The 115,343-nt window shown below is 66.8% G+C and carries 85 protein-coding genes and 23 pseudogenes; 51 read left to right on the top strand and 57 right to left on the bottom strand.

Going from position 1 to position 115,343, the window contains the following annotated elements; all coding sequences use genetic code 11:
* Nucleotides 1-540: 540 nt before the first annotated feature.
* Nucleotides 541-1,113: a cysteine hydrolase family protein gene (locus ACWGIH_RS18130; RefSeq protein WP_453445383.1), complete on the top strand. Its 573-nt coding sequence runs from the start codon at nucleotides 541-543 to the stop codon at nucleotides 1,111-1,113.
* A gap of 375 nt (nucleotides 1,114-1,488) precedes the next feature.
* Here ACWGIH_RS18130 and ACWGIH_RS18125 read toward each other — a convergent pair whose 3' ends face one another.
* The 5 genes and pseudogenes from ACWGIH_RS18125 to ACWGIH_RS18105 all read right to left on the bottom strand — a co-directional run.
* Nucleotides 1,489-1,851: a hypothetical protein gene (locus tag ACWGIH_RS18125; RefSeq protein WP_453445381.1), complete on the bottom strand. Its 363-nt coding sequence runs from the start codon at nucleotides 1,849-1,851 to the stop codon at nucleotides 1,489-1,491.
* 68 nt (nucleotides 1,852-1,919) lie between these two features.
* Nucleotides 1,920-2,497, bottom strand: a pseudogene (locus ACWGIH_RS18120) (transposase); the annotation flags it as partial.
* 2 nt (nucleotides 2,498-2,499) lie between these two features.
* Nucleotides 2,500-2,839: pseudogene (locus ACWGIH_RS18115) on the bottom strand (ATP-binding protein); the annotation flags it as partial.
* Between the two features lie 155 nt (nucleotides 2,840-2,994).
* Nucleotides 2,995-6,417, bottom strand: a complete 3,423-nt coding sequence (locus tag ACWGIH_RS18110) for a S8 family peptidase (RefSeq protein ID WP_453445379.1) — start codon at nucleotides 6,415-6,417, stop codon at nucleotides 2,995-2,997.
* A gap of 274 nt (nucleotides 6,418-6,691) precedes the next feature.
* Nucleotides 6,692-7,103: pseudogene (locus tag ACWGIH_RS18105) on the bottom strand (ATP-binding cassette domain-containing protein); the annotation flags it as partial.
* A gap of 153 nt (nucleotides 7,104-7,256) precedes the next feature.
* Here ACWGIH_RS18105 and ACWGIH_RS18100 point away from each other — a divergent pair.
* Nucleotides 7,257-7,994, top strand: coding sequence for a TetR/AcrR family transcriptional regulator (locus ACWGIH_RS18100; RefSeq protein ID WP_453445377.1), 738 nt, complete (start codon nucleotides 7,257-7,259; stop codon nucleotides 7,992-7,994).
* A gap of 74 nt (nucleotides 7,995-8,068) precedes the next feature.
* On the opposite strand, the pseudogene ACWGIH_RS18095 reads toward ACWGIH_RS18100, so the two are convergent.
* The 3 genes and pseudogenes from ACWGIH_RS18095 to ACWGIH_RS18085 all read right to left on the bottom strand — a co-directional run.
* A pseudogene (locus ACWGIH_RS18095) lies at nucleotides 8,069-8,219 on the bottom strand (IS5/IS1182 family transposase); the annotation flags it as partial.
* Nucleotides 8,220-8,283: 64 nt separating this feature from the next.
* The gene (locus ACWGIH_RS18090; protein ID WP_453510418.1) at nucleotides 8,284-9,042 is read right to left on the bottom strand and encodes a DUF4190 domain-containing protein; all 759 of its coding nucleotides are present in this window, start codon (nucleotides 9,040-9,042) and stop codon (nucleotides 8,284-8,286) included.
* 394 nt (nucleotides 9,043-9,436) lie between these two features.
* Nucleotides 9,437-9,589, bottom strand: coding sequence for a hypothetical protein (locus ACWGIH_RS18085; RefSeq protein ID WP_453445373.1), 153 nt, complete (start codon nucleotides 9,587-9,589; stop codon nucleotides 9,437-9,439).
* 757 nt (nucleotides 9,590-10,346) lie between these two features.
* Here ACWGIH_RS18085 and ACWGIH_RS18080 point away from each other — a divergent pair.
* Nucleotides 10,347-10,917: pseudogene (locus ACWGIH_RS18080) on the top strand (IS630 family transposase); the annotation flags it as partial.
* 33 nt (nucleotides 10,918-10,950) lie between these two features.
* Here the strand turns inward: ACWGIH_RS18080 and ACWGIH_RS18075 are convergent.
* From ACWGIH_RS18075 to ACWGIH_RS18065, 3 genes and pseudogenes are all read right to left on the bottom strand, one after another.
* A pseudogene (locus tag ACWGIH_RS18075) lies at nucleotides 10,951-11,085 on the bottom strand (IS256 family transposase); the annotation flags it as partial.
* A gap of 203 nt (nucleotides 11,086-11,288) precedes the next feature.
* Complete coding sequence (locus ACWGIH_RS18070) at nucleotides 11,289-11,672, bottom strand: GntR family transcriptional regulator (RefSeq protein WP_453445372.1); 384 nt, start codon at nucleotides 11,670-11,672, stop codon at nucleotides 11,289-11,291.
* Entirely contained in the window at nucleotides 11,669-12,169 is a 501-nt protein-coding gene (locus ACWGIH_RS18065; protein ID WP_453445370.1) for a hypothetical protein, read from the bottom strand. Before ACWGIH_RS18065 ends, ACWGIH_RS18070 begins: the two co-directional genes overlap by 4 nt.
* 474 nt (nucleotides 12,170-12,643) lie before the next feature.
* On the opposite strand from ACWGIH_RS18065, the gene ACWGIH_RS18060 reads away from it, so the two are divergent.
* Nucleotides 12,644-13,513: an IS5 family transposase gene (locus ACWGIH_RS18060; RefSeq protein ID WP_453445368.1), complete on the top strand. Its 870-nt coding sequence runs from the start codon at nucleotides 12,644-12,646 to the stop codon at nucleotides 13,511-13,513.
* 56 nt (nucleotides 13,514-13,569) lie between these two features.
* Nucleotides 13,570-13,897 (top strand): annotated as a pseudogene (locus ACWGIH_RS18055) (hypothetical protein).
* Between the two features lie 9 nt (nucleotides 13,898-13,906).
* On the opposite strand, the pseudogene ACWGIH_RS18050 reads toward ACWGIH_RS18055, so the two are convergent.
* Nucleotides 13,907-15,001 (bottom strand): annotated as a pseudogene (locus tag ACWGIH_RS18050) (IS630 family transposase); the annotation flags it as partial.
* A 143-nt stretch (nucleotides 15,002-15,144) separates the two neighbouring features.
* Nucleotides 15,145-15,624 (bottom strand): redox-sensitive transcriptional activator SoxR, encoded by a 480-nt coding sequence (soxR, locus tag ACWGIH_RS18045; RefSeq protein ID WP_453445366.1) that lies wholly within the window; start codon nucleotides 15,622-15,624, stop codon nucleotides 15,145-15,147.
* Between the two features lie 53 nt (nucleotides 15,625-15,677).
* Between soxR and ACWGIH_RS18040 the strand changes: the two genes are divergently transcribed.
* The 3 genes from ACWGIH_RS18040 (at nucleotide 15,678) to ACWGIH_RS18030 (ending at nucleotide 19,537) form a co-directional block, all read left to right on the top strand.
* On the top strand, nucleotides 15,678-16,376 hold the full coding sequence (locus tag ACWGIH_RS18040) for a transketolase (protein WP_453445364.1): 699 nt from the start codon (nucleotides 15,678-15,680) through the stop codon (nucleotides 16,374-16,376).
* A 22-nt stretch (nucleotides 16,377-16,398) separates the two neighbouring features.
* Complete coding sequence (locus ACWGIH_RS18035; RefSeq protein WP_453445362.1) at nucleotides 16,399-17,301, top strand: transketolase family protein; 903 nt, start codon at nucleotides 16,399-16,401, stop codon at nucleotides 17,299-17,301.
* Nucleotides 17,302-17,977: 676 nt separating this feature from the next.
* Nucleotides 17,978-19,537 (top strand): FAD-dependent monooxygenase, encoded by a 1,560-nt coding sequence (locus tag ACWGIH_RS18030; RefSeq protein WP_453445360.1) that lies wholly within the window; start codon nucleotides 17,978-17,980, stop codon nucleotides 19,535-19,537.
* Between the two features lie 6 nt (nucleotides 19,538-19,543).
* Here the strand turns inward: ACWGIH_RS18030 and ACWGIH_RS18025 are convergent.
* A protein-coding gene (locus tag ACWGIH_RS18025) for an IS5 family transposase (RefSeq protein ID WP_453445358.1) occupies nucleotides 19,544-20,361 on the bottom strand; the annotation gives its coding sequence in 2 pieces (ribosomal slippage) (nucleotides 19,544-20,023 and nucleotides 20,026-20,361; 816 coding nt in all).
* Nucleotides 20,362-20,560: 199 nt separating this feature from the next.
* On the bottom strand, nucleotides 20,561-21,766 hold the full coding sequence (locus ACWGIH_RS18020; RefSeq protein ID WP_453445356.1) for an MFS transporter: 1,206 nt from the start codon (nucleotides 21,764-21,766) through the stop codon (nucleotides 20,561-20,563).
* A gap of 59 nt (nucleotides 21,767-21,825) precedes the next feature.
* Between ACWGIH_RS18020 and ACWGIH_RS18015 the strand changes: the two genes are divergently transcribed.
* Both ACWGIH_RS18015 and ACWGIH_RS18010 read left to right on the top strand, forming a co-directional pair.
* Nucleotides 21,826-22,824, top strand: coding sequence for an ArsR/SmtB family transcription factor (locus ACWGIH_RS18015; protein WP_453445354.1), 999 nt, complete (start codon nucleotides 21,826-21,828; stop codon nucleotides 22,822-22,824).
* A gap of 127 nt (nucleotides 22,825-22,951) precedes the next feature.
* Nucleotides 22,952-23,650 (top strand): DUF5701 family protein, encoded by a 699-nt coding sequence (locus tag ACWGIH_RS18010; protein ID WP_453445352.1) that lies wholly within the window; start codon nucleotides 22,952-22,954, stop codon nucleotides 23,648-23,650.
* Here the strand turns inward: ACWGIH_RS18010 and ACWGIH_RS18005 are convergent.
* Both ACWGIH_RS18005 and ACWGIH_RS18000 read right to left on the bottom strand, forming a co-directional pair.
* A pseudogene (locus ACWGIH_RS18005) lies at nucleotides 23,647-24,724 on the bottom strand (IS630 family transposase). The gene ACWGIH_RS18010 and the pseudogene ACWGIH_RS18005 sit on opposite strands and share 4 nt — an antisense overlap.
* A gap of 21 nt (nucleotides 24,725-24,745) precedes the next feature.
* Nucleotides 24,746-25,045: pseudogene (locus ACWGIH_RS18000) on the bottom strand (TetR family transcriptional regulator); the annotation flags it as partial.
* Between the two features lie 89 nt (nucleotides 25,046-25,134).
* Here ACWGIH_RS18000 and ACWGIH_RS17995 point away from each other — a divergent pair.
* The 6 genes from ACWGIH_RS17995 to ACWGIH_RS17970 all read left to right on the top strand — a co-directional run bounded on the left by ACWGIH_RS17995 (nucleotide 25,135) and on the right by ACWGIH_RS17970 (nucleotide 30,875).
* Nucleotides 25,135-25,788 carry a CatB-related O-acetyltransferase gene (locus tag ACWGIH_RS17995; protein WP_453445350.1) on the top strand — a complete coding sequence of 218 codons (654 nt, stop codon included), beginning with the start codon at nucleotides 25,135-25,137 and terminating at the stop codon, nucleotides 25,786-25,788.
* Between the two features lie 1,232 nt (nucleotides 25,789-27,020).
* Nucleotides 27,021-27,968, top strand: coding sequence for an NADP-dependent oxidoreductase (locus tag ACWGIH_RS17990; protein ID WP_453445348.1), 948 nt, complete (start codon nucleotides 27,021-27,023; stop codon nucleotides 27,966-27,968).
* Between the two features lie 31 nt (nucleotides 27,969-27,999).
* Complete coding sequence (locus ACWGIH_RS17985) at nucleotides 28,000-28,458, top strand: ester cyclase (RefSeq protein WP_453510570.1); 459 nt, start codon at nucleotides 28,000-28,002, stop codon at nucleotides 28,456-28,458.
* Nucleotides 28,455-29,147 (top strand): alpha/beta fold hydrolase, encoded by a 693-nt coding sequence (locus ACWGIH_RS17980; protein WP_453445345.1) that lies wholly within the window; start codon nucleotides 28,455-28,457, stop codon nucleotides 29,145-29,147. Before ACWGIH_RS17985 ends, ACWGIH_RS17980 begins: the two co-directional genes overlap by 4 nt.
* 69 nt (nucleotides 29,148-29,216) lie before the next feature.
* Nucleotides 29,217-30,161, top strand: a complete 945-nt coding sequence (locus tag ACWGIH_RS17975; RefSeq protein WP_453445343.1) for an LLM class flavin-dependent oxidoreductase — start codon at nucleotides 29,217-29,219, stop codon at nucleotides 30,159-30,161.
* 69 nt (nucleotides 30,162-30,230) lie between these two features.
* Nucleotides 30,231-30,875: a TetR/AcrR family transcriptional regulator gene (locus tag ACWGIH_RS17970; RefSeq protein WP_453445341.1), complete on the top strand. Its 645-nt coding sequence runs from the start codon at nucleotides 30,231-30,233 to the stop codon at nucleotides 30,873-30,875.
* A gap of 125 nt (nucleotides 30,876-31,000) precedes the next feature.
* On the opposite strand, the pseudogene ACWGIH_RS17965 reads toward ACWGIH_RS17970, so the two are convergent.
* From ACWGIH_RS17965 to ACWGIH_RS17940, 6 genes and pseudogenes are all read right to left on the bottom strand, one after another.
* Nucleotides 31,001-31,328, bottom strand: a pseudogene (locus ACWGIH_RS17965) (hypothetical protein).
* Nucleotides 31,329-31,384: 56 nt separating this feature from the next.
* A protein-coding gene (locus tag ACWGIH_RS17960; RefSeq protein WP_453445339.1) for an IS5 family transposase occupies nucleotides 31,385-32,253 on the bottom strand; the annotation gives its coding sequence in 2 pieces (ribosomal slippage) (nucleotides 31,385-31,956 and nucleotides 31,956-32,253; 870 coding nt in all).
* Between the two features lie 116 nt (nucleotides 32,254-32,369).
* Nucleotides 32,370-32,623 (bottom strand): annotated as a pseudogene (locus ACWGIH_RS17955) (hypothetical protein); the annotation flags it as partial.
* 60 nt (nucleotides 32,624-32,683) lie between these two features.
* Nucleotides 32,684-33,680, bottom strand: a pseudogene (locus ACWGIH_RS17950) (IS110 family transposase); the annotation flags it as partial.
* 454 nt (nucleotides 33,681-34,134) lie between these two features.
* A pseudogene (locus ACWGIH_RS17945) lies at nucleotides 34,135-34,270 on the bottom strand (IS5/IS1182 family transposase); the annotation flags it as partial.
* A gap of 63 nt (nucleotides 34,271-34,333) precedes the next feature.
* Nucleotides 34,334-36,109, bottom strand: coding sequence for an ATP-binding cassette domain-containing protein (locus ACWGIH_RS17940; RefSeq protein ID WP_453445337.1), 1,776 nt, complete (start codon nucleotides 36,107-36,109; stop codon nucleotides 34,334-34,336).
* Nucleotides 36,110-37,240: 1,131 nt separating this feature from the next.
* Between ACWGIH_RS17940 and ACWGIH_RS17935 the strand changes: the two genes are divergently transcribed.
* The gene (locus ACWGIH_RS17935; protein ID WP_453445335.1) at nucleotides 37,241-38,032 is read left to right on the top strand and encodes a class I SAM-dependent methyltransferase; all 792 of its coding nucleotides are present in this window, start codon (nucleotides 37,241-37,243) and stop codon (nucleotides 38,030-38,032) included.
* Nucleotides 38,033-38,242: 210 nt separating this feature from the next.
* On the opposite strand, the gene ACWGIH_RS17930 is transcribed toward ACWGIH_RS17935, so the two are convergent.
* From ACWGIH_RS17930 to ACWGIH_RS17920, 3 genes and pseudogenes are all read right to left on the bottom strand, one after another.
* Nucleotides 38,243-38,404: a hypothetical protein gene (locus tag ACWGIH_RS17930; protein ID WP_453445333.1), complete on the bottom strand. Its 162-nt coding sequence runs from the start codon at nucleotides 38,402-38,404 to the stop codon at nucleotides 38,243-38,245.
* 695 nt (nucleotides 38,405-39,099) lie between these two features.
* Nucleotides 39,100-39,233, bottom strand: a pseudogene (locus tag ACWGIH_RS17925) (IS5/IS1182 family transposase); the annotation flags it as partial.
* Between the two features lie 42 nt (nucleotides 39,234-39,275).
* Complete coding sequence (locus tag ACWGIH_RS17920; RefSeq protein WP_453445331.1) at nucleotides 39,276-40,289, bottom strand: hypothetical protein; 1,014 nt, start codon at nucleotides 40,287-40,289, stop codon at nucleotides 39,276-39,278.
* Nucleotides 40,290-40,494: 205 nt separating this feature from the next.
* Between ACWGIH_RS17920 and ACWGIH_RS17915 the strand changes: the two genes are divergently transcribed.
* On the top strand, nucleotides 40,495-41,295 hold the full coding sequence (locus tag ACWGIH_RS17915) for a TetR/AcrR family transcriptional regulator (RefSeq protein WP_453445329.1): 801 nt from the start codon (nucleotides 40,495-40,497) through the stop codon (nucleotides 41,293-41,295).
* Between the two features lie 512 nt (nucleotides 41,296-41,807).
* Here ACWGIH_RS17915 and ACWGIH_RS17910 read toward each other — a convergent pair.
* Nucleotides 41,808-41,987, bottom strand: a complete 180-nt coding sequence (locus tag ACWGIH_RS17910) for a hypothetical protein (RefSeq protein WP_453445327.1) — start codon at nucleotides 41,985-41,987, stop codon at nucleotides 41,808-41,810.
* A 1,283-nt stretch (nucleotides 41,988-43,270) separates the two neighbouring features.
* On the opposite strand from ACWGIH_RS17910, the pseudogene ACWGIH_RS17905 reads away from it, so the two are divergent.
* The 3 genes and pseudogenes from ACWGIH_RS17905 to ACWGIH_RS17895 all read left to right on the top strand — a co-directional run bounded on the left by ACWGIH_RS17905 (nucleotide 43,271) and on the right by ACWGIH_RS17895 (nucleotide 45,925).
* A pseudogene (locus tag ACWGIH_RS17905) lies at nucleotides 43,271-44,202 on the top strand (CatA-like O-acetyltransferase).
* A gap of 92 nt (nucleotides 44,203-44,294) precedes the next feature.
* Nucleotides 44,295-45,141: pseudogene (locus ACWGIH_RS17900) on the top strand (IS5 family transposase); the annotation flags it as partial.
* Between the two features lie 184 nt (nucleotides 45,142-45,325).
* On the top strand, nucleotides 45,326-45,925 hold the full coding sequence (locus ACWGIH_RS17895) for a hypothetical protein (protein ID WP_453445325.1): 600 nt from the start codon (nucleotides 45,326-45,328) through the stop codon (nucleotides 45,923-45,925).
* A gap of 1,113 nt (nucleotides 45,926-47,038) precedes the next feature.
* On the opposite strand, the gene ACWGIH_RS17890 is transcribed toward ACWGIH_RS17895, so the two are convergent.
* Nucleotides 47,039-47,221, bottom strand: coding sequence for a hypothetical protein (locus tag ACWGIH_RS17890; RefSeq protein ID WP_453445324.1), 183 nt, complete (start codon nucleotides 47,219-47,221; stop codon nucleotides 47,039-47,041).
* Between the two features lie 92 nt (nucleotides 47,222-47,313).
* On the opposite strand from ACWGIH_RS17890, the gene ACWGIH_RS17885 reads away from it, so the two are divergent.
* The 8 genes and pseudogenes from ACWGIH_RS17885 to ACWGIH_RS17850 all read left to right on the top strand — a co-directional run bounded on the left by ACWGIH_RS17885 (nucleotide 47,314) and on the right by ACWGIH_RS17850 (nucleotide 54,543).
* Nucleotides 47,314-49,542, top strand: a complete 2,229-nt coding sequence (locus tag ACWGIH_RS17885; RefSeq protein ID WP_453445322.1) for an acyltransferase domain-containing protein — start codon at nucleotides 47,314-47,316, stop codon at nucleotides 49,540-49,542.
* Nucleotides 49,543-49,853: 311 nt separating this feature from the next.
* Nucleotides 49,854-51,359 (top strand): annotated as a pseudogene (locus tag ACWGIH_RS17880) (amino acid adenylation domain-containing protein); the annotation flags it as partial.
* Between the two features lie 202 nt (nucleotides 51,360-51,561).
* Nucleotides 51,562-51,822, top strand: coding sequence for a phosphopantetheine-binding protein (locus ACWGIH_RS17875; RefSeq protein ID WP_453445320.1), 261 nt, complete (start codon nucleotides 51,562-51,564; stop codon nucleotides 51,820-51,822).
* The gene (locus ACWGIH_RS17870) at nucleotides 51,819-52,556 is read left to right on the top strand and encodes a thioesterase II family protein (protein ID WP_453445318.1); all 738 of its coding nucleotides are present in this window, start codon (nucleotides 51,819-51,821) and stop codon (nucleotides 52,554-52,556) included. Before ACWGIH_RS17875 ends, ACWGIH_RS17870 begins: the two co-directional genes overlap by 4 nt.
* 161 nt (nucleotides 52,557-52,717) lie before the next feature.
* Entirely contained in the window at nucleotides 52,718-53,281 is a 564-nt protein-coding gene (locus ACWGIH_RS17865; RefSeq protein ID WP_453445317.1) for a nitroreductase family protein, read from the top strand.
* Between the two features lie 82 nt (nucleotides 53,282-53,363).
* Nucleotides 53,364-53,864, top strand: a complete 501-nt coding sequence (locus tag ACWGIH_RS17860; protein WP_453445315.1) for a GNAT family N-acetyltransferase — start codon at nucleotides 53,364-53,366, stop codon at nucleotides 53,862-53,864.
* 100 nt (nucleotides 53,865-53,964) lie between these two features.
* Complete coding sequence (locus tag ACWGIH_RS17855; RefSeq protein ID WP_453445313.1) at nucleotides 53,965-54,300, top strand: hypothetical protein; 336 nt, start codon at nucleotides 53,965-53,967, stop codon at nucleotides 54,298-54,300.
* A gap of 21 nt (nucleotides 54,301-54,321) precedes the next feature.
* The gene (locus tag ACWGIH_RS17850) at nucleotides 54,322-54,543 is read left to right on the top strand and encodes a hypothetical protein (RefSeq protein ID WP_453445311.1); all 222 of its coding nucleotides are present in this window, start codon (nucleotides 54,322-54,324) and stop codon (nucleotides 54,541-54,543) included.
* Between the two features lie 210 nt (nucleotides 54,544-54,753).
* Here ACWGIH_RS17850 and ACWGIH_RS17845 read toward each other — a convergent pair.
* Nucleotides 54,754-54,954, bottom strand: a pseudogene (locus tag ACWGIH_RS17845) (DUF1330 domain-containing protein); the annotation flags it as partial.
* A gap of 579 nt (nucleotides 54,955-55,533) precedes the next feature.
* Between ACWGIH_RS17845 and ACWGIH_RS17840 the strand changes: the two are divergent.
* Complete coding sequence (locus ACWGIH_RS17840; RefSeq protein ID WP_453445310.1) at nucleotides 55,534-56,757, top strand: AAA family ATPase; 1,224 nt, start codon at nucleotides 55,534-55,536, stop codon at nucleotides 56,755-56,757.
* Nucleotides 56,754-57,881: a hypothetical protein gene (locus ACWGIH_RS17835; RefSeq protein ID WP_453445308.1), complete on the top strand. Its 1,128-nt coding sequence runs from the start codon at nucleotides 56,754-56,756 to the stop codon at nucleotides 57,879-57,881. The genes ACWGIH_RS17840 and ACWGIH_RS17835 overlap by 4 nt, the downstream gene beginning before the upstream one ends.
* Before the next feature lie 143 nt (nucleotides 57,882-58,024).
* Here the strand turns inward: ACWGIH_RS17835 and ACWGIH_RS17830 are convergent, their stop codons facing one another.
* From ACWGIH_RS17830 to ACWGIH_RS17815, 4 genes are read right to left on the bottom strand one after another with little or no spacing between them, the layout of a single operon-like run.
* On the bottom strand, nucleotides 58,025-58,420 hold the full coding sequence (locus ACWGIH_RS17830) for a tautomerase (RefSeq protein ID WP_453445306.1): 396 nt from the start codon (nucleotides 58,418-58,420) through the stop codon (nucleotides 58,025-58,027).
* Between the two features lie 33 nt (nucleotides 58,421-58,453).
* Nucleotides 58,454-59,812 (bottom strand): amidase, encoded by a 1,359-nt coding sequence (locus ACWGIH_RS17825; RefSeq protein ID WP_453445304.1) that lies wholly within the window; start codon nucleotides 59,810-59,812, stop codon nucleotides 58,454-58,456.
* Nucleotides 59,809-60,984: a hypothetical protein gene (locus ACWGIH_RS17820; protein WP_453445302.1), complete on the bottom strand. Its 1,176-nt coding sequence runs from the start codon at nucleotides 60,982-60,984 to the stop codon at nucleotides 59,809-59,811. Before ACWGIH_RS17820 ends, ACWGIH_RS17825 begins: the two co-directional genes overlap by 4 nt.
* 4 nt (nucleotides 60,985-60,988) lie before the next feature.
* Nucleotides 60,989-61,909 (bottom strand): nitrilase family protein, encoded by a 921-nt coding sequence (locus ACWGIH_RS17815; protein WP_453445300.1) that lies wholly within the window; start codon nucleotides 61,907-61,909, stop codon nucleotides 60,989-60,991.
* Nucleotides 61,910-62,033: 124 nt separating this feature from the next.
* Here ACWGIH_RS17815 and ACWGIH_RS17810 point away from each other — a divergent pair, with 124 nt between their 5' ends.
* The 3 genes from ACWGIH_RS17810 (at nucleotide 62,034) to qcrB (ending at nucleotide 64,841) form a co-directional block, all read left to right on the top strand.
* Nucleotides 62,034-62,504, top strand: a complete 471-nt coding sequence (locus ACWGIH_RS17810; protein ID WP_453445298.1) for a winged helix-turn-helix transcriptional regulator — start codon at nucleotides 62,034-62,036, stop codon at nucleotides 62,502-62,504.
* A gap of 391 nt (nucleotides 62,505-62,895) precedes the next feature.
* Nucleotides 62,896-63,090, top strand: coding sequence for a hypothetical protein (locus ACWGIH_RS17805; protein ID WP_453445296.1), 195 nt, complete (start codon nucleotides 62,896-62,898; stop codon nucleotides 63,088-63,090).
* 119 nt (nucleotides 63,091-63,209) lie between these two features.
* Nucleotides 63,210-64,841, top strand: a complete 1,632-nt coding sequence (gene qcrB / locus ACWGIH_RS17800) for a cytochrome bc1 complex cytochrome b subunit (RefSeq protein WP_453445294.1) — start codon at nucleotides 63,210-63,212, stop codon at nucleotides 64,839-64,841.
* Nucleotides 64,842-65,196: 355 nt separating this feature from the next.
* Here qcrB and ACWGIH_RS17795 read toward each other — a convergent pair whose 3' ends face one another.
* From ACWGIH_RS17795 to ACWGIH_RS17785, 3 genes are read right to left on the bottom strand one after another with little or no spacing between them, the layout of a single operon-like run.
* On the bottom strand, nucleotides 65,197-65,871 hold the full coding sequence (locus tag ACWGIH_RS17795; protein ID WP_453445292.1) for a winged helix-turn-helix transcriptional regulator: 675 nt from the start codon (nucleotides 65,869-65,871) through the stop codon (nucleotides 65,197-65,199).
* 4 nt (nucleotides 65,872-65,875) lie between these two features.
* Complete coding sequence (locus ACWGIH_RS17790) at nucleotides 65,876-66,598, bottom strand: esterase/lipase family protein (RefSeq protein ID WP_453445290.1); 723 nt, start codon at nucleotides 66,596-66,598, stop codon at nucleotides 65,876-65,878.
* The gene (locus ACWGIH_RS17785; protein ID WP_453445288.1) at nucleotides 66,595-67,539 is read right to left on the bottom strand and encodes an LLM class flavin-dependent oxidoreductase; all 945 of its coding nucleotides are present in this window, start codon (nucleotides 67,537-67,539) and stop codon (nucleotides 66,595-66,597) included. Before ACWGIH_RS17785 ends, ACWGIH_RS17790 begins: the two co-directional genes overlap by 4 nt.
* Before the next feature lie 289 nt (nucleotides 67,540-67,828).
* Here ACWGIH_RS17785 and ACWGIH_RS17780 point away from each other — a divergent pair, with 289 nt between their 5' ends.
* Together ACWGIH_RS17780 and ACWGIH_RS17775 are read left to right on the top strand one after the other, a co-directional pair.
* Nucleotides 67,829-69,286, top strand: coding sequence for a DHA2 family efflux MFS transporter permease subunit (locus tag ACWGIH_RS17780; RefSeq protein WP_453445286.1), 1,458 nt, complete (start codon nucleotides 67,829-67,831; stop codon nucleotides 69,284-69,286).
* 120 nt (nucleotides 69,287-69,406) lie between these two features.
* Complete coding sequence (locus tag ACWGIH_RS17775) at nucleotides 69,407-70,099, top strand: SGNH/GDSL hydrolase family protein (RefSeq protein ID WP_453445284.1); 693 nt, start codon at nucleotides 69,407-69,409, stop codon at nucleotides 70,097-70,099.
* Between the two features lie 173 nt (nucleotides 70,100-70,272).
* Here the strand turns inward: ACWGIH_RS17775 and ACWGIH_RS17770 are convergent, their stop codons facing one another.
* Both ACWGIH_RS17770 and ACWGIH_RS17765 read right to left on the bottom strand, forming a co-directional pair.
* Nucleotides 70,273-70,908, bottom strand: coding sequence for a TetR/AcrR family transcriptional regulator (locus tag ACWGIH_RS17770; RefSeq protein WP_453445282.1), 636 nt, complete (start codon nucleotides 70,906-70,908; stop codon nucleotides 70,273-70,275).
* 219 nt (nucleotides 70,909-71,127) lie between these two features.
* Nucleotides 71,128-71,772 (bottom strand): SDR family NAD(P)-dependent oxidoreductase, encoded by a 645-nt coding sequence (locus tag ACWGIH_RS17765; RefSeq protein ID WP_453445447.1) that lies wholly within the window; start codon nucleotides 71,770-71,772, stop codon nucleotides 71,128-71,130.
* Between the two features lie 362 nt (nucleotides 71,773-72,134).
* Here ACWGIH_RS17765 and ACWGIH_RS17760 point away from each other — a divergent pair, with 362 nt between their 5' ends.
* Together ACWGIH_RS17760 and ACWGIH_RS17755 are read left to right on the top strand one after the other, a co-directional pair.
* Nucleotides 72,135-73,337: an NAD(P)/FAD-dependent oxidoreductase gene (locus tag ACWGIH_RS17760; RefSeq protein ID WP_453445280.1), complete on the top strand. Its 1,203-nt coding sequence runs from the start codon at nucleotides 72,135-72,137 to the stop codon at nucleotides 73,335-73,337.
* Nucleotides 73,338-73,367: 30 nt separating this feature from the next.
* Nucleotides 73,368-74,267 (top strand): RNA polymerase sigma-70 factor, encoded by a 900-nt coding sequence (locus ACWGIH_RS17755; RefSeq protein ID WP_453445278.1) that lies wholly within the window; start codon nucleotides 73,368-73,370, stop codon nucleotides 74,265-74,267.
* An 836-nt stretch (nucleotides 74,268-75,103) separates the two neighbouring features.
* On the opposite strand, the gene ACWGIH_RS17750 is transcribed toward ACWGIH_RS17755, so the two are convergent.
* The 5 genes from ACWGIH_RS17750 to ACWGIH_RS17730 form a co-directional block, all read right to left on the bottom strand.
* Entirely contained in the window at nucleotides 75,104-75,751 is a 648-nt protein-coding gene (locus tag ACWGIH_RS17750; protein WP_453445276.1) for an MBL fold metallo-hydrolase, read from the bottom strand.
* Nucleotides 75,742-76,164: an alcohol dehydrogenase catalytic domain-containing protein gene (locus tag ACWGIH_RS17745; RefSeq protein WP_453445274.1), complete on the bottom strand. Its 423-nt coding sequence runs from the start codon at nucleotides 76,162-76,164 to the stop codon at nucleotides 75,742-75,744. Before ACWGIH_RS17745 ends, ACWGIH_RS17750 begins: the two co-directional genes overlap by 10 nt.
* Nucleotides 76,165-77,265: 1,101 nt before the next feature.
* Nucleotides 77,266-78,150, bottom strand: a complete 885-nt coding sequence (locus ACWGIH_RS17740; protein ID WP_453445272.1) for a DMT family transporter — start codon at nucleotides 78,148-78,150, stop codon at nucleotides 77,266-77,268.
* A 103-nt stretch (nucleotides 78,151-78,253) separates the two neighbouring features.
* Nucleotides 78,254-78,667, bottom strand: coding sequence for an ATP-binding protein (locus ACWGIH_RS17735; RefSeq protein WP_453445271.1), 414 nt, complete (start codon nucleotides 78,665-78,667; stop codon nucleotides 78,254-78,256).
* Nucleotides 78,668-78,798: 131 nt separating this feature from the next.
* On the bottom strand, nucleotides 78,799-80,325 hold the full coding sequence (locus tag ACWGIH_RS17730; protein WP_453445445.1) for a PucR family transcriptional regulator: 1,527 nt from the start codon (nucleotides 80,323-80,325) through the stop codon (nucleotides 78,799-78,801).
* A gap of 135 nt (nucleotides 80,326-80,460) precedes the next feature.
* Between ACWGIH_RS17730 and ACWGIH_RS17725 the strand changes: the two genes are divergently transcribed.
* From ACWGIH_RS17725 to ACWGIH_RS17715, 3 genes are all read left to right on the top strand, one after another.
* The gene (locus ACWGIH_RS17725) at nucleotides 80,461-81,900 is read left to right on the top strand and encodes a purine-cytosine permease family protein (protein ID WP_453445269.1); all 1,440 of its coding nucleotides are present in this window, start codon (nucleotides 80,461-80,463) and stop codon (nucleotides 81,898-81,900) included.
* An 86-nt stretch (nucleotides 81,901-81,986) separates the two neighbouring features.
* Entirely contained in the window at nucleotides 81,987-82,595 is a 609-nt protein-coding gene (locus tag ACWGIH_RS17720; protein WP_453445267.1) for a DUF1989 domain-containing protein, read from the top strand.
* 64 nt (nucleotides 82,596-82,659) lie between these two features.
* Nucleotides 82,660-83,793 (top strand): oxidoreductase, encoded by a 1,134-nt coding sequence (locus ACWGIH_RS17715; protein WP_453445266.1) that lies wholly within the window; start codon nucleotides 82,660-82,662, stop codon nucleotides 83,791-83,793.
* A 311-nt stretch (nucleotides 83,794-84,104) separates the two neighbouring features.
* Here ACWGIH_RS17715 and ACWGIH_RS17710 read toward each other — a convergent pair whose 3' ends face one another.
* Nucleotides 84,105-86,561, bottom strand: a complete 2,457-nt coding sequence (locus ACWGIH_RS17710) for an ATP-binding SpoIIE family protein phosphatase (protein ID WP_453445264.1) — start codon at nucleotides 86,559-86,561, stop codon at nucleotides 84,105-84,107.
* 998 nt (nucleotides 86,562-87,559) lie between these two features.
* On the opposite strand from ACWGIH_RS17710, the gene ACWGIH_RS17705 reads away from it, so the two are divergent.
* The 3 genes from ACWGIH_RS17705 (at nucleotide 87,560) to ACWGIH_RS17695 (ending at nucleotide 90,043) form a co-directional block, all read left to right on the top strand.
* Nucleotides 87,560-88,303 (top strand): SDR family oxidoreductase, encoded by a 744-nt coding sequence (locus ACWGIH_RS17705; RefSeq protein ID WP_453445262.1) that lies wholly within the window; start codon nucleotides 87,560-87,562, stop codon nucleotides 88,301-88,303.
* A 138-nt stretch (nucleotides 88,304-88,441) separates the two neighbouring features.
* Nucleotides 88,442-89,380, top strand: coding sequence for an RNA polymerase sigma-70 factor (locus ACWGIH_RS17700; protein ID WP_453445260.1), 939 nt, complete (start codon nucleotides 88,442-88,444; stop codon nucleotides 89,378-89,380).
* A gap of 279 nt (nucleotides 89,381-89,659) precedes the next feature.
* Nucleotides 89,660-90,043, top strand: a complete 384-nt coding sequence (locus tag ACWGIH_RS17695) for a DoxX family protein (RefSeq protein ID WP_453445259.1) — start codon at nucleotides 89,660-89,662, stop codon at nucleotides 90,041-90,043.
* A gap of 36 nt (nucleotides 90,044-90,079) precedes the next feature.
* Here ACWGIH_RS17695 and ACWGIH_RS17690 read toward each other — a convergent pair whose 3' ends face one another.
* Nucleotides 90,080-91,285 (bottom strand): MFS transporter, encoded by a 1,206-nt coding sequence (locus ACWGIH_RS17690; RefSeq protein ID WP_453445257.1) that lies wholly within the window; start codon nucleotides 91,283-91,285, stop codon nucleotides 90,080-90,082.
* Nucleotides 91,286-91,349: 64 nt separating this feature from the next.
* On the opposite strand from ACWGIH_RS17690, the gene ACWGIH_RS17685 reads away from it, so the two are divergent.
* The gene (locus tag ACWGIH_RS17685; protein WP_453445255.1) at nucleotides 91,350-91,733 is read left to right on the top strand and encodes a MerR family transcriptional regulator; all 384 of its coding nucleotides are present in this window, start codon (nucleotides 91,350-91,352) and stop codon (nucleotides 91,731-91,733) included.
* Here the strand turns inward: ACWGIH_RS17685 and ACWGIH_RS17680 are convergent.
* The 3 genes from ACWGIH_RS17680 to ACWGIH_RS17670 all read right to left on the bottom strand — a co-directional run bounded on the left by ACWGIH_RS17680 (nucleotide 91,703) and on the right by ACWGIH_RS17670 (nucleotide 94,409).
* Entirely contained in the window at nucleotides 91,703-92,674 is a 972-nt protein-coding gene (locus tag ACWGIH_RS17680) for a hypothetical protein (RefSeq protein ID WP_453445253.1), read from the bottom strand. The genes ACWGIH_RS17685 and ACWGIH_RS17680 overlap by 31 nt on opposite strands.
* Nucleotides 92,675-92,958: 284 nt before the next feature.
* Nucleotides 92,959-93,471, bottom strand: coding sequence for a hypothetical protein (locus ACWGIH_RS17675; protein WP_453445251.1), 513 nt, complete (start codon nucleotides 93,469-93,471; stop codon nucleotides 92,959-92,961).
* A 485-nt stretch (nucleotides 93,472-93,956) separates the two neighbouring features.
* Entirely contained in the window at nucleotides 93,957-94,409 is a 453-nt protein-coding gene (locus tag ACWGIH_RS17670) for an ATP-binding protein (RefSeq protein WP_453445249.1), read from the bottom strand.
* A gap of 702 nt (nucleotides 94,410-95,111) precedes the next feature.
* On the opposite strand from ACWGIH_RS17670, the gene ACWGIH_RS17665 reads away from it, so the two are divergent.
* The 5 genes from ACWGIH_RS17665 to ACWGIH_RS17645 all read left to right on the top strand — a co-directional run bounded on the left by ACWGIH_RS17665 (nucleotide 95,112) and on the right by ACWGIH_RS17645 (nucleotide 100,148).
* Nucleotides 95,112-95,789 carry a DUF1989 domain-containing protein gene (locus tag ACWGIH_RS17665; RefSeq protein WP_453445247.1) on the top strand — a complete coding sequence of 226 codons (678 nt, stop codon included), beginning with the start codon at nucleotides 95,112-95,114 and terminating at the stop codon, nucleotides 95,787-95,789.
* Nucleotides 95,786-96,898, top strand: a complete 1,113-nt coding sequence (locus ACWGIH_RS17660; RefSeq protein ID WP_453445245.1) for an oxidoreductase — start codon at nucleotides 95,786-95,788, stop codon at nucleotides 96,896-96,898. Before ACWGIH_RS17665 ends, ACWGIH_RS17660 begins: the two co-directional genes overlap by 4 nt.
* Before the next feature lie 79 nt (nucleotides 96,899-96,977).
* Complete coding sequence (locus ACWGIH_RS17655; RefSeq protein ID WP_453445244.1) at nucleotides 96,978-97,832, top strand: polysaccharide deacetylase family protein; 855 nt, start codon at nucleotides 96,978-96,980, stop codon at nucleotides 97,830-97,832.
* 91 nt (nucleotides 97,833-97,923) lie between these two features.
* Entirely contained in the window at nucleotides 97,924-98,715 is a 792-nt protein-coding gene (locus ACWGIH_RS17650; RefSeq protein WP_453445242.1) for an MBL fold metallo-hydrolase, read from the top strand.
* Nucleotides 98,716-98,834: 119 nt separating this feature from the next.
* Complete coding sequence (locus ACWGIH_RS17645) at nucleotides 98,835-100,148, top strand: amidase (protein WP_453445240.1); 1,314 nt, start codon at nucleotides 98,835-98,837, stop codon at nucleotides 100,146-100,148.
* A 285-nt stretch (nucleotides 100,149-100,433) separates the two neighbouring features.
* Here ACWGIH_RS17645 and ACWGIH_RS17640 read toward each other — a convergent pair whose 3' ends face one another.
* Complete coding sequence (locus tag ACWGIH_RS17640; RefSeq protein ID WP_453691664.1) at nucleotides 100,434-101,042, bottom strand: hypothetical protein; 609 nt, start codon at nucleotides 101,040-101,042, stop codon at nucleotides 100,434-100,436.
* Between the two features lie 752 nt (nucleotides 101,043-101,794).
* Between ACWGIH_RS17640 and ACWGIH_RS17635 the strand changes: the two genes are divergently transcribed.
* Complete coding sequence (locus ACWGIH_RS17635; RefSeq protein ID WP_453445236.1) at nucleotides 101,795-102,358, top strand: IS630 family transposase; 564 nt, start codon at nucleotides 101,795-101,797, stop codon at nucleotides 102,356-102,358.
* Nucleotides 102,359-102,420: 62 nt separating this feature from the next.
* Here the strand turns inward: ACWGIH_RS17635 and ACWGIH_RS17630 are convergent.
* The 8 genes and pseudogenes from ACWGIH_RS17630 to ACWGIH_RS17595 form a co-directional block, all read right to left on the bottom strand.
* Nucleotides 102,421-102,783: pseudogene (locus tag ACWGIH_RS17630) on the bottom strand (IS701 family transposase); the annotation flags it as partial.
* Nucleotides 102,760-103,031: pseudogene (locus ACWGIH_RS17625) on the bottom strand (transposase); the annotation flags it as partial. The pseudogenes ACWGIH_RS17630 and ACWGIH_RS17625, both read right to left, overlap by 24 nt.
* Nucleotides 103,032-103,239: 208 nt before the next feature.
* Nucleotides 103,240-103,716: a Tn3 family transposase gene (locus ACWGIH_RS17620; RefSeq protein WP_453445443.1), complete on the bottom strand. Its 477-nt coding sequence runs from the start codon at nucleotides 103,714-103,716 to the stop codon at nucleotides 103,240-103,242.
* Between the two features lie 627 nt (nucleotides 103,717-104,343).
* Nucleotides 104,344-104,484, bottom strand: a pseudogene (locus ACWGIH_RS17615) (transposase); the annotation flags it as partial.
* A 17-nt stretch (nucleotides 104,485-104,501) separates the two neighbouring features.
* Nucleotides 104,502-105,366: pseudogene (locus ACWGIH_RS17610) on the bottom strand (transposase); the annotation flags it as partial.
* A 202-nt stretch (nucleotides 105,367-105,568) separates the two neighbouring features.
* On the bottom strand, nucleotides 105,569-106,246 hold the full coding sequence (locus ACWGIH_RS17605; protein WP_453445234.1) for a hypothetical protein: 678 nt from the start codon (nucleotides 106,244-106,246) through the stop codon (nucleotides 105,569-105,571).
* 1,370 nt (nucleotides 106,247-107,616) lie between these two features.
* A complete protein-coding gene (locus ACWGIH_RS17600) occupies nucleotides 107,617-111,378 on the bottom strand; it encodes an ABC transporter ATP-binding protein (protein ID WP_453445232.1) in 3,762 nt (1,253 codons plus the stop codon).
* A partial coding sequence (locus ACWGIH_RS17595) for a non-ribosomal peptide synthetase (RefSeq protein ID WP_453691662.1) occupies nucleotides 111,375-115,343 on the bottom strand: 3,969 nt, incomplete at its 5' end. The genes ACWGIH_RS17600 and ACWGIH_RS17595, both read right to left, overlap by 4 nt.

Genomic DNA, 115,343 nt, shown 5'->3' with positions numbered 1-115,343 from the left:
GCACTCTGCGACGCAAGTTCACTCGTCACGCGTCCATCAAGCGTTAAAGTCCAACATTAGGATCGTAGGGAATTATCTGTCAACTAGTCCTGGCCGAGTCCACCCTCACCCCGGCGAGGTCCAGCGTGGGTCCAGGCGATCGCCCCTGCGCTCGCGTCGCAGCCAAGGTCGACCCCTCCGCACTAACCACTGCTAGAAAAATTGTTGGACATATGCAAGTCTGACCTATGCAGGCTGAGGGATGGCGTTACCTCCTGGCTACTACGTTTACCAAACTGGAAAAAATGGCCACACCAGCCGCACCCTGGGGATCAGTTCCTCCAGGCAGTAAAAAAGCTCCAATGCTCGACATGCGCGTCGCCTCGAGTACACCGCCTGTCGGCAGACCTGGTTCATCAGTCAGTGACTGGAGGAAGAATGAGTTCAGGAAGCAAGCCATGGGCAGACGCGATTTCCGAGGATGACCTTGCGAGCTTCGGGCGAGGTTTCGACAGCCAAGACCGCGGAATGACTGCTGGTAGCCGTCCTGCCGTAGTCGTCGTGGACATGACCCGCGCATTCGTTGACTCGACGTATCCGACGGGTTGGAGCCCAACGGGCGGTCCAGCGGTGGTGGCGAATGAGGCTCTGCTCAACGCAGCCAGGCAGGCCGCGCTACCCATCTTCTTCACCAAGGGCTACCCCGGGCCGGAGGCCCGAGTGCAGCCGGCTGAACGCGGACGGTGGAAGGTCAACGGCAACCCCCCTCCCGTACCGGTGGGGACACCGCCGGGAGATGTGATCGCTGAGCAACTCACCCCGTTGCCCAATGAGATCATCATCGACAAGGGGGCCAGGCCCAGCGGGTTCTTCGGCACGCCGCTTGCCTCATACCTCGTGCACGCCGGTTGTGACACCGTCATCGTCACAGGCATGACGACCAGTGGCTGTGTGCGCGCGACGGTGCTCGACGCCTTCCAGTTCAACTTCAACGTCGTGATTCCGTTCGAGTGCTGTGCCGATCGCTCCCAGATCTCACACAAGGTCAGCCTGTTCGACATGCACATGAAGTACGCGGACGTGGTCAGTCTTGAGGAGACGATCGACTACATCCAGCGCCTGCCTGCCGCATGATCCCGCCTGCCCCCGGCAGGCAGTCGGAACCATGCGGCGTCGGGTCGAGCCATGTGACCACACGCCCAGCTCTTGGTAGCCGGCATCCGAGTGGGGATCGCCTCAAGTAGCTTGACGAGGCCCAAATGATGCGCACGGGTGACGTCAGTGCAGCTTGCAGCCTCGATGGCACTTCAGAACAGCAACCTGCCCTCCGAACGTGACGAACCAGTCTCTGGCGGTGACCCTCGAGTTGCGCGTAACCCATTCTCCCAGCCCCGGGCGCCGATGGCGGCCCAACGGCTTGGCGAGCTTCTGAACTTGAACACGCGTGATGTCGGTCGACTCGTGGTGGCGGCCTCAGGATCCGAGACATCGGCGTTTACCGGCTCGGGTTCAGGACGAAGGCTGTAGCCAGCGCCGCGCCCCGGCGAGATTCACTTCGACGTCATCGCTCCAGGAGCAGACCTCCAGCCATGAGAGGTAACCACCTTGCGCGAAGACCAGGATCTCGCCAGGGCACTCGCCGGTTTCGGTGAACAGCTGTATGTCGGCAGCCACGACGATGTCGGGGCCCGTTGGCGCGGGCTCCACCGCGTTGGCGTCAAGGTCGAAGTAGGCAGTGCCGCACCCGCACTTACAGCGGGATCTCACCCTGAGGTGGGGCACCTGCCGTCGGAGGGCGACGTGAACAGGCTCGTCCGGGTTCAGGACGAGGCCAAGCACGTCGGCTACGTCCTCGGGCAAGCTGTCAGTCATGCCGCCACCGTAGCTGACCAGCAGTTTTGGGCTTCGGGCCAATTTCGTGTCCGTCCACCCGACGCGCACAGGGCCAGGTCGGTGCCTGCGAGGCAGCCGTCGATGACCTCCGGCCGGTACTGCAGCATCTTCAGTCTGCGCTTCACGGTGCGGGTGACCTGGCCGAGGTCGGCCGCAGCAAGGTTGCCGATGTCACGCTTGACCAGCAGCCAGACGCCGTCGGTCGGGTTGAGGTCCGGGGGCCGGTGAGCAGCTGGGAAGACGGTGAGCCACTCGGCGTTCGCGTCGTTAACTCGCGCATGTTGGCCGTCAGGTGCAGGCGGACGTTGTCCCAGACCAGCACGATCGGTCCGCCGAGCTGGATGCGAGCGCGAACGATCAGGTCGCGGAAGTCGCGCCAGCCGAAGCCTTTCGGCTCGTCCTTGCGGCCCCGGTACTCGCGGATCGTGTAGATCAGCCGGGATCGCCGGCCCGGCTTGTAGCAGGCCATACCCGCCATCGACACGCGCCCTGAGCCTCGGCCCCTCACCCTCACGACCGGCGTCTGGCCGATCAAGCCCCAGGTCCTGGCACGCGGCGGAGTCATCGACTGCCCGGCCTCGTCCTCGAAGACGATCCAGGCCCCGCGCTCCGCCGCGGTGCTTTTACAGATACGGTCCGCGTGGCCGCCGGCGAGTCGGCGAGGATCCGGATGGTCTTGGCGAAGCGGACGTGGGTGCCCTGCCGGACGGCGAGGCGTCCCAGCGCCTGGGCGATATGCGTCTTGCCCACCCCGAACCGAGCCGAACAAGATTACGGACTCGCCGGCATGCAGCCAGCGCAGGGCGCCCAGGCCCCGGATCTGAGCGGTGGGCAGTGTCGAGGAGGCGGCGAAGTCGAACTCCTCCAGGGTTGCCTGCTGCTCGAACTACGCCCGTTGAAGCCTGCATTGGAAGGCGACAGTCTCGCGGCGGGTGATCTCGTCCTGGCGGAGGACCTGGAGGCAGTCGGCCTCGGCTGACGTATATGCCCTGTGTCGGGGCGCCCTCGAGGCCTCGGGCTTGCCGCACATCAGGCCACAGGCCAACCGGGCTGGCGGCCCATGGCAGTGGCTCGGGTCGGAGCCCAAGAGCTCCGACCCGAGCCAGCCAACCCCCGAAATTGTCAACGCACCTGATAGACGTCGATGAGGGTCTGTTCGACGCCCCGCTGACCCGAGGCCGTACCGTGAGCCCGCACGGAGACGGTGTCACCCGGACGGAGCTTCAGGTCGTGTGCCCTGGTGGTGAACCACCCATCGTGCCCGGCCTTTACCGACATCCTGCTCCAGTGCTCTCCTTGGTCGGTCGAGAGCCACATCTGCAAGGTGCCTTTCTCGACGGTACCGACGTCGTCCTGGTCCGTGCCGGCGATGATGCGGGCCTTCATCGTCATCGACCGTCCTGCCCGGAGAACACCCGCGGAGGTGGTCTCCGGATCGTAGTCGATCCGCAGTATGGACGGTGTGCGTAGCGGGCCTCCGGGCGCCGGCCCCTCCGAGGGGAAGGTCCAGGCCGTGTCCACGCGCCGGCCGACGGGGAGGATCTCCTGAACGGGGCGCGCGGTGTGTTCCACTCTGAACAGGGCTCGCTCTGGCGTGGTGGGGAACGAACCGCCGTTGGCTCGGTTCAGTTCCTTTCCGTTGCGGAACATCTTGATCGGTTGTGAGCCGAGGATCCCTTGGTCGACCCCACCCATGTGCGTTCCGTCGCTGATCTGCGCTGATCCAACATTGAGCGCATCACTCAAGTGCGTAGCGATCAGAGCCGGAGCGGTGGCCTCGAACCAGCTTGTGCAGTATCGCCGACCTGGCTTGTACACAGTCTCCGGAGTGACCAGCTTTGCGTGCACGGTCTGCGGGGTGCCGTATGTGACATGCTGTCGCCAGACGATGTCCTCCCGCGCTGTCACCATTTCCACGCGTCGCTGAGGAACACTCAAGGGATAGCTCAGCATGACTGAGTTGTTCACCAGATCGCTGTGGGCGCTCACGGTGTCCACGTACGTGTCGGCCGAGCCGAGGACGGAACGATAATCGGACTCGATCCGCGCCAATGCGCGTGCGTCGCGCTTCGAGACCGTGAAACGCAACGTGCCGGGAATGGCAGAGCCACTCCCCAGAACGAGATCGTAGATGTCGGCCTGGCTACGGTGGGACTTACCGTCGGAGAACAGGCGCCACCGTGTCTCGAAGGCGGCCTCACCGTGTTGGGCCGGCGACGTCGGCTCCAGGAAGACACGTTCGTCCTCGACTTCGTCACCCGTGGCGACCAGCATGGTGCCGAGGTCATACCCCTTCTCGTCCTGCTGCTCGAAGTGGATGAGCGCCGAGGCCACCTTCGTCCTGGTCCCTTCCACTCGCGCCGGTTCAAGTTGCCGGGCTCTGCGGGCGTCGATGGTGATCAGCCGGTCCTCTTCGACCACGATCTCGGAGTAACCCGTCAGAGCCACTGATTCCGGCTCGTCGCCCTTCTCCGGCGTTCGAACGGTGGCCATCATCGTCATCGGCCCAGGTGCCATCCGGGCCGCTCCCTGGCCTTGCTCGTCCAGGTTGACGAGGCCCCAGCCGCCGCCGCCCGGCTGGTACTTGCCGTTGAGGCTGACCAACAGGACAGTGCCGCCGGCCCACGGCTCTCCGTGCCTGTCCAGCACCTTGAGGCTGGTGGTCACCCGGGGTGCTTCCATCGTGAAGTTGAGAGGCAGATGGCGCTGCGGACCACTCTCTTCGGCGAGTATCACAAAGCCCTTGTAGGGCCCGGGGTCTCCGTTGGCCGGTGTCAGGGTGATGGTCACGACCTCGGTCGCTCCCGGTGTCACGGTGACCCGCTCCTTCGAGCTTGTAACCAGGTTGTCGGGTGCCGTATCCCCCGCGAGGTCGGTGGTACGGTCCGAGACCGCGAAACTCCGTGGTGCGTCTCCCTCGTTCGTGATCGCGATGTCCCGGGTCGCTGGCTTGGAGCTGTCCGGGTAGGGCAGATAGGCGAAGTCGACGTTGCCGTGGCTCAGCCTGACTGTGTCCGTTGCGGCTCGGGCGACATCGAGGAGGCCAGCCCCGTCGTTGAGGGGCAACTGGCCTTCGAGCTCCTGAGCCGCAGCCGTCAGTGCGGCCTTGACTCGTCGTGCGTCCCAGTCAGGGTGTTGCTCGCGTAGCAGAGCCGCGGCGCCAGCCGTCTGCGCCGTGGCCGGTGATGTGCCGGTCATGGCACCGTACGGTTGCGTCGTCCCACCGCCGGTCTGTGCTCCCATGATGCCGGCGGCCGGGGCGACGAGATCGGGCTTGGCAAGGTACGTGTACGGGGCCGGGCCGGCACCGTCCAGCCGGTAACCGTTGCCCGCCACGGTCAGCGCGCTTTCCGCTACGCCAGGGGTGGTGACACTGAAGTCACCGGCCGTTTCGTCGCCGGAGGCGACAACGAACAGAGTGTCCGTTTCCGACGAGAGGGTGTCCACCACGTCGGCCAGGGGATCGTCTTGCCGTGGGACGCCGCCCAAGCTCACGTTGATGACGTCAGCGCCGCGGCGAGCCGCCCACTCCATGCCGGCGATCACCCAGGATGTCAGGCCTTCTCCGTTGTCCGCTACGACCTTGGCAGACCACAGGTTCGCACCGAAAGCTACACCCTTGCGGGCGCCCTCGGCCTGTGCTCCAGTGCCTACGGCTACCGAGGCGACATGCGTGCCATGCCCGTTGCCATCCCCAGGAGTGGGGTCCGTGGTGAAGTTGGCCTCTGCTTCGACCTTGCCCTGCAGATCCGGGTGCTTGGCATCGACGCCGCTGTCGATCACAGCCACATCGACGCCTTCGCCGCTCAGGCCCAAGTTCCAGGCATCCGGCGCTTTGATGCGCTCCAGGTAGCTGTCAAGACCGTCGTCGCTCTTGCGACGCGAGGGCGGCGTGCCGTCCGAGGACGGTTTCGGTTCCTTGGTCCGCGTCAGGAGGACCTTGTCGTCGAGCCATACTTTGGAGAGCCCCTTGGCCGCGAGCTTGCGCGGGGAGGCGGACTGGGTCGTGAGGGCCGACGACGTGCTCTTCCGTACGCTCACCGCGACAGCGTCGATACTGGCAAGGGCGCGGGAACGTCGCTCCCCCTTGATCGGGGACAGCGGGTCGGAACCCTGCACGATCAACGGGAGTTCTTTGGTGGAGGCGTCGTCAAAGCCGCTGTCGATCAGTCGGCGGATGTTGAACAGTTCTCGGTCGAGCGTGCCGGACAGCAGGCTCGTCACATCCTCCGGAATAACGTAGACACCCCCTTCGTCGTGGAGTGTCCGGAAGGACCTCCCACGGTCTCGGTAGGGAGCAGGATGGACCGTCACCGCAGACCGGCCCTTGGAGGTGGGCCGCAGGGTGACTTTGTCGCCGGTGATGAGGGTGACCGTGTACTTCTCGGGCATCGGCCCGGTGGCGAGCGGGGTTCGCTCGCCGTCAGATCTTGCTGAGTCAGACTTTGCTGATGCGGCCGGCGCGGAACCTGTGGTGAGGATCAGCGCCGCAAGAAGGCCGCCTATGACAGTGGTCGTCGTGCCACGTGAAATACGTCTGGGCATGGTCTCTGTCCTACATCGGCGCAACGCGCCATGGACCTTTCGAACTTGGCGTCTTGTGGATGCAGCTCGCCCCTTGTATCGCGGCACTTCTTGTGCCAGCGCCGGACAGGCAAGCACTCTGCGGATCCTGTTCGTACTGCTGGCCGCGTACTTGTCTGGGTGGCCTGGCAAGATTTCCGTGCACTTCGGGAGTGCCACCGTGCGCCGGTGACGCCCCGTCACAAGGCAGGCCCACCTGCTTCAGGCCGAGGCCGTGCAGGGAGCCTTCCAGTCAGACATCGGCGCCATAGCCGCCGCGCAGCTCGAAGACCGAGACGGCCTCGCCGTACCCGTCGAGCGCCGACTCGCCACCGTCGGCCATTGCTGCTTCCAGGTGGCGCATCCGAGCTTCGATCACACGCAGGTAGCCCAGTGTCCGATCGATGACCTGCTGGGCCATCGCATCCTCCGGCAGACCTCCGTCTTGGGCGAGGTAGCCGACGCCGCCGTCGGTCTGCAGGATGATCTCACCCTGGTCGGGGCACTTACGCTTGGCCGAAGAGCCGCAGCAGGGTGGTCTTGCCGGACCCGCTCTCGCCGACGATCCCGGCGCACTCGCCCTTCGCGAGCGAGCAGCTCGCCGAGTCGAGAACGGGCCTGCCGTCGACGGACTTACTGACTGCGAGCGTGGTGATCTGTGTGAACACACGAGCAACTCCGAAGCTGTCGGGAACGGAATTGTCGCCTGGGACCGCAAGGCCAGAGCAACGCTTCGGAAGAGCATCGGCTACCCGCTATTGCGACACCTGTTGCTTTAGAATGCTGTCATGATCTAGTCCCGCCGAGCAACCGGATTCCCAATGACAGACCGACCGGACCGCCCACCAGAACGTGCTCGTCCTGCCACACCGCCCGACCGCCGACCGGGTGGCCGCACTGCACGAATCCGTGCCCAAGTACTCGACGCAGTGCGTACCGAACTAGGTGAACACGGCTACGAGGGGTTAACGATGGAGAGCGTGGCGGCCCGCGCTGGGGTGCATCGCGCCACGGTCTACCGGCGCTGGCACGACGTTGGTGGCTTGCTCGCCGACGTCCTCGACGCTGCCGGCGAGGACGACTGGCAGCCCCCGAACACCGGCTCCCTGCGTGGCGATCTGACAGCCCTCAATGACGAGATCCAGGAGTCCCTGGTCGCGCAACCGTCGATCCCCGAGGCCCTGATGGCCGCCTCTTTCCGCTCCGCGCAAGCCGCCCACGCCCAGCAGCAACTGTGGGAGGACCGGTACGCGCGCTGCGAGGCCCTCGTCGAGCGCGCCATCGACCGCGGTGAGCTCCCGCCGCACACAAACGCGCGGCGTCTGCTGATCGCCGCCACCGCGCCGCTCTACCACCAGCTAGTCCTCCTGCGGACCCCTCCTGATCCACAATTGCCCGCCCACGCCGCGACCACGGCAACCCTGGCCGCCACTGCCGGAGCGTTCACCTGCCCTGCGCCGGGCGAGGACTCCTGCGTTCGACATGTCAATACTGGCCGGCCTGGATCGACGCCTACTCGCCCTTGTGCGCGATGCGGCCGTGGAGACCGCGTTCGCTGAGAAGGGTGCAGGTCTAGTCCGAGTCGTAGCGGGCGTCCAGGCAGTGATGTCTCGAGTAACGGCCTGAGGTCGTAAAGGCGGTCCAGGGTCGAGATGAGCAGCGGGTAGTCGTGGCGGTTGGCGCCTGCCAGGACACATCCCAATGGATGCCGTAGCCGCCCGTCATACCCGAGCGTTTCAGGTCTGCTTACCGCGGTCGACCGGTGAGAGCCCCGCGAACTCGCCCATCAGGCGGGGCGAAGAATCGTTCTTGCTAGTTCTCCGCCCCGCCCGCTGCGCGAATGAGGTGTCAGAGTGACAGCTTCCATGTCGCGGGATCAAGCAGCAGGTCTGGCGTCACAGTGATGTCAAGATCCTTCGCGGACGGCGGCGCGTCGAAGACCATTTCCACGTTGACGGACTTGCCAGGGGCGATGGAATCGCCGATGTTGTGGTGCAGCAGGCCGTGCTTGTCGTCGTTGACCTCCTCCAGCTCCGTGCCGGCAGACCGGGCCTTGGTCGTCGTCAGGGGATTGTCGAAAACATCCTTGCCGGTGTTCTCGAGCGTGATGGTGACCTTGTACGCCTCGTTGCCCTCGGAGTGTCCGGAGACGAGGGTGTTGGGGTCGACGGTGTACAGGCTGGGCTTCGAGACAGTCACGTGGAGGCCGTTGTTGTACTCGGCCGCTTCGCCTGCACCGAGGTCTTCGGTGACGTTGTTGCCAGTCTGCTTCTCGATTTCATCCTTTGCCTCGTTGAATACCCACAACGTGAGTACAAGACCGGTAGCTGCCAGGAGAATCGATATGACACCCAGGACGGTGCCGGTGACTGCCACGCCCTTATTGGTGGCCTGGCCCTTCTTCACCCGTCCGGTACCCACAATGCCGAAGATCAGGGCTAGCAGGCCAAGTGGACCGGCCAGCCAGAACGTGATCATCGGGAGACCACTGACGGTACCAATAATGCCGAGGACCAGGGCCGCGGTACCCAGACCGTTGCGTGCCGCAGGGAGGCCGAATCCCGCCCCGCCCTGCGGCACTTGCTGATACTGCATCTGATGGGACATACGAGAAAACCCTTTCCGGGCTATAAAACAATTCTGGGACGGCATCGTGTAGCCACGTGTTGCAAAATACCAATTGATCAGACAGCGTCCATTTCGAATACGTCGACCAAAGGAGAGCAGCAGAGCGCTACAGAATGACTGAGCACCAGGCAGGCAGAACGGAACCAACCCTGCGTCTGAACCGGGCCCTTCGCGCGTTATCGATGGAAAATGGTGTCAACTCCACCAATACACAAGACATTTAACCGCCGTGACCGACAGAACCATACTGGACATCGGACGAGAGAAATTGCCGATCCCTACATAATTTCGACCGGGAGCACCAACTCGGCGTATTTACGCCATCATTCGGTTGGTACTCCTTCACATTGTCAGCGCCTTGCCCCTCGAACCTTCACATTGCCTGCCATCCGTGAAGACGAATCGACGACGGCCAGTGCACTTTCCCTTCGGTTGCCAGAACCGCTACCAAGGTCGTCGGCTGCGCCACACGGTCGAGAAAGCCGTGCGGTGCGTCGCGTCCGAGCTTGCCGTCCAGCGAGGCCATGCGCACGGATTCTGTGCGGATGTCGCGCCTGAAGAAGGTCCCTCAACCGGCTGCCGGGACGCCAGCGCTATAAGCGCCCCTCCACCCGCAGGAAGCGCCACGAGAAGCAACGCCCGGCCACCAGCTGCAAGTAGACGTCAAGTTCATCGAGCCCCTAGGCCAGACAGGCCGCAAGAAGCGCTACTACCAGTACACCGCCATCGACGACTGCACTCGGCTCCGGGTCCTGCGCGCCTACCCGCGCAAGGACCAGAAGACCGCCGTGCAGTTCATCGACCACGTGTTAGCCAAACTCCCGTTCGCCGGGGAGAGATCCAGACCGACAACGGTCAGGAATTCGACTCAGCGTGCATGGTTGCTCCCGCTTGTTCGTGCCGGCCCGGGGAAGCGGACGGAGGCCGGGTCGCGCCAGGTGGGAGCCGTCATGGCAGTGAGCCGACAGGCCGTGACGTCGGTCATCGGCGGATCCAGGACGCCGAACTGGCGGGCGGGGCCTCGTAGTCGCGGGCCCGCCGACGCTGCAGCATGAGGGTGCCGAAGGTCTGCTCGGCCACCCAGCCCTTCGGGAACGGGCGAACCCGTTGGTCTGCGGATCACGCGATACAACCTCGGCTTCGATGCCCAGCGACCGCCGTGCTCGATGACGGCGTTCTTGAACCCGGCATCGACCCAGCTCTTCACCACGCCGGCGGTGTCGGCGGCCACCTTATCCAGCAGCGTGATCCCGATGGCGTTCTCGTGCACGTGCGGCGACCACGACCCGCCCGAGGGGGCGGTGGTGCTGTCGGTGGATGAGAAGCCGCAGATCCAGGCCCTGGACCGGTCCCAGTCGGTGCTGCGGATGATGCCGGGCATGCCCGAGCGGCGCACCCATGACTATGTGCGCAACGGGCTGACCACGTTGTTCGCGCTTTCGATGTCGCCTCGGGCGAGGTGATCCGTGCTCTGCACCCTCGGCACCGGGCCGTGGAGTTCAAAAAGTTTTTGATCCGGATCGACAAGGAGGTGCCCGCCCACCTGCAGGTGCATCTGATCGTGGACAACTACGGCACCCACAAAACCCCGCGATCAAGGCCTGGCTGGCCAAACACCCGCGGTTCGAGCTGCACTTCACTCCGACGGGCTCCTCCTGGATCAACCAGGTCGAGCGGTGGTTCGGCTACCTGGCCCACCAGATGATCCGCCTCAGTGCACGCAAGAACATTAAGGGCCTGGAGACCGACATCCGGACCTGGGTCAAGGACTGGAACCAAGACCATAGGCTCTTCATCTGGACCAAGACAGCCGAAGAAGTCCTCGACTCCCTCGCCCGTTTCTGTCGACGGATCTCCGGCGCAGGACCTAGGTGGCGGCCAGCCTCGGTCCTGCCGATCAACCAACTCGGCTATGTACTGGTTATCTTCGGCCTCCAGGGCGGCGGCGAGCATCCGCCTGGCGCCCTCGTCCATCAGGGAGCCGGTCTCTGCTATTTCGTCTTCGTTGACCACGCTCAGCACGGGCGTGCCTTCCCAGGCCGCGCAGCAAAGCGGGCCTGCTCGACGACCTTGAGTCGATCACTTGGGAAGGCTTCCGCGTTCCGCGAGGCCCCCTTCCCGAGTCCGATCCACGGGTTATGAGTATTGCTCGCCGGCGGTCACGACTTCCTGTCGGCTCAGGCGTCGTTGACCTCGGGACAGACCGACCCACGTGGCAGCGTCCGCTATTGGGGTGCCGCGGCGAGCGCGAGGCGAATGGCCGCGAGGATTTGTTCGTCGCCCGCACCTACTTGACGTCCGATGGCGACGCATCTCTCAGCAGCCTGGACCAGCTGTTTGTCAGTAGCGGGCCCACTCTGTGCCTCAGTGCTGACCCGAGTGCCTGCTCCCCGGCGGCTTGTAACCATTCCGGCGGCTTCTAGTTCACGGTAGGCCCTGGCCACCGTAGCGACTGCGAGCCCTAGGTCTGTGGCGAGCTGACGGACTGGTGGGAGACGCTCGTCTCGAGTGAGGTGGCCCCCTAGAACGAGGTCTGTTATCTGTGCACGGATTTGCTCGTATGCGGGGACGGCGCTGGCGGTGTCGACTTGTACGGCAGGTGACTTCATGCTGGAACCAACTGATTGCGGCTCTGCTGGGTCAATTTGGCGAGCAGATAAACGAAAGCGGCACCGCCCGTTGCCATCGTCAGTGTGACGGACACACGTAGTGGGGCCAGCCACCAGTCGGTGCAGTACCCGTCTAGGTTGCCGAAAAGGCCGACAGCGAGTGCAGAAACGGTCCAAAGTGAAGACGCTAGCAGACAGCTCCAAGCGTAGAAGACGGTCGCGCTAGTAATTTTCCGCCTAGCTGTGTCCAGAGCCTCACTACCGGGCCCTGCCGTTGCTGGGGGTCGATTGGCGATGACCCGCAATACAGACAGGCACGCCACAGCGCTCATAATGACGGTGCCGATGGCGATAGCCGTCGCCGACATCACCAAGTCAACTGGGACTAGATGGTCAATTTGGCCGCAGGCGATGACCGCCCAGCCCTCCACGTCGACTGGCTGCGAGAACGCGAAGACGGTCATTACCGTGACCAGGTTGGCGAGGCTAACAAGCATGACAACTAGCAGAGACCGGTGTCCGCGAGGCAGGTAGTCGCGTACCTGCCGTGTCGTCAACGTCGCCGACCGCACGCTCCCAAGTGGCCGCTGTAGGCGCAGTTCTCTTGCGAGGACACTGGCGAGCACGATGACCCCAAAAACCGGGCCTGCCAGCCACTCCCCACGAGCGGAGGGGAAAGGTAGACAAAGGAGCAAAATAGCAACAAGCAGGCCGAGGAATATCACGCCCTGCCGCCATCGTGCGGCCCGTCGTGCGTGTGGTGCGAGGTGGTCCAGGGTCCAGCGTTGCGGGGGCAGGAGCATAGCTAGGCCGATGAGGTACGGGATAGTCGCGAAAAGATTCATAGCTCCTCGCTCATTGTGTCAATGTTGCATGACAATGCTACATCAACGACTCTCGACAGACACCTCAACTAGGCCGTGTTTTAGAAGTGGCTGCTGTGCCTGGTCCTGTGCCGTGATGATCCTGGTGTGGGGCGAGGGGATCTGTCGGATGGTCAATGGGCCGTTCTTGAGCCGTTGTTGCCGGTTGTGGTGCTGGGTCGTCCGTCCTGGCATCGGCGAATGCTGATCGATGGGATTCGTTGGCGGGTGCGGACGGGGGCGCCGTGGCTGGACCTCCCGGCCGAGTACGGGCCGTGGCAGACCGTCTATGGGCTCTTCCGCCGCTGGCAGCGCAGTGGTGTGTGGGCGGACGTACTCACCAGCCTGCAGACACGTGCTGACGCGGCCGGGCTGATCACGTGGGAGGTGAACGTCGACTCCACGATCTGCCGCGCCCATCAGCACGCTGCCGGTGCCCGGCGCGACGGGCCCGACCAGAAACAACCGCCGGGCGGACGCAGTCCCGAACCCGACGACCACGGTCTGGGCCGCTCGCGTGGCGGGTGGACGACGAAGATTCATCTGGCCTGCGAGCAGGGGCAGTGGCCGCTGTCGGTGCTGATCACGGCCGGCCAGCGCGGTGACAGCCCGCAGTTTGCCGCCCTGCTGGAAGCCATTCGCGTACCCCGGCCCGGCGCGGGACGCCCTCGCGTCCGACCGCTGCGGGTGCGGGGTGACTGGGCCTACTCGTCCCGGGCCAACCGCGCCTACCTGCGACGGAGGGGCATCCGGTGCACCATTCCGGAACCGGCTGGTCAGGCAGGACATCGCCGGCGTCGTGGGTCAGCAGGCGGGCGGCCTCCGTCCTTCGACCGCGAAGACTACAAAGCCCGCCACGCCGTCGAGTGCGGGATCAACCGGCTCAAGCGCAACCGGGCCGTGGCCACGCGGTTCGACAAGCTGGCCGTGCGATACCTGGCGGTTGTCCAGGTGGCAGCGATCAACGAGTGGCTGTAGTCGACCCCATACGATGCTGACCTGATCGGTTGCCGAACCGGGGAGAGGATCATCCGATGGGGGCCAGAGGCTACGGCGTGGTCAGCGAGAACGGCGATCACATCGAGGGTGCTTCCGAGGACGCTTTGTTCGCGATGATCAGTGCACTCGACGGCACGGACAACACGTTCATTGTCATCGAACCCGACACGGACGATCCCGCCTGGTTCGCGTCTGTGGCCGTCCTGGAAGAGGGCGGATACGAGATCGTCCGCAGTAACCCCGCCCGTCAAGCACAAGGTTCACACCGAAACTGACATCAGCCGCATCGCACTTGACCTCATCGTCTGGCTGGCTGCACGCAACATTCCAGGTCACCCAGCCAAACGGGACACCGACTTCTAAAACACGGCCTAGCCCTGCGCCGGAGATCCGTTGGCAGAAGCGGGCGAGTGAGTCGAGGACTCGGCTGTCTTGGTCCGGTGAACGGGGTCGGGCTCTCGTTCCACTGTTTGACCCCGGCCCGGATGTCGGCCTTGAGTGAACGCACGCCCTTGTGCGCGCCGCGGCGGATCTTCTGGTCCGCGAGGAAGTCGAACCATCGCTCCACCTGGTTGATCCAGGAAGAGCCGGTAGGTGTGAAGTGCAGGTGAAACCGTGGGTGTTTGGTGAGCCATGTCTTGATGGCTGGCGTCTTGTGGGTGCCGTAGTTGTCGCAGATCAAGTGAACTTGCAGGTATCCGGGGACCACATCCCTACTTGAACTCTGCAGCCCGGTGCCGGCGGTGCAAGGAGGTGATGACTTCACCGGTCGCAACATCGGAGGCCGCGAACAAGGGACTCAGACCGTTGCGGACATAGTCATCGGTTCAGCGCTCGGGTATGCCCGGCATCATCGACAGCACCGGCTGCGAGCGGTCCACCGCCTGAACCTGGGACTTCTCGTCCACCGACAGCACAGCTGCGCCCTTGGGCGGGTTGAAATACAGTCCCAAGACGTCGTAGACCTTCTCGGCGAACAGCGGGTCCGTCGAGAGCTTGAACGTGTCGCGCAGGTGCGGCTTGAGGTGGAACCGTCGCCAGATTGGGCCCACCACCGATTTCGCCAAGCCACTGCGGTCGGCCATGGACGCACGAGACCAGCGGGTGGCGTTCTTCGGGATCTCTTCCAAGGTGCGGACCACTACCGTCTCCACCTGGTCCACGCTGATGCTGGGCGGCCGGCCCGGCCGGGGCTCGTCCACCAGCCCGTCCAGGCGGGCAGCGAGAAACCGGCGACGCCACTTGCGGACGGTGTCCGCCGCGATATGTAACTCCCGCGCCACCACGACAATCGGCGGCACATCAGCACCGGCACGCCAACACGATGCGGGCCCGCAAGGCCACTGCCTGCGCCGATGACGCCCTGCGGGCCCAACGCTCCAACACCACACGCTCATCAGAGGACAACAACAACGGTTCCAACTTCGGACCACGACGAGGCACCGGCACCTCAGCAGAAGCAGTCATACACAAACCAACGACGGATCTCCGGCGCAGCTCACTAGGCCGCTGCCAGACCTAGAGATCGACTCCGCGCGCTCTCGGTGGGTACGCCGTGGATGCGGCGCGCCCTTCGAAGCCCAGGGCACTTGCGTGCTGAGCCGGTCCGTTCAGGCTCGACTGGGTGTGGGGGGCTCATCGCCGAGGAGGTACCGGGCGCCTGGGCCGTTATTGGCCGCGGTGTCCTCTGGGTTGTAGAGACCGCATTTGCGCAGCGAGAGACAGCCGCAGCCGATACAGCCGGTGAGTTTGCGCTTGAGCCGTTCCAGTTCGGCTATCTGCTCATCGATTCGGCCAGTCCAGGCTCGGGCAACGGCGTTCCACTCGGTGGCGTTGGGAGCACGTTCCTCAGGGAGCCGGGCGAGGGCGGTTCGGACCTCTTCCAGGGACAGTCCGACGCGCTGAGCGGCGCGAATGAACGCGACGCGGCGCAACATGACGTGTGGGTAACGGCGTTGTCTGCCGTCGCTGCGCTCGGCACGGATAAGGCCGAGGTCCTCGTAGTAGCGCAGTGCCGAGGTGGCGATGCCGCTGCGGGCGGCAAGCTCGCCGATGGTGAGTCGATTGTTGCGCGATGCGGGGTGGCTCATGCTCCGATGGTATCGCTTGACTTCAAGTGGACTTTAAATTGCATACTCCCGTCATGACCTTGACCAGCACAGACACCATGGGCTTTGACGATCTGCGGCGGCTGATGTCGCTAATGACGGGTGATGAGAAGCATGGCCCCGCAGCCACGTCCACCATCGATGCTCTTTGGGTGCTCTACGACCGGGTGCTTCAGGTGACCCCGCAGACCGCGGACGCCGCCGATCGGGACCGCTTCCTGCTGTCCAAGGGGCACGGTCCGATGGCGTACTACGCGGTACTCACCGCAAAGGGCTTCATCCCCGAGGAGTGGCTGCCGACCTTTGGTGCCTTCGATTCCCCACTCGGACACCACCCAGATCGGATGCTGGTCCCTGGTGTAGAGATCGGCTCTGGCTCACTGGGCCACGGGCTGCCGCTCGCCGTAGGCACCGCACTGGGGCTGCGCGCGCAAGGGCATCCCGACAGCGCCGTATGGGTGCTGGTCGGCGACGCAGAGATGGACGAAGGCAGCAATCACGAGGCACTCGCATTCGCTGGAGCGACCGGACTGGAGAGCCTTAACGTCGTCGCGATCGACAACGACTCCGACAAGCTCGGCTGGCGCGGCGGTCTCGCCTCGCGGTTCGCCACCGAGGGCTGGTCGGCCATGACTGTGGACGGGCGTGACCACGAAGCGCTCCACCACGCATTCACCACACCGCACCCCGGGCGACCGCACGCCGTCATCGCCCGCGTCGAGCGCAAGTACTGAAAGATTGGAAGAACCATCTCCGATGGACACCATGCGTGAGCGCTTCACAGACGTCACTAACCGCCTTCTCGAAGAAGACCCCCGCCTTGCCGTCGTACTGGCAGTCATTTCCAGCGACCGCTTCAAGGATGCCCGCAGTGCACACCCCGACCGCATCATCGACGTCGGCATCCGCGAGCAGCTGCTCATCAGTGTCGCGGGCGGCATGGCGCTGACCGGGATGCGGCCCATCGTCCATACCTTCGCCAGCTTCCTTATCGAGCGCCCCTTCGAGCAGGTCAAGCTGGACCTGAGCCACCAGGCTGCGGGGGCGGTAGTAGTCAGCTCCGGCGCCTCCTACGACATTTCCGCTGGTGGCCGCACCCACCAGGCCCCTGGCGACATCGCCCTCCTCGACACCCTCGACAGCTGGACCATGCACGTACCGGGCCACCCGGACGAAGCAGAAGCACTGATCCGGCACGCCGCTGCCGCCGACAACCAGGTGTATGTACGCCTCAGCGAACAGTCCAACCGAACCGCCCAACCGGTCTCCCCGGGCCACTTCCGCGTCCTGCGCGAAGGCCGCGCTGGGGTCGTGGTCGCGGTAGGCCCACTGCTCGACGCCACCCTTGAAGCAGTAAAGGGGCTGGACCTGACCGTGCTCTACGCCTCAACGATTCGCCCCTTTGACGCGGCCGGGCTACGGACGGCTATATCGGGCACCGACTCAACCGATGTGGTCTTGATCGAACCGTATCTGGCTGGCACATCCGTGCCCTTCGCCAACGAGGCCCTCCAGGACATACCCCACCGTATTCTCCCCCTGGGCACCGCGCACGCAGAGCTGCGCCGCTACGGCACCTGGCAAGAACATGTCACCGCGCACGGACTGGACGCGGCCGGCCTGCGACGCCGGATCCGCGCTTTCATCAAAGGTGCGTGAAAAATAGCTGCCGATAATGCGGTGATCAGACCGACGACCACTTTATTGGCCACGCAGTACCCGATCAACGTGGCTGGCCTTGCACTCTGACGTAAGGCCAGCCACCGCACATCGTGCCACCACTCACTCTGATGCCAGCTGATGCAGGACAGACAGCTCTTCCCCCGTACGCGTCGTACTGCTCGGTACTCACCCTGCTCGTCTGCCACGACTTCTGGGAATCGGTGGTACCCCAGCCGGATCGCACCGGGCGCGATGTGCTGTTTCTCAGCGATCGCTGACAGTCATGCCCAGTCGTATCCGAGCTCGGCGGGCACCCAGGGCTCCGGCGTTCTCGTGATCACCCCGAAGTCGCCGGTACCGGCCCGGTCTCGTCACGAAGAGATCGCCACGAGGCCCGCGCACTGGTGGCGCAGGTCGCTACGGGCCCAGCTCGGCCTGGACCACAAAGCATTGGACATCGAGCCGAGGAGGGAAACAAATAGCAAAGGCGAGGAGCTACTGCTCCTCGCCACTCTCAACTTATAGCGCACCGGGGGGCTTGCGGCAAGACCCGTAGTGTGCCGCAGAATCTCTCGCCTAAGCCAGAACTGCGACAGGAGTAACGAGTGCAGGTGTTGCCGCAGACGCCCCGGCCCGGCCGGAACGCGACAAAGAAATGCGAGGAGGGTGGTCAGTGATCGACGCCGATGTGATCATTGTGGGCGCCGGCCCGACCGGCCTGATGCTGGCCTGTGAACTGCGCCTGGCCGGTGTACGGCCGTTGCTACTCGAACGGCAGCCGCAGCCCCTAGAGATTCCCAAGGCCAACGGCCTTGGCGGACAGATCCTGGAACTGCTGCGCTACCGAGGTCTGCTAGACCGTTTTGAAGCAGCGTGTACCGGACCCAGCCATCCAGCTCCTCGCTACCCGTTCGGCGGGATCCATGTGGACTTCTCGTCCCTGCCAGAGCCCCCGCTGCGGGGGCTGACGCTTCCCCAACCGCACCTCGAGCGTCTACTCGAGGAACGGGCACGCGAACTCGGCGCCCAGGTAAGCCGGGGGCAAGAGGTTGTCGGGGTCAGCCAGAACGCCACCACGGTGACTGCGGAGGTGCATGGCCATGGCGGGCCCCACCAGGTAACAGCCCGTTACCTGGTGGGCTGCGACGGTGGGCGTAGCAGCATCCGTGACAGAGCGTGCATCCCGTTCGCCGGCACCACATATCCGGAGGTCAATCGACTGGGCCAGGTAACCTTGGCCGATTCGGTAACCCGACTGGATAACGGCGACCTCGATGTCCCCGGCCTGGGCAGGGTGCGCGCCGGGGCCTTCACCCGGACAGACCGCGGTGTCTTCGGGTTCGGATGGCTCACCCCAGAAGTTCTCATGGTCTCCACCACCGAGGACGAAGTGCGCGCAGTCGATGATGACGTACCGATGACGCCGACCGAGCTGGGGGACAGTATCCACCGCGTGCTCGGTGCGGCTTTCCCCCTGGGAGAACCACGCAGGCTGTCGCGCTACCAGTTCCAGGCTCGACAGGCCGACCAGTACCGCGAGGGGCGGATCCTGCTGGCCGGTGACGCAGCCCATCTCTTCCCGGCAACGGGCGTGGGCCTTAACGCCGGCATGCTCGACGCGGTCAACCTTGCATGGAAGCTGGCTGCCGACATCCACGGCCGGGAGTCGGCCGGTCTGCTGGACACTTATCACCATGAACGTCACTTCGCCGGCGCCCGAACACTGCTCCACACTCAAGCTCAAGTAGCCCTGCGACGTGGACAAGACCAGGCCGCCGAGGCACTGAGGGAAATCTTCGTAGAACTGTTCGCCGACGAGCAGCCACTACGCCGCATCGGGTCTCTCATCGCCGGCACCGACATCCGCTACCCGGCAGCCAACCCCAATCAGCATGCCTTGACCGGCTCCTTCGCACCCGACCTCACCCTGCACACCGACCAGGGCACAACCAGCATCGCGGAACTCATGCACACCGCACGGCCCGTTCTTATCGATCTCGCTGATCGCGCGGACCTCCGCGAAGCCGCCCGAGACTGGCAGCATCGCATCGACATCCGCATGGCCAAAACGGATCATCGACCAGCTGATGCCATCCTCATCCGGCCCGACGCCCACATCGCCTGGGCCGCAACCACCGACGAACCAGCCGACACCGCCGCGCCCACACTGCAAGAAGCACTCTCTTACTGGTTCGGCACACCCTCGAAAGCTGCAACGCACCCCGTCGACTAAAAGGCGCTAACAAAGACGTTGGACGTGTCGGTGGGTGATCAGGCAGGTGGCGAGGCCGAGGAAGGCCTCGTGGATGTCATCGCGTCGCTCCCAACGGATCCGCAGCCGTCGAAAGCCATGCAGCCAGGCGATCGTGCGCTCCACCACCCAACGGAAAACGCCCAGGCCAGAGCCGTGTTCGACGCCTCGTTCGGCGATCACCGGGCGAATGCCGCGCTGCCAGAGCAGCCGACGGTACTTGTCGTGGTCGTAGGCACGGTCAGCGAGCAGAGCATCGGGTCTGCGCCTGGGGCGGCCGGCCACGCCCGCCACCGCCGGAATCTTGTCCAGCAGGGGCAGCAACTGCGTAACGTCGTGGCGGTTTCCGCCGGTCAGCGTCACCGCGAGTGGGGTGCCCTGGCCGTCGGTGACGATGTGGTGCTTGCTGCCCGGCCGTGCGCGGTCGACCGGGCTGGGACCGCTTTTGGGCCCCGCCGGGCCGCCCGCACATGCGAGGAGTCGATCACCGCCCGGGACCAGTCCAGCTGGTTCTTCGACCTCAGCTTCTCCAGCAGCACCGCGTGCAACTCGTCCCAGACGCCCGCCTCGTTCCAGGCGGCCAGGCGCCGCCAGCAGGTCATTCCCGAGCCGAAGCCCAACTCCTGGGGCAGGTACTCCCATTGGATACCGGTGTGCAGGACGAAGAGGATCCCGCACAGGGCTTGCCGGTCCGGTACTCGCGGTCTGCCCTCGACCTGCTTCGGAGCGGGCTTAGGCAGTAACGGCTCGATGAGCGACCACAGTTCGTCCGACACGATCCAAGGTCGCGGCTGACGGTTCCCCATACTCAGACCAACGAGCCGACAAGCAAACAGTCACATGATCAACCGCTTTTGTTAGAGCCAGTAATAGGGTCGGGGACTGGCGCGGTGGATTCCGCTCCGTTTCCGGCCCCCGCCACTGGGCAGGCCGCTGCCGTGCCCCGCCCCCGCACACCGGCGGATGCCGTCGGCCGGTCGGCCCCGACGGTGTGATGAAGGGCTTTCAGGGTGTGGGCGACAGCGTTCGCCAGGACATCAGGGCGGCGATGGCCGAGGCCGCGCCGGCCAGTGTGACGACCAGCGCCGGGGCCGCGACTTCGCCCAGCGCGCCTCCGGCTGCAGCGGCCAGGCCCTGCAGCGTCATCGTTCCGGTCAGCAGCAGGCCGAACGCCTGACCACGCTGCGCCTCGGGCACCGCGTCGAGGAACCTGCGGGCCAGTGCGAGCTGGTAGGCGACGCCGAAACCGGACACCGCCAGCAGGATGGCAGCGTATCCCGGTGCGGGGCGTAGCACGAACCCCAGCAGCGGCAATCCGAGCGCAAGCGCCAGGGGGCGAGCCAGCCGCTCCCGGCCCGCAGGGCGCACCAGGCGGCCGACGATCAGGTTGCCGGCGAACATACCTGCGGCAACCGCTGCGAACAGCAGACCGGCCGTGTCAGGCGCGCTGAGCTGCGCGGCGTACGGGACCAGTACGCCCTCGGCGCCGACCATCAACGCCGGTGCCAGCCATTGCGCCAGCAGCAGCGCCCGGACCGCGGGCCGGCACAGCAGCGCCCGGTTCACCTGCCAGGTCTCCCTGATGCTGGCCGAGGCGCCGGTGCGGCGGCGTGGATGGTGGGACAGGCGCAGTTGCAGCAGGCCTGCCGAGGCCAGGCAGGTCGCGGCGGTGATCCAGAGTGCGCCTGGCGCGCCGACAGCGGCGATCAGCATGCCGCCGGCGGCGAAGCCGAGCACCTGCGTGCTGCCGGCCGCCATGGAGAAGACGGCACGGCCGAGCACGTAACGATCGCCGTCCAACAAGTCGGGCAGAAGGGCGGTGCGCGAAGCAGAGGCGACGGCGCTGGGCACACCCGTGACGAACACCAGCGCCAGCATGGCCGGCACCGGCAGTAGGCCGGTGGCGAGCACGACGCTGACGGCGGTGCGCAGCACCTCGTAGCCGATCATGACGGTGCGCGGGGGCCAGCGGTCGGCGAAAGCCAGCAGCAGCGTGCCGCCCAGCGCATAGGGCAGGAAACCTGCCGCATACGCCAGCGCCGACGTCAGCGGCGACCCGGTCGCCGCGTAGACGATCACGGACAGTGCAAGCATTCGCACCGTCTCACCGATCAGAAAGAGCGTGTAGCTGCCGAACAGCACGCGGAACTGGCCCACAGCGAACACTTCGCGGTAGGTGGCCTGGCCTGGCGCGACGGGCGTGGTGGTCATGGCCGACAGCATCACGGCAGCCAGGCTGCGGTGACTATGCTTTCGCGTGGAGGCAAAACATGCTGGCCATCGAGGTGGGACCCGTCGACGTGGCGCATACCCGCTACGCCATCTCGCCGCTGGGCGAGGCAATGCAGGCACTGCGCGTCGCAGCCGGCGTGCAGGCCGCCGGCCCGCTCCGACCGTGGGCCGAGCGCATCGCGCCCCGATACGAGCAACTACGCCGACAGGTGCCCGCAGTCGCGGCGCTGACGGCGCTGTTCCGTCGCAACAACTACAACGCCGACTTCATCCACCCGCCGCCGTCGGGCCCAGGGGGCGACTTCGCCGCCGAGCTGGCCGCCGTGCGCGCCACACCCCTGCGTCGTGCACGCCTAGAACTGGCCCGCAACCTGGAGGGACTGCGGCCACCGCCACGCCACGTGCAGCGCATCCTCGACGCGCCGAACGTGGTCACCCAGCTCGCCGATGCACTCGAGGCGAGCTGGCAGACATTGGTCGAGCCAGACTGGCCGCGGCTGCGCACGGTGCTGGAGCGCGACCTCGTCCGCCGCGCCGGGCAACTGGCGATGTACGGCTGGGCCATAGCGCTGTCCGACCTCGACCCCAGGGTGAGCTGGCGCTCCGAGGGACAGGCCGGGACCATCGAGGTCCGCACGGGCTCGCGTACCGAATGCGACCGGCACCGGCTGGCCGGCAAGGGCCTGCTGCTGATGCCGACGGTGTTCGGCACTCTGATCAGCTACGTCGAGCCTCCATGGCCCTACGCCCTGGTCTACCCCGCCCGGGGCATCGCGGACCTGCTCGGCCCTGGGGCGCATGCACCGGGCGACGACGCCCTGAGCCGCCTGGTCGGCCCGCACCGTGCGGACGTGCTGCGTGCGCTGGACGTGCCCGCAACGACGACGCAGCTGGTCGCCCAACTCGGCCTGAGCCTCGGCACCGTCGGCAGCCACCTGGCGGTGCTGCGCGACGCTGGCCTCATCACACGCACTCGCGTCGGCCGGGCCGTCCGCTACGAGCTCACGCCGCTGGGCGCGGCCCTGGTGGCCAGATGAACGCCGCCGGGCGGCCCGCTAAAGCGACAGCATTGCGCCTAGTCTTCTGAGTCGTTCTATTCATTGCCGCACGCCGACCGCCGTCGCGTACGCCTCAACTGGCGCTCTAACCCGCTGCACCGGCCCCATGTACGCCGGTCCCGCATACGCCGATCCAAGGAGTACCGTGCCCGAGTCATCGTCCACCGTGACCGCTCTCCCACCGCTCGCCGTCCAGGCCCAGCGTCTGATCGAGCTCGGCGTGCACGAAATCTCGGGGATCCCCGCCGGCGAACTGCGCGCCTTCGCCGAGAAGTGCACGGATGGCGACGCCGACGGTTACACGCTGCTCGCCGTCCACCCGGACCGCGCCCCCGCCTCGGCCCTCGCTCCACTGCTCCGTCGCGGCGACAAGCCCGGCTTCGTGGTCGTCGACATGCCCGACGTCGACGACTTCGCACCGGCCGGCGCGGTCGAGGTGCCCGAGGCCCCGCTCTATCTGGTGAGCGGTATCGACCGCGGCGACCACATGTCCAACTGGAGCCCGGAGGAAGCCCTTCCCGCACTCACCAAGGAGGACCGAACTCCCCTCACGCTCAGCGAGGGCATCCACTGGGTGCTGCAGCAGCCGGCCGCGCTGGAGCGCAACCTCTGCTTCATGACGATCGGCTCCCGGCTGCGCAAGGCGAAGGGCGACTTCGACGCCCGTACGCCGGCGATCTGGATCAGCAACGGCACGGGCCGGGACGGCCGCGAGCGGCGCAACGCCCCGAAGGTCGGCTGGTGCTGGTGGAACAACCGCCACACCTGGCTGGGCTTCGCATCGACCACGGGCCGCACGTCCTAGTCTTCTGTTCTGTTCCGATAACCGGCGAGGCGCTTGAGGATCTCGTCTGCGGTCTTGGTCCAGACGTAGGGTTTCGGGTCGGTGTTCCATCTGGCGATCCAGGACCGGATGTCGTTCTCCAGTGCCTGGACGGACTGGTGGATGCCTCGTCGTATCCGCTTGTTCGTCAGCTCCGCGAACACCGCTCCACCAGTCCCGTTGGCGTGAAGTGCAGATGGAAGCACGGCTGCGCCAGTAGCCAGGTCTTTGATGGCCGGGGTCTTGTGGGTGGCGTAGTTGTCCAGTACCAGGTGGACGTCCAGGCCCTGCGGGATCTCGTGGTCGAGTTTGACGAGGAACTTGTTGAACTCCTCGGCGCGGTGCCGACGGTGGAGTGAGGCAATCACCTTGCCGGTGGCGACCTCGAGCGCGGCAAACAGGGTGGTGGTGCCCGCCCGTACGAGGGTCATGCGGCGGGGCACCCCGGGCATCATCGGCAGTACCGGCTGAGAGCGATTCAGGGCCTGGATCTGCGACTTCTCGTCCACGCAGAACACCAGTGCCCGCTCGGGCGGGTCGAGGTAAAGGCCGACCACATCATGGACCTTGTCGACGAAGTGCGGATCGGTGGACAGCTTGAACGTCTCGCTGCGGTGGGGTTGCAGACCGAAGGCCCGCCAGATGAGCGAGACACTCGACTGCGACAGTCCCAACTCCTTGGCCATCGACCGTGTTGACCAGTGTGTGGCGTCCTTCGGGGTCGACTCCAAAGTCTTGGTTCAGTGCCGCGACCTGCTCGTTGGTAATCGTCCGAGGGCCACCGGAACGCGGCATGTCACCAAGCCCGGCAGTCCGATGCTCGACGAACCGCGCCCACCACCGCCCCACCGCATGCGGCGTCGAGCCAAGCCGGGCGGCAACATCCTTGTTCGACGCACCCGTTGCACAGTCCAGGATGATTCGACACCGCAAAGTCCACGCCTGCGGCGTGGAGCGACGCCGCACCCACCCCTCCAGCACCGCGCGTTCTTCCTCCGGCACCGTCAACTCGGCCTTCGGCCGCCCAGTCTTCGCCGAGCCTACACATCTGGGCAGGATTCCCGACTCAGAAGACTAGGCCCGCGCAGAATGTTCGAAGTGGAGCGAGGCGGCCTTCAGGGCGACAGTGAACGACGGTTGCACGACCAGAGACTCATAGGTTTCCTCGTTGAGCGCCGTCTGATCACCGCGCAGCGAGCCGGTGCCCGGTGCTGCCAGTCGGTCTCGCCGACGGTGTCGACGAGCAGGCTGCCGACATCGCGCGAACGCCGATAGACCGTTAGCCCGGTGCAATCCGGCCCTGCTTCGCGAAGCTCCATCGTGCGCGGTGCGACCGCCCAGACGGAGGCCCCACGTCGTGTCCAGTGGGCCTGTCATCGTCCCGGTTGATCAAGACGGCAAGGCTATGCCAGCATCCTAACGCGACAGTTGTCGTTCTAGGCTCATAGAGAGGAACCGGCCCCGCGATGCCACCCGTTCCCGCCGATCCCACCGCGCTCCACCCGATGCCCGAGCAGCCGCGAGTGGTGCTGCTCAAGCCGATGGTGACGTCCCCGCTGATCGAGGTCGGCGAGTACTCCTACTACGACGACCCGAACGACCCGACTGAGTTCGAGACGCGCAACGTCCTCTACCACTACGGCCCAGAGAGACTCGTCATCGGCAAGTTCTGCGCGCTGGGCACGGGGACACGATTCATCATGAATGGCGCCAACCACCGGATGGACGGCCCCTCGACCTTCCCGTTCCCCACCATGGGCGGTTCCTGGGCCGACCACTTCGACCTACTCACCGGTTTGCCCAACCGGGGCGACACTGTCGTCGGCAACGACGTGTGGTTCGGCCACGGCGCCACGGTCATGCCCGGTGTACGCATCGGCCACGGCGCGATCATCGCCGCCGGCGCCGTGGTCACCAGAGACGTCCCCGACTACGGCATCGTCGGCGGCAACCCCGCCCATCTCATCCGCACCCGCTACGACGCCGCGGACATCACCCGGCTCCTCGCCGTGGCGTGGTGGGACTGGCCCGTGCAGCACATCACCAAGCACATACGGACGATCATGTCAGGGACCGTAGCCGACCTGGAAGAGGCCGCCGCGCAGATCGACCAGCCCTGACACCGATCCTCGCGGCGGCGCCCGCACCCGTCCGTCCCACGCCGGAAAGAAGCCGGATCGCCTAGGACCGGACCAGACCAGATGCAAGCCGCTGCCCAGGCCAAGAGCGGCTCCTGCGCCTGCTGACCTCATCGAAAACGTGCTGGCCGGCGCCGAGCGCCCGCGCCCTGAGTATTCCCCTTCCATCTCCAGGCTGGCGTCGTCCTCGGAGAACCTGTGCCTGCGGGAAAGTGGGGGAAGACCACCGCAAGGGCGGGCGGCAGAGTGACCGGGAAGATGCACTCCCGGCGCTGCACCCGCCAGACGACAGCTGGTGCCGTCACTAACGGGTGGCGATGGCCCCGCAGCCGACTGCCGAAAGGGCAGTCCATGCAAGGCTTGTGGCGCACGGCTGGCCTGCATGAGGCCTGTGCGACGGCTGCACCGCCCGGTTCATCCACTACTACTGCGCCGAGCTGACCCAGGCGGAAGCCATGCGGTCGTACCTGCTGGGGTCCGGGCGCCAGGTATGAGCTCGGGCGGCAGAGGCTTGGCGTGCGGCGAGATCGCCTTCGCTCAGACCTGCTGCAACAGACCAGCGCCCATAGATGCCCCGGCGCCCGGTGACGGCTCGGGTAAGGACCGTCAGATGAATGAGAGACGGATCAGGCTCCCTCCGACTGATCACAGACATCATCGGGCAGCGAGTAGAGAGCCACCCTGGCCACGGCGGCTGGACAGTTACCCACTGGCAGCGGTGAGGGGGTCGTCAACATCACGGGCGCCAGCGACACGAACAGCGGGTAAGCCTGTCTTCCATCCTCCCCCACCGTCGGGTCAGCACCCTTAACGTGCACCTGCAGCGCTTCGCACTCGTCGATCAGACACTTGGCACCGCTGTGTGAGGCCTCAGCATGATGCGCCTCCGATCACAACGGAACCGCACTCACGGCGCACTGCCCGCCGCCCGTCCCATAAGCGCTTCATATCCCCAATCAGCCCCCTGGGCGAGGACACAGACGACCGGACCCGCCCGCCCTTCGTAATCTCCCTCGTAGGGCGAAACCCACACCTTGAAGACATCGAGTGCGTTGCTGGCCCCGACCACTCAGCCGGTGATGGCGCTCCGGTGGGGACCCGCATCGACAAGCTCTTGGCGCAGATCCGGGTCAGGCGTTGTTATCCGCCCTGCCGAGGCTTAGTATTTACATACAGAATGAATGTATGTATTTTCTCGCCAGGAGGTGGCGCGTATGCGGGCTATACAGCAGGCAGCGTGGGGAGAGCCGGAGGCTCTGCAACTGGTCGAAGTGGAGGCGCCCGAGCCCTCGTTCGGCGAGGTACTGGTCAGGGTCAGCGCGGCCGGCGTCAATCCGGTTGATGTGTACACACGGCGAGGGCAGGCCTACAACCGGGTACTCGACCTGCCATTCATCAACGGCTGGGATGTCGCCGGGACAGTGGTGCAGACCGGGTACGGCGTCTCCCGGTTCCGGACCGGCGATCTGGTGTTCGGGATGCCATGGTTCCCCCGGGAGGCGGGTGGCTATGCCGAGTACGTCGCTGCCCCCGCCCGGCACTTCGCCCGGATGCCGGCGGGTCTGAGCTTCAACGAGGCGGCGGCGCTGCCGCTGGCTGGTCTGACGGCGTGGCAGATGCTCACCGAAGTCGCTGCAATCGCCCCCGGAAAGCGGGTGCTAGTGGCCGGTGCGGCCGGCGGGGTTGGGCATCTGGCAGTCCAGATTGCCAAGGCCCGCGGCGCCCAGGTGATCGGCGCCGCCAGCGCGGCCAAGCACGACTTCGTCCGCGCGCTGGGCGCGGACGAAGTGATCGACTACACCACGACCGACGTGTCTGTTGCCGTGCGCGACGTGGATGTTGTCATCCAGATGTTCGGCGGCGAGGCCGGTCTCAAGGCACTGGACTGCCTGCGGCCGGGCGGCGTCCTGGTCAGCGGGCAGGCGGCCTGGACTCCCGGGCTGCACGACCGCGCCGCCGAGCTCGGTGTCCGCGCTGTGGCCTTCCTCGTCGATCCCGACGGCGCGGGGCTTGACGCGCTGGCCGGTCTTGTCACCCAGGAGAGGCTCAAGGTTCACGTCGATGCGGTGTACCCGCTGGCGGAAGTGGCCAAGGCCCACGACCACGTCGCGGGCGGCCGGACCACCGGAAAGGTCGTGCTCACCGTTGGTGAGACGGAATGAACGGGAAGATGGAATGACTGAGGAGCACATCATGTCAACCGATGTCGTCCGGGCCTACGCTCAGGCAAAGAGCCAGGCCGACATCCAGGCGGCAATGCGGTTCTGCCACCCCGACGTCGTCTTCGAGACAATCCCCTTCCAGGCCGTCGCGTCCGGCCTGGACGAGGTTGCGCGGCAGAGCACGGCGTTCCTGCGCACCTTTCCCGACTATGGCGTGCAGCTGGACTATCTCGTCGCGGCGGGCGACATGGTCATCGGTGCCGGGATGGTCCGGGCCACCATGGTGGAAAGCCTGGTCGGAATCGAGCCCACGGGCAGGACTTTTGCGCTGCCCTTCGCCTGCCACTGGACCATGCGGGAGAGATTGATCGTCCAGGAACGGTTCTTCTTCGACTTCCATCAGATGTGCGAGCAGCTCGGCCTGTCCACCGAGGCCGCTGCGGAGAAGTTCGCGGCCTGGCGCAAGCGCGCGAAGGGAGCGGCGCGATGACGGCGTACGTACTCATACATGGCGCATGGCACGGCGGCTGGTGCTGGCGCCAGACGGCGGAGCTATTGCGGATGGCAGGCTACGAGGTCCACACCCCGACGCTGACCGGTCTCGGCGAACGGGCCCATCTCGTCGGCCCCGAGATCGGACTGCGCACCCATGTGGACGATCTCCTCGGCGTGCTGACGTACGAGGACCTGCGAGACGTCGTGCTCGTCGGGCACAGCTACGCTGGCCTGGTAGTACGGGAAGCCGCCGATCGCATGCCCGAACGCGTCTCGCGCATCATCATGGTCGACGCCTGGGCAGGCCAGGACGGGCAGTCGCTTGAGGATCTGGCTCCTGAGTTTTTCCGCGACTGGATCGAGTCGGCCACGGTCGACGGTCTGATCCCGCCATCCCCGGCCGCCGCCGTCGGCGTGACGGAGCCGGACCAGGTGGCGTGGCTGGAGGCAAGGCTGACACCCCACCCCCGGAAGACGTTCTCCGATCCGACCCGACTGTCCGGAGCCGTCGACGCGATCGACTGCCGCGCGGTGCTCTGCTCGCCGAACGGCCCCATGCCGTTCCCCCAGCTGGCTGAGGAAAACGGCTGGGAAAGCACGGTCCTGCCCGTCGGCCACGACGCCATGGTCACCGCGCCGCAGGCACTGGCAGAGATCCTCCTGCTGGACGCACACCCCATCTGACCGCCATCCCGCCCGCCGCCGTCGGGTGAGAGGTGACGGTCCGGGCGGCCATTGAAGGGACGCGGTCGTATGACCGAAGTTAAGGTCGGCTACCTATTGCCGACACGCGATCAGGCAGTACGCGGCGATGACGACCTGGCTCGGCTGATCGAACAGGCTCGGCACGCCGAGGCTGTCGGGTTCGATTCTCTCTGGGCCGGAGACAGCCCCCTGACCCGCCCCCGCGCCGATCCACTGCTCCTGCTGTCCGCCGTGGCCGTGGCCGCCCCGCGACCCATGCTGGGTACCGCTGTGCTGCTGCCCGCGCTCCGGCACCCGATCTTGCTGGCGCACCAGCTCGCCACGTTGGACCGGCTCGTCGACGGGCGTCTGATCGTCGGCATGGGTGCCGGATTCCCCACCCCTGGCACTCAGGCGCAGTTCGATGCAATCGAAGTGCCCTTCCGGACCCGGGTCAGCCGCCTCGAGGAATCGATCGAGGCGATGCGAAGACTGTGGAGCGGCACAAACGTTTCTTTTAGCGGTCGGCATTTCGACTTCCGCGACGTCACCCTGGCGCCCACGCCGACCCGCCCGGAAGGACCACCGATCTGGTTGGCGGGAGGCGGTGATCCGGCGCTGCGGCGGGTTGCCCGCCTGGGTGACGGCTGGTTGCCCTACCCTCCCGCCGTCACCGACTACGCCCGAGATCGAGAGGTCATCGATCGGCTAGCGCCCCACCCGACCACCCCCGCCCTGTACGCGACGCTGTGCCTCGAAGACGATCCCCAGCACGCGCGTCGGCTTCTGCGCAAAAGCATCGAATGCTACTACAACGCCCCGCTGGAGAAGGTGGAGCAGATCCAGGCCATGTTCGCGGGCCCGCCCGCAGACGCCGCCGCCTGGCTGAACTCCTACATCGCGGCAGGAGCCCGGCACCTCGTCATCCGCTTGGCCGCCGATGACCACCACGCAGCCCTGGGCACGTTCGCCGCGCAGGTCGAGCCCCTGCTCAACCTGCGCGGGCACCAGTGACGGCTCGCGCGAGATACATACGACGTGTTCGTTCTTCTATCCTCGCTGGGAGGCGGAAGGGGAAGGCGAGTGGCAACTAACACGAATGGGCGCCGCAGTCAGCAGGAGCGCACCAGGGCGACCACGGGCGCGCTGGTTGCTGCGGCACGCGAGCTCTTCATCGGTGACGGTTTCTCCGTCACCTCGCTGGATGCGATCTGCGTCAAAGCCAGCGTGACACGGGGCGCGTTCTACCATCACTTCAGCAACAAGGAACACATCTTCCGCGAGGTCTACGCGGCCGACCAAAAGGAGCTCGCCATAGTTGTCAGGCGGGCGTTCCAGGCCGAACAAGATCCTTGGGACGGGATGGCCGCGGGCTGCCGGGCCCTACTGGAAGCGTCCCTGGAACCCGCCGTGCGCCAGATCACCTTGGTCGAGGCACCGGGCGCGCTGGACTGGTCCACTCTGCGCAACATCCAGGCCGGATGCAAAGAGCAAATGCGGCGTGGCCTGGGCATCGCGATCGAAGCCGGATGCATCCCCGACCGGCCGCTGGGCCCACTCACCTCGCTGCTGTACGGCGGGATCGGTGAGATCGCCCTGGGCCTCGCCGACTCAGGCGACCAGCGCGTCATACTGGAGGACGCACTGACAGAGCTCAACCTGGTGCTCGCCGGCGTCGCCGGCCGACATGACCCGGGTTGCGCGCACAAGGAGCAGGCCGAGTCCTGAGAGCTGTTCGGTGTTCGGATCATGTAGTGGGGGCGAGGTGTTTCAACCACATGATCGACCCTCGTAGATGGCGGCTGGCTTCGTAGTTTCTGGGCCCTTGTCGTAGCGGGTGGCTAGGCCGTGTTTTAGAAGTCGGTGTCCCGTTTGGCTGGCTGTCCTGGAATGTTGCGTGCAGCCAGCCAGACGATGAGGTCAAGTGCGATGCGGCTGATGTCAGTTTCGGTGTGAACCTTGTGCTTGACGGGCGGGGTTACTGCGGACGATCTCGTATCCGCCCTCTTCCAGGACGTCCACAGACGCGAACCAGGCGGGATCGTCCGTGTCGGGTTCGATGACAATGAACGTGTTGTCCGTGCCGTCGAGTGCACTGATCATCTCGAACAAAGCGTCCTCGGAAGCACCCTCGATGTGATCGCCGTTCTCGCTGACCACGCCGTAGCCTCTGACCCCCATCGGATGATCCTCTCCCCGGTTCGGCAACCGATCAGGTCAGCATCGTATGGGGTCGACTACAACCACTCGTTGATCGCTGCCACCTGGACAACCGCCAGGTATCGCACGGCCAGCTTGTCGAACCGCGTGGCCACGGCCCGGTTGCGCTTGAGCCGGTTGATCCCGCACTCGACGGCGTGGCGGGCTTTGTAGTCCTCGCGGTCGAAGGACGGAGGCCGCCCGCCTGCTGACCCACGACGCCGGCGATGTCCTACCTGACCAGCCGGTTCCGGAATGGTGCACCGGATGCCCCTCCGTCGCAGGTAGGCGCGGTTGGCCCGGGACGAGTAGGCCCAGTCACCCCGCACCCGCACCGGTCGGACGCGAGGGCGTCCCGCGCCGGGCCGGGGTACGCGAATGGCTTCCAGCAGGGCGGCAAACTGCGGGCTGTCACCGCGCTGGCCGGCCGTGATCAGCACCGACAGCGGCCACTGCCCCTGCTCGCAGGCCAGATGAATCTTCGTCGTCCACCCGCCACGCGAGCGGCCCAGACCGTGGTCGTCGGGTTCGGGACTGCGTCCGCCCGGCGGTTGTTTCTGGTCGGGCCCGTCGCGCCGGGCACCGGCAGCGTGCTGATGGCGCGGCAGATCGTGGAGTCGACGTTCACCTCCCACGTGATCAGCCCGGCCCCGTCAGCACGTGTCTGCAGACTGGTGAGTACGTCCGCCCACACACCACTGCGCTGCCAGCGGCGGAAGAGCCCATAGACGGTCCGCCACGGCCCGTACTCGGCCGGGAGGTCCAGCCACGGCGCCCCCGTCCGCACCCGCCAACGAATCCCATCGATCAGCATTCGCCGATGCCAGGACGGACGACCCAACACCACAACCGGCAACAACGGCTCAAGAACGGCCCATTGACCATCCGACAGATCCCCTCGCCCCACACCAGGATCATCACGGCACAGGACCAGGCACAGCAGCCACTTCTAAAACACGGCCTAGGCCGCGCCAGGTCTTGAGTTTCTGGAAGCAGCGCTTGACCGTGATGCGTTGCTCTTCGTCACCACTGGGTGCCAAGGGTGTGAATGGGGCGCTTCACTGAGGGCCGGGGCCATAGGCCGATCGTGGCCACGGTGACCGTCCCGTCGGAAATGTAGGCCCGCTTTTCGAAGCACGTAGCGACGGCTCGGAAGTTCTTGAGCCGGTTGATGGTCCGCTCGACTTCGTTGCGACGTAGATCGTCTTGTCGGCCCTTGCTGGCCGGGCGCCTTGGCTGCCGCCGCGCCAGCGGTTGGGGCGCTGGTCGGCAGGTCCCCCCGGGGGTGTCCCTATGAAGCTTCTATGTCTCGTCAACCCCGATGTTGTTGCTGCGGCGTAGAGGCGTCGGGCGAGGTAGCGCTTGAGGCAGCGGCGGATCTCTCGGTCGGTCTTGGCTCTCCGTCGGTCAGCGTAGGCGCGGGTTTATGGGCGGTGCACCATGCGGACCATCGCGATGACGTTCAAAGCACGGTTGAGACGTCTGTCGCCGCCGCTTGAGGCGGTGGCGTGTGGTGTTGCCTGAGGAGGCGGGGATGGGGTGCACTCCGGCGAGGGCGGCAAACGCAGCCTCGTCACGGACCCGTCCTGGGTGCGACCAGGTGACCAGGACGGTGGCCGCGGTGACGGGGCCGATCCCTGGCTCCTCGGGGAGGCCGGCAGCGGGGCTGGCGTCGACGAGCTCGCCTATCCGCTTCATGTTGTCCGCGATTTCGGAGTCAAGGGCAAGGATCCTTCTGGCCAGCCGGATTGCCTCAGCGCGGGCGGTCATGGCGGCGAAGTCCTCCCCACGGGGGCGCCAGCGGGCGATCTCAGCGATCTGCCTGGCGCCGAGGGGCCGACGGACGTCCATGCCGAGGTCGGCGATGCGCACGAGAGCAGTCAAGGCATTCACGGCCCTGGTCCGCTCGCTGGTGAGCCCGTCTCGGGAGGTGAGGAGAATCTGTGCTGCCGCCCGGGTTCCCTCGTCCAACCGCGGGGTACGCAGCTGTTCTTCAGACAGGGGAAGCACGGCAGCGGCTATCCGCCGTGCGTCGATCGGGTCGGATTTGCCGATGCCGCGCCGGCCGGCGCGGCCCATTCTGGCGGCTTCGACCACCTGGTAGCCGGCCCGAGTCGTCTGGCGGGCGATCTGGGCTCCGTCGCTGCCCGCACCCTCAATGACCCACAGGGCGCCGAGATCCCCACCCGTGCGGCGTCCGACCCAGTTGATGGCGCGGGCCCTGCCGGCATGGGTGCTGGGGAACGCCTCGGCCCCCAGGTGCTCACCGTTGGCGGCGAGCACGGCATAGGTATGTGTTCTGGCGTGTCGACGCCGATGACGAACGAACGCGTGTGGGAGACAATGGTGTTCACGCGATCAGGGTTCCTCTCCGTGAGGCAGTGGTCCCGGTCGCTGCGGACCGGCGCTGTGCCCGGGGGAGGTCACTTCGAGGCAGGACTGTGACGGGCCACGGCCCTTTCGGGCTGGGCAGGCTTCTTATCAGGCCACCGAGGTGGGCCGGGTCGGCGCCGGCCGCCCGCCGCAGTCGGACAGTTCCTGGTATCGATCACGTCGGGCATCCTTCGGTGCTGTTCACTCGGCCCTGCCACGGCACTGATCGCCACATCCACATTACGAAGAGCCTCCCGACCTGCGAAAAGGCCGGTGGTCATGCCCCTAATCAGCGGTCTGTCAGTGCCTCCGGAGCCGGTGACACCACCCCCCGGGCCATCCGTTCGACAAGGGGAGGTAGTCATGCCAACTCCGAAGACCGGTAACCCCGTTGCGGGGCTACGAAGAAGGTGATGGGGAGGCCGGTCCGTTGCCGGAACATAACCCCGTTGAAACGGCGGTGGCGTTGCCAGCGTCCGCCCCGCCTCGATTCCTTGCAAGTGCGGCTCCAGTGGAGCCCACTCCTCATCCGATAGATCTCTCCGCCCCATGTCCCACGGAACGAGTTCTCAGCAGCGTCACGCGACTCGTCGGACACGACCTAGCCGGTGCTTTCACCGGTCCTGGGAGAGTTTGTACAGCTCAGCGAAGATTCCTCCCGCGTGCAAGAGCGCCTCGAACGTGTCGGACTCGGCAACGCGCCCCTGGTCGAGGACGATAATGCGGTCCGCGATCCGGGCGTTCTCCAGGTTGTGCGTGACGAACACGGCGGCCTTACCTGCGGCGAGCTCTTTGAACCGGCGGATCACCAGGTGTTCGGCCCGCGGGTCCATCGCAGAGGTCGGCTCGTCCAGCATCAGCATCGCAGCGTCCCTGTAGAACGCTCGCGCGACCGCGATTCTCTGCCACTGCCCGCCGGACAGGTCGGTGCCGCCCCAGTTCGAGCTGGCCACAAGAGTGTCGAGCCCGTACGGGACCTTGGCGATGACGCTGTCTGCGCCGGCCGCCCTTGCCGCCTGAAGCAACAGGGCGTCGTCTTCGGTACGCGGCTGGCCGAGGTGGATGTTGGCGCGCAGGTCCATGGGCCAGCGCGTGTAGTTCTGCGGCACCAGGCCGACTCTGGACCACACGCTGTGCGGGTCGGCTGCGGCCAGGTCGACGCCGTCCCAGGTCACCGTGCCGCCGGTATTCGCGACCCGCAGCCCGGTCAGCAACGCGGACAGCGTGGTTTTACCCGAACCGTTCTCGCCAACCAGCGCGATCAGTTCGCCCTGGCGCAGGGTCAGCGAGACTCCGTTGACCGCCGGGGCATCAGCGCCAGGGTAGGTGTAGGTGACGTTCTCGGCGCGGATCTCGGCGGGGGCTCCGGCCGGGATTGGAGTGGTGCCACGCACGGCGCGCAGGGCTTTCGCGCGGCGCAGGAATGCCTGCCAGTCGTCCAGGTAGAGCGAGGTGCGGAAGAGGCGGGCGGCGGCCATCACCAGGGAGGTGAGGGCGCCGGTGCAAGTACGTACCGCGATGACAGCGGTCGCTGCGATGGCTAGGTCCATCCGGCCAGTCGCGGCGAGCCAGCCAAGCGCGGCCCACGTTGCGCCGAGCATCAGCCCGCTGACGGCCGCTCCGAGCAGCGTGACGCGCAGGACGCGCGGTGCCGCCGCCCGGTGGGTGGCCTTGATCCGGTCGGTGATCTGCCGGTACCAGGAGGTCAGGAAGGTGGCCATATTCGTGGCGCGGACTTCGGTGGCGGTGCGGCAGTCCGTGGAGTAGTAGCGAAGCAGGTAGCGCAAGTGATTGTCAGAGATGTTCTGATAGTCGGCCCGGTGCTGAATCCTCGCGGTAGTGATGGCGGCGGCGCCCCTGGGCACCACGGCCAGCACCAGAAGAGGCAAGAGCAGAGGGTGCAGCACCGTCAAAACCGAGGCAGCGGCGACGAGCTGGGCGAGCGTGGAGACCATGGCCTGGGCGTCACCGATCAGGTTCTCGGTCGCCTCGGCACCCTTGCCCGCGGCCTGGAGACGGTCGCTGAAGCCGGGCCGTTCGTACGCCTCCAGCTCGACCTTGGGGGTGGCCGTGATGATCTGGAGGTCCGCGGCGGTGGCGACCTCCGGAGCGAGGCGAGCGGAGGCGTAGGCGGCGAGGGCGTCGGCCCCGGCCCGTACGCCGGTGGCTACGGCAACCACGATCAGAGCGGGTGTTGCGGCACTCAACCGGCCAGCCACCTGGCCGCCGGTGATGAGGTGGTTCATCGCGCCGGGCAGGGCGCCGAGCGCGACGGCCGAGGAGGCGGCGACGAGAAGCTGGCATAGGCCGAGCCAGAACATTGCCGGCCGGTCGGCGGCCCAGCCGAGACGGGCAGCAGCGGCGAGCGTACGGGGCAGCCGGGCAGCCATCCGCCACCAGGAGGCGTTCGCGATGTCCTCGAAGTGCGGGTCGCTCCGGTAACCGACCTGCTGCGGGGAACCGGTGTTTTTCGGGGCGGGCGAGGACTGCGTCACCCGCCCCATTCTGGTGTGTCCGCCGGGATGCCGGGGCCTTTGGGGCCGTAGTTGTCTCACGATGTGCCCACGCAACCACTATCTAAGTCAGACACCCTTAGTGATCGTTGCGATACTGCGCATATGCGGTGGCACCGCCATTGCCGTCATAGGAAATGTCGATGAGGTCTCCCTCCGGAAGATTCCACGCACCACCGTCACTGGCACTGACAGAGTCACAAGACCCGCCGCTTCTCGAGTCTTTGAGTGTGTATTGGAGCTGGCTGGAGATAAAGACTGCAGCTGTAGCTCCAACCCCATTTGCACGTGTATCGCAGACTCGTACTTTGTCGCCGTTCTCCTCTACGTAAACCTTTACACCCGTCGCGGTGAAGACGTGATCCCAGCCACCGCTTGGGTTGCCGGCAGCAAAGGCACTGCCCGGAGCGACAGCGATGGCAGCGACGACCGCCACAGCTGCGCCGCATACGCGAAATTGCATAACTTTTCCCTACTTTACGATGCAATCGCATTGGCACTGCATCGCGAGATGAAATTGAATCGCCCGAAATTTGGGAGAATCCATCAAGGCAATGCCCAGGTGCAGCCATATTGGAAATATTTCCATAAGCCACACCATACGAGAATCCGACTTGTATCGGCGCGAAGACAATAAAGCCTTGCGACTAAAGCGTCAACAAGTCAACGAAAAGCGGGCGTAAATACGCCACACCCCGAGAGGGTTGCTCACCTTGCGCCACAGGATGGCGCACCCAGGACTTAGGGGTCCTTGCGCGGGGCGACTCCGACGTCTAAGCCCGCCTTGGGCGGAACATCGTGAAACTACTGCGAAGCACTCGTTCAGCCGGACCCGTACACCATCCCGATCCGCGGCAGGCGATCACCCCACCCGGACGATTTCGGCGCGCCCATGGACACCTCGATGCCCGCTAATTTCGTTGAACCCGCACCCTGCAATCGTGTTGGCTAGCGGCACCGAACTGTCAGTACCGCAGGTGCCCGCTTGGTTGTAGCAGGGAGTTAAACGTGCAGGACATTGTTGTCGACCCCGTTGCCCACAATCGGGCAGCCTGGGACAAGTGTGTTCAAGAGGGCAGCGAGTGGTCGAGGCCGGTGAGCGCTGAGGATGTCGAGCGCGCCCGCGTGGGCGACTGGTCGATTGTTCTCATCGGGCGTGAGCCAGTCGACCGCTCCTGGCTGCCGACGGACCTGACCGGTAAGGACGTGTTGTGCCTGGCCTCCGGCGGTGGCCAGCAGGGTCCGATCCTCGCCGCCGCAGGGGCGCGGGTCACCGTATTTGACAACTCACCCCGCCAGCTCGGCCAGGACCAGATGGTGGCGGCGCGCGACGGGCTCGCGCTGCGCACCGTCCTAGGCGACATGCGCGACCTGGGCGCCTTCGGCGACGCAACATTCGACGTCGTATTCCATCCGGTCTCTAACGTATTCGTACCGGACTTGGCACCGGTGTGGCGTGAGTGCTTCCGTGTCCTGCGACCGGGCGGAACTCTGCTCGTGGGCTTCCTCAACCCTGATGTGTACTTGTTCGACCACGAGGCGCTCGACGAGCGCGGCGAGCTGATCGTCGTGCACAAGCTGCCCTACAGCGATGTCACGCAGTACTCCGCCAAGGAACGCGCCACGAAGTTCGGCGCGGATGCCCCCCTCGAATACAGCCACACCCTCACCAGCCAGATCGGCGGGCAGCTCGCCGCAGGGTTTGTCCTCACTGGCTTCGCGGAAGCGCCGCACCAATCCAACGCATCCGCTCAATACATGTCGAACTATTTTGCGACACTGGCGGTCAAGCCGGGCTGACCAGCCGTGAGCCGGCCGAGACGACCGTGTCTCCGAATAATCAAGTGAAGCGCTGCGCCAGTCCGACCCCCACTAAATTCGCTTCAACCTGTACGCCGACGATCTGGCCGACCTCGCCGACCAACTCGACCGCGCCAAGGGGCGTGTGGGGCAGGTCATCGGCGGAGCCGGAGACGGATCAGGGCGTGGATGACGCACCAGCGGCCGGGGTCAGTCCTCCAGGCGGCGCTTGGCGAACCAGGTGACGATTCCGGGGTCGTGTTGGTCGACGGAGAGGGAGCGGCCGGTGTCGGTGGCGATCTCGGCCATCAGCTCGTCAACGAGCCGTAAGTCGAAGACGTCGAAGTTCTCGGTTAGTGCCGTGACCGGCATGGTTCGCCGGGCTGATGGGCGGGGAAGTGGCGGTGCTAATCGGGAGGCGTTTCGAATAGCCCCGGATGAGATAATGGCGGGATTCCGCCTTTCTGGTGACACCGAGGTTTCCCTCGACAACGCACTGAGTTGATCGGTCCTGGGCGATGTATGGATCACGAGGGTTGGGACGGCCACAGGCTTGATCCGTTTCGGCAGCGAAGACGCTGTCAGGGCGTACGGCAGCACATCGCCACGGCTCCTCTATACGTACGAAAACCGCAGGTGGGCCCTTGTTCTGGTTCGCCGAGCCAACTTGCCGACCTCGTCGGCCGATTGACTCTGGTGTCAGGCCGCCTGCACCTTCGTGTGTGCCGGGGGCGCCAGGCCGGTGAGCGCAAACGACCAAGCAGAGGACGAACCCGTTTCCGATCGGATGGGCGGCCTCGAGTAGAGGTCCCACAACCGCGGCGCCTATGGCAGAGCCGACCTGGCGGGGAGTGTTGAACACCGATGAGGCAGCCCCGTGGAGACTCGACCCGGCGACGGCAATTGATTGCGCGGTCATCGTCAAGACCACGACCCCGAAGAACCCGCCTGGACGAGCACGACGGCCAGGGGCCACAGCGCCGTGGCGGTACTGGCCCACGCCACGTCCAACAGCGCCAGAATAAGGGCCGCTTGGGCTGCACCAAGGACGACGCGACGTCCCAGACGTCCGGCCAAGGTCCGTGGTCGTTCAGGCGGTCCAGGGTCGGGGCGAGTTGGGGGAGTCGTGGCGGTTGGCACCGGCAAGGGCGCGGCCCAGCGGGATTCCGTCCGTCACGCCCGAGCTTTTCAAGCCATCGCGCCAACCGAGACATCGCCTAAGCCCACGAGGCAGTGCTACCGATCAACCCACGACGGCCGGTTTCTCCGTGGAGGGGCGTGCGGTCTTGGTGCCACGACGGTCGGCAATCAACATCAGTGCCAGGCCGAGCAGTGCCCAAGCGCCGAGGATCAGCGCTGGGTTCCCGGCGCCGGTGCCATCGAAGAACGAGTTGGCACGCAACAGGCTTCCGGCGGCGCCGGGCGGGAGGGCCTGCCCGACGGCGGCCCAGCCGTCGGGCAGCCAGTGCGGACCGCTGGCGAAGCCGGAGAGCGGGTTGCCGATCAGCATGATCACGACGGCTCCGAGGCCGAAGCCGGCCATGCCGATGAGTGACTCCAGGCCGAGCAGGGTCATAACCAGGGCGGCCATGCCCAGCGACATGCCGAGGCTGGTGATCGGATAGTTACCGCTCAGGGAGCCGGTGCCGTACTGGAGGAGGGCGGTGATGGCGAAGCCCGCAGACAATGCGAAGGCGACTCCGCCCGCCAGGCGCAGACGCAGCCCGGAGTGTCCGGGGAAGAAGCGTGTGAGGAGGACGGCGGGGAACATGCCGCCGAAGATCATGGGGAGGGCGGCGGAGGAGAAGCCGGCACCCTTGGGATCGTCTTCGGGGAACGGCTTGAGGTCGTTGACCGTGAGGTCGGCCTGCTGCTGCTTGGCGATGGCGGCGGCCGAGGAGGTGAGCGCCGCGGCGGCCTGCGGTCCGTCGGTCGTCGCGGTATAGGCGGTGACTTGGCCGGGGGCCAAGACGATGCCTCCCATGACGTCGCGATCCTGTATCGCCGCTTTGAGTTCGCCCTCGCTGTCATACGTGGTGACATTCCACTTGTCGCCTTGCAGGGCCTTGCTCAGTGCCGCGACAGGCTGCTGCGGGCCGGTGACGCCAGTAGGCAGGTTGTTCGGGCCGCTGTGGATCGAGGGCAGGGCGAACGCGCAGAGCATGGCGACGACGGCGGCCGCCAGGCCGACCACGATGACCGCGAGTTTGCGGCCCTGTCCGATCGTCGGGCCGGGTACGCCGGGTATCTGGCTCATGGGTGAGAGGTCCCTTGCCTGGTCAGGTGCCCGGCCGGTAGGCAAGCAGGATGCCAGCCGCAGGACAGGGGTGATCGATGAGGTTCCCGATCGTGGGATAACCAGCGGCATGCCGAGCGAAGGCCAGCGAGCATGAACGCGTGACGCAACGATACAGGTTATATTGATGTGTGTGTCAAACGATGAGAACCCCAGCCTCGCCCCCGTGACCGGAGACCTTGTCCAGGCCGCGCTCCGCGCCGCCGAAGCTCGCGCTCTCCCCGTCGGCGACGTCTCCATGCAGGCGATCGCCAAGGAAGCCGGCATCTCCCGCAGTACCCTGCTGCGCCGTCTCGGCGGCAGTCGGCACGCCCTTGATGAGGCAGTCCGCGCCACCGGGGTCGACCCTGCAGGCCAGAAGCCGGTACGGGAACGCGCCATCGATGCCGGAGCTACGCTCATTAGCAGACGAGGGCTGTCCGCGGTCTCACTCGAACGAGTTGCGACCGACGCCCAGTGCTCAGTTCACAGCCTTTACGCCGCCTTCGGGGGCCGAGATGAAATGCTCCAGGCCATCTTCGAGCGCTACAGCCCGATCGTCGACGTGGAGGCTGCTCTGGCCGGCCGTTCCCCCGACCTGCGCAGCACGGTCCGGGAGATCTACTCGCTCATCGCCGCCGCGTTCAGCCGCGAACCCCGTGTCCTACCGGCCATCTATGCGGAACTGCTGGCGCGACCAGAGGAGGACTCCCTACGGCCTCTCCTGCAGCACTTCATCCCCCGTATGTTCGCCAGCGTCGGACAGCGGCTCACCACGGAGATCGAAGCAGGACGCATCCGCAACCTGCCGCTGCCGCTGCTCATCCAGCAGATGAGCGGCCCCCTCATCACGCACATTCTGATCCGCCCCACAACAGAACCCCACATGCCCTCTCCGCCCCTCGGGGAAGCCTGCGAGATTTTCGCCGACGCCTTCATCCGAGCCGTTGGCCTGCCGGGCGAGACAACGCCAACGACAACCTCCTAGCAAGGCAAGACCACCAGACATCCCGATTGGGACGCGCCCGGTAGGCGGCCCTGCGGTCTCCGCCAGGTCGTACTCCGGCGCATCTCTCGGAGCGGCCGACCTAGCGGCTCCACAGATGGGCAAAGGGCTCAAGTCCGTGTCCGCCCCCAGGTGAATGCCAAAACGGCGGGCAATACCTCCTGCGGCCACGACACAGACAAGGGGATCGACGAGCGTACGTGCCATGGCCCCGACGCGACTGTCCGCTGTTCATACTTGCGGCGCCGTCACCAGGCCCGAGCCGTGATGGCCATTACCGATCGCAGAAGAAGTACTGCCACCCGAAGGTTCCCTTGGTGGAGGGAACGGTCAGTCAATCGTACGGGTGCGGGCAGTCGACCGTTGAACCCCGCCAACAGGCTTGTGCCGACTTACGGTGGTCGAGACGCCAGTTGAGCAGGTTGTGGGGTCTTGGCGGGCGGTGGGGTAGCAGCCTGTCCGGAGGGTTGGCGGCTCCGTGCCCCCAGAGTCCGCTACTTGGCGTCAGACACAGTGATGACGAGCCGCTGCAGCTTCCCGCCCAACGACAAGCGGCCCCGCGGGATGTCAGTGCCGGAGGCACCGGCCGCCTTGGCCTCGGCGATGAAGTCAGCAATCTCATCCAGCGTCATGAACCGGTCGATACCCGGGACGTGTTCAATCTTCTTGGCCATGAGCTCATCCTCTCGTGATGGGCCTCAGCCACGCGAAGACTCGCGGCGTGTGAGAGCGGACGGGCCACGTGCCAGTCCGTCTCACGCCGGCGTCCGCTGCCGCCCGGCTTCTGCCCGCCGAGCCACTTGTGTTCGGCTCGCGCGGTTTCGAGCAGTGCCCTGCACAACGTTACGGTCGGTCGTTGGCGCAGAGGGCTGCTGCCTCTCGCGCGTTTCCGTCTTCCTCCCACCCAGATGCCGTGCTCGCGAGGACGAAATGGGCAGCACGAGCGGTATGCCGCACCACTGATCGCGAGGAGTTCTTGAGGAACTAGTACCGCGCCAGGGCCGTCTGCGACAGCTGATACCCAGTCCGCGATGACGCCTCCCCCGCTCGCACGGCCGGCCCTCGTGCCCGGCTATTGCGACCGTACGCCCCTCGCGCAACAGCGCACCGCCCGCCGGGGTCGCGCAATCCCTTTGGATGACAACCCTGTTGACAGAGGTGTCGAGGCGGCCCGCTTCCTGTGGCACGACAGACCCTGCCCGCGGTCCAGCGTGCTCCAGAAGCCCACCACCTGGCCGGCGTCAATGCAGCGGCCCTCGCGCCGGCCCGGGTCGCGAGGCTAATGCGGGGTCTCGGGCATCGCGGGCCGAGGGGTGTCAGCGCTACAGGGCCTCCGCGATGACCTGCACCAGGTGGCGGCTGTCCAGGCCGGCGAGATCGCGTACTTGGGTGCGGTCACTTCATGGAGCGGGAGAAATCGATCACGAGACTGTGGTGCTGATCATAGACGGCCGCTCTCCCGATCCCGACGCGAAAAGTCCATGCACTTTCGGCAACCCCGGAAGTACGGCTCGAGGCCGCGCAGATTGGGGTGGGCTCGGCTTCGGTACCGGAGAGCGGGTACAGGCCCTGGGGATCATGGAGTTGAGTCGCTAGGTGATCACCGGGGAGGTCTGCCCGCGCTTCCGTCATGGCCGGCTAAACCGCACACCTGACAGAGGCCTGCCAGCGACCGGCCGCCGCTCTGGCCTCGGCGAGCCCATGATCATCACTGCCGGATCAAGCTACGGCAGACGGGGGGTGGCATCCGTGAGAAGGTTTACTCCGCGAGCCCCGTCATCGTCGACGGTCGGCGCACCCGCTCGGGGTGCGCTGACGGCGGGAAACCGCAATTACCGATCCCCGGGCGCAATCTCGACGGCTGGCATGATGAGCGGATGTATGCCCCCATCCCTGTCGACCTGGCCACGCCGACAGCACTTCGAGCACTACCGGCGACTCGTGCACATACTCGACGATGATGGAGCTCGATGTCACCGCGTTCGCCGCGGCGCTGCGTCAATCGCGTTGCAAGACCTACATCGCTCAGATCTGGGCACTCTCCACGATCGTCAACCGGCACGATGAGTTCAAGATGTGCCTCACCGCATCGGGTGAGCCGGCCGTCTGGCCGGTCGTGCACCCGGCGTTCACGGTCTTCAACTCGGAACGGGAGACGTTCGCGTGCGTATGGGCACCCTCCGATCCCGACTTCGGCAGGTTCCACGACGCCGCCGCTCCCCTGCTCGCGGAGCACAGTCGCGCCACCGAGTTCTTCCCCAGGGGGAGCCGCCGCCCAACACGTTCGACGTGTCCAGCCTGCCATGGGCATCCTTCACCGGGTTCAACCTCAACATCGGCAACAACTGGGACCACCTCGCGCCCCTCTTCACGCTCAGCCGGTACACCGAGCGGAACGGGCAGGTCCTACTCCCCCTCGCAGCACAGGTGCACCACGCCGCCGCAGACGGGTCCCACTCGGCACGCCTGAGGCCTGTTTTCAATCCTGAGCTGCGCGACGGCCTCATCGCCGGAGTCGGATTCGCCGTGCAGTTCATCGCGATCGCCCAAGCCAGTCCCGCTGCCGGGTTGTGGCCGCTCGCCGTCAGTCGTGCGGCCTCGGTGGTCACCCTCGCGCCGCTCGTTGCCAAGAACCCCGCGCGCGTGCGCATCCCAGGCCGCTTGATGTGGGCATGCCTCAGTGTCGGCGCCTTGGGGACCGTCGCGATCACTCTCTACACCCTCGCCACACGAGAACAGTTGCTCCCTCTCGCGGTTGTTCTGACAGCGCTTTACCCAGCGATCCCTGTCCTCCTCGGGGTCATGGTGCTGCGCGAACGCCTCAACCGGGTCCAAATCGCTGGGCTCATATCCGCTGGCGTCGCCATCACCGCGATCTCGTTGTCATAGCTGGTGAATCAACCGCGTTGTCCAGAACAGCGTTTAGGCACTCTCTCTCGGATCTCCTGACGTGAGTGGGTAGTTGGGGCCAGGCTGGTCGTATCGGTCGTGGTGATTTAACGAATGCGGAGTGGGACCGGCTGGTGTCGTTCTTGCCTCGTGGTGGTGCCCGTTGGGGCCGGTGGAATGATCACCGGCGTGTGATCACGGGGTGCTGTACCGGGTGCGCACGGGGGTCCAGTGGCGGGATCTGCCGGAGCGTTTCGGGCCGTGGGAGACGGTCTATAAACGTCATCGTCGCTGGTCAGCGGATGGCACGTGGGTCATGCTGTCATCGAAAGTGCAGGCAGCTGAGGAGTGCCGAAGGTCGCATCCACTGGGATGTCTCCGTGGACTCGACCACGGTGCGAGCCCAGCAACACGCGGCCGGCGCACGGAAGTCACCCCCGGCCGCGGTGGGCCAAAAGGGGGCCGGCCGGGGGACGAACCAGGTCGATCCGGTGCTGCAGAAACTGGCCGCCCGGCTGGAGGAAGTCCTCCAAGCGGCGAATTTCTGGGACGTTCCCGCGGCGGCTTCACGACCAAAATCCACCTTGCCGCCGACGGACGATGCAGGCCCCTCGCCGTCGTCCTGACCCCGGGACACTGCGGCGACAGCCCCCAGTTCGAGCGCGTACTTAGCCAGATCTCTGTGCCCCGCCTCGGCGTCGGGCGGCCACGCAGCCGACCCGACCATGTCCTGGCGGACAAGGCCTACACGTCCCGCAAGAATCGCCGCTACTGCGACGACGCGGAATATCCCACACCATCCCCGAACGCCTGGACCAGCAAAGGCACCGGCACAATCGAGGCTCCCGCGGCGGCAGGCCCACCGGGTTCGACGGCGAGCGCTACAAGAAGCGCAACACCGTCGAACGCGCCACCAACCGGCTCAAGGGCTTCCGAGCAGCGCGTTCCGGCGAAGGCGAGGCCTGCTGGAGCGGACCGCTTATCTTCGGGCACGCTTGCACTCGGGAACACCAGTCGGTCCGGATGTCGCTTGCAGATGCTGAGTTCGGCGCTCGACCTTGAGCAACAGCAGCTCCACCATCGCCCACGATGGCTGGTATACGCTCGCCGCGTGGGCCTGTGCATGGAACTTCTGATCGTCGACTGCGCGTGCGTAGAAGCGATACCGGTCGGGCTGCGGGCCGACCTGGTGCGGACTGCCGCATTTGGCAGTGACGACTCCTGGGATGCCGACCGACCGGAAGGATGGGCCTGGCCTGACGGCCGTAACGGCCCTTGGTACGCACGCTACGAATTCCGCAACACGCTCACCTCGTACAAGCCGCACTTCTGGGCCGGCGAACGCTGGGACAAGATGCGAGGATTCGTACCCCCCGGACTCCGCATGGCACTGGATGAGTTCAGCGCTCCATTGTTCTGGGGCGAGTACAACTGGGATTTCGCGGACCCACCCTTCGCCCCTGCCGTCTCTGGACGGGAGAACCTCTGGTGCCCGGAGACTATGCTCTGGCTCCTCCCCGAGGACGTGGCAGTCCTCTATCGCTTCTGGATCCAGGCCGAGCCCAGCGTGCCCTCCCTGCGCGCCCCCTTCGAAAATCACGCCGCCGCACCCACGGGGTGGATCAATGACTTCTCGTCATTTTCCGCCCTCGTCACCGAGTGGGGGGAGGTAGTCACCGAGGCTGCGGCGCGCGGGTGGGGCATCATCGGCCTCAAGTGCTGACAGCCCTTGAGCAGCGCTCACGGCTCCGGCCGTATGCGCGAACAGCAGGGCCTGTTCGCGCATACATGACCGGACAAGGGCCCGCGCCCGACGCGCAGGACAGGTCGTGAACTAGACGCCGAGCGCGTCGCCGTCCTCGTGTGCGGTGACCGGACCGCCCAGTGCGTGGCCTCATTCCAGATCCCACGCAAGCGCTGTGCTGGTGAAGCGCGGGCGGGGCGGGGGTCACTGATGCACGTGCCAGCGTGCGAGAGTTAAGCGAGCAGTGGCCAGGAGGGATGGGCCCGCGCGGTGGAACCGGCCAGAGCAACCCTGTCCCGCCCCCGCCGCACTGGTCCAGCCCGAGACAAGCGCCGACTTGTCCGACTTTCACGTCAATTCACTTTCTTCGCGATGCCGCGGGCAACCTCGCCGATGACGTCGAAGAACTGGTCCTGGACCACCTGAGATCGCACATCCCGGCAGTCCTCCGTCAACGGCCTGTTGGTCACCTATCCCACCCACCAGGCCTCCGCTCTAACGATCGCGATGACACCCGTGGCGCAGTATTCCCCCAGCCCGACGCGATGCCCTCGGGGTGCACCGCTGTTCCTCAGTGCCGACGGCGTCAAGTCCCACTCCGAGCGCCACATCACCTACTACCCCGTCGGCCGCCCCGAGTCGTCGCTCCTCCTCTTGGCGGCGCTCTGCCAGGACCGCACCTACCTCCGCCAAACACTGCGCGAAGGAAATGAACCGGCGAGAGCCTTGGCCGATGCCACCCTCACCGAAGTGCATGCCGCAGTGAACAGCCATTACCCGGCGGGCATAGTGAGCGTCGTCCGTGCACCCGAGCGACAGGAGACGGCGACGCGGAGTTGGTCAGGGTTCTGGGAGACCTGAGGCGGCGGCGGGCCGCAAGGGGCCTTGACGTACATGGGTGCGGCGGCGGTGCCGGCACTGCTGCGCGAGATACACATCTAGCGAGGCCCTGCAGATGAAGGAACACATCACCTCACGACGTCGTCGCACAGGTTGCAGATCAAGCTAGGTGCCCGTCGATGGCGGCCAAGACCGGCCCGGCGAACGCCAGCGTGTACTGCAACATCACGGCTCCGTTCCGCGCGGTGTGGCTCACGGCAGCACTTGGCAGGCAGAGTGCAACAGCCCCGCCGCTGCGGAGAGGCCCATCGACGACTGGGCCACATCCGCCAGAGGGCCGTCGGCCCCGTCTCCGCTATATGACTGGTCCAGCACGACGATGACGAACGTCGCGTACGCGACGGCGAGCAGGAGGAAGCCGATGCCGACGAACACTCGCAGCGCTAACGTGGACGGCGCGACGGGCTCGGTTGCCGCCCCTGTGGCCGACGCTGCGGAATCCGGTGGGGTGAGGTTCCACGACCGGTGTGTGCCGGACGTTCGACCGGGAGGCGGACGGGGTGATCGCCGGGTCCGGTGCCGGTGCCGTGGTGTTGCGCCGACTGTCGGACGTCACCGAGAACGACCCTGAGCCGTACGGCGTCATCCTGGGATCCGCGATCAACAACGACGGGAACGCGCAGGCCGGTTACTACGCACCCTCCACTGCCGGGCAGGAACGCGTCATCAACGCCGCGCTGAACACGGCCGAGGTCGACGGCGGGACCATCGGCTACCTCGAGGCGCATGGCACGGGCACCCGCATCGGCGATCGGATCGAGTGGACGGCGGCCTCGACCGCGTTGCGCCGAGCCGGCGCCCGACCGGGCAGCGTGGCAGTAGGAGCGGTGAAGGCCAGCGTCGGCCATTTCGACGCTGCCGCGGGGGTCGCCGCACTGATCAGGGCACTGCTCGTGGTACGCGACGGCGTGATCCCGCCCGTGGCGGGATTCATCGAGCCCAATCCCCTGCTCGAGACCGAGAATTGCCCGCTGTACATCCCCACCGAGGCGGCCCCGTGGGCTGGTGCACTTCCGCAGCGCGCCGGAGTGAGCGCCTTCGGCATCGGCGGCACCAACGCGCACGTCGTGATCGAGCCGCCGCCAAGGGAAAGGCCCGCTCCGGATACGTTCCCGGTGACCCAGACGCCACCAGAGCGCTTGGCCCTGCTGTCCGCGGCGGATCCGGAGGCGCTCGACCGCATGGCCACTGACTTGACAGCCCATCTCCAGAAGCACGACCCGGATCTCGGTGAGGTGTGCGCCACGCTGGTCCACGGCCGCCCGGCCCTCGGTGAGCGCCTCGCGGTCACCGGCCGCACGAGTGCCGAGGTCGCCGAACGTCTTGCCAACCGATCCCGGGCCTCCCGGGGCACCACGCCGGCGTCGGGGGCCGCCCCCGCGGTCTTCCTTCCCGGTGGCGGTACCCAACGCCCGGGCATGGCTGAGCTGTTCACCGCTCTCCCCGGGTTCCGCCATGCGCTCGACCGGTGTCTCGCCGCCTTCACCGCCCCGCAGGCGGAGCGGCTGCGGCGGGCACTGTACGACCCCGGATTCCCTGCCGCCGAGCTGAGCTGGCCCGCGCTGGCACAGCCGGCGCTCTTCGCGGTCGGCTACGCGGCGGCGACAGCCCTCCAGGAGCTGGGGGTCCGACCGGCCGCGGTCGGCGAGCACAGCTCCGGCGAGATCTCCGCGGCGGCCGTCGCCGGAGCCCTCGGCCGGGAGGACGCCGCCGCGTTCATCACGGCGCGCGGCCAGTCCATGCAGGACTGCCCGCAGGGTGCGATGCTCGCCATCGGGACCGACGTGAAGTCGGCCGTGGCGCTCGCCGAGGAGTGGGGTCTCAAGCTCGACGTGGCCGCGGTCAACGGCCCGGACTCCTGCGTGCTGGGCGGGCCGGTGGATGAGGTCGACGCGTATCAAGAGCACCTGGGCAGTCGATTTTTCATGCGCCGCCTGCGCTACAGTCACGCGGGCCATTCTCGCCTGATCGAGCCCGCGCTGCCCGCGCTCACCGAGGCGATGGCCGGGATCGACCTCCGGCCGACGAATTTGCCGATCGCGCTCAATGTGTCCGGCCAAGTCGCCGCGGCGGGTACCGAGCTGTCCCGCGACATGTTCGTGATGCAGGTCCGGCAGACCGTGCTGTTCGGCGCCGCACTCGAGGCGCTGGCCGCACACCTGCCGGGCGCCCTGGCCGTGGAGATCGGCCCCGGACGCCCCCTCTCACCGATGGCGGAGGCCGCCGGAATCCCAGCGGTCGCCCTGGACCCGGTCAAGGACGCGTCGTCGTCCACGGTGCTGAGCGGCGTCGGTGCCCTGTGGACCCTGGGGCAGCCGGTCGCGTCGGCAGACCTCACCGGCAACGGACGCAGGGCCAGGCTGCCCGGCTACCCCTTCGCGGGGCCCTCCTTGTTAGCCCCTGAGGCAGTGAAGGCCCCGGATGTGCCGAGCGCGCCCGCGCCGGACCCGAAGCGCTCTCCCACCCTCACACCGCCGCCCGAAGAACCAATGACCGAGGCCCCTGCCCCGATCGACCCGGCTGGAGGAGTGACTCGGCTCTGGTCGGAGCTGCTGGGCCGTGACGACATCCCGGCGGACGCCGACTTCTTCGACCAGGGCGGCGACTCCCTGCTGATCACCCGGCTCATCCGCAGAGTGAACAGCGAGTTCGGGATCCGGCCCCGGTGCGCGAGATGCTCGTACGACGGACGCTGAACGGGCATGTCGCGGTGGTCCGCCGAGTCTGAAGAGGCGGATGCGGCACCCTCGGACGCCCTCTGAAGCCTCGATTTCGCTCTTCGAAAGGGGACATGACATGAAACACCCACATGGCCTCGACATCGGCGGCTTCGTGGTTCAAGGCGGAAGAGACCGGACATTCACAACTGAATCCTGACCGACCAAGAGAGCAATGGACGGACTCACACCACGGAGTTCGTTTACGTAGTGGTGACACACCTGGTTGAACCGCATTGACTGCGAACGAACCCCAGGGTCCCGTCGACAGTTTTGGGGAGTTGCTTTTTATGGCGTCTATACGCCACATAAATTCCACCCTGTCCAGGCCAAAGGACAGCGTCGGAGCGGTACAGGAGACGACCGCCTCCACCGTGGGCGGCGTACTACCGGACGTCCCCTTCGTTCCCACACACGAGGCGGTGGCCAGGTTTGCTACCAACCGTCCCTCGGCGGTCGCCGTGCGCTGCGGTGAGGACGTCGTCTCCTACGGCGAACTGATCGCCTGGGCACGGCAGTTCTCTCACCGACTCGCCGCTGCCAGGGTCGGTGCCGGAGACCGGGTCGCCGTGCTGGCGGAGCCGTCCGCCGCAATGATCGCGGCCGTGCTCGGCATCCTCGGAGCGGGCGCCGCCTACGTGCCCATCGATCTGGCCCAGCCCGCCGAGCGGCTCGCCGTGATCCTCGGGGATGCCCAGGTGAAAGCCGTTGCGGCTACGGCGCACACCCGGCCTCGCACGGCCGACTCCCCGGTGCCCGTCGTGACGGTCACGTACGCCCCGGACGCCGCGACCTCCGGCGCCCCCGCCTCCTTCGCCGCCACGACCGGCCCGGCTGACGCCGCGTACCTCATCTACACCTCGGGCAGCGCGGGCGAACCCAAGGGCGTCATCGTCGAGCACCGCAATCTCGCCGCGTCGACACAGGTCCGTCTCATGGTCTACTCGGGCACTCCGACTTTCCTGCTGCTGTCCCCTCTGGCCTTCGATTCGTCGGTCGCCGGTATCTGGGGGACGCTCCTGGCGGGCGGCTGCTTGGTCGTGACCTCCGCGGACGAGCTGCGCGACGCCGAACAGCTGGTCTCCCTCATCAGCCGCCACCACGTGGACCGCACGCTGTACGTGCCCACGATGTACGGACTGCTGCTCGACGCCGCCGAGCGCGTCGGGACAGCGTCCCTGGCCTCGCTGCGGCAGGCGATCGTGGCGGGCGAAGTCCTGCCGCAAACCCTGGCCGACCGGCACTTCACCCTGCACTCCTCTGGGGTGGAACTGGTCAACGAATACGGCCCCACCGAGGCGACCGTGTGGGCCACGTACCACCGCTTCACCGGCCCGGGGCCGGTCAGCATCGGGGGCCCTGTCCCAGGCACTCGGCTCTACGTGCTCGACGGCGAATTCAACACCCTACCGCCGTGCACGGAAGGCGAGTTGTTCATCGGCGGGGCCGGGGTGACGCGTGGCTACTTCGACCGGCCGGAGGCCACAGCGGAGGCCTTTCCCGAGGATCCCTTCGCTCCCGAAGCCGGCGCGCGCATGTACCGGACCGGTGACCTCGTGCGCTGGAACGCGGAGCACCGGCTCGACTTCATCGGACGGAACGACGATCAGGTCAAGGTGCGTGGCCATCGCGTGCAGCCCGGCGCGATCGAGGAGACGCTGTGCCTGCTGGCCGGCGTCCAGGAAGCGGTCGTCCTGCCCGACGCACAGGGAGCCGGCCTGATCGGCTTCGTCGCCTCGGCGGGGAACACGGATCCGGTCACGCTGCGCCGTGCTCTCGCGGAGAAGCTGCCTTCGGTTATGGTGCCGGGTGAACTGCGGGTGCTGCCGGGACTGCCGCGCAACCTCAACGGAAAAGTCGACCGCGCGCTTGCGGGCGCTCGCCGCGGAGCCGCCGGCGACCCGGCCCGCGGTCGCGGCCCCGCCCGTCGTCGGAGATCCCCTGCTCGCCCAGGTGACGGCCGCCTGGTCCGAGGTACTGGACGTGGACACCGTGCCCATGGACGTCAACTTCTTCGATCTCGGCGGCCATTCACTGTCCATGTTCAAATTGCAGGACGTGCTGGAGCAGCGTTGCGGGCTGCGGCCGACGATCGTCTCACTGTTCCAGGAGACCACGGTGTCGGCCCAGGCCGCGCTCATCCGCGCCTGTCATGAGCAGGGGGATGAGACGGGCCGATCCGGCTCCGCCGAAGCCGCCCGCAGAGCCCGTACGGCCAGACTTCGTCAGCAGCGCGCACGTAAGAGAGCCGGACAGTGACCACACCCACCTCACGCGGGCTCGTGTGCAAGACCGCTCGTCCCGATGCGCGCATCCGTCTCGTATGCTTCCCGCACGCCGGGGGTTCGGCCTCCTTCTACCGGGCATGGGGCCAGTCGCTGTCCGAGGTGGAGGTGTACGCCGTCCAGTACCCGGGGCGTGCCGACCGCTTGGATGAGGAACCTCCAGAGGACCTCGTCCGGCTCGCCTCCCACATCGCCGACGCACTGGTACCGCTGGCGGGCCTCCCGCTGGCCCTCTTCGGTCACATCCTGGGCGCTCCCGTGGCCCTGGAGACGGCGCGGGCACTGCAACACCGGGGCATCCACATCGAGCACCTCTTCGCCTCCGGTTCCCGTGACGCCCCGCTGCCCGTCCTCTCCGGCCCCGAGGAGGACCCCGAGCAACTGCTCGCGGACCTGGTCAGGATGGGTGGCACCGACACGGCGATAGCAGCCGACCCGATCTTCCAGGAGGTGGTCATGCCGTATCTGATCGCCGACGGCCGCATGTTCCACAGGTACGCCATGGCGCCGGAGCCGCTGCTCAGCTGTCCGGTCACCACCATCGTCGACGACCGGGACGACGACGCGGACCTCCGCCCGTGGAGCGCGCTGAGCACGGGTGCCGTCCAAGAGGCGCCAGTCTCCGGAAACCACTTCTACCTCATCGACAGCCCTCCGTACGCGCTGCTGGAGAAGACCCTGTCCGCCCCGCGAACCGGCTCCGGCTGACGTCCATGACCCGGTGCCCCTTCTTCGGGCAGTGGGCGCGTGTCCGGGGCGGCAGGGAGGTATGTCCCTAGGACCGCCTCCGGCTCCCTCGGCAGGTGCCGAGCCCGGCCCAGCGACTGCTTGCGGGAATACGCTCTGGCGGTCGCCGGTTGCAGCGGAACATGCGCCGTCCCCAGGAGACGCCCCCCGGCATACACCCGCTCCTTGCCGAGCGTTTCAGCCCTGCCCGGTTCGATCCGTCGGCGGTGGTCGACGACTATGCGCTCGAGCTGCTGCTGGAAGCCGCGCGATGGGCGCCGTCGGCGGGGAACTCCCAGCCGTGGGGCTTCTTCACCGGCAGGCCCGGCGAGCCGGAGCAAGACCGGGTACTGCCGCACCTTGCGCCGAGCTCGGCCCGCTGGGCAGGGGACGCGAGCCTGCTCGTCGTCACGCTGACGCGCCGGTACGTCGATGACACGCAGGTGCTCTACTCCGAGTTCGCGGACTACGACCTCGGCCAGGCCGTCGCCCACATGACTGTCCAGGCCCAGGCCATGGGGCTCGCTGCGCACCAGTTCCGGGCCTTCGACCTGGAGGGGCTCACCAAGGAGCTGGACCCGGCCCCGGGCTGGGCGATCGTCTCGATGGTCGCGATCGGCAAGGCGGCCGACGGCCCCCCAAGGGCCCGCACCCGGAACAGCGTCACGCACGTGCGCTCCGCCCCCTGGTCGCCGGTGGAGCCCTGATCTCAGACCGCACCGAAGTCCCCTGGCCGTGCTGGCGGTTGTGTCAGCCCACCCACGACCAACGCTGACTATCCTGGCCCGCGTGTCCACCCTTTCCCTTTCCCCTCTCGGCTTCTCATCGCAGGAAATCGCCGAGGTGGTCGACCTGTACGCGAGCAACCCGGAGTACTGGCGCGCCGCGGGTGAGTACGACCCAGAGAACGTTCAGGCCGACCAGGTCGAAAGCGACCTGCGTAGGGAGGCCGCTACCGAAGGCTGCGAAGTGCTGCTCGCCCGCGATGAGCGGGGGCAGCTCATCGGACTCCTTTGTCTGCTCGATCGCCACCCCACGGACGGCCAGCCCTGGATCGGGCTACTGATGGTGCACGGCAGCTTTCACCGCACGGGCGTCGGCCGGCTACTGGCCGATCTGGTCGAGGAGCGGTTCCGCAGCCAGGAACGGGAGGGCATCCGGCTTGCCGTCCTGGAGAACAACCCTCCCGCCCTCACCTTCTGGAGCTCACTGGGCTGGCAGGAAATCGACCGCCGTGCCGACAAGCAGTACGGCCGCGCCTGCATCGTGATGCACAAGGAACTGACCTGAGCCCATCGGAATCGCTCTTCGAGATCGTGAGGGCCGCAGACAGTACCGTGCACCGTCAAAACCGTGACGGTGCACGGCGGCCAGTGGACGGAGGTCAGGCATGCTGACGAAGCTCTCGGTCTTCCTCTTCGTCTTGTCGGGGCTGCTGATCCTCATGGCGTGCGTGACGGCGGACCGGGTCCGTTCCTGGCGCACCTCCTTGAACCCGTCCGCACCTGGCATCCCAGACGCCGCGTTCATCGTCGCGCGCCTTCTTCTGGTGGGTTTCGCCGTGGGCGGCGTCATACAAGGCTTTCAAGGTCTGGCCGTTTCCGACGGCCAGAAGTGGAGTGATGACGAGCTGACGAGCGCGGTGGAGCAAGCCACGTACGAGCTGGACGGCTTCCTGTACCGGGTCGACGAGTCGGGTGAACCCGTGGTTGCCCTCCACGACTAGGAAACGCTCATTAAGAGCAAAGTGGCCGAGAACGGCGGTGGCGACGCCCCTCAGGGCGGTGTGGGCACCGACCCTGCCCCCGGCAACAAGGATGCCGACGCGTACTTCGAGGTGTCCGCGAACGGCACGGACACGGAGTTCTGCACCCACATCAAGCGTGTGCGCTCGAAGAAAGACGACTACACACCACCGGGGCTCGACGAGAAAACCTGGACCCAACGAGGTCACGGCTGGCGGCCGTGACGTCCAAGAAGGGCGCATGCTGACCGCCCACACCGGACCGGCACTCAGACGCCGGGCACCAGGCACCAGGGCCCCGCATGACCCGTCTGGTTGCGGAGGTGTGAGCGGGAGACGCCTTCGCGGTGTGGTGGTGCCTTATGACAGCGAAGATGGCCGGGCGCAGGATGCTGACCTGCGCGAGCAAGTTGGGCGTCCGGCTGGACGTCGATAGTCGAAGCCTTCGACGATGCGGAAGTCACGCTCGACGCCGTCGGAGAGGGCAACCAACGCCTTCTGGTTGGCCGCACTCTCGTACGCCGCGACGGCCTGCTCGAAGGTGTCGAACTCGACCAGGACGGGGCGCTCCGCGATTCCGGCGTCATGTGCCACGACCCGACCGCCACGGACGAGGGTCCGACCGCCCCCGGGTTTGCCGACCGGAGCGGGCCCGGACTTCGAACGGCTCCGTCCCACCTATGACCGTCTCGGTCTCCTGGGCTGCTACACCTACTCGGTGCCAGCGCCCACCGGCCGCGTCGCGGCCCGCATGTTCGCCCGGTCGATCGGCGTCGCGGAAGATATCGCCAATGTCACCAGCACCGCGCCTCGTCCAGCACCGTGGTGGGACTAAGCATCCGCATGCCATGAATGAGTACCTGTCATTCGGACGCCAGGGTGAGGACCACCTTCTCTTTCTCACCACACTGAGCCATACCTGCTTTGTAGTGGCGCTCTCCTTCACACTCGTGTCCGCACTGTGGTCCATGCCGCGCCGGCCCCCTGTGGCACCACACTCCCGGCAATACCGCCAAACCGTCCCGCCAGCTCCCACCCCGCAGAACACCAGCCGTCCCTCGCGACCAGAGTTCGGGGGCAACCACTCATCGGTGCCTGGGCCGCAGACGCGGCAAAAGGCTGCGTCCTGGACTCAATTGACCCGCTCGTGCGGCGGGATCACGCCAATTGGTCGGCGGGCCAAGGGCCGGGAGAGGGCGACGTAGAGTATGGGCCATGCAGGACGACTCCCCTCTCATACAGAGTCTTCGTACCGCCCTGGCTGCCGCCCCCTCCGACGTCCCCCTGCGGGTACACCTGGCCCAGCTCCTGCTGGAAGCCGGTCAAGCGGACGCCGCGGTCGGCGAGGCGGCCGTGGCCCTGCAGTACGCGCCGGGCGATGCCCGGGCCCGGGAGCTGATGGCGCGGGCCATGGGCGTGCCCGCCCAGCCGCCCGCCTCCCGGCCCGGATTCGACTGGAGCGCCGCCGAGGAGCAGGTCGGCGACGTCGTTCCGCCGCGCTTCATCGAGACGCCGATCCCGGCGGACGAGCAGGGCGACCCCGGCGCCGCGCAGGCGTGGGAGGTCGAGAAGCCCGGCGTCGTGCGGCTGGCCGATGTCGGCGGCATGCACGAGGTGAAGGACCGCCTTGAGGCCGCGTTCCTCGCGCCGTTGCGCAACCCGGAGCTGCGTGCGCTATACGGCAAGAGCCTGCGCGGTGGGCTGCTGCTGTACGGACCGCCCGGGTGCGGCAAGACATTCATCGCCCGGGCGATCGCCGGGGAGCTCGGTGCCGCGTTCCTGTCGGTGTCGGTCAACGACGTCCTCGACATGTGGATGGGCAGCTCCGAGCGCAACATGCACGAGGTCTTCGAGACCGCTCGCCGGCAGGCGCCGTGCGTGGTTTTCCTGGACGAGCTGGACGCCCTCGGTGCCAAGCGCAGCCGTACCGCACAGAGCGGGATGCGCAACACCGTCAACCAGTTGCTCACCGAACTGGACGGCATCGACTCGGCGGCGAACGAGGGTGTGTTCGTGCTGGCGGCCACCAATGTGCCCTGGGACGTGGACACCGCCCTGCGCCGCCCGGGACGTCTGGACCGGACCATCCTCGTCCTGCCACCCGACGGTCCCGCCCGGGAGGCGATCCTCCGCTACCACCTGCGGGACCGGCCAATCGAGAACGTCGACTTGGGCAAGTTGGTCAAGGCCACCGAAGGCCTCTCCGGCGCAGATCTGGCCCATGTCTGCGAGGCGGCGGCCGAGCAGGCGCTGCTGGACTCGGCGCGCACCGGCACCCTCCGCATGATCGGTATGAGGGACCTGCTGGCGGCCGCGAAAGAGACCGTTCCGTCCGCCGAACCCTGGTTCGCGTCAGCACGGAACGTCGCGATGTTCGCCAACGATGGAGGGATGTACGACGATCTGGTCGCGTACCTGAAGAAGAGGCGCAAGTTGTGACGGCGTTCGCGTTGCACCCCGCGGTCGAGCGGGCCGATCTGCTCATCGACCTGAAGAGGTATGCCGAGGCCCGGGAGCTGTTGACCCTGCGGCTCGCCGAGGACCCACAGGATGTCCGTGCCTGGGTCAACTTCGCCCGCAGTCACCTGGGGGACGAGAAGGACGGGACGAAGGCCCTGGAGGCGACGGAGCGGGCGCTGGCGGTGGACGCGGCGGACATCGGGGCGCTGGTCATGCACGCACACGCCCTGCGCGCCGCCGGGCGCTTCCTGGAGACCGAAGGCGTCCTGCGCGAGGTCATCCGCATCACCCCCGCCCACTGGCAGGGCTACGCGCTGCTCGCCGACTGGCTGTGGCGCATCAGGGACATCCGCTCCGGGCAGGCCAACGGCGGGCAGGTCAGGCGCGAGGACCATGACGCTGCTCTGCGGGAGTCCGGCGAACTGGCCCGGGAGGCCATCCGGTTGGCCCCCGAGGAAGTGTTCGGCCATGAAGTGGCCTGGACGATCGCCGACATGGCCGGCAATCGGGCCACAGCCGACCAGCTCGACGAGGCCATCCTCCGGCTCGACCCGCACCATGAGCGGGCCCTGACCCGGCGGGCCGGGAAGGCTGCGACCACACCCGGCGTCAAGGCCGCCGAGGCCGCCTCCCTGTACGCCGACGCGCTGGCCACCGCCCCGGAATCCGCACCCTTGCGCAGCGGGCTGGACCGCGCCTCCTTCCGTCTGCTGCGCGGCGTCCGCTGGCTCGCCCTGCTCTGCCTCGCTCTCGCCGCCGTGGGCCTCGACCTGTTCGTCACAGAGGGCGAGACCCAGCGGGAACTGCCCCTGCCTCTGGGCCAGCGGCTCTGGGATCTCGTCCCCATGGCCGTGGTGTGGGTCGTGGGGGCCCTGCTGAGGTACCGGCGGCTGCGCGCCGGTGTCCGGGTCAATCTGCGCTCGCTGGTCCGGCGCCGACTCTGGCCGCGGATCGTTTTGGCCCAGGCGGCGTGGGCCATGCTGTGCGCCCTGCTCATCACCCAGGTGCCATGGACGCAACGTACGGTCCCCCAGGTGCTGTTCTGGGCCGGTCTGCTGTCAACGGTGGCGACGATGTGGTTCGACCGGCGCAAGGAAAGCTGAGCCTGGACCGCTCGTCTCGGGAGGCGCATCTGCGGCGGATTTGAGGCCGTCGTTGTCCTGTACCGCGGGCGCGGTACAGGACAACTGGTGACGGGGCGCTGTCCGCGCCGAGTGAGCAAGGCCGGGCGTCCTCTCTGCGTCGGTCAGGTACGTTCGTTGCCCGTCCAGTCCGTGTTGAAGCCCCCGAGATGTGGGTGGTACATCTCGTCACCGGAGTGCTGCGTGAACTCGACCTTGATCCACAGGCTGTCGAGGGCGAGCCGTTCGACGCAGACGTCGATCAGTGCCTGCGCGAGGGCCGCCCGGGTCTCGCGGGGGCGTCCGCTGCGGATGTCGCACATGATGAGGGCGGACGGTGTCGGTTCGCCGTCCTCGTGGCACCGCCAGACACCACCGCTGCCGAGGTCGTGGATGGAGACGGTGAGGAGGTCGGCGTTGACCTCCATGCGTTCGGCGTAGATCTTTCCGATGTGTCCGGCGAGTTCTCGTTTCTCGGGGGCCGACACCTGGAGCGGCAGGTCGATCTGGATGGAGGGCATGTGCTGTGCCTTTCGCTGGTGGGCCGTCGGCCGTCAGTGCGCGACGGCTGCGGCGTTGATCTCGATGGCGGTGGCGATGCTGAAGAGCCGCTCCTCGTTGGCCGGGGCGGCGATGAGCTGAAGGCCGAGCGGCAGTCCGTCGACATGACCTGCGGGCACGCTCAGGGCGGGCACACCGGCCATGTTCCAGGGGCTGGTGAGGGACAGCAGGGCTGCGCGGGTCTCCAGGGTGCTGCCGCCGGCTTGTACGGTTCGCTGATCGATCCGCGGTGCGGTGACCGGGACGGCGGGCATGGCGATGATCGGATGCTGGTCGAGGAGTGCCAGGACGCGGTCGCGGAACCGGCGGCGCGTGAGGTCGGCCGCCGCGTACTGCTCGGCGGTAACCGACTGTCCGGTTCGAAGCCGTGTCACGACGTCGGGGTCGATCAGCGACTCCTCGCCGCTGAGGTGATCGGCGTGGACGGCGTACGCCTCGTGTCCCTGCAGGGTCGAGAACGTCCGGAACAGATCCGCGACGTCTCCCAGCGCGCCGGAGAGGGTGTAGGGCAGCGCTCCGCCGCGGACGAGGAAGGAGCGGGCGACTTCGGTGACGCGCGGATCGCTGGGACCGAAGTCCTCCGGGGGGATCCAGGCCACGGGGTCTCCGTGGGCCGGGGCGCCGGCCGGCGGCATGCCGTCGAGGGCCGCGCCGATGAGAGCGTTGTTCGCCAGGAGTGCGTCATGGCTGCTCCTGGCGAACAGGCCGACGTGGTCGAGTGTCGGTGCCAACGGGAAGACGCCGTCCACCGGGAGGGAGCCGAAGGCCGGCTTGTAGCCGACCACGCCGCACACCGCGGCGGGGACCCGTACCGATCCTGCGGTGTCGGTGCCCAGTGCGAGCGGCACCATGCCGTCCGCGACAGCGGCGGCGCTGCCGCCACTGCTGCCGCCGGTCATGCGTTCGGTGTCGGCCGGGTTCCTGGAGGGGCCGTGGACCGAGCGGTCGCCTGTCGCGCCGTAGGCGAACTCGTGGAGGGTCGTCTTCCCGACGATCACCGCACCGGCGCGCCGCAGGCGGGTGACGATCTCGGCATCCTCGACCGCCCGAGTTGTGCCGAAGGACGAGGCCGATCCGCAAGTGGTCGGCAGGCCGGCCATGTCGATGAGGTCCTTGACTGCCACCGGGACGCCGTGCAGCGGCCCGCGGTCGCGTCCGGCGGCGAGATCGGCGTCCGCCCGCTCGGCCGCGGCGATGGCGCCCGCGGTGTCGACGAAGACGAAGGCGTTCACGGCCGGGTTGCGGTCCTCGATGCGGCGCAGTGCGTCTTCGGCCAGTTGGACGGCTGACGTCGTGCCCCGTCGCAGCGCGGAACCGAGTTCGGAAATGGTGAAGGGGAGGGTGGATGTCATTTCGAGACTCCCGGAAGGAAGGAGAGCAGCGGCACGATCAGCGCCGTGCTGATGCTCATGGCGGCGACGTTGCCGACGAAGGGGTGGAAACTCGCGGGGAGACGGGCCGATATCAGCGCGGCTGCCGGAGGCGCGACGAGTGCTCCGGCCAGCGCCGCGACCGCAGTGGCCAGCAGAGCGCCGTTGTAGGTGAGAATCGCCGCCGGAACGACGGACACCACGGGAACGAACGTCGGGTAGAAGCCCGCCACCCGCCATCGCTGCCGCCAGAAGGTCACCCCGATCAGGGCAGTCGTGAGCTGTCCGATCAGGACCGTCAGGAACAGACCCGATCCGTAGACCAGCGAGTCCGGTGCCAGCACGTGAGTGAGAAGCGCACCGGCGACGAGCGCCGCGCTCGCCCACTCGTTGCCGAAGAACTGGGCCTCGGAGAGGTCGGCCAGTGCCCGCCGGAGAACCCACACCAGTCCGTGCCGCGCCGGCTGTGGGGCAGGGGCTGGCGCGGCGGGTGCCGCGGACCGCCAGGCCCAGAACTGGGGCATCCATGGCAACCGGGGACAGATGAGGAAGGCCACCGCAGCGGCCAGAACCATGCCGCCAGTCGCGCCGACGACAGGCGGCAGACCGGTCGGGTCGCAGACCCAGGTGACCATCGCGATCGCCGCCGGCGGAGCGAGCAGCGCCCCCGAGACGGCGGCCGTCAGCAGCACCCGCCAGCCGGGCCCGTAGAGGACCACGATCGCCGGAGCGACCGAGACCAGGGGCACGAAGAGTGGTTGCCAGGTCCCGTCTGCCAGCGTCGTGCCCCAGAGCAGTGCACTGAGCACGAGGCTGAGCAGGGCGGCGCCCGCCACTGGCGGCCACATCCCGGTTCCGCACGCCTGGACGAAGCCCTGCAGGTGCAGGCCGCGGCGGTGGGCGATGTGGCCCACCAGGCCACCGGCGAGCAGGAAGGCACCGGCCGATCCGGCGACGTAGAACTGAGGTTCGGAGATCGCGGCCAGCACCCAGCGGGTCAGGCCCATCAGGTCGCTGCGGTCGCCCTCCCAACCCGGCCCGTCGGTCAGCGCTGCCCAGGCGACCGCGCCGACGACGGCGGCGGACGCGACCGCCACGAGGATCTGGAGTGCAGCCCTGTGTGTGCGTTTCGTCGGGCCGGCAACGGCGCTCATGACGTCACCTCGGCAGCGGCGGGGCGCCGCGGTAGCCGAGCATCGGGTCATACAGGTCCGTGCGGCGGTCCCGGTGCAGGTCGTTGAGCTGGTTCCAGATCGGAGCGGTGCGGGCCGCAGTGAGGTCCACATCCGCGTAGATGATCGTGTCCTCGTCCGGACCGGCGATGCGGTCGATCGGCCATCCATTGGTGCCGGCGATCAGCGAGTTGCCCATGAACCCGGCACCGCGCTCCTGGCCCGTACGGTCGGCCGTCGCGATGAAGACGTTGTTGGCGTGCGCGGCCGTGATCGTGAGGTGAGCGGCCATGCAGACGCCGCTCGCGTCGTAGAGCGGCGGCGGGGTCCACACCCAGCCGGTCGGGATGCAGATGATGTCGGCACCCATCTGGGACACGATCCGGGCGGTCTCGGGGAACCAGATGTCCCAGCACACCAGCAGACCGATGCGGCCGATCCGGGTGTCGAAGACCGCGAACCCTTCGTCGCCGGGGGTGAACCACAGCTTCTCGGTGTTCCACAGGTGCGTCTTGCGGTAACGGCCGATGTAACCATCGGGCCCCACCAGCACCGCCGTGTCGTAGAGCCGCTCGCCGTCCCGCTCAACGACACAGCCGACGATGTACATGCTGTGCTCGGCGGCGAGCCGCTCGAACATCTGCAGCGACGGCCCGTCCGGGATGGTCTCGGAGTGAGCGAACGCCTCCTCCCGCGTCTCGAACACATAGCCGGTCGTCGCCAGTTCGGGCAGAACGACCAGCGAGGCGCCCGCCTCGCCCGCAGCGTTCAGACGCTGCTCGACCGCGGCCGCGTTCGCCTTGAGGTTGTCGAGACCAACCTGCGGCTCGAACTGCACTACGGCTACGCGGGCCGGGCTCACCCGAGCCTCGTCCGCCACAGCAGCTGCATCAGTCACGTCACTCATCGGATTCTCCCTGAAGGTGGTTTCAAAATGAGACCGGATGCTCCGAGCGTAGGATCGGTGGTGCAGTTTTGCAACCACTTCGTCGGGGCAGATGTGTCCCGACGGGCACACCCGGGAGGTACAGATGGGGACATCGAAGGAGGCACTGGCGACGGCGGCTTGCCCCGTGGCCCGGGCAGTGGACGTGGTCGGAGACCGGTGGTCCCTGCTGATCATTCGCGATGTCTTCGACGGGACCCGCCGTTTCGGGGCCCTGCAGCGCAGCCTCGGCGCCTCACGGAACATCCTCACCGACCGGCTGCGCACCCTCGTGGCTCAAGGGGTCCTCGAAACGCGCCCAGCCTCGGACGGCACCGCGTACAGCGAATACATCCTCACCGACAAGGGCGCCGACCTCTTCACCATCCTCGTGGCTCTCCGGCAGTGGGGTGAGGGACACCTCTTCGCGGAGGGTGAGGCTCACTCGTTGCTGCTCGACACCGACAGCAGGCGACCCATCAGCCCCCTGGCACCGCTCGACGCCGACGGCCGACCCGTTAGCCACCAAAACTCTTACGTGTACAAGCTGGCGGACGCAGAGAGCGCTGGCCCCTGAAACGAGAACGCCCCGCCGGGTGGTGTGCACGGCAGCCGTACAGGGGCCGCCCACGAGTGCGATGACACGTCCCGGTACGTCTGCGCCCCGGGCCCGCGCAGGCTGGCCGGGCGGGTGTGCGTACCAAGTGCACGCTGCCATCCGCGATGTGACCCAGTCGACACCCCAGACCTGTCACAAACAGAGTCGCCTCTTTGTCTTGTGCGTAGGCACGTGAGCGAAGAGGTCAGATGTTCCGTCGACAAAGATCACCGTCCCACCCGGACCGTCCGGGTCGTGACCTTGTGATGCGCGAGAGTGCGGTACCTCCGCCCAAAACCGCCGGGAGGGGCTGATGGCTCCTCGTCGGCACTGGTGGTTCCTACCGGAACTGGGGCAGGTGTCCCCCACCGTGGCACGCAAAGGTGCTTTCTGGTACGGCCCCATGATCACCCTGCCTGCGGCAACCCTGCAGGCCTATGCCGTCTTGTTCGTGGCGCTGCAGTTGCCTCATCTCGACTCTCTGTTCCTCGAGGACAATGGAATGTTCCCCATGTGCACTGCCATCATCGTTTTCTCACTCGCTGTTTACTGGCCGTGCCCATGACTACACGGAGCATTCAACGATCGGCCTGCGAGCCTTCTCTGCCCCTCAGCGGAAAACAGAGGAGATCAAATGCGGAGTAACAGCGCAGAGCAGTTGTCCTACTCATTTTGGCGGCACGAATGGGAACAGTAACCGAGGAATCCCGCATTAAAAGGGCCTCTGCGGGAGAGCGCGCGGCGGACTGGGCGGATGGACGCCTGGGAATCTATGGCATGGCCAGGGCCAATATGCGCAAGATCTTCCCGGACCACTGGTCCTTCATGCTCGGCGAGGTCTGCCTCTACAGCTTCATCATCCTCATCCTCACGGGCGTATACCTGACGATGTTCTTCCACCCATCGATGAACGAGGTGGAGTACCACGGCAGCTACCTCCCGCTGCAGGGCATACGCATGTCGGAGGCGTACGCCTCCACCCTGGACATCAGCTTCGACGTCCGCGGCGGCCTGCTGATCCGACAGATCCACCACTGGGCGGCGCTGGTCTTCCTCGCTGGCATGCTGGTGCACATGATGCGCGTCTTCTTCACGGGGGCATTCCGCAAACCTCGCGAGGTCAACTGGACGTTCGGGTCCCTGCTTTTCCTTCTGGGCATGTTCACCGGCTTCACGGGATATTCACTGCCGGACGACCTACTGTCGGGCACCGGGGTCCGTTTCCTTGAGGGCGCACTCCTTTCGGTGCCCGTCGTGGGGACATACCTGTCCATGTTCCTGTTCGGCGGGGAATTTCCCGGCGACGACATCGTGGCCAGGTTCTACTCGTTCCACGTTCTGCTGTTGCCGGGCATCATGGTAATCCTGGTGGTCACGCATGTGGTGTACGTCTTCTACCACAAGCACACTCAATTCGCCGGCCCCGGCCGCACCAACAAAAACGTGGTCGGCATGCCGCTCATGCCGGTCTATGCGGCAAAAGCGGGCGGTTTCTTCTTCCTCGTCTTCGGTGTCATCGCACTCCTTGCGGCGATCGCCACAATCAACCCGATCTGGGCGTTGGGCCCTTACCGGCCCGACCAGGTGTCCACCGGCGCACAGCCCGACTGGTACATGGGCTTCGCCGAGGGACTGATTCGCGTGATGCCGGGATGGGAGATCAACCTAGGCGGCCACACACTCGCACTGGGCGTCTTCATCCCGTTGGTGATTTTCCCGCTGATACTTGTGGCCATCGCCGCCTACCCCTTCCTGGAAGCATGGGTAACGGGTGACAAGCGCGAGCACCACATAGCCGACCGGCCGCGCAACGCACCGACGCGTACGGCCTTCGGTGTGGCGTGGCTGACCGTGTACTTCGTCCTGCTGATCGGTGGTGGTAACGACCTCTGGGCCACCCGCTTCCACCTGTCGATCAACGCGATCACCTGGGTCGTCCGGATCGTCTTCTTCGCGGGACCGGTCATCGCGTTCGTCGTGACCAAGCGGATCTGCCTGGGTCTGCAGCGCCGCGACCGGGAGAAGGTGCTCCACGGCCGTGAAACAGGCATCATCAAACGGCTGCCGCACGGCGAGTTCGTCGAGGTCCACGAGCGGCTCTCACCGGAGGAGCTCCACACGCTCACGGCTCATCAGCAGTACCGCCCGGTCCAGTTGGAACCGTCGACCGACGCCGACGGCAATGTGCTTGCCGCCGACCGTAGTGCGCGCATACGTGCCGGGCTGTCGCGCGCGATGTACGGGGAGGACGGTCAGGTCGCCAAGCCCGCTGCCGATGACCTGCACGCGATCGAGGGCGATCCGAACGCTCTGTGAGGGTCTCGCCGCGAAGCGGTGCGCATTGGCGGGCAGATGCCGCAACCTGGCCGCCGACGGGCGCACTCAATGAGGAGGACCGAGTCTCGGGCAGCTCGTCGGCGTTGGGAACAAGGCCACAGGGTTCCCCTCCAGGGGGCGGTCGGGGAAGACGTCCACTCATGCGAATGGGTTGACGTTGTCACTCATGTGGACACAAACGGCTGTGCTCACGTGCGGGGGTCATCGAGACAGGAGCCTTCGACGGAAAGGCGCAGACACCTGCTTGTCAGAGCCGAGGGCGTCGGTGTGAACTCGTTCAAAGACGGGCGACGTCCGGCAGGCGTCCGGACTTGCGGCCCAGTGCGGGGCCGGGTCAGCCCGCCATGCGGGATCGAGGAGAGGGCAGTCGGAAGAGTCCGTTCAGCCTGCGCAGAGCCTCGGCATCGCCGGTCGCCGAGGCGGCACCGGCCGCGATCGCCTCAGTCAGTGTCCGGCTCTGAGCGGTCACGCCGAGAAACACCTCCTCGCTCATCGCGAGCGTCACGTCGGGGTGCTGGGCGGGCCCGTGCAGCGCCTCGATGGTTCCGTCGTCGATCCGGGCGTGGAAGACCTCGTCGTCGACGCGGAACTCGTACACCGCGCGGAGCCCGGCCGCGGCCTTTGGGTCGAAGCACGCGCGGAGGCCGAGCACGGCCCAGCCGGGGTGGAAGGTCTCCGTCTCACGCCGCTCACCCATGGCCCACTTCAGGCCCCAGCTCGCCAGCGCCAAGATGGCGGGACCGAGTTCCTGGCCGGCCTCGGTGAGGGCGTAGGCGGGGGTGCGGGCGGGCGGCGGCAGGATGACCTTCCGGGCCAGGCCCTCGCGTTCGAGGTGCTTCAGCCGGGTGGCGAGCAGCCCGGTGCCGAGGCCGCGCAGGCTGGTCTGGAGGTCGCCGTACCGCTTGGGCCCGGTTAGCAGTTCGCGGATCAGCAGCAGCGTCCAGCGCTCGCCGACGAGGTCGAGGGTGCGCGCGGTCGCGCAGTACTGGTTGTACGTTCGCTGCTCCACGCCCTCACTCTAGACTCCGCGCTTCCTGTTCCTGAAGCGCAGGATCCGTGCACTGGCGGACCTCCAGCAGCAGCCGGGCGAGGGACTCCGGATCGGTCAGCATGATGTCGTGCGGGCCATCAAGTACACGGCTCCGGTAGCCGAGCTCCGCACCGAAGCGCTCGAACGGGTAGGTCGACGGGCGGCAGTGGACGGCCGTGCCGGGGATCTGCTCGACGCGTCCGCTCAGCCGCGTGGCCTCGCTCAGCGTGCGCAGCGGTTGCGGCACCAGACGGGTTGCGAGCCAGTTGGCGTCGGCGGCGTCGACGATCCCGTAGGCGGCCGGCGGAGGCGCCGGTGCCAGGCGCCCGCCGGGGGAGGCGGCTGCGGCCGCGCTGACCGCGCCGACGAGGAACTCCGGCGCGAGAGAGAACAGACTCACGCCGTCGGGCCCCGCCCAGCCGTCCACGAGGACGATGTGGTCGACGGTACGGCGCGCCCTGTCCGCCGCCTCCCGGACGACCAGTCCGGCGTAGCTGTGGCCGACCAGGACGAGTTCATCATCCTCGGGGACGGACTCGAGGACCGCGGTGACGATCTCGGCATGGTCATGGAGCCCGTGATCCTCGCCGGTGGACAGGTCGGGGGTGAGCGTCTGGGCACCGGCGGCGTGCAGGCAGGGGACGAGCCGATCCCAGGCCCAGGGGCCATGCCAGGCGCCGTGGACGAGTACGTAGGTGGTGGTCATCGGTTCTCCTCGCGCAGCAGGGGCAGCAGTTGGTCGGCGAACTCCTCCAGAGCCGCCTCGTGGTCGTCGGTGGCCAGGCGGATCACCAGGTGCCGGGCACCGGCCCGGACGTAGCGCGCGAGGTGGTCGGCGGCCTGGCGGGCGGTGCCGGCGAAGAGGCTCTGGATCGCAGCGACGCGTTCGAGCGGAGCGCTGTAGTAGGCCTCGATGCTGCTGCGCAGACGGTGGTGGGCCAGCTCCGGATCTTGGTTCAGGCAGAGCGTCGCGTATAGGGCGGGAGTGACCGGGCGGGCAGGCTCGGACTCTTCGATGGTGCGGAGTTGTGTCTCGTACATCGCCGCGGCGGGCGGGTAGGGAAGCCAGCCGTCAGCCAGACGTGCCACGCGCCGCAGCGCGGGTCCGCCTCCTGCGGCCAGCCAGATCGGCGGGCCTTGCGGACGGGTCGGCGGGGGCGAGATGCGTACGTCATCGAAGTTGAAGTGCTCGCCGCGGTGGGACACCGCTCCGCCGGACCAAAGCTGCCGCATGACCTCGACCGACTCCTCCAGGCGGCTGACGCGGGTAGCGAAGGGGACGCCGACGGCCGCGAATTGGGCCCGCGTGGCCGGAGTCGGGAAGCCCCCGCCAAGCCCGGCGACCAGTCGCCCTTCGGAGAGCCGGTCGAGGGTGGCCAGCTGATGCGCGAGAAGGATCGGGTGGCGCAGGGCAGGCAGCAGCACAGCCGTGCCGAGCGTGATCCGATCGGTGGCCTGCGCCGCGGCAGCCAGGAGCAGCAGCGGGTCCGCTCGTGGCCGGGTGATCGGGCTGTCGCCGGCCCACACGGAGTCGAGGCCCAGACGCTCGGCCCGCCGGGCCTGAGCGACCAGGCCCCCCAACTCGTGCTCCGCCCGAACGGTCTGATCACGCGTCGGCAGCAGATAGCCGATCTTGAGCGGTGCCATCGCCCCTCCAGGCGGCCGTGGAACATCCACGTTGCTGACCTTAGCTCGCTACTTCCTGAATTTGAAGTACAAGCTTCATATTCAGGTATTGAGGATCCACGGGTCAGGCAATCCCTGTTGTCCGCTCCGACCGCCCCACTGGAGGCCCCCCTGGCGGGGTCGAGCGCAGCGTGGATTGATACCAACTGTCGGTATGTGAAGTGAGTCACGCCGCCTGGAGCTCATTGACGCAGGTCATCCGGGCTAAATACATTCCTACCAACGGTATCTAAAAAGGAGTGTGTGTCACGTGGCCACCACCCATGCCGACGCTCCCCCGCGGCGTTCACCAGCGTCGTTCCTGCTCCTGGCGTCCGGAGCTTCGTTCCTGGCCGTGATCGACGTCACTGTCGTGAACCTCGCCATGCCCGACTTGCGCGAGGACCTCACGGGCTCTGCGTTCAAGGACCTGTCGTGGGTCATCACCATGTACGCGATCGTCTTCGCGGCTCTCCTCGCCCCGGCGGGGCGACTCGCGGACGTACTGGGCAGGCGCACGCTCTTCCTCGCCGGCGTGGGCGTCTTCACGGCGGCGTCGGTACTGTGCGCCGCCTCCCCCGGCCTCGGGGTCCTCCTAGCGGCCCGCGCGGTGCAAGGCCTCGGCGCAGCCGCGATGATCCCCGCGTCACTCGCCATCGTGCTCATGGACTCCCCGCCCGAACAGCGTCGTGCGGCCATCGGTCAGTGGAGTGCCGCAGCGGCTCTGGCGGCGGCGGTCGGGCCCGCGGTCGGTGGAGTTCTGGTCGATGCCTTCGGCTGGCGCTCCCTCTTCATGATCAACATCCCCTTCGGGCTCCTCCTCCTCTACGGCGCAATCGCAATACCGCGCTCGACGGGCCCGAGGACCGAGCGCAGGCTCCCGGACACGCTGGGCACGACCACGCTCGGCGCTGGCGTGGGCCTGCTCTGCCTCGGTATCAGCAAGGGCAGCGAATGGGGCTGGTCCGAGGCCTCCAGCCTGGTCTGCGTCATCGCCGGCCCGGTCCTGGTCGCCCTGAGCCTGCTGCGCTCCGCCAAGCACCCGGCCCCCGCCCTGGACATCTCCCTGTGGCGCAACCGAACCTTCGCCCTGGCCAACGCCGCCGCGTTCTTCTACGGCATCGCGCTCTTCTCATGGCTGCTGGCCGGCGTCCTGTACGTCACCCAGGTGTGGGGCTATTCCGAGCTGACGGCCGGACTCGCCATGACACCGGGCGCGTTCGCGGCGACAGCCGTCGCCATGCGGGTCGGCAAACTTCCGCCCACGTACGGGCCACGGTTCGCCACCGTCGGCGGCGCGGTCATCCTGGGCGGCACCGGCTTCCTGCTCGCCTTCACCCTCCCCGACCACTCGATGTTCCTCCCCTACTGGCTTCCCCTCGGTGTCTTGGCAGGCATCGGCATGGGCGCCATCACCACCGGTACGTCCACGGCCGCCGCGCTCTCCGTCTCGCCGCTGCGATTCGCCGGGGCGACAGGGCTGAACCAGACAGCCCGGCAGATCGGCGGCGCCATCGGCATCGCGATCCTGGCCACAGTGGTCTCTGGAACACTCAAGGGCGTTGCCGACTTCGAGCGCGTGTACCTGATCGCCGCATGCGCCTCGGTGGTGGTGGCCCTTCTCGGGCTTGGCCTCACCATCCAGCTGCCGCCCACTCCCCTGGCAGCCACGCCCCCCGAGCAGGTTGCTGGTGGACAGGAGACGCCGACCGCCGGCACCTCGAACTAGGGCCGCGCGAAAGTCCCGTCCGGCTGGACGTCTGGCACGCACGCTTGTCGGCGGGCCGCCGACAGCTCCGGCGGGACCACTGCAACGCAACAACCACCGCCACCACAAGGAAACGTCACCATGACGAGTACGCAATTCCCCTCGGGCGAACTTCAAGACCCCCACCTTCTGACCGCGGAGGAGGTCACCGCCCAGCTTCAGGGTGCCCCCTGGACGCGATACGCGGCCATCGGCGACAGCATCGTCGCCGGCATCCGTGAACCCGTGGAGGGCTACGCCGACCTCAGCTGGGCCGATCGCGTGGCAGCTGGGCTGCGCCGGATCAACCCCAAGCTCGAGTACCACAACTTCGGCGTGCGGGACCTCTCGGCAGCAGATATCAGGGCCAGTCAGCTCGACCCGGCACTGGACTTCGAGCCGGACATCGCCATCGTGGTGGCGGGCGGGAACGACTTGTTGGGCAAGCACTTCGACACGACAGCCGTCGAGAAGGAGCAGGTCCGTATCGTCTCGGCGCTGCGCAGCCGGGGCTGCACCGTCGTGACGATGGGCTTGTTCGACAACACCTGGACGCCGTTCGTGGCCGACAAATACAAGGCGATCATGAAGCAGCGGCTCCAGCAGTTCTCTGACCTCACCCAGGCGGTGACACAGCGGATGGGTGGCCTGCACGTCGACCTACCCGTCAATCCCGCGGGCAAGGAACCGATCTTCGCCACCGACGGCCTGCACCTCAACACCCGCGGGCACGCGGTCGTCGCGACCGAGGTGATCCGCACGCTGGGTGAGCACCTCGCCGCCAAGAGGGCCTGATCCGGCGGTATCCCGAAGCCCGGGCTGCTCCTCAGTGCGCAGCTCGGGCTTCGGGATACCGGGAACATGCCCGGTCGGTTCGCGAAGAAGGGGATGCCGGTCTCCCCAGACACTCGTCACATGAAGGCCCTACCGGGCCGCAAGACCGGCAACTCGTCTGCCTGGCGGTCGGGTTATGGCTTCGGGGCGGGAGGCAGGTGCCGAATGGAGTCGAAGAGGTACCGGAACTGGCGCAGGGTCGTCTCGAGCAGTGCCTCGGGATCGTCCGCGTGCGCCATCGCCATGGCAGCTTCGCACTGGGCGCCGTAGACAATGGAGACCAAGGGCTCGACCTCGTGCCGGGGAAATCGCTCTTCGCCCAGAGCCTGAGAGAGGCCGTGGAACATCATGCGCCGACAGTCGGCACGGATCTCGCGCATCGCCTCCCACCCCAGCGCACCCGGCGCGTCGATGAGGGTGATGCGCTGCGTGCTGGGCTCCATGGATCCGACCAGAAACTCCCGCATACCCTGGAACAGCCCTTCCCACGGGTCGCTGCAGTGGGAATACCTTCGGGCGATGGCACTGCAGAGGTCCTGCTGCTCGCGTTCGTATACCGCTCGGAAGAGCTGTTCCTTGTTCTTGAAGTGATGGTAGAACGCACCCTTGGTGACCTCGGCGGCATCGCAGATGGCGTCGAGTGAGGTGGCAGCGTATCCGTTGTGAGCGAACAACTTCCGCGCAGAGACCAGGAGTTGCTGCATGGTCGTGGAGGAGCGCTCCTGTTGGGTGCGGCGTCCGGTTCGCCTGGCCGCCGTCTGCTGCGTCATGGTCTCTGCACTCCTCCTGACCGGTCCGCTTTCGCCACTCGAGTCGCAGTTGACCGTCGTTGCCGTGCGGGTGGCTACAGGTTACGTACCGACGGTAGGAATCTGCAACACCTTCCCCGCCGGTAGGCAGCCGAGCGGTGATCATGCCGCTCGGCGTGAGTCGACGAGACGGGGACAGGGCAAAAAGCCGATAGCCACGTGACGGAGGACGGCATGGGCTCAGTGGAGGACTTCACGTTCCCACTGCCCCCGCGACTGCACGTGCAGACGCCAGTAATGCTCGGCGATGTCATCAGGGTCGTGGGCCGTCCCCGGCTCGACCACCCCACCAACGGTGACCGTGGCGACGTGCACACCCGACGCCCCGTACTCCGCGTCGAGCAGTTCGACCAACGCCCGCACCCCGGCCTTGCCCAGCGACAAGCTCACATACTGCGGCTTCATCTCGGGCATGCCACCAGTCACGACGAAGGTGCCCTTTCCCCGCCGTGCCATCCCGGGCAGAAGATGCGCTGCGACCGTGAGGGCGCCGAGGACGTTGACCGCGTAAGTGTCCAAGTGCTCGCGATGCGACAGTTCACCGACGGCGTCCGGCCGGATGGCTGCCGCGTTGTAGACCACGAAGTCGGGTTCGCCGAGTTCACCGACGGCGGCGTCCAGGGCGGCACGCAACGCGGTCTCGTCAGCCGCGTCGGCCACGAGGGGAACAACCCGCGCACCCAAGGAGCCCAGGGACTCGGCTGCTGCCGCCACCGTTACCTTCGTCCGTGCCATAAGGCCGATCGGTAGCCCTTCGCGGGCGAATCTCCGGGCCACCGCCTGCCCGATTCCCGGTCCCGCACCTATGATCAACGCTCCTGCCATGACGTTCCTCTTCTTCAGCTCGAAACGGGCGGCCGACTTCGCTGCCACCGGATCATGCTCCGGCGGAAGATCAACCTCGTGAAGGTGCCAGCATGCCGCTCGAAGGGCGTTTGCAGCAGGCAGATTGGCGTTGACGCCGCAAAATGGCCATGCCCTGCGTGATGATCACTGTCGGGCCGAGCAGGGGCCTGACACCCGGGTTGCACCACCCGAACGGCCCGCGGGAGAAGCCGGCACCCAGGAGGTCAGGCAGGAATCCGAACCGACCGACATGCCCGTTATGTGATCTGACTCACATGATGTCACAGGGACCTCTCAAGCGGTGTCTTGTGCTCGAACCCGAAGCAAACGAGGGAGACATCATGGCTGAGAACACCGAGGTGGTTGTGATTGGCGGCGGGTACGCCGGCGTCATGGCAGCCAATCGCCTGACACAGCGCGGCGACGTGACCGTGACACTGGTCAATCCGCGCCCGACCTTTGTCCACCGGGTCCGTCTGCATCAGCTGGTGGGCGGGACCGACTCCGCCGTCATCGACTACCAGGAGGTCCTGGCGAAGGGCGCCCGGCTGGTGGTCGACAGCGTGACGCGGATCGATACGGCTGGGCGCTGTGTAGAGCTGTCGAGCGGTAAGACGGTCGGCTATGACTACCTGGTCTACGCGGTGGGCAGCGGAAGCGCGGACCCGCGCGTGCTCGGGGCGGCCGAGTTCGCCTACCCAATTGCCAGCCTGGAGGAGGTACAGCGGCTGCTGCCGGCCCTCGAGGCCGCGCCCGCATCAGCCGCGGTGACGGTGGTGGGAGGCGGCCCGCTGGGCATCGAAGCCGCCGCCGAGCTGGCAGAGCAGGGCCGCAGCGTGACCCTGGTCTGCGGTGGGGTGCTCGGTCCGTATCTGCATGCGCGGGGCCGGCGTTCGGTCGCCAAGCAGCTGGCGGCGCTCGGTGTGACGGTCGTGGAAGGCCCCGACTCGAAGGTGACCGCGGTGACGCGTAATGCGGTTCGGCTCACCAACGGCCGGGAGCTGCCAAGCACGGTGACCATCTGGACCGCCGGCTTCGGCGTACCCGACCTGGCCGTACGCAGCGGGCTGACCACCGATGCCCTAGGCCGCCTGCTCACGGACGAGACGCTGACAAGCGTGGACGACAAGCGCATCGTCGCCGCCGGGGATTCGGCGGCACCCTCGGGCCTACCGCTCCGGATGAGCTGCCTGTATGCGATGCCGATGGGTGCGCGGGCCGCCGACACGCTGCTCAGCCGACTGGCGGGGAAGCAGCCCGAACCACTCAACCAGTCGTTCGGAGCGCAGTGCATCAGCACGGGCCGCGACACCGGCATCTTCCAGTTCGGCAACAAGTCCGATGTCGCGGTGGCGCTGCGCATCGACGGCCGCCTCGGCGCGAAGATGAAGGAAGGAGTGTGCAAAGGCATCCCGAAGCACTTGGCCGAGGAGGCGCACAAGCCCGGCGGGTACAAGCTGCACCGTATGAAGGGAGGTGCCGGCCGCCAGAAGGCGCTGGACGCTATGGCCGCCGAGACACCAATCGCCGGACAGGCCGCCTAGAGCCAGGCCGGCTGAGAGGAAGACTGAGAGATGAGCGATGATCACGCGGTTGACCGGGCGACCGAGGCGTTCGTCGCCCACCGTAATCTCCTCTTCACCGTCGCGTACGAGATGCTCGGCTCAGCCGCCGACGCCGAGGACGTGCTGCAGGAGACCTGGCTGAGATGGGTCCAGGTCGATCTGGACCAGGTGCGCGACCAGCGCGCGTACCTCGTCCGGATCACGACCCGGCAGGCGCTCAACCGACTGCGCACTATGTCGCGGCGCAAAGAGACGTACGTGGGTCCTTGGTTGCCGGAGCCGCTGCTGACCGCGCCGGATGTGGCCCAGGACGTGGAACTGGCCGAGAGCGTGTCGATGGCGGTGCTCCTCGTCTTGGAGACGTTGTCGCCGACCGAGCGGGCCGTCTTCGTGCTGCACGAGGTCTTCGACATCGGCTACGACGAGATCGCGTCAGCGGTCGACAAGACGCCAGCGGCCGTCCGCCAGATCGCGCACCGGGCCCGTCGGCATGTGGAAGCCCGGCGCCCGCGCGAGGTGGTTTCTCAGGGTCAGAAACGGGCGGCTCTGGAGACGTTCTTGCAGGCGCTGGAGGGTGGGGACCTGCAAGGGCTGCTGGATGTGCTCGCGCCTGAGGTCGTCTATATGGGCGATGGTGGCGGCCTGAAGCACGCTGTGTTGCGGCCGGTCGTCGGCGCCGACAAGGTCGCCCGCCTCTTGACCGGCGGGCTCCGCAAGAACCGGTCTCGGGTCGCCATTGGCCCCACCGTGGTCAACGGCAGTCCGGCGTTGGCCATCCACTTGGACGGTGAACTGGACTCCATCATGGCGGCCCGTATAGAGGCCGACCGCATCACCGGCCTCTACGTCGTCCGGAACCCTGAGAAGCTGTCCCACCTAACATCCGAAACCCCGCTGACCCTGCAGTGAGCGCTCAGCCCAGCGGTGCAGAGCCACTTGAGGAAGCTCAGCGTTGAACCCGTATGATTCGCCTCTTCCTGCAGGTTGTGCGCTTCCAGGTAGGACTGGGAGCGCACAAGGCTTCGACGACCCGGGTTCCGGCCCCACCCCTGCCATCAGGAGAAGATCGCGGTACAGCTACTCCGTCCGCGCGTGGTGGTCGGCCCGACCGGCAACGGGGTCAGACCGGGCCGTGACCTGACCTCAGCGGTTGCCGATCGTCTGCGCCGACTCGCACCATCTGCCCGATGAACATGCGTTCCCAGGTGCAGTCGGCGGGTACTCCTGGGCCTGCGCGGAGACGGACGGCTGTAGACGCCCTCCCCACTCGGCGGCCAACGTCGCGTTGGTCGCCCCCGACCGTCACTCTCCCGAGAACATGAACGCGCCACCTCTGGGGGCGCGAGAGGAGATGTTTTGTACGGCGTAAACCCGCCTCTTCGGACGTCCGCTCGTCAACGATCCTAAGATCCAGTGCCAGTAAGGTTTCTGACGGGCCGTAATTCGATTCCGGCCTGCCCGACCGACGACGGCCGTTCCCTGCCCCCGTAGGAACGGCCGTCGTCACGCCGCCACGAAGTACCAGTGCCCAATCGGCCGTGCTCACCGAGTGAGTCAGGCTCTGGCCCCATCTTCTGGCGGCGGAGTCGGCCTGGGCCGAGACGGTTGGGTGCAACGGTACGTAGTGCCGGGGGGGCGCCGCGACCGGGACTGTGCACGATGTGGGTGAGCATGGCTCAACGCCCCTCGCCGATGCTTGCCGCGTATGCGCCGGGACAACGACGAGAAGCGTGGACGAGAGATCCTCAACACTCCAGAGCGAGCCATGCCTGCAAATCAGGAGCCTCGCCACCCACCGTGGTGGCCGCTCCGTGCCCCGTGCGGACGGATGTGTCCGCGGGCAGAGTCAGCAACTTGGTGCGGATCGATTCGACGAGGGTCGGGAACTCGGAGAACGACCTACCGGTAGGCCCCGGGCCTCCGGCGAAGAGGGTGTCGCCCGCGAATACGGTGTGCAAAGCGGGGACGTAGAAGCTCACGCTGCCAGGGCTGTGCCCTGGAGTGTGCAGGCAGGTGATCTTCACGCCCCCGACGGTGAGCCGCATCCCATGGTCGAGGTCGCCATCGGCGGCCCGGTCGGCATGCGTCATCCTCCACAGCCGCCGATCCTCCGGATGCAGCAGGATCGGCGCGCCCGTTCGGTCCGCAAGCTCGGGCGCCGCGTTGATGTGGTCGCTGTGCCCATGCGTGCACGCGATGCCCGTCACCCGACGTCCACCGACAGCCTTCTCGATCGCGTCCGCGTCGTGCGCCGCATCGATCACCAGCACTTCGTCGTCGTCACCGACCAGCCAGACGTTGTTATCCACCGCCCACGTGCCACCGTCCAACCGGAACGTGCCCTCGGTGATGACCTTTTCGACGCGTACGGCGGCCCCTTCCTTCACAGCCACACCACAGACCCCAGAACCTCACCCTTCGGCATACGGTCCAAGGCCGTTTCGATCCCATCGAGACCGATGGCCTCGCTGGCGAAGGCGTCACGGACCAGCCTCCCCTGGAGGTAGAGACGGCCAAAGCGGCAGGCTCGGTAGTCACCGCGGGCCGCACGCCAGTTGAGCACCACGCAGGCACCGGGAACCCCCTCCCCCACGGCCTCGACTAGGCCTGCGGCCTCATGGCCAAACAGGTCGGAAGAGTCGTCGCCTATCCCGCCCTGCTGGTCACGGTGGCCGGTATGACACACAGCGCACGCCTGGACATCGAACTCCGCTTCTCCACGCCCTGGGTCGGGGACGACAATCGTTCGGAGCTCCACCGGGAGCCCCTTGCCGGGAGCCACTGCTCCGCGGACGTACTGAGCCATGCTCGAACCTTCCCTTCGACGCCGGCGGCCGGGTCGGCAGTGCGGGCGTCCAGCTCTCATCGTGGAGGAACACACCGCCAAAACGGCGACGAGTGGCGCATATACGCAACAGAGCGTCACGACTGGCCCCGCGGTGTCAGTGGCGGCTGCAAGGATGAGGCGCATGACGATCGAGGACGTAGCCCCGCACACGTGAGTGAGCAGCGCATCGAGGAGGCGCTGGAGGACATCTGAGGCCGGGCCGCCACCCACTGTCACACGACGCAGCACGACTGCTACTCCGATGCAGAGTTGCGACAATGCGTGACGAGTCCTCGACCACATCGCAGCCCGCACGGTGGCGGACCCCGAGCCCGGCACCGCCCCGTCACACGTCGTCCTGTGCACCACGGCCCAGTGCACCCTGGGACTTGTGGACCTCGGCTGTTATCCCAAGGGCGACCAGGAGATCCCCTTCGCCCACATCGACCACAAACTCAGCAGCGAAGACACGGACTTCGGGGCCGTGGTACGGCAGGTGGCCACCGTGAGGACCTGGGTGGACACATTCACGTTGGCTGTGAGCAGCGGCATAACCTTGCATCGAAGTCGGACCCAGGCGAGCTGGCCGAGATGGATGCCTTGTGCGGCTACCTCGCCCCGGCTGAAGGGCATCTCCCCGCCACCGGCCGTTGGTAACGGCGTGCAGTCCAACTACCGGCGAGCGCGCCGATGCACTGCAGCAGCTGAACGCGCACGAAACGCTGACGCCGGATCAGCTCTGCTGCGCGTGTTCTTGGAGAGTGACCAGCCGACCTTCGATCAAGCCCTGGATCACCGTCTTGTCCATCATGGGAGAACACTCTCTCCGATGCACCGCCCCAAAGCCTCCTGCCGCACAAAAATCTCGCCCTGGCCGCCTCTGGCAGTCCAGGGACATGGCTGGGACTTGCGCATCCCGTCGGCCTACCTGCCAAAGACCATGCTGAATACCTGTGAAAGCGCGCCTTCAGTCAGTGGCCGACCCAGTGCTCTCCCGCCGCCTCGGCGGGTTAGAACCCAATCTCAGGCTTTACATAACGCTGGGGCAGGTCGCGTACATGGTCAGGGGAGGCTCGGTTCTCACGGAGCTTTCCTCATGATGCGGTTCTCTGCGTAACCCACGCCGATGAGCACGACGAGGCCGCCCACCACGAGGTTCCAGGTAACCGATTCGTCCAGGACGAAGACACCGACGACGACGGCGACGACGGGTACGAGGTAGTTGACGGCAGAGGCGGTGACGGCACCCATGTCGTTAATGAGACGGAAGTACAGGATGTACGCGAGGCCGGTGCAGAGCAGCCCCAGAGCGACAACGCCAAAGGTCACGCGCCCAGTGAGGTCCGGGGTGTCCCACTCAAAAAACGGGGTGACGACGGCCTGGATCACGGTGGCGGCGATGAGCTGCGACGCGGCGCCCGCGAGTGGCTTGACGCCGCGCGGGGAGAGAAACTTGCGAACGTAGACGAATCCGATGGCGTAGCTCAGGGCGGCCCCCAGGCAAGCCAACTGACCACTGGGAGAGCCGAGTCGATCGCTCCACGGACCGATGATGAGCACCACACCGACGAATCCCGCCACCAGACCGATCACCTTGCGGGGGGTGGCCCGCTCCTGGGGCAACGCGAAGGTGGCGACTGTGAGGGTGAGCAACGGGGTGCCGCCGATGAGGACACCCGCAATACCGGCGCCGGTCGTCTTTTCCCCGTAGGACAAGAGCAAGAAAGGGATGACATTGCCGAAGAGGGCCGCGCCCGCGTAGTGCCTCCACATCTCGGCCGAGCGGGGCAGGGCGACCTTGCTGACCGCAGCGACGACTATGAGCAGCAGGGCGCCCATGAACAATCGGCTCAGAACGAGTTGACTGGGCGTCAACCCTTCCAGAGACACCTTGATGAAGGTAAAGCTGCTCCCCCACAGGGTGGCAAGGAGTATGAAGCGGGCCAGTGGGGCGCATCTCTTCATGTCTAGTTTCTCTCCGCGTCAGGCGTGTCGCGCCGCGCATCCGCGCGAACTGATGAAGACCGTACTTCGCAGTGCTCTGGGGCCAGACATCGGTCCGGCGTGGTCAGTCGGCGAGGCGCGCCCAGACTTCCCGGCCATTCTCGGTGCAGCGGGTGCCCCAGTCGGTGGAGAGGGCTGAGACGAGGAGGAGTCCCCGGCCGCTCTCCTCGAAGTCGTCCGGCTGCACGGGTACGGGGGCGCTGTGGGGGACGGCACCGGTGTCGGTGACGCTCACCGTCAGTACGCCCGAGTGCAGGCTGACGCTGCAGATGATCTGTGATGCATCGGTGTGCTGGACGGCGTTGGCGACAAGCTCAGTGACGAGGAGCATCGCGGCGTCCACCGTATCGGAAGGGCGCTCCCATGCTTGCAGCAGGGCTTCGACCCGATGACGGGTCTCCGGGATGAACCGGGTGTGCCGAGGAAAGACCCACGTGCGCGTTCCGCCTGCCGTCGCTGTCGTTGCCATGGTTGTCATCTCAGGCTCCTGGGGCTGCGTCTCTTGAGTCCAGGAAAGACCTGCCGGGCGACGTGAGCTATGGGCACTTCGCCGTGCTACGGGGGTCCTCGATGGTGGATCGACCAGTCTCGCAGGACATCGGTCAGCCCTCACAGGGCGAGGAGTGCATCCGCCTCCAGCGCCAGCAGGAGGTCGAGGCGGCCTTCGAGGGTTCGCGGGTCGCGTCCGGTCAGGCTGCGGATACGGTCCAGACGTCCGTAAAGGCCGTTGACGTGCAAATGCAGGGCTTGAGCGGTCTTCTTGTAGTGACCTTGATACTCGATAAGATTGCGCAGTGTGCTCTCTAGGGCACCGTCTGCGTGCTTGGCGTCGTACTCACGCAAGGGAGTGAGGATCGAGCTGAGGTGCTGCAGCAGTTGGGGCTCGGTACTGCTGAGCACCGTGTGGTACGTGGGTAGATCGGCCAGCCGGGCGACGGTGAAGTCATGGCTGGTGCGAGCGAGCACTTGGCTGGTCCGCCGGGCCTCCAGGAGGGCGGTGCGGAGGTTTCCGGCGCTGTGAACCGGGTCGGCCGCCGCAAGTGTGGGGCTGTGCGGCGAAAGGTCGGCGGCGAGGCGGTGACACCAGTCGATCAACGTGCCGGCTGGCTGCCGCCACGCGAGGACGACGACGACGTCCTGCGGGCCGGTGGCGACCATAGCGGGGATCCCGCGCCCGGATAGTGCCGCACCCACAGCCGCGGCCAGCTCGGGCATGGCAGTGTCACCTCGGGAGGAGACCGCCAGGACAGCCAGGGCCTCGCTCGCGTCCAGGCCGAAGGCGGCGAGACGGCGCGTGATGTCGGGGGTCGAGCCGGTCCCGGAGACGATCATGTCGATCAGCTCATGGGCGAAACGTTCTTCGCTTGCACGGACCGCCTGGCGGCGGGCGATGTCCAGGACCAGGAAGTGGGCCGCCTGACTCAGCGCGCTCTGCTGCGCCGCGGAGAGGTCGGCGGCGGACCGCAGGCAGAGCAGGGCCGCCTCGGGTTGGCCGAATGCGCCTACCGGCAAGAGGGTGGCGGTGCCTGCGCCAAGCACGAGTTCCAGGGGCGGCGGTTTGCGGGCCAGGGCAGTCATGGTGACTGTGCGGTCGTCTGCCGTCAGAGAGATGCCGGCCTCCGCGAGGAGCGCGCCAGTTCGGTCCACGAGTGCGAGCGGCAGTTTCGGGTGCTCGCGCCGCAGTACGCGCAGCACACCCTCGGCGCCGTGCTCCGCCGCGAGCGTATCCGCGAATGTCTCCGCGCGTCGCAGGGTGGCGATCAGCGGGCTGCGGCGGTCATCGGAGAGGACGTTGGCGGCAGCATGCGTCACTGCGGCGAAAGGAACCTCGATCGGTAGCTGCAGCAAGAGCAGGTCGGCCTTGCGGCAGGCATCGATCAAAGGCGGCGGGGTCTCAGGAGTCGTGTCGAGGAGCCCGAAGACGATGCCCCGGGCACCGGCCGCGCAGCACGCCTCGACGAAGGCCGCGGGTGCCACTTCTGGCATCCACAGCCCGTTGGTCATGACCAACTCCGAGCGACCGATGTAGCCGGAAGGATCCGGCAGCTCAGTGGTGTGCACCCAGGAGAGCTCGGTCTCCAGAGCCTCGGGAGGGCCGGTGACAAGTACCGAAAGTCCCAGTTCACGGACTGCCACAAGGGCGCCGACGGTGAGCACAGTAGATGTACCTCCACTTCTTTGCCCCCATACGAGAGTCGATTCTCCTCTGGGACGGCACGATGCGAAATGGTTCTCTGAGGTGGCCGCTGAAAAGTCCTCCAGGAGGTTCTCATGAATACGGCCCCCCGCTCCCTCAGACCCGACACACAGGAAACGGAGTCCGCACTGCCGCGAAGCTTTGACGCCCACGGCGTGGAACCCGTCCCGGAAAGCGGCCGGGATTCCTCGCCGCGGGACCAGTGGTGGATCTGGGTGGGCGCCAATGTGGCGCCGATCAACTGGGTTCTCGGGGCGCTGGGAATCACCCTGGGACTCAATCTGGTGGAGACCCTGATCGTCATTTCCGTCGGGAATATCGTGGGATGCGCCGTGTTCGGGCTCTTCAACATGATGGGCCACCGGACCGGCGTCAACCAGATGGTGCTCGGCCGTGCCACCTTCGGGCGCAAAGGCGCGATCATCCCCGGGGTGATGCAGGGCTTGCTCACCATGGGGTGGGTGGGTGTGAACACCTGGGTGGTCCTCGACCTCGCCGTCGCCCTCCTCGGCAAAATCGGCATTCACGGCGGCGAAGGACTGAAGTACGCGATTGCTGCCGTGGTCATGGCCGCGCAGCTCGGCCTGGCCGTCTTCGGCTTTTACGCCATCCGCACATTCGAGCGGTGGACCGTCCCGGCGACCGTGCTGGTGATGGCGGTCATGACGGTGCTGTCACTTACTCAGGCGGATCTGAACTGGACCTCCGGAACCGCAGAGAGCGGCACGGATAAAGTCACCGCCATCACCCAGCTTCTGACCGCGATCGGGATTGGCTGGGGAATCAGCTGGGTGCCCTACTCTGCGGACTACTCACGGTTCGTTCCGTCCCGCTATTCCGGGAAGAGCGTCTTCTGGGCCACAGCGCTCGGGATGTACGTGCCCACGGTCTGGCTGGCCGCACTGGGCGCCTGCCTCGCCACCGCCGGGAAGGGCGGCGACCCCAGCGAGCTCGTCATCAACTCCTTCGGAGTGATGGCCCTCCCCGTCCTTCTGCTGATCATGCACGGTCCGGTGGCGACCAACATCCTCAACCTCTACTCGTGCGCCCTGGCCGCCCTGTCGGTGGGAGTGCGGGCGGCTCGGTGGAAGGTCACCCTGATCGCCGGCGCGGTCGCCACCGCAGTCCTGCTGGTGTTCATGCAGTCACACAGCTTCGCCGAGTCTTTCGACCACTGGATGACTTCGATCCTGGTCTGGATCAGCCCATGGGCCGCCGTCATGCTGACGGAATTCTTCATCCTGCGCCACGGCCGGCTCGATGTGGCGGAGCTGTACAACGGCCACGGTCCGGCCTGGCGCTGGCGCGCGCTCGTGGCACTCGCGGCGGGCATCGTAGCCGCGTGGTCCTGGCAGTACGGACTGGTGCCGATCATGCAGGGCCCCCTTGCCCGGAGCATGCACAACACCGACTTCTCCTGGCTGTCGGGCGCAGTGGTCGCGGGAGGACTGCACTACCTCCTCACCCGCCAGGAGCAACGTAGCGCCCGTAACCGGCGCACCACTGCCCGCTGACGGATCGCCGCGGCTGCGCTGCAGCCAGCCCGGAGGCGGCTGCAGGCGCCGCCGAAGGTCATCGTTCGCAGCAACGGAGAAACCTAATGACTGATGCACCCACCATCACGGTGCCCGCAGGCGGCGTGGGAACCTTCCGTGTCCACGCCGGCCAGACCTTCAGCATCATCGATTCAGACGGCGGCCAAGTCGGCGACCTCTTCGCGTTCTCAGCCGAGGACCCAGAGGAGTGGCTCAGCGCCTCGCACACCCGCGCCGCTGTCTCCCGACTCTTCCCCGAGCCCGGAGAGCAGTTCTTCACCACCCGACGACGCCCCATCCTGACTTTCCGTCAGGACCAGTCGCCAGGACGACACGACATGCTGATCGCAGCGTGCGACGCGGAGCGGTACACCGCTCTCAGCCGGCCAGGCCACCCGTCCTGCGCCCAGAACCTCCTCTCGGGCCTCGCACGCGAAGGGTTCGACACGCGTGTCGTACCGCAACCTGTCAACGTCTTCATGGACGTCCGGCCGGGCGCCACGGGAGAGCTGGCATGGACGCCAGCCTCCACCAAGCCGGGAGACTTCGTCGTCTTCGAAGCAGCCATCGACTGCCTGGTGGTCCTCTCGGCCTGCCCCCAAGACATCGCACCCGTCAACCGCGGTGGCCCCTCGCCTTTGATGGTCACCCTCGGAAACGATGCGTCCTCGTAGCGGACGCCGGCCCTCGACGCGTTGTGCCGAACCTTCTTCTGCCCTGCACCACCTGATCACGCACATGGAGAATGCCATGCCCCACCCGGCTCTGCAGCCGTTCGACCTTGCAGCAACGACGCTGCCCAACCGGCTGGTCGTCGCCCCGATGACCCGAGTCTCCGCAGAGGAGGACGGCACTCCCACCACGGAGATGGCCGACTATTACGCCCGCTACGCACAGGGCGGCTTCGGCGTCGTCATCACCGAAGGCGTCTACACCGACGATGCCTACAGCCAGGGCTACCTGAACCAGCCCGGCATCATTACCGACCGGCATGCGAAGGCTTGGGGCCCGATCAGCGACGCCATACGCCAGGCCGGCGCCCAGCCGGTGATGCAGCTCATGCACGCGGGAGCGCTGTCCCAGGGCAACCGCCACCGCGGCTCGACGGCCGGCCCTTCCGCCGTCCGCCCCCTCAGGGGGATGATGGAGGCCTATGGCGGCAGCGGGCCGTGGCCGGTCCCGAACGCCATGACGGCCAAGGACATCGAACGGGTGGTCAAGGGGTTCGTCACCTCCGCGCTTGCCGCGAAGGCGGCCGGATTCACCGGAGTTGAGGTCCACGCCGCCAACGGCTACCTCCTCGACCAGTTCCTGACGCCCTACACGAACACCCGCGACGACGCATTCGGCGGAAGCGTCACCAATCGGGTCCGGCTCACCGTCTCCGTTATCGCAGCTATTCGCCGCGCCATTGCCGATCCCGGGTTCTGGGTCGGCGTACGCCTGTCGCAAGGCAAGGTCAACGACCATGGCTACCGATGGGAGCAGGGGGCCGAGGAAGCCGCGCTCATCTTCGCCAGCGTCAGCGATGCCACCTATCTTCACATCGCCGGTGAAGGTTCCGGATGGGAAGAGGGAGCGCTTCTGGACAACGGCGAGACCATCACCGCCCTGGCACGCAGAGTGACCCAGAAGCCGGTCATCGCCAACGGCAATCTGGCGGAGGCGGACCTTGCGGCCCGAGTGCTCACGGAAGGCCACACCGATCTGATCGCCCTCGGACGCAGCGCCCTGGCCAACCCCGACTACCCGGCCAAGCTCGCCCGCGGCACCGAACCGACCGTGTTCGACCCCGCCATGCTTAGCCCCAAGGTGACGATCTCCAACGCCACGAGCTGGCACGCCCAAAACTCCGTGTCGTCCACAGCGTAGGTCCGACCTGACGAACGTAGCGTGCTGGGTCGCTGGTTCATCCGTGATGTGCCGTCAGGTGCTGACGTGGGCGGTGACTGAACCGTTGGCGGCTCCGCCACGGAGGGTCCGACCGGCGTGGGATTGTTCAGCGGGACGCTGAGGACGCTGTCCACACGGACGGCGACGCTTCCGTCATTGGTCCGCCGACGCCGGTCGGGGTCGGCGGGTCGAAGGCAGCCGGTTCCTCCCGCGGGAAATGCGTCAGGATCTTCCGCGGGGCGTCAGAGCTTCGCCGCGCTTCGTGGACAGTCTTCCCGGGCCCGTACCGCTCAGGCAACTCCTGGTAGTGGCCCAATGCTGAGCTGAGGGGGCAACGCGGCTTCATGGCCTGGGCTTTGATCGACTTCCCCGCGCAGTCTCACCCAGATGCATTTTCCGTCCCGGGTATAACGGGAGCCCCAGCCGCCGTTCATCGCCGCCGCCATTTCACCGATCATCATCAGGCCACGACCGCTCTCCTCCATGAGTCGAATGGGCTCCATGCGAGGCATGGATTGGCTGCCGTCATAGACCTCGATGACTACATCGCCGTCCAGATGAAGCAGGCGCAGTCGCAAGGGACCGTGCTCCGTGTGGCGGATTACGTTGCCGACCAGCTCACTCACCACGAGCTCGGCAGTGAACTCGAGGTCTTCTCTGCCCCAGTCGCAGATCTGGGCCAAGGTCTTCTTACGGGCGTCGCTGGCAGATCTGGGGTCCCACGAAAGCTCCCAGGCCGCCACCCTCTCCTGGGGCACGCGTGTCAGGCGCGCGAGGAGCACCGCAGCATCCCCTTCGCGACTCTCATCCGTTGTCAGATCTGCGAGGGCGTCACACACCTCGTTCAATGAAGAATCGCCCTGGGACGTGCAGGCACGCTCCAACAGGGGCGCGACCTCGGAGACCGGACGTCCGCTGTCGGTCGGTCTACCGCTGAAGCCCGTGGTGGACAGGCCCAGAAGGGTTCCGTCCGGCGCATCGACCTGGGTGATCTCGTAGGCCAATGGGGAGGCACCAAGCCCAGGGCCGACCTGCAGGTCGGCAAGCTCGGCCGACCGATCTGGGGCCGCCAGCACAGGTGGTTGGTGATCCGCGCTCACCAAAGACAAGCAGCCGGTCGTGGCGTCGTACAGCGCAAGCAGGAGACGCACTTTAAGGTCTCCGGCGAGCGCTGAGGTGACAACCTCGCTCTCCCCGAGTCGGGCCATCAGTTCGGCCAGTGGGTAATCCAGCCCGGCCAGTTCCGCCACCGTGGCACGCAGCTGGCCCATCGTGATGGCCTCGCTGAGTCCACCGCCGGTCACGCTGCCACTTACCAGGATCACCCGCCCGCCGGACAGCTGGACCGCGTCGTACCAGGAGCCGCCGATCTCGGTGGACCGCCCCGTCATATGGCGAGCGGCGACCGTCACCGCCACCAGCTCCGGCAGGGCCTTTGGCTTGAGGGACCGCCACAGCTCCTGGGTTCGCGCTTGTTCGATCTCTTCAGCACGCTTACGTTCGGTAATGTCCTCGAGCATTACCGTCACGTACTCGCCGACCTGTGCGGCGCGGGCGGAGTAAGCCACCATCGCACCCGTCTCGGGCTCTCTCAGGATCTGCAACTCTTGCGTAATGGCGGTACCGCCGGCCGCGCGGGCGCGTGCCAACATTTCCTGCAACCCGAGTCCTGCCAGCGCTTCGTCGACCTCCCACGGCACCGCGCCGACGATGGTCACGCCTCGGGCCGCGCCCTGATTTCGCATGACCATGTTGCCCCACGCCACCCGGTTGTCCATGGACATCGCAAAGACAGGGTCCGGATGGAGTTCCTGAAGGGTGGTCAGCCACTCCAGTTTGCCGCGCCGCAGCGTGACGTCTGCCAGGGTTCCGTACGCCCTGTCAGCCACATCGTTATCGGGATGAATGAATTGGCCGCGCTGCTCCATCCAATGGACCTGGCCCTTCGCATCCAGCACGCGATACTCGAGCGCACATGTCTCCCGCGTATCCACCGCTCGCCTGGTCTCCGCAAGCACCGCCCTACGGTCGTCCGGATGAATACGCGCCAGCCATGTCTCAGGCCGGTGATCCCAGGTATGCGGAGTCAGTCCTGCCAGACTCACCAGGTCCTCACCGATGTCGTCCATTGTCACGCCGGTGGCGTTCTGCCACTCCCAAGTGCCTACCTGACCGGTCGCCAATGCCCGACGACGCCGGTTGGAACCATGGTCATCGCGCCACAGCTGCGGTCTGCCGACGCACTTTGCCCGGACCTGCGCCAATCGTCGGCCGATGACCGAGGAAAGTTCTGCTGCGTATTCCTGTCGATCCGAGGACGGCTCCCCTCCCAGCAGGGTAGAAATTGTCCCCACGAGGCGATCTTCGATCAGCAGGGGAGCGGAGAATGCTCCCACGGTGTTCCATCCCGCAGGCGGATCCTCCGAGGCGTCATGTGCTGGAGCGGGGGCGGAAGGCCAGGCCCCTGCCCACGCCACCTCCTTGTGGAGTGCGGCCCTCCCGGGAGCCGATTCATCCACGAACTGCAGATGTTCCCATCGCCGCACGACTGCCGCGGGCAGACCCGTAGTTGCCACCAGGCGCAGAGAGCCGCCGCTTTCCTGCGGCTCGGAGAGGTGTGCCAGACCGCCAAGCCCACCGAGTGCGATCACGATGTGCTGCAGGGCCAGCCCCAACAGGGCATTTTCGTCCAGCTCCGTAGACGTCTCGAGCAGGTGACGGCGCAGACGGTCGTCCTCGCCTGTCATCTGGAGCCCCTGGCGGCGGTCGCTGTCGGCTTCGTGTCCGGCGCAGAGCCGGTCGAACTGTGGAAGGGACCGAAAGGAGAGCAACTCATTGCACGTTCCTCCCGCCGGAACTCTCGCTGAAGCGAGGCCTGCAGCATCTCTTGACAAGCTTTTGCGCGCGCATACACCGGACGGCATGCGAGGCGCTGAGCCTTCTTTTCCATTTAACGCTGCCCAGTGGCTAAGGGCCACAACAACCTCGTGGCCCCCCACTGGCGCCGAGGCTCGGTTCCCGGCGAGAAGTATCAGGGTGCGTGACCGACGCCGCCGTTCGCGGGCGCGGTGGGCCCTTGTGATCGGCCCAGCGGGCTGCGCCGACTGCCTCGCCTGCCCAAACCCTTCATTTTTCGAGCCCGACGCCTGCACGACCTAGGTCTACGGGAGTAACGATCGATCGTACGGTCACGACTGTCGACCGAGTCGGCGAGGCGTTGGTGAAACGTGGAGGAGCGCTAAGCCCTTCAGGACAAGCCAGGCCCGAAGTGCCACCTTGGTCGACATCGAGACTCTCTGCAATCAACGGTGGCGTCTGGTCACCACGCGAATGCGAGAAGAGAGTTGGCATGTCTGCGTCATATACCGGTGGCGGCTTCAGTAGGGAAAAGAACAGTGGTTCGTAGCGAATTGGCACCGGAGGACAGGAGAGATCCACAAGCAGGCACAAGTTACGGGCCCCGCTACACCGAGCTGATGACAGCACGCAGGTCGCGTACGCGCTCTAGCCGGACGCCTCAGGCTGTGAACGGTGCCAGGGCGTCGCTCCGGAAGCCCTTTCTGCAATGCGTGAGGCAATCACGGAGTCTTTCCCGGAGATTCGCTGCCATCTGGTCGATGATCTTCTTGCGGAGCCGCTCGACCCGCCCGCGTCAGCCGACAAGGAGGAGGCTGAAGCCTGTGATCCCGGGCACAGCTGATCGCTGCATGTCACAGCCTCTGGGGGTGTCCCTGTCTCAGGGGGCATGACGAACACAGAGAAGACCTCGGTGCTGGTCACCGGTGGCAACAAGGGACTGGGTTTTGAAACGGCCAGGCGGCTCGGCAAGCTCGGCTGGACGGTCTTCCTCGGCTCGCGTGACGAGGACCGCGGCCGCGCGGCAGCCGACAAACTGGCTGCCGACGGCTTGCACGTGGTGATGGTTCCGCTCGACGTGACCTCACACGCGTCGGTCGCGGCGGCGGTCCAGCTAGTCCGTGCGCATACGGACCACCTCGACGTACTGATCAACAATGCCGGCACCCCGGGACGCGTCGTGCCGCCCGCGGACGCGACAGTCGAGGACATCCACCCGGCCTTCGACACCAATGTGTACGGGCCCGTCCGGGTCACACACGCGTTCCTTCCTCTGTTGGAGGCGGCGGACCACCCGCGCGTGGTAATGGTGTCTAGCGCGGGCGGCTCATTCAGCGTGGTGACCGACCCGGGGCAGCCGATCTCGAAGATGCACGAGCTTGCGTACAGCACCTCCAAGGCGGCGCTGAACATGATCACCGTCCGGTATGCGCAGGCGCTTCCGAGGATCAAGTTCAACGTCACCACGCCCGGCGAAGTCGCGAACCGCGCCTTCGCCGCGACCGACATGAATAACCACACCGGTGCGCTCACGGTCACCGAGGGCACCGATTCGATCGTTCGTCTGGCGACGCTCGGCCCGGACGGGCCGACCGGGACCTTCAGCGACCGCCTCGGCCCCGTCGAATGGTGACCACCGCCGCGGCGGCAACCCGGCACTCGCGTTGGCCCGGAGGGAACGAACTGGCACGGAGCGTGGTAGCCGTTTCGCAGGGCGGGCGCGCACCGAGGGGCGTCGGTACGAAGTGCGGATGAGAAGGAGGGATTGGTCGTGAGCCGAGCGGAGGAATTCGAAGAGCTGCGGTCACTGCTGTTCTCGATCGCGTACCGGATCCTCGGCAGTGTGACCGAGGCCGAGGATGTCGTCCAGGAAACATGGCTTCGCTGGGAGTCGTGCAAAGTCCGAGTCGAGTCGCCGAAGGCATACCTGTCTACGGTGGTGACCCGGATCGCGATCAACGTCCTGCAGTCGGCCCGGATGCGGCGGGAGGCCTACGTGGGCCCTTGGTTTCCCGAGCCGTTGCTGAGCGATCCCTACCAGGACCCAGAACGCTCGGCTGAGTTGGCCGACTCGGTGTCGATGGCGGCACTGCTGCTCCTCGAACGCCTCAGCCCTCTGGAGCGGGCGGTGTTCGTGCTGCGCGACGTCTTCGCGTTCGACTTCGAAGCGATCGCTGCGGCGGTAGGCCGGTCGGAGGCGGCGTGTCGGCAGCTCGCCGTACGAGCTCGGCGCCATATGTCCGAAGGGCGGCCGCGTTTCGACGCGGACCGACGCGAGCGCGACGAACTGGCGGAGCGATTCTTCGACGCGCTCCGAGAAGGAGACGTCGACGGTCTGCGTGAGCTGCTCGCCGCGGATGTGGCCATGGCCGGCGACGGCGGTGGCAAGAGCCCGAATGTGGCCAGGACCGTCATGGGCGCCGACAACGTGGCCCGCTTGTTCGCCGCGTACTTCCCTCGACTGGCACTCATCGACGTGACGTGGCAGCCGGTCGTCCTGAACGGTCAGCCGGGAGCGATTTTCCGCGACCGGGACGGCAAGGTGCTGACTGCCATGGTCCTTGACATCGTCGGCGGGCAGATCCAGACAATCCGCTCGGTGACCAATCCCGACAAGCTCGAGCACCTCGGCCCTGTGGCGGACGCCTGGGCGATCAGCCGCGAGGTGAACGATGCGACCCGCACGGCGCGGTCGGAGCCAGAGAGTTAGCAGTGAGTGCTCGACCGAGAGCTCGACGCACGGGGCCGACGACCTGTCAGCGAGGACAACGGCCGTAACCGGCGTACCGGGCGGGAGCACACCACGAACGCGGACAGCGGAGGGCTGGTCGCTCACCGCTCAGGCCGCACCATCATCCCCTAATACAGCCTGCGGGATCGTTCCTCGCATCATCGCTGACCGGCGCGCGACAGCGTCCCACCGGCGGCTGATTCGCCGTCGATTCTCGCGACACCACACTCACTTCACACAAGACCGGGAACCACTACCATGAACCTCTCACTTTGGATCGCCGCCGGACTACTGGCCGCGGTCGCCCTGGCGGGCGGCACCACCAAGACCTTCGTCCCCAAGGCGAAACTGGCCACGCAGTCCGGCGCGGAATGGACGCAGCATTCAGGCGCCGGCTTCATCAAGACCCTCGGAGTCCTCGAACTCCTGGCCGCGGTCGGTCTGATCCTGCCTGCCGTGCTCGACATCGCACCCGTCATGGTGCCGGTGACGGCCGTCTGCTGGGTCGCCCTGATGTTCGGCGCCATGATCACCCACGGTCGCCTGGGCCAGTCCAAGCTGGTGGCGGTCAACGCCGTCTATCTCGTGCTTGCCGTCTTCATCGCGTGGGGCCGTTTCGGTCCATGGCCCCTCGGCAGTTGACAGAGGCCGCCGGTCTCCCGCAATGAGGCCGGCGGTTCAGCCTGATCGTTTGGTCGGGAAGCCGTGGGCGCGGGTGCCGACGACGACGATCAAGGCCGGCACCACAAGGGCCAGAACGCTCCAGGGGAACGACGCGGGACCGAATAGTTCGAGCAGGGCACCACCGACGACACCGCCGCCGGCCATGGCTGCGTTCCACAGGGTGACGAGCATCGCCTGCGCCGCATCGGCCTTGTCACCCCCGGCCTGTCCGGCAGCCGTCTGCAGGAGCGTCGGCACACCACCCCATCCGAGGCCCCACAGCAGTGCAGCGACGTAGACCAGCGCGGGGCTGTTGGCCGGCACCGCGAGGACGGCGGCGGCCGCACCGACGAGAAGCACGCTGGTGATGGTCAGGCTGCGCAACCGGCGCTGGATGAACGTCCCGGTGATCCAGATGCTCAGCAGTGAGGCGCCACCGAAGACAAGTAGCACCAGGTCGGTGCTGTCGGCCATTTGGACGTCGGCCAGAAACGCAGCGATGTAGGCATAGAGGATGGTGTGGGCCAATACGAAGACCAGCGTCACGAAGAGAACCGGAGCGACGCCGGGGACGCGCAGTGCCCGACGCATCGGGGTGGAGTGTTCCTGGCGCCGCCCGGGATAGTCCGGCACGGCAGCAATGATCCACACGATCAGGGCGACAGTGAGGGCACTCATGACCAGGAAGGCCGCCTGCCATGTTAGGGCTTGGCCCAGGAAGGTGCCTGCGGGGACGCCCAGGGAGAGGGCGATTGGAATGCCCGACATTGCAATGGCTATGGCCTTGCCCTCCAGACCGGCCGGGACCATGCGGCGGGCGTAGCCGGCCAGCAGGGCCCAGGCCAGGCCCGCGGCCATACCGGCCACAAATCGGGCGGCCATAGTCAGGGGATAGCAGGTAGACAGGGCCGTGACAGTATTCGCGATTCCGAATCCTGCGATGGTGGTCAGCAACAGGATCTTGCGGCGCCATCTGGCGGTGGCTGCCGTGAGCGGAATGGCGGTAAGCGCAGTGCCGAGCGCGTAGATCGTGACCGTCTGCCCCGTGGTGGACTCACTGACGTGCAGGTCGGTGCCCATCTCGGTCAGGAGCCCGGCGGGAAGCGTCTCCGTCAGGCTGGTGATGAACACCGCCATGGCCAGCGCGAGCAGCGCCGCCATGGGAAGCCTCTGTTTCCGGTTCCGTGCGTCGGAACCGAGGGGCAACTGCTTTGTCGTCATGGCGATATGCTCGAACCCTCACATTGATGTGAGGGTCAATAGGGCGCCATATGAGGTGGACCACATGCTAATCGGTGATCTTTCGCAGCGTACGAACACCAGTCGTAGGCTGCTGCGTTACTACGAAGAGCAGGGGCTCATCGTCGCCGAGCGCTCCCCGAACGGCTACCGCGAATACGACCAGCGCTTCGTGGATCGTGTACTACAGATCCGAGGGCTGCTCGACGCCGGACTGCCGACTCGGATCATCAAACAAATTCTGCCGTGCCTGGACAAGCCACAAGTGATCTACTTCTCGGACGCCACTCCGGAGATGATCGCAACCCTCGAAACAGAGCTGGATCAGATGGACCAGCGCATCGACTGTCTGACCCGCAACCGGGACGCGGTGGCCGAGTACCTGGAATCGGTGCGGGACTACCGCAGTTCCGGGCCCGTCGACGTGTGACTCTGACTCCATGACGGGGAACGTTCGCGGCCGTGCGGCGTGGCCGAGGCGAGTTGGGGCGCGGAGTTGCCGTTCAGGGAGCGTCGGCGATCGTGCAGGACCATCAGCAGTGTCATGCCCATCATCACACCGAGCGCCGCGCCGCCGACCCTTGCGAAGCCACTCACGACGGGGAGTTCGGGGGAAGGCTGCTGCATGTCGGTGAGCGTGAGCAGGTTGTAGATCGCGTACGAGAACAGCATCCCCGACGACACCCAGGCTGCCGCCATCGGCGGGAGAAACCGGCGTGTGCCGCGTTGTGCGGTGAGGACCAGGATGCCCCAGGCCCCGGCGAGGGCCCACAGAGCAGTACTCGACGACAGCATGTGCCACCACAGATCCCGGCGGTCCAATTCGTCGGCGTTCAGACCGAGAGTGCCGCCCACAGCCCAGAAGGTCTTCACACAGGCCAGCAGGGCACAGCCGATGGCGAGCATCCTCGCCAGCAGAATCTGCAGCTGCCGTGAGCCGCCGACAGGCTCGGGGCACACCAGCGGGCCGCCCAGTGCCTCCGGCCAGCGGGCCCTGGCGTAACCGGCAAGGGCCACTGGCAGGCCAACTCCCATCCCGACCAGCGAGAGCATGACGAGGATCTGTTCGTAGACCCAGAACTCCGGCGCGCCGGCCTCTTGGTCGCGGTTCATGGCGGCCGGGCCGAGCACCGGCGCGAGCAGCAGCATCGGCACGAGCAGACCGGTGCCGACCCAGACGGGCAGGGCCACGATCCAGGCCGGCAGGCGCTCCCCCCAGGGCCTGGAGAACGCCAGAGCGAGGATGATGCCGACGGCGGCAAGGAACGCAGTCACCGCGTTGATGGCCCGCCAGTCGGCTCCGCCCATTTCCTCGGTCGGAATAAAGAGACCGAGCGCCCAGACGATTTTTATGAGCAGGTACGGCGTCACCGCTATCGCAGCCGCCAGCCCGCCGATCCGGCGACATTTACCCAACCGGGCGACCGGCTGTCCTGCTCTGTATGCGGTACTGGGTGTCGTGGGACGAGACATGGAAGTCCTCCGGGGTACTTTCTCGGGCCTATGCCCGGTGGGCACTGAGTGCGAGCCAACGGATGCCCGCCCGTTGCGGGGGAGCTCAGGCCGATGTTCCAGCGAGCGGGGCCACCGGGTCCGGTTCCCTCGCAGGACGAAGTCGTGCTCAGCGAGGGGCCGATCGCTCCCCGCGGGCGGCGTCACCCCCAGGAAGGGGCCGTGGCGGTCCGGCGCCGGTAGTAGGCCAGGGCCACCGCGATCAGCAAGGGTGGCCAGGCGAGCAGCGGCCCGTAGCAGAACAGCAGGAACGTGTACTGCGCCGCTGTGCCGGTGCCTTCCAGGCCGACGGCCGTGGAGTGGGAGTAGAAAGCCCAGGAGAGCAGGCCTGCTAGCAACAGTCCGCCCAGCACGGCCGGAATGGTGGCCGCTAGAGGGCGAACACGGCGGCCTCCCAGCAAGGGGATCCACTGCGGCACGACCTCGCCCCACGGCCGCACCAGGCCCAGGGTCAGGAGGGCAAGCCCTTCGGAGACCAGGGCAAGACTGACGACGTACAACGCTTCCCCGGTGTGCGCGAGGGAGATCTCGGACACCGGGAGTCCGGCCGCCAGAGCCAGCCGCCACAATGCCGACGGCAGCGTAACCAGCGGCACGGCATGGGCCGCTAGGGCTGTCCGCCGCGAAACGCCCGGCAGGACCTTCTTCCTGAACATGGAGCCATGCTGGCATCGGCCACCCCATCGGCACCTCATACCGCAGGACTGGTTGCCTCCCCCGCCGGGCGGAGGACGCACCGGCCAGCTCACGTGAGACTACGGCGCCATGACGGTCTCGACCGAGGCGTTCACTCGGCGTCACGCCGACCAACGTCTCCGGTCGACGTCGACATGGAAAGTGGTTCACACATCACGCCCAAGCGAGAGAGAGTCACTCCGAATGCGAAGCGGCTCCGACTCTCGGTCTCCATCATCATTCTCTGGATGCGGCGCTGCACGGTGCGCATGCCCACTCTCAGCTTTCTGCTGATTGCCGCATCGTGCATTCCGGCGCACATGAGTCCGAGTATGCGGAAGTCAAGGTCGTCGGCGCATGGGTGCGGGTAGGAGACTCGCTCTCCGTCCCCCACTCGTATTCTCCGAGAATTCATGCTCTGCCTTCACTAAATGAGAACAGGGTCGGCGGCACCGCGTGCCACGAGTCACACAGCTGCGCAGGGTGGCGCCTTGCCTGCCGTGAGCCGGACCCGGGCAAAGACCGTTTTGCCCCATCGGTGGCAAGTGGTTCCCCACATATCAGACAGTTGATCCACGAGGCCCAGTCCGAATCCCCCATGCCCCCCGCGTTCGGTGATGGGGACGATCGCAAGCGGACCCGCGTCGCCGTCTTTGTCGTCAACCTCGACCGTCCATGCGCTGCCGTCCCAGGTCAGGCGAAGGCCCACGACACCAGCGGTATGTCTGCACGCGTTGGTCACCAGTTCCGAGGTCACCAGCACGGCCGCCTCGACCCCGTCAGGGCCGGACTGGCTGCCCGCAGCCCCCAGCTCGAGCTTTCTCATGGTTTTCACGGCGAATTCGCGCGCAGTGCGTACAGCCATCGGGTCGTCGAGCAGAGAAGCACAGAATTCCGTTGAGGGTTGTATTCCGTTCATGGCCCCGATCCACCTTCCGAGTCGGCGCAATTCCTGGATAGGAGACGGGTCAAGTCCATCACCTCCCCCCCGGTGTTCTCAGTGGCGAACATGTACGTCTTTCACAGCCGTCGGTGGTTGATTCACCACTTGTGGCACGGACCGTCGGATCGCCGGACGGCGCGAACTGGGTTCAGCTCGGCGCCGCGCGTGCCGGTAACCGATGCTTGATGTAACCGGTCGCCGTCTGCCAGGAACTCCGGGCAGATGGCGACCGCGGCGGTCGACCCACTGGTGCGATGACATTCGAGTTCTCGATCATGGTGTTTCCTTCGTCCCCAGGTGTTCAACCCCAAGACACCGCGACATCGTCTGGTGTGACATCGAGTGAGGCAGATCACGCCACGGTCGGGCTGGGGCGCTGGCGATGGGAGGCCGACTGCACCGGGTGCTCGTTGTCACGGCTGGCACAAGTGCGGTCATGGGCAGCGAGAGGAAGGTGTTGCGGACATCCGGTGAGCGGCATCCAAACGACGGCGTCCACGCCGAGGGCGTGGCGAGTGACCAGCAAATGTCGGCGCGCTCTTCACCCCGTGAACTCGCCGCCTACCGCTTCTCCAGCGGAGGCGGGCGGACCGCTAGTGCTCGTGTCACCACGGCAATAGTCACTTCTCCTGGGCGCCGAACAGCCCGCCTGTATCTTCCAACACCTCTGCCGAGGTAATGGTGGCGTTTCTTACCTCGCTCTCGCTGCGTGAGCGCTGGTTTCTTGTCTCCATGACTCCAGCAACACCGGTGTGCGAAAGAATCGACATCCCCGCAGGCGAAGGCAGAGCAGTCTTCGTCGACGCGGGGCAACGGGTAAGAATCACTGACGTCGAGGGCCAGCAGGTCGGCGATGTCTTTGTCTTCACGCGCGACGACGTCCGGGAGCATCACTCCGCATCACATACCCGGGCATACGTCGACCGACTCTTTCCCGCGGTCGGGGAGCAGTTCGTCACGAGCCTGCGACGCCCCATCCTCAGGCTCGTCGAGGACACGTCGCCCGGGCGCCACGACATGCTCATCGCCGCCTGCGACGCCTCTCGCTACGCGGCCCTCGCCGCTCCTTCCGACCACGCTTCCTGCGCGCAGAACATGCACGACGCATTGGCGACCGTGGGGCTGTCCACCGACGTCGTGCCGCAGCCGATCAACATTTTCATGGACATTCCCGTGAGCGAGGACGGCGCCCTTAGTTGGGAGACCTCGACATCCCGGCCAGGGGACAGCATCACGTTCGAGGCGGAGATCGACTGTGTGGTCGTGGTGTCCGCGTGTCCGCAGGACCTCGTGGACATCAACGCCGGCGCACCCACACCTCTCAGACTGCAGATAGAGAACGGAGAAACCTCATGACCACCCTCGGCGCACACCCTGCTCTGGAGCCCGTGAACCTGGCCGGCAGCAAGCTGGCGAACAGGCTCGCCGTCGCTCCGATGACCCGTGTCTCGGCCGGCGAGGACGGCACACCCACCGAGGCGATGGCCCGCTACTACTCGGCCTTCGCCTCGGGCGGCTTCGGCCTGGTCATCACCGAAGGCACCTACACCGATGACCGGTACAGCCAGGGTTACTTGTTCCAGCCGGGGATCGTGGCCGAGTCACACGTCGAAGCGTGGCAGCCGATCGCCGAGTCGATCCATGCCGGCGGTGCCCGTGCGGTCATGCAGTTGATGCACGCGGGTGCGCTCTCCCAGGGGAACCGCTTCCGAACGGACACGGCGGGGCCATCCGCCGTCCCTCCCAAGGGTCAGATGATGCCCGAGTACGGCGGGTCCGGTCCCTGGCCCACTCCGCATGCCATGTCGCACGACGACATCGAGGCAGCAGTGCAGGGATTCGTCGCCGCGGCCCTGAACGCGCAGCGAGCGGGATTCGACGGGGTCGAGGTGCACGCGGCCAACGGTTACCTGCTCGACCAGTTCCTGACGGACTACACGAATCTGCGCAGCGACTCCTATGGTGGCTCCGTGTCGAACCGGATCAGGTTGGCGGCGCAGGTCGTCGAACGCATCCGTACGGGGATTCCCGATGAGGACTTCTGGGTCGGAGTGCGGCTTTCCCAGACCAAGGTCAACGACTTCCAGCACCGCTGGGCCGGTTCCGATGACGCACGCACCGTGTTCAAGTCGCTGGCCGATGCTGGCGCCAGCTATCTGCACATCGCGAGCGAGGGCCGGGACTGGATCGAGACCGCACGACTCGACGACGGGGACACGCTCACGGCTCTGGCGAAGAAGGTGACCGGGCTTCCGGTGATAGCCAACGGTGGCATGCACGACCTGGACCAGGCTGCCCAACTACTCGAGGGAGGCCACGCCGACGTGCTCTCCCTGGGCCGCGGAGCCCTGGCCAACCCCGACCTCCCGAACAGGGTGGCCGCCGGACACGAACTGGAGACATTCGACCACGCGATACTCCAGCCCAGGGCCTCGCTGGACAATGCCGAAAAGTGGCGCTGTTAGGCGAGGGCTTGAGTAAAAGACCCATCCCAAATTCACCGGTCGGCACGGACGTGCCGGCCGGGCCGAAGGAGCCGAAAGCATGGACGCTTCTTGGCGCGGCGGAGCCGCCGCCGTCGCAACACTGACCTTCGACGTGGACGCCGAGGCGCCGATCCTCGCGCACGGGGCGCACTACGCCGCTCACGCGTCGACCATGTCCCATCAGTCCTACGGACCCGATGTCGGTGTACCCAGAATCCTGGACATGCTCGACGAGACCGGCGTGCCCGCGACGTTCTTCGTGCCGGGGTGGGTGGCCGAACAGCGTCCAGGACTCGCCGCCTCCATCATCGACCGCGGTCACGAAGTCGCCCATCACTCCTACAGCCACCGTCCGCCCACGGAGATGACGGCCGCCGAGGAGCGCGAGGACTTCGAGCGTGCCATGGACGTGTTCGCCTCCCAGAACATCCCGATCGCCGGGCACCGCGCAGCGAACTGGGCCTCGACGTGGCTGACGCCGTCCCTGGTCGCCGAGTACGACCTGCTCTACGACTCCTCACTCATGGGGGACGACCGCCCCTACTCGCTGCAGACCGAAGCCGGGACCACGATCGTGGAACTCCCCGTGCACTGGTCTCTCGACGATTGGGAGCAGTACGCCTTCCTTCCGGCCCCGCACGTCGGTTCCGTCATCGAATCCCCACGCAAGGTGCTGGAGATGTGGACGGATGAGCTGGACGCCATGAGGCACTACGGATGCCTGTTCAATCTCACCAACCACCCGTTCCTCAGCGGCCGCCCCTCACGGGCCATGGCCTTGCGCAAGCTCATCGAGCACGCCCAGAACCAGGGCGACGTACGTTTCGTCACGTGCTCCGAGGTGGCGCTCGACGCACAAGCCGATGCGTCGCTGCCCCTGCGCACCCCGGCCCCGCTCACGCCGGCCAACTGATCGCAGAAGGCCCCCGGTTCGCCCGCTTCAGCAGTGGGAGCGGGCCGCCGTCACCACACGGCTCACACCGTCATCAATCAGGAGCCACGTCATGTCCCCTTTCAGTGCAGAGACCGGGCAGTTCCCCGTCCGTGTCTTCGGAGGTCCCACAGCCCGGTTCGAATACGGCGGACTGTCCTTTCTGACCGACCCCACGTTCGACGCACCCGGTGAATACCGTGTGCCGGGCGGCCTGGTCCTGACCAAGCTCGCCCCCTCCGACGGCGCTCCGGCCGATCTCGGCCGCATCGACGTACTGCTGCTCTCCCACGACCAGCACCCCGACAATCTCGATGACGCCGGCCGCGCCCTGCTCGCCGGTATCCCCCTCACCCTCACTACCCCCGCCGCCAGTCAACGTCTCGGTGGGAAAGCCCGAGGGCTGACCGACTGGGAATCCATCGAACTGCAACGGCCGGACGGCGGCACCATCACCGTGACAGGAGTGCCGTCCATCCACGGTCCGGGGCCACGTGAAGAGGTCGAGCCCCTCGCCGGCCCCGTCGTCGGCTTCATCCTGACCGGCGACGGACTGCCCACGATCTACGTCAGTGGCGACAACGCCTCGCTGGATGCGGTCAGGCAGATCGCCGCACGCTTCGCCCCGGTGGACACCGCCCTCCTCTTCGCGGGCGCACCCCGCTTTCCCGCTGTCTTCGCCGGCCAGTGCCTAGCCCTGGACAGCACCCGGGCCACGGAAGCCGCCAGAGTTCTCGGCGCCCGTCGCGTCGTACCCGTGCACTACGACAGCTGGGCGCATTACACGGAGGGCCGCGACTCCCTGCAGGCGGCATTCTTTGCCGCCGGGTTGTCCGACCGTCTGGACTGGGGACTCCGTGGTTGACCTTCACGGCAGGCATCGGACGCTGCGGGCGTGGACCTGCGGGCCCGCTCTGCACGCCACGGCTACCGGCGTTGCCAACCGCACACCCCGCCACGGGTTCCCCTACCGGAGACCACCGCATGAGTGAAATCGAGAACCTGGCCGCAGCACTGCGCGGCGGCGAAACGACGGCCCAAGCTCTGACCCGCCGATCCTTGGCGCGGATCGCGGATCGCAACAGCGAGGTCGGTGCCTTTGCCGTCGTCGACGAGGACGGGGCGGTGCAGGCTGCACGTCAGGCGGACCACGAACTCTCCGACGGTATCGACCGAGGGCCCCTCCACGGCATCCCGGTGGCCGTGAAGGACCTCATCGACGTCGCGGGACTGCCCGCCACCAGGGGATCGGCTCACTTCGCCGGCCACCAGGCCGCAGAAGACGCGGAGTGCGTACGGCGATTGCGGGCGGCCGGAGCGGTGATCATCGGTACTACTGTGACGCACGAATTCGCTTACGGCCCGACCGGCGACCGGAGTTGGCACGGTCCGGCCCGCAACCCGCACGACCCGAGCCGCATGTCAGGAGGTTCCAGCGGCGGCAGTGCGGCCGCCGTGGCCGCTCGCATGGTGCCCGTGGCGCTGGGCACGGACACGGGGGGCTCCGCGCGTATCCCGGCGGCGATGTGCGGCATCGCCGGGTACAAGCCGGCATTCGGGAGGGTGCCAACCGACGGGGTCTTTCCGCTCTCGCCCAGCCTCGATCACGTGGGCGTGCTGGGTGCGACTGCCCGTGATTGCCGGCTCGTCGTCGACGTTCTGGCCCCTCAGCACTCCGAACAACACAATCCTGACGGGGCCGTGACGCGAATCGGCTGGCTCGAGGGGGGGCCCGACGCTCCGGTGGCGTCGAAGGTGGCGGACCTGACCCGCGACGCTCTTTCTGAGCACGAGGTGAGTCGGGTTCAGCTTGATGATCTCGTCGGCATGCGGAATGCGTTCAGCGCCATCCAGAGCAGCGAGGCGTTCGCCATCCACGCCGACCGGGTCCGAGACCGACCAGATCTCTTCGATGCAGAAGTCCTCGATCGGTTGCGGAGCGCATCTGAGACAGCCGGTTGGCAGTATGTCCGGGCACAACTGGCCCGGGAAACAGCCCGAGGACGCATGGGCAGCCTCCTCGAACACTTCGATCTGCTGGCCTCGGCGACTGTCGGCGTCACGGCGCCGCTGCTCGGTCAGCGCGAAGTCACCGTCGATGGCGCGTCCCGCCCCGTACGCAGCACGCTCCTGGCCCTCACAAGTCCCTGGAACCTCACGGGCTTTCCGGCGCTCAGCGTTCCCGTCGGCCGCGTGGACGGACTGCCGGTAGGCGTACAACTCGTCTGCCCGCCCGGCCGGGAAGAACTGCTCTTCACCATTGCCGACAGCATTGCCTCTCCGAATCAGGGCACATGACGGAGAGCCCGAGAGGTCAGCGTTGGTGCCCCAAACCGCGACACCCAGATCAGCTGGCCTTACAGCCTCTCAGCTCGGCAGCGTATTTGCGCCACAGGGTGGTTTCACGATCACTTTCGCGTAGTCTTAACACGCGCTCAGATCGCGGCCACTGTCGCAAGTGGTGCAAGAATCTGTCGCGTTGCCACGACAAATGCCATCTCTCTCCCCCCGAGATGTTGATGTCGTGATCGGTCGGCCTCGCCAACGCTACGGCTGAGGCCGGCCAAAGCAGCATATTGCCGGTCAGCTCTTGACCGGCCATTCCAGTGGCATGGCGTTGAAGCCCTGGGCCAGTTCGACCGCGACGGGATTCTGGTCTCGGGGGATGAGAAAGACGTTGCAGATCGACGCGGATTGCCCCGTCCTCAGCTCCTTCTCAGGATTCGCCGTCGGACAGTTCGGCCACTTGACCTGACCCATGAGGACGATGAGGGACCGGGCCCGGTCGCCCTTATCCGTCCTGACCATCAGGTCGTCGTCCAAGTCACCGACCGCCATGCCCTTACCGCTCTTGTGGGCCAGTGTGACCGAGACGTACACGGGCACCTTGGAACGGTCACTCTCATCCACTTGCAGACCTGAGGCTTCCAGGTCGGCCTTGGTGCCGGTCCTCACCTTCTTGGGCGTGACCGTGAACGTACTGTCCTTGTACTTCTGCATGGTGTTCTTCTGCGGCGGGCTTTCCTGGCCGAGACTATAGGTCGTCTTACGGTCGGAAGCCTGGTCGCCTGTCGCCGCGGAATCCGAGTCGCTCCGGACCTCCTGGCCCGTTTCCGAGCCACCACAGCCGCTCAGAGTCACAGCAAGCATCAAGGCTCCCAGCGCCGGAACGGAACGTGTCCACCTACGCATGTCTCCCCACTTCCCCGTTGATTGCGCGTGTCGCCCGAACAGGCAGCCATGCAACATCATGGCAAGCCGCGCACTATTCGGGTGATCCTGCCAGACATGATCCGTTTATTGTATTGCGGATATCACCCTCGCTCACGAGCCCGACTTTCTCAATGGCGGTTTTACGCAAGCGGTGCTGAATCCGGCCTTTGGGTAGGTAGGCTCGGAATACCTACGCCGGTTTCGCCTCATATTGATCCGAAACGCTTTGAGTTCAGGTCCGTTGACCGTATGTGAGCGATCTAGTGGTGGACGCGCGGACCTGGTCGCCGGATGCGCAGGAGGCCGTGCGGTTTCTGGCGGTATCCGCGCTGGCGGACGGCCGGGACCGGGTGGAGGTTGCCGCCCTCTTCAGGGTGTCGGTCAAGGCGTGGACAACTGGTGGGCGAGGTGGCAGGCCGGCGGCCGGGACTCGCTGCTCTCCCGCCAGCGCGGCCGTCGCGTGGGTGAGCATCTGGTTCTGTCCGAGGCCGAACAGGCCGCCGTCCGGAATGCTGTCCTCGACCACACCCCATCTGAACCGGGTCTTTCCGGTCAGCTGTGGACGCGTGGGCAGATAGGGCAGTTGATCTTCAAGCTGTACGGGGTTCGGTTCACCGAGCCGGTGTGGGCAAGTACCTCAAGCGCCGGGGGCTGACGTTTCAGCGTCCGGACAAGCGGGCGGTCGCCAGGATGCGGAAGCGGTCCGTGTGTGGCATGAGGAGCCCTGGCCGGTGATCCGTGCCAAGTCGAAGGCCGAGGGCGGCGAGGTCCTCTTTGCCGACCAGGTCGGCACCCGATCCGACCAGGTCACCGGCCGCACCTGGGGTGCCAAGGGGCGGGCCCCGACCGTCCGCCGCACCGGAACCCGGTTCTCCGTGAACGCGATGTTCGCGATCAGCACCCGCGGCCGGATGCACTTCATGGTCTTCGCCGAGTCGTTCGACGCGAAGGTCATGTGCCGTTTCCTCACTCGGATCGTCGGGCACTTCGACCGGAAGGTCCACCTGGTCGTCGACCGGCACTCGGCCCACCGCTCGAAGGCCGTCCGGGCATGGCTCGCCGACCACGACGACGAGATCGAGCTGCATTTCCTGCCCTCGTACTCACCCGAGCTGAACCCGGACGAGCTGGTCCACGCCGACCTCAAACGCAGCCTGCCCCACACCCACCGGGCCAGGAACCAGGCCGAACTCGCCGCCGAAACACGCAGGTTCGTCCGCCGCCGACGACACCAGCCTCACATCGTCCGCGGCAACTTCGGCGGCCCCTACGTCCGCTACACCCTCGACTGCTAGTGGCCAGTCGAAATCCCCCATGCGCGGCCACTTACCGGTAGTTCAAAATCCGGCGGTAGAGGTCAATGCCGTGTCCGGTGGTGACTGCGTCGATCAGGGCCTGGAGTTCGGAGGGCGGGTCCTTGTCCGTCCCGGCTCGCCACCAATGGTTGAGGGCGATGGCGGGGGCGAGCCAGGAACGGATCGCCCGTAAGGCCCTGGGCCAGCAGGGCTGTTGGTGCTGGTGGGGCGGGTGCGGGCTCCCTCTCTGGCCCCTGGCTGGGACACGGGTCCGGCGCGTTGGAATCCACCGGGCCGGGTGGGGCGAACCATTGGTCCCAGCAGAAGGAGAAGGCGCAGTTGACCAGAATCTGGTGGCGGCGGATGGCACGGTCGGAGCGGACTTGGAAGTCGGCCCAGCCAAGTTCGTCCTGGAGTTGATCCCAGACACCGGCGTCATTCCAGGCTGCCAGGCGCCGCCAGCAGGTCGTTCCCGAGCCGAACCCCAACTCTGGGGACTGTACTCCCACTGGATGCCGGTGTGCAGCTCGAACAAGATGCCGCACAGAGCCTGCCGATCGGGCACCCGAGGTCTGCCCTGTGCCAGCTTCAGTCCAGGCTCGGGCAGCAACGGCTCGATGAGCGACCACAGTTCATCCGACACAATCCACGGCCGCGACTGACGCTTCGCCACAACCAGACCAACCAGCCGACACACGAAGAGTCACATGATCAACCGCTTTTGTTAGAACCAGTACGCCCGCGTCGGCACTGGTGGGCGGCTAGCGGGATATCGGCGGTGGACCGGTCCAAAGTCTTCCCACAGATAACACCCCAAAACCTGCGGTAGCTTGAACCGTCACCTACGGTGACGTTCTCAGCCGCTGCGTGGAGCGGCCCTGTTATCTGTGCCAAGGGGGAGGTGGTGCCGCGCGGGGTGCCGGCCACGACCTTCCCGCCCGGCCCCGCCGCTTGGCAGGTTGCGCCCCCTGGCGTCTGAAGCACTTCGGGTTCGGCAGGGCGTACGCTGACGGCACGGGCACGACGAACCGCATGCCGTCCACCGAGGCGACCAAGCCGCAGCTCCACACCCTGCGCGAGCGGGATCGACGCCTGGCAGTCGACCAGGGTGGCGTTCGCCGCCCGGTACGTCGCCAGTCGCAGATACGTCTGGTTGACTGGGGCAGGCACCCGTACTTCCGGGCGTCCGCAGCTCCGATGACGGGGGTGTAGCCGACGTTGCAGCTGGGGGCGACCAGCAGCGTGGCGATCGTCACATGCAGGTCCTTCAGCCTCGCCTCACTGCCGGTGACGGAGGTGAATGCCTGGTCGGCGCCGGTCCACGAGGACACCTCCGGCAGGTCGACCCGGGGCAACATCGCCTCCACTGCCACCCCCAGCTGGCGCCGGGAGGCGGTTTCGGGCTCCGGCTCCAGGACGGCGAAGTGCAGGCGGCCGTCGTCGTCGAACACAATCTGGGAGTTCGCCGGCACCCGTGCGGGACCTCACGGTGGGCACCGTCCAACAACGCGGCCCGAGCCGCCAGGTGCTCGCCCGCAGTTATGTCACGCTGAGCCTGATCAGGTCGTGCCACGGTTCGGCCTGGAAGTCAAAGCAGCATTTTTGACTCCGGCGTAATTACGCCACTCACCTATGTATCCAATCGTGCCGTCCGTCTGTTCTCGTTATTGTCTAGAGGCCGCGGCAGGCCCGTTGCCGTGGGGGCTCGGGTCATGCGGGTGGTCCCGAAGCTGTCGGCGGCTTCGGGACCGACCTGGCCTCACCCCGGCAACAGACAAGTTCCACTGCCGAATTTGGGGTTAGTACGCTCAACAGTCCCCGTACCCGAGGGCGATCTGCGCCTCGGCTCTCGATCGTCTGCTGCTGTTCGCGGTTCTCCCGCCGTAGCCGCTGGAGCACTCGCGTTCGGCACGGCCCAATTCGCCGGGAGTGCCCTTGCCCCGGTCCGTCTTCGCCTTGCGGTACCAGCCGCGCAGGGACTAGGAGCTGATGCCGAGTTCCCGGGCGATGGCCGTGACCGTCTTGCCCGAGGAATCGACGAGCACAATCGCGTCCCGCTTGAACTCTTCGGTGTACCGCTTCGTGTACTTTGCGCCCCACCTGGTGCTACTTCCGCTGGAACTCAGGTCCCAGTCTCCGGGTGTCCACGAACAAGGGGAAGGTTCAGAGTGCCGTCTGCGGCTGTCCAAGAGCAGTGCTGGATCCGCTTGGGGTGCCCTGGCGGTGCCGTAGAGGCGGGTTTCGGTGACGGTTTCGGTGTCCGGGGTGTTCCAGGTGTCGGGCTGCCCGACGACGAACTCTCCGCCGTGCCGGGGAGGTGGGTCCTGGGTGTGCGGGAGCCGTGGCGTGACAGCTCTGCGCAGACACAGTCGGACCGCATCCTGGCCAGCACCTGGACCGGCAGGTCAGCCAGGAGGAAGCCGAGGCGGGGTGGGTCGTATCCGGCGTTCGCGGTTCGACGAGGATGTAGGGGTCGCCCGCCTGCCACTGCTGTTGCTGCGATGAGTCGCTGGAGCAGATCGGGCAGTTGCCGGGCCGTGACGGTCGCGGTGTCCTCGCCGGGTGCCAGCGCAGTGCGTCCGGCGGCGCGGTCCATGAGCTGCGTCCCGGCTCGAGCGCGCTGATGATCGAGTAGGGCCAGCCGGGGACGGGGATGTGGTGGTCCTTTCCCCGGCCGTAGGTGTAACACAGGATTCGCTCGGGTGAGGGTGGGCGTCGGGCCGCAGCCAGCACGTGACATCGATCGCCAGGACCATCCGGCCGTCGCTGGCCCGCAGAAGGGGCACTTCGGCCAGCGCCCGCCGCAGCCTGGGGCCATCCGAGGCGCCCGCGGGCCATGGCTGCGTAGAGCCCTCCCCAGCTGCGGCAGTGTTCACCCACCAGCGACAGTTCGGCCAGCGACCTCACCGGCTCATCGCCGCGCAGAACAGCATCAGCCAGCTCGAACAGGGCATCCGAACGGGCGGTCAGGCATAGAACTCGCCCCGGAAGCATGACAGTTGTGCCAACGGTTCTCACCGGGCGTCGTGATGCAGGCAAACTCATTCTCACGGCCTTCGCCTGAATGTGTGTGCTCCTTGGTCGGAGAACATGTGCAGACGAAGGCCGCCTTAGTGTCCGGAAGTTACCGAACCAGGTGATCAAGTTCGACGGACCATTTGACGCCACAGGTTAAATATCAAGTTAGAGCATGGTGCGCTTAGATGGGTGTCACGTCTTCAGGTATCCGCCCTTGAAGCCGCTGTAATCGGCCCAAACGCGATGGCGGCCTGTGTCTTCGATGCCCGTCCACCACTCGAAAGTCCAGATCGTCTCGGAGTGTGCGTTGTCTGCAGGTTCCGACGAGATCCATTCATCGACCACACCGTGATCCAGATCGGTGCCCGCAATATAATTCGTGTGCCATGCGGAGCCGGGGTAGACCTTCGTGGTGTTCGTCCCACTGGTCTGGTATGAGGTCTTCACCGTGACCTTTGTGGCCTGAAGGCCAAGATAGCTCACCGTGACCCAGTGCGTTGCCCACCTGTCTGTGGCCCGTGCGGGCGTGGAGCCGGAGTCACCGCCGCGCTTGATGACGACGTCACCGTCAGCCATTACAGTCCGGGCGGCCCCCTCGCCCTCGACCGCGTCGGCGAATACGTCGAAATACTTCCGATCGTTTATGTACCCGAGGTACTTTTCCTGGTTCTCGGCGGAGAGTGCCTTGAACTTGTTAGAGAATTCAGTGGCTTCAGTGTCGCCGGCGGCTGCCTTGGCCTCGAGCCAGACAACATACGCCTGCGGCGAAGCACTGGCGGCCGGAGCGGCCGGGCTGCTGTCCGCGGCGGCGGCACTCGGAAGTCCCGCCAGTACAGTGAGGCCAAGGGCCGCCGTCAGCAGCCCGACCATTCCTCTTCGGTACGAAAACATTTCATCCCCACTCACTATGATTCCGTTTGATTCCGGTGCATTTCTGACTGGCGATGCTTTTCAGGCAATCCCCGCAGCGCCGGGCATCGAAACCTGCCACACCAAGTGGGCACCCGCAAGCATCTGGCGTATTCACGCCACTCAGTAAGGCGAGACTCGGTGACGCGATGTTCGCGTCTATAATGCACACCTCTTTCCATTTCCAAGCAAAACCCATATGTGCCGTATGTGGATTGGGGGTGAGGGCCGCGCATGAGACGCGGAAATGCATTGTCCGCAGGTCGCGAGATTGGCGCCGATGCCGCGGATGAGGAAAACGAAGCGCCACCCCGGCCCGTCTGATTTCATGTGGCCTTATGGTTCACCCTTGCCCTCGTGGCACTGGGCTGTCGGCGACACCTGGGTGCTTGCTCCGGCGACCGTGCCGCACCCGTCCGAGACCCGGGCCGCCAATTGGCTCGTGAGCGCCCTCGTGTTCGAGGGCGCCGTAACGACAGACTCTGTGGGTTGCGGAAAGGCAGTGAAGACGGTGATTCCCTCAGCCGCATCCTGCTGATTCTGTTCAGCTCATGACGCGGTTCGAACTGGAAACCCTGGACAGCGCTTTTGTCTGCAGCGTAATTACGCCACGCACCAAGAGGTCCGATCATGCCATCCGTCTGTTCTCATTGCTGTCGAGAGGCTGCGGCAGTGACTGCGGGGCCCTCTCTGGCCCGTGCCGTGGGGGACCGGGCCATGCGGGTGGTCCCGAGGCTGTCGTCGGCTTCGGGACCGACCCATCTCGCCCCCGGCAACAGACAAGTTCCACTGCCGACATTCCGACAAGGACGTCGTGCCACTGGGTTGGTCAGGACGTCTTAGTGACGATCCCGGCGGATTTGAACGTGTCAGTGTCGGGCGGTAGACGTCGACCAACCGTCCGCACTGGTGTTCCACTTGACGGCGTCGATGGTTATGAGGCCGCCGCCGTCCAGACGGGTGCAGATGCCGGTGGCCTTGCAGTGGCCACCATTGCTGTTGCTGCAGCGGGCCATCGCGCCGTTGTCATAGTTGATCTGCTACGTGCAGCCCGTCGGCCGGCCGGTGGCTCCGGTCGGGGCTGCGGATGCTGCACCCTGGAAACCGAGGGTGCATACGGCTGGTACGCCGCCGGCAAGGAGAATCGAGCGCTTCCTCATTCGCGTAGATCCACTCGACCTGAGCCGCACAAACAAGCCGACATCACTGTCCGGACGACAGGATTTGAACCTCCACCCCCTTGACCCGAAGCTGCCCGCTGCGCAACGGCCGCAGCAGTGGGTGCCCTTCCCGGCACCCGATCACCTCATAGTTGTGTGTGCGCCTACATGTCACAGATCTGTCGCCAGTTTCTCGCGGTCGCCCTCGGGCAGTGTCGCGCGCCACTGGTGGGCGTAGGTGCCGTCGCGGGAAAGGAGTTCCGCGTGCGTGCCCTCTTCCGCCACCGTGCCGTTTGCCAGGACCACGATGTGGTCGGCTCGGGACGCCGTCGTGAGGCGGTGGGCGACGATCAGAGAGGTGCGGTTCTCCGTAAGGCGGGCCACCGCTGCCGAGACTGTCGCCTCCGTCGCGGGGTCCAGGGCCGAGGTCGCCTCGTCCAGGAGCAGGATGTCCGGGTCGACCAGCTGGGTTCGGGCCAAGGCTATGAGTTGGCTCTGGCCGGCGGAGAGGTTGCGGCCGCCCTCGCCTACCGGGTGTCCGTAGCCGCCGGGCAGACGGGAGAGCAGGTCGTGGGCGCCGACCGCGCGGGACGCCGTCTCCACCTCGGCCTCGGTCGCGCCGGGACGGCCGTAGGCGATGGCGTCGTGGACCGTGCCGCCCGACAGGTGCGTCTCCTGTGGCACGACACCGAGGCGCCGTCGGTAGTCCACGAGTTCGAGCGTGCGCAGGTCGTGGCCGTCCACGCGAACGGTGCCTGCGGTGACGTCGTAGAACCGGCCGACCAGCTTCACCAGGGTCGACTTGCCCGCGCCGGTCTCGCCGACGATGGCCACCGTGCGGCCCGCCGGGACGCTCAGGTGCACCCCGGCCACCGCGTCGTGGGTCGCGCCAGGGTAACGGAAGCGGACGTCCTCGAACTCGATCATCCCCTTCAAGTGGTCGACCGGCAGTGGGTTTTCGGCCCTGGGGGTGCCCGTCGGGGTGCCGAAGAGGTCCAGGATGCGGCTGAGACCCACGGATGCCTGCTGGTATCCGTCGAAGACCTGGGAGAGCTGGAGGACCGAGGAGAACAGGACGTCCACATAGAGGAGAAACACCACGAGCAAACCCATGGTCAGGCCGCCGTCCCGGGCCCGGTCCGCGCCGAGGGCCAGGACACACGCGGCGGCCGCGCCAGGCAGGAGCTCCACGAAGCCGAAGTAGCCCGCCGCGTACCGCTGAGCGCGCAGCCGGGCCGCGCGGTAAGCGGCACTCTTGCCCGCGAACCGTTCGGCGCCGCGCCCGGTCTGCCGGAACGCTTGGGCGATGCGCAGCCCCGCGACGTGCTCCTGCAACTCCGCGTTGACCGCGCCGGACGTGTCGCGGGCGGCGCCGTACGCCCCCGCGGCCGTCCACCGAAACAGCGCCGTCGCGACGGCCAGGACCGGCAGCCCCGCGCACACCACCAGGCCGAGCCTCCAGTCCAGGACGAGCAGCACGGTGAGCACGGTGAGCGTAGAGATCAGGCTGACGGCCGCCGTGGCGAAGCCGGTCTGGGCGAACGCCGCGACCGACTCCACGTCCGCGGTCATCCGGGTCATGATCCGGCCAGACAGCTCGCGCTCGTAGTACGCGAGGTCGAGGCGCTGCAGATGGGCGAATCCGCGCAGGCGCAGCACATAGCGCAGCCGCTCCCCCAGAAGGCCATTCGTCCGGATCTGGACCATACTGACCGCCCAGCCGATGAGCACGATGGCGACCGCGGCCGCCGAGGTGGCCAACACCACGTTGGACGCGGCCTGTTGAATGCCGTCGTCGATGCCCGTGCGAATGAGCAGCGGTACGAACACGCTCACCAGGGCTTCGAGTAGGACGAACACCGCGCTCAGGACGAGCGCGCGGCGGAAGGGCCGCAACAGTGCGCCCAGGCCGAAGCCGGGTTCCGCTTCGGGGGCGGGAGCGGTGGCGGTGGGGGTGAGGGTGGCGAGTTCGAGCGGGGCCGGGGTGTCCACCGCCAGGGCCGCCCGTGGAACGAGGGCGGGGTCCGCGTCGGGTGAGTACGACTCCTCGTACGGGGAGGAGGCCTGGTCTGCCGCGTCATGGGATCCGTCGTTCGGGTCGGCCGTGGTGGACGCGAACAGGTTCCGGTAGGCCGCCGAGCGCGCCATCAATTCATCGTGTGTGCCGGTCTCGGTGACCTGGCCGTCCGCGAGGAGCGCGATGCGGTCGGCGAGCCAGAGCGTGGAGCGGCGGCGGGCGACGAGCAGGGTGGTCCGGCCGCGCATGACCTCGCGGAGCGTGCCGTGGATCGCCTCCTCGGTGCGGGGGTCGACGGCCGAGGTGGCATCGTCGAGGAGGAGGATGCGGGGGTTGGTGATCAGGGCACGGGCCAGGGCGACGCGCTGGCGCTGACCGCCGGAGAGGGTGAAGCCGCGTTCGCCGACGGTGGTGTCGTAGCTTTGGGGCAGCCCACGGATGAAACCGTCGGCGCCGGCCGCCGCGGCAGCCGCCGTGATCTGGGCGTCCGTGGCGCCGGGGCGGCCGTAGGCGATGTTCTCGCGCACGGTCCCGGAGAACAGGAAGCTGTGCTCCGGGACCAGTCCGATGGCGGACCGCAGCGAGTCGAGGGTCAGGTCGCGCACGTCGGTGTCCCCCACGCGTACGGATCCGCCTCGCACGTCGTAGAACCGGGGCAGCAGCAGCGAGACCGTGGATTTGCCGGTACCCGGCACCCCGACCAGGGCGAGGGTCTCGCCCGGCCGAACGGTGAGGGTGAGGCCGTTCAGGACGGGGCGGGGGTACGGGTGGGGCGTGCCGTGTCCGTCGTACCGGTGGTCTTGGTGCGGCGTCTCGTGTCCTTCGTAGCCGAACGTCACGTCGTTCAGCTCGATGCTGAGGGGGCCCGGCGGCAGGCGGCGCGCGCCGGGGCGGTCCGTGACACCGGGGCGGATGTCGATCAGCTCGAAGACCCGAACGACGCTGGCCCGCGCCTGGTGGAGGCTCGTGACCACGGTGGCGAGGCCGCGCAGGGGCGAGACGATCTGGGCCACATACGTCGAGAACGCGACGAACGTGCCGAGGGAGATGTCGCCACGCGAGGCCATCCAGCCGCCGGTGGCGAGGATGCCGACCTGGCCGAGGAGCGGCAGAGTCTGCAGGGTCGAGCCGTACAGCGCGTTGAGGCGTACGACGCGCTGGCGCGCGGTGAACAGGGCGTTCGCGACGCCACTGAGCCTGCGCAGCTCGCGGTCCTCCTGTCCGAAGCCCTTGACCACGCGGACGCCGACGACCGCGTTGTCAACGGCCGAGGCGACGGCGGCCTCGCGCTGCCTCGCCTCCAGGGTGGCCGGGTACAGGCGTCGGCTGCTGTGCCGGGCTGTGTAGAGCAGAGGCGGTAGGACGAGCAGCATGACCAGAGAGAGCAGCGGCGACAGCGTCAGCATGACGGCGAGGGACACGATGAGGAGCAGGACGCTGCCGAGAATGGTGGGCAGCATCGCGAGGAGCCCCTGTGCCATCCCCAGGTCGAAAATCGACCGGCTGATGACCTGGCCCGTCTGTAGGGAGTCCTGGCCCACGCCGTCCAGACGGGAGAGCGCGGTGAACGTACGCACCCGCAGGTCGTGCTGGACGTCGCAGGACAGCCGCGCCGCGAGACACCGCTGAGCGGCTCCGGCACCGAAGCGCGCGAGACCGGCCAGCAACAGAACCGTCAGGCAGGCCAGCAGGGGGAGTTCGTCCGCGAGGATCACCCGGTCGACGATGGCCCGGGAGATCAGCGGCACGGCCGCCGCGGCCGCGATGGCGGCCACGGTGGCGGCGAGAGTGAGGGCGACGGTGAGGGGATAGCGGCGGCAGCAGTGGAGGAGGCGACGTATCGGCCTGCCAGGGGCAGCGGACGTGCTGGGCGCGTCGCCGCGGCGCGGCTTGTGCCGTCGAGTGGAGGGCGTCACCGGCTCGCTCCGTTCTCAGTCCCGCTCTCGTTCCCGGTCGACGGCCGGGCGTCGTCGACGAGTTCATTGAGCCTCGCCGCCACCGTGCCGGAGATCTGCTTGAGCGGGCCCGACGTGACCATGTCGAGATGCGTGCAGTCCACGGAGTGGTCGGTGATGTGTCCCTCCACGTACGGGCCCCAGAGGGCCAGAGCGTCGAGCCCGTCGGAGCGGCCCCGGGCCGCCGTGAAGAACTCCATGTCGCCGCGGAAGGTCGCGGGCCGGTATCGGGCGGAGACACGCATGCCGTTGGCGCAGACGGCCGCGACCCGGGCGAGCGTCTTCTCGTCGAGGCCGGCGAGCGCGCCTCCCTGGCGGCGCAGCAGCTCCGCGGCCTTAGTGAGCGGGGGCACCATGTCGTCGCGCAGGTCGTCGTCGACGCCCATGTCGTGCAGGAGGCCCCGCAGGATGCTCACCTCGTCCAGCCCGTCCCACTCGTCCGCATCGGCGGGACCGTCCGCCTCGTTCACCCTCGGGGGTTCATCCGGCCCCTCCGCCATGTCGGAGCGCGGATAGCCGTCGAGCAGACCCAGGTACGCCACGTTCTCGCCCTGGTCCTGGAGCGCCGTCGCGACGGCGTACGCGGCGAGCGCCCCGAAGGACCAGCCGAGGAGGTGGTACGGCCCCTCGGGCTGGACCTTGCGGATTTGCTCCGCGTAGTCCGCGGCCATCTCCTCCAGGGAGACCGGCAACCGCTGTTCCTCGGCGATGCCGCGCGCCTGGAGTCCGTACACCGGCTGGTCGGGACCGAGGTGCTGGAGCATGCCTACGTAGGCCCAGCTCAGGCCGCTAGCGGGGTGGACGCAGAACAGCGGCGGTCGGCTGCCGTCGGCACGCATCGGCATCAGCACCGCCAAGCCGTCGCCCATGTCGTCGCCGTCGAACCGCTGGACGAGCCGCGCGACCGTGGGCGCCTCGAACAGCGCGCGGAGCGACACCCGCACGCCGAACACCGTTCTGATGCGGGTGAGCAGCCGGATGGCAAGCAGCGAGTGGCCCCCGAGATCGAAGAAGCTGTCGTCGATCCCGACCCCGGTCACGCCGAGCACCTCGGCGAACAGGCCGCACAGGGCCTCTTCCTGGGGGTTGCGCGGGGCGCGCCCCGCGCCGCCCCGCAGCTCGACGGCGGGCAGAGCCCGCCGGTCGAGCTTTCCGTTCGGGGTGAGCGGGAAGGTATCCAAGGCCACCAGAGCCGTGGGCACCATGAAGTCCGGCAGCGCCGAGGCGAGGCGGCCCCGCAGCTCGTCGAGGTCGAGCGGGTTGCCGTCGGCGGGCACGACGTACGCGACGAGACGCCGGTCGCCAGGTCGGTCCTCGCGGACCACCGCGGCGGCGCGGGCGACCTGCCACTGGGCCATCAGCACCGCCTCGACTTCGCCGAGTTCGACGCGGAAGCCGCGTAGCTTGACCTGTTCGTCGACGCGCCCCAGGAACTCCAGGTCGCCCTCGCGGCGCCGACGCATGAGGTCGCCGGTGCGGTACATGCGGGCGCCCGGAGGTCCGAACGGGTCGGCCACGAACCGCTCGGACGTCAGGCCGGGGCGGCCCGCGTATCCGCGCGCCAGCTGGTCCCCAGTGAGGTAAAGCTCGCCGGGGACGCCCACGGGCACCGGCCTCAGCCGGTCGTCGAGGATATACGCGTGAACGTTGCGCACGGGCCGCCCCACCGGCAGATACGCGTCGTCGCGGCCGTCGGAGCCCAGGGCGCTGAGCCGTGCCTCGTAGTGGGTGACCTGGACGGTGGACTCTGTGGGCCCGTACAGGTTGACGCACGGTACGTGCCAGGTCTCCTGGGCGAGTTCCGCCAGGGAGGCGGGCAGCGGTTCACCGCCCACGAAGAGCCGTCGCAGCACGGTCGTTGCGCCCGCCGCGACGGCAGCGGCGCATAGTTCGGACAATAGGGAGGGCACGACCTGGACGACGGTGATGCCGTTGTCACTGATGTGGTCGGCCAACTGGTGAGCATCCGTAGCTACGTCGTCGGACACGACGTGCGCGGCGGCCCCGGTCACGAGCGGCAGCCAGGTCTCCCACACGGCCGCGTCGAAGCTGAACGCGGTCCGCACGAGCACACGGTCCGTGCCGTCCAGCGGGTACTCCCCGGCCATCCAGCGCAGATGACCGGCGACGGCCGCGTGAGTGACTGTGACGCCCTTCGGCTGACCCGTCGAACCCGAGGTGTAGATGACGTACGCGGGGTGGGCGGGCCGGAGGGGACGGGGCCGGTGGGCGTCCGTCACCTCCGTCTCCGGCTCGTGGGCGAGCGCCGCGGCCAGGTCCTCCAGCACCAGCGCGGCGCGCGGCACGCGGTCCCGCTCCGCCTCGACGGTCAGGACCACCGCGGGCCGGGCGTCCGTCAGCATGTGGGCGATGCGCTCGGCCGGGTACCGCGGGTCGACGGGCAGGTAGGCTGCCCCCGACTTCAGGACCGCCAGCATCGCCACGAGGGCGTCCGCTGAGCGCGGCAGCACCAGGGCCACCGTGTCCTCGGGCCCCGCGCCCCGCCCGATGAGGTACCGGGCCAGGCGGTTGGCCCGCGCGTTCAGCTGCGCGTAGCTGAGGTCAACTCCCTTGAAATGTACGGCGGTTGTGTCGGGTGTTCGGGCGGCCTGCTCCTCGAAGAGGTCGACGAGTGTCCGTTCGACGACGTCCTCGCGGGCACCTTGCCAGCCGGTCAGCAGGTCCTTGTACTCCTGCGGGGACAGGATCTCCAGATCACCGACCGGCCGGTCGGGCTCGGCGATCGCGGCCGACAGCAGACGCCCGAAGCGCTCGGCGATCCCCTCGACCGTCGCCCGGTCGAACAGGTCGACCGCGAACTCGAAGGCGCCGTTGAGCCCAGCCGCCCCGCCGTCCGCGTCCTGCGTCTCGTGCATGCTCAGCGACAGGTCGAACTTCGCCGTCTCGGCGGGCGTGCCCTCCTGCTCCAGCGTGAGGTCGGACAGCCGCATGTCGGCCCGGGCGTTGTTCTGGAGGGTCAGCATGACCTGGAACAGCGGGTGCCGCGAGGTCGACCGGGTGGGATTGACGACCTCGACGAGGTGCTCGAAGGGCACGTCCTGGTGCGCATAGGCCGCCAGGTCCGTCTCGCGGACCCGTTCCACCAGCTCGCGGAAGGTGGGGTCGCCGGACAGGTCGGTGCGCAGCACGAGCGTGTTGATGAAGAAGCCGACCAGGTCGTCGAGCGCCTCGTCCGTACGGCCCGCCACCGGGGATCCGATGGGGATGTCCGTGCCCGCACCGAGCCGCGAGAGCAGCGCGGCGAACGCCGCCTGCACCACCATGAACACACTCGCACCCGACTCCCGGGCCAGCCCCACGAGCCGCCCGTGCAGCTCCGCGTCGAGGGCGAACTCTACGAGGTCACCCCGGAACGTGGACGCCGTGGGTCTGCTCCGGTCGGTGGGCAGATGCAACTGTTCCGGTAGATCGCCCAGTTGGGTTCTCCAGTAGGCGAGCTGTCGGCTCAGCAGGCTCTCGGGGTCGGACTCGTCGCCCAGCAGCTCCCGCTGCCACAGCGCATAGTCGGCGTACTGCACCGGCAGCGGCGCCCACTGTGGGGCACTGCCAGCCGTCCGCGCCCCATATGCCTCGGTCAGATCGCGCGCCAGCGGCGCCAGGGACCAGCCGTCGCCCGCGATGTGATGCAGCACCACGACGAGGACGTGGGCGCCGCCCACTGCGAACAGACAGGCACTAAGCGGAGGTTCGGACGTCAGGTCGAAACCGCGCGACGTCTCGGTGGCCACCGCCTCGGCCAGCTCCGCCTCGGGCACCGGCACGGCCATCAGCGACGGGCATGCGTCGTCGGCGTCCAGGAGGTGCTGGAACGGGGTGCCGTCGGTGCCCTCGGGGAAAACGGTGCGCAGACTCTCGTGGCGGGCGATCACGTCACGCAGTGCGGCCGCGAGCGCAACACGGTCCAG

This window comes from Streptomyces sp. NPDC054872 (assembly GCF_053610705.1).
The sequence above is the reverse complement of the archived record's forward strand: the minus strand, read 5'-3'. Positions and strand labels throughout refer to the sequence as shown.

Excerpts from the sequence above, each read along its gene's own strand:
- ACWGIH_RS18125 (WP_453445381.1), bottom strand. The coding sequence starts at position 1,851 with ATGACTGACAGCTTGCCCGAGGACGTAGCCGACGTGCTTGGCCTCGTC.
- ACWGIH_RS18110 (WP_453445379.1), bottom strand. The coding sequence starts at position 6,417 with ATGCCCAGACGTATTTCACGTGGCACGACGACCACTGTCATAGGCGGC.
- ACWGIH_RS18100 (WP_453445377.1), top strand. The coding sequence starts at position 7,257 with ATGACAGACCGACCGGACCGCCCACCAGAACGTGCTCGTCCTGCCACA.
- ACWGIH_RS18090 (WP_453510418.1), bottom strand. The coding sequence starts at position 9,042 with ATGTCCCATCAGATGCAGTATCAGCAAGTGCCGCAGGGCGGGGCGGGA.
- ACWGIH_RS18085 (WP_453445373.1), bottom strand. The coding sequence starts at position 9,589 with ATGGCCTCGCTGGACGGCAAGCTCGGACGCGACGCACCGCACGGCTTT.
- ACWGIH_RS18070 (WP_453445372.1), bottom strand. The coding sequence starts at position 11,672 with ATGAAGTCACCTGCCGTACAAGTCGACACCGCCAGCGCCGTCCCCGCA.
- ACWGIH_RS18065 (WP_453445370.1), bottom strand. The coding sequence starts at position 12,169 with ATGCTTGTTAGCCTCGCCAACCTGGTCACGGTAATGACCGTCTTCGCG.
- soxR (WP_453445366.1), bottom strand. The coding sequence starts at position 15,624 with ATGAGCCACCCCGCATCGCGCAACAATCGACTCACCATCGGCGAGCTT.
- ACWGIH_RS18040 (WP_453445364.1), top strand. The coding sequence starts at position 15,678 with ATGACCTTGACCAGCACAGACACCATGGGCTTTGACGATCTGCGGCGG.
- ACWGIH_RS18035 (WP_453445362.1), top strand. The coding sequence starts at position 16,399 with ATGGACACCATGCGTGAGCGCTTCACAGACGTCACTAACCGCCTTCTC.
- ACWGIH_RS18020 (WP_453445356.1), bottom strand. The coding sequence starts at position 21,766 with ATGACCACCACGCCCGTCGCGCCAGGCCAGGCCACCTACCGCGAAGTG.
- ACWGIH_RS18015 (WP_453445354.1), top strand. The coding sequence starts at position 21,826 with ATGCTGGCCATCGAGGTGGGACCCGTCGACGTGGCGCATACCCGCTAC.
- ACWGIH_RS18010 (WP_453445352.1), top strand. The coding sequence starts at position 22,952 with ATGTACGCCGGTCCCGCATACGCCGATCCAAGGAGTACCGTGCCCGAG.
- ACWGIH_RS17995 (WP_453445350.1), top strand. The coding sequence starts at position 25,135 with ATGCCACCCGTTCCCGCCGATCCCACCGCGCTCCACCCGATGCCCGAG.
- ACWGIH_RS17990 (WP_453445348.1), top strand. The coding sequence starts at position 27,021 with ATGCGGGCTATACAGCAGGCAGCGTGGGGAGAGCCGGAGGCTCTGCAA.
- ACWGIH_RS17985 (WP_453510570.1), top strand. The coding sequence starts at position 28,000 with ATGTCAACCGATGTCGTCCGGGCCTACGCTCAGGCAAAGAGCCAGGCC.
- ACWGIH_RS17980 (WP_453445345.1), top strand. The coding sequence starts at position 28,455 with ATGACGGCGTACGTACTCATACATGGCGCATGGCACGGCGGCTGGTGC.
- ACWGIH_RS17975 (WP_453445343.1), top strand. The coding sequence starts at position 29,217 with ATGACCGAAGTTAAGGTCGGCTACCTATTGCCGACACGCGATCAGGCA.
- ACWGIH_RS17940 (WP_453445337.1), bottom strand. The coding sequence starts at position 36,109 with ATGGCTGCCCGGCTGCCCCGTACGCTCGCCGCTGCTGCCCGTCTCGGC.
- ACWGIH_RS17930 (WP_453445333.1), bottom strand. The coding sequence starts at position 38,404 with ATGCCGGTCACGGCACTAACCGAGAACTTCGACGTCTTCGACTTACGG.
- ACWGIH_RS17920 (WP_453445331.1), bottom strand. The coding sequence starts at position 40,289 with ATGAGCCAGATACCCGGCGTACCCGGCCCGACGATCGGACAGGGCCGC.
- ACWGIH_RS17910 (WP_453445327.1), bottom strand. The coding sequence starts at position 41,987 with ATGGCCAAGAAGATTGAACACGTCCCGGGTATCGACCGGTTCATGACG.
- ACWGIH_RS17895 (WP_453445325.1), top strand. The coding sequence starts at position 45,326 with ATGGAACTTCTGATCGTCGACTGCGCGTGCGTAGAAGCGATACCGGTC.
- ACWGIH_RS17875 (WP_453445320.1), top strand. The coding sequence starts at position 51,562 with ATGGACGTCAACTTCTTCGATCTCGGCGGCCATTCACTGTCCATGTTC.
- ACWGIH_RS17865 (WP_453445317.1), top strand. The coding sequence starts at position 52,718 with ATGCGCCGTCCCCAGGAGACGCCCCCCGGCATACACCCGCTCCTTGCC.
- ACWGIH_RS17855 (WP_453445313.1), top strand. The coding sequence starts at position 53,965 with ATGCTGACGAAGCTCTCGGTCTTCCTCTTCGTCTTGTCGGGGCTGCTG.
- ACWGIH_RS17840 (WP_453445310.1), top strand. The coding sequence starts at position 55,534 with ATGCAGGACGACTCCCCTCTCATACAGAGTCTTCGTACCGCCCTGGCT.
- ACWGIH_RS17830 (WP_453445306.1), bottom strand. The coding sequence starts at position 58,420 with ATGCCCTCCATCCAGATCGACCTGCCGCTCCAGGTGTCGGCCCCCGAG.
- ACWGIH_RS17825 (WP_453445304.1), bottom strand. The coding sequence starts at position 59,812 with ATGACATCCACCCTCCCCTTCACCATTTCCGAACTCGGTTCCGCGCTG.
- ACWGIH_RS17820 (WP_453445302.1), bottom strand. The coding sequence starts at position 60,984 with ATGAGCGCCGTTGCCGGCCCGACGAAACGCACACACAGGGCTGCACTC.
- ACWGIH_RS17815 (WP_453445300.1), bottom strand. The coding sequence starts at position 61,909 with ATGAGTGACGTGACTGATGCAGCTGCTGTGGCGGACGAGGCTCGGGTG.
- ACWGIH_RS17810 (WP_453445298.1), top strand. The coding sequence starts at position 62,034 with ATGGGGACATCGAAGGAGGCACTGGCGACGGCGGCTTGCCCCGTGGCC.
- qcrB (WP_453445294.1), top strand. The coding sequence starts at position 63,210 with ATGGGAACAGTAACCGAGGAATCCCGCATTAAAAGGGCCTCTGCGGGA.
- ACWGIH_RS17790 (WP_453445290.1), bottom strand. The coding sequence starts at position 66,598 with ATGACCACCACCTACGTACTCGTCCACGGCGCCTGGCATGGCCCCTGG.
- ACWGIH_RS17785 (WP_453445288.1), bottom strand. The coding sequence starts at position 67,539 with ATGGCACCGCTCAAGATCGGCTATCTGCTGCCGACGCGTGATCAGACC.
- ACWGIH_RS17775 (WP_453445284.1), top strand. The coding sequence starts at position 69,407 with ATGACGAGTACGCAATTCCCCTCGGGCGAACTTCAAGACCCCCACCTT.
- ACWGIH_RS17770 (WP_453445282.1), bottom strand. The coding sequence starts at position 70,908 with ATGACGCAGCAGACGGCGGCCAGGCGAACCGGACGCCGCACCCAACAG.
- ACWGIH_RS17765 (WP_453445447.1), bottom strand. The coding sequence starts at position 71,772 with ATGGCAGGAGCGTTGATCATAGGTGCGGGACCGGGAATCGGGCAGGCG.
- ACWGIH_RS17760 (WP_453445280.1), top strand. The coding sequence starts at position 72,135 with ATGGCTGAGAACACCGAGGTGGTTGTGATTGGCGGCGGGTACGCCGGC.
- ACWGIH_RS17755 (WP_453445278.1), top strand. The coding sequence starts at position 73,368 with ATGAGCGATGATCACGCGGTTGACCGGGCGACCGAGGCGTTCGTCGCC.
- ACWGIH_RS17745 (WP_453445274.1), bottom strand. The coding sequence starts at position 76,164 with ATGGCTCAGTACGTCCGCGGAGCAGTGGCTCCCGGCAAGGGGCTCCCG.
- ACWGIH_RS17740 (WP_453445272.1), bottom strand. The coding sequence starts at position 78,150 with ATGAAGAGATGCGCCCCACTGGCCCGCTTCATACTCCTTGCCACCCTG.
- ACWGIH_RS17735 (WP_453445271.1), bottom strand. The coding sequence starts at position 78,667 with ATGACAACCATGGCAACGACAGCGACGGCAGGCGGAACGCGCACGTGG.
- ACWGIH_RS17725 (WP_453445269.1), top strand. The coding sequence starts at position 80,461 with ATGAATACGGCCCCCCGCTCCCTCAGACCCGACACACAGGAAACGGAG.
- ACWGIH_RS17720 (WP_453445267.1), top strand. The coding sequence starts at position 81,987 with ATGACTGATGCACCCACCATCACGGTGCCCGCAGGCGGCGTGGGAACC.
- ACWGIH_RS17715 (WP_453445266.1), top strand. The coding sequence starts at position 82,660 with ATGGAGAATGCCATGCCCCACCCGGCTCTGCAGCCGTTCGACCTTGCA.
- ACWGIH_RS17710 (WP_453445264.1), bottom strand. The coding sequence starts at position 86,561 with ATGACAGGCGAGGACGACCGTCTGCGCCGTCACCTGCTCGAGACGTCT.
- ACWGIH_RS17705 (WP_453445262.1), top strand. The coding sequence starts at position 87,560 with ATGACGAACACAGAGAAGACCTCGGTGCTGGTCACCGGTGGCAACAAG.
- ACWGIH_RS17695 (WP_453445259.1), top strand. The coding sequence starts at position 89,660 with ATGAACCTCTCACTTTGGATCGCCGCCGGACTACTGGCCGCGGTCGCC.
- ACWGIH_RS17690 (WP_453445257.1), bottom strand. The coding sequence starts at position 91,285 with ATGACGACAAAGCAGTTGCCCCTCGGTTCCGACGCACGGAACCGGAAA.
- ACWGIH_RS17685 (WP_453445255.1), top strand. The coding sequence starts at position 91,350 with ATGCTAATCGGTGATCTTTCGCAGCGTACGAACACCAGTCGTAGGCTG.
- ACWGIH_RS17675 (WP_453445251.1), bottom strand. The coding sequence starts at position 93,471 with ATGTTCAGGAAGAAGGTCCTGCCGGGCGTTTCGCGGCGGACAGCCCTA.
- ACWGIH_RS17670 (WP_453445249.1), bottom strand. The coding sequence starts at position 94,409 with ATGAACGGAATACAACCCTCAACGGAATTCTGTGCTTCTCTGCTCGAC.
- ACWGIH_RS17665 (WP_453445247.1), top strand. The coding sequence starts at position 95,112 with ATGGTGGCGTTTCTTACCTCGCTCTCGCTGCGTGAGCGCTGGTTTCTT.
- ACWGIH_RS17660 (WP_453445245.1), top strand. The coding sequence starts at position 95,786 with ATGACCACCCTCGGCGCACACCCTGCTCTGGAGCCCGTGAACCTGGCC.
- ACWGIH_RS17655 (WP_453445244.1), top strand. The coding sequence starts at position 96,978 with ATGGACGCTTCTTGGCGCGGCGGAGCCGCCGCCGTCGCAACACTGACC.
- ACWGIH_RS17650 (WP_453445242.1), top strand. The coding sequence starts at position 97,924 with ATGTCCCCTTTCAGTGCAGAGACCGGGCAGTTCCCCGTCCGTGTCTTC.
- ACWGIH_RS17645 (WP_453445240.1), top strand. The coding sequence starts at position 98,835 with ATGAGTGAAATCGAGAACCTGGCCGCAGCACTGCGCGGCGGCGAAACG.
- ACWGIH_RS17640 (WP_453691664.1), bottom strand. The coding sequence starts at position 101,042 with ATGCGTAGGTGGACACGTTCCGTTCCGGCGCTGGGAGCCTTGATGCTT.
- ACWGIH_RS17620 (WP_453445443.1), bottom strand. The coding sequence starts at position 103,716 with ATGTTGCCCCGGGTCGACCTGCCGGAGGTGTCCTCGTGGACCGGCGCC.
- ACWGIH_RS17605 (WP_453445234.1), bottom strand. The coding sequence starts at position 106,246 with ATGGTCGGGCTGCTGACGGCGGCCCTTGGCCTCACTGTACTGGCGGGA.